Consider the following 115,343-nt stretch of genomic DNA (forward strand, 5'->3'; position numbering starts at 1 on the left):
GCCAGACGGGCGCGCCCCGGGGGTCGCGCCCTTCGTCGTCCCGTTCACCGGGTGCTGACGCGTCCCCGGTCAGGACGGGAGCGGCCCCATGCACGCTCCCGCCCTGACGAGGCCCGGCTGGTCGAGGCGTCAGCCGCAGCTGATCGCCTCGTACCCGGCTTCATAGGGCGTCGTGACCGTGACGCCCTCGACGACCGCGGTACCCGTGACCGTCGCCGCACCGGCGTCGATCGCGGTCGCCCGCGAGCTGAACGACTGCGAGGCCGACTTGCCCGGCGCGACGTTCTTGAACGTCTTGGTACCGAACGGTGTCTCGACCACGACGTCGGCCTTCACGTCGCCGTCGTTCACCGCCCGGACCGCGACCTGGGCCTTGCCCGCGACGCAGCGCGACTGCGCCGTGACCGTGAGCTCGACCGACGCGTCCAGGTTCGACACCCCGACCGTCTGCCAGCGCTTGCCCGCGCTCGCGTTGTGCAGGTGCAGCAGGAGCAGCTCGCCCGTCCCGGCCTCGGCCGCGGCAGCGGACCGGTTGACCGTGACCGGGGCGTCGTCGGCGCCCACGAACAGGAGCTGACCACCACCGCTGAACCAGTACGCGGGGTCGTACGGGTCGCCCGTGAACGGGCCCACCCGGTCGATCGACTGGTCGGGCTGCGTCCCGTAGTACGAGTACGTCGCGACCGTGAACGAGGGCACCGTGCCCGGCTCGATGCCGAGCTCGCCGATCGCGACCGGCACCACGAGCACGTTGCTGTCGAAGACCGACGTGTCGACGTCCGCCCAGACCGAGTTGACCGGCTCGAGCAGCACGCCCTCGCCCGCCCCGTACTCCTCGCCGTCGGGACCGGTCCAGTCCTTGAGCGTGTACGTGGTCGCCAGGGTCAGGTCCGACTCGTTGTACTTGCGGACCACGGTCTCGAACTCGGCCGATCCGTCGCCGTCCACGTCGGTCTCGACCGACGGGAACATGACCGCGCCGAGCGAGGCCCAGTCGCCGTCCATGGCCACGCCGATGCCGATCCGGCCGTCGCCCGGCTCGTCGCCCGCGGCCGCGTACTGCGGTGCGCTCGACGTGAAGCCGACCGCGCGGATGTCGCCCGACGCGACCGCCGAGGCCGACGAGCCCTCGGCAGCGTCCGCCTCGAGCCGCGGGCTCGTCGCCTTGAGCTCGAACGGCGCCACGAGAGACGTCCAGCCGCCCGAGGCCACGCCGCGTCCGTCGAGGTCGAGCTCGGCCGACGTGTCCTGGTTCAGGAACGTGACGTCCTTGCCCGTCAGGTCGCTCACGAGCTTCGGCGCGGCCTGGACCGGGACGCGCAGCTCGCTGCCCGACTCCGGCGTCAGGACCAGGCGACCCGTGAGCATGCCGACGAAGTCGCGCGGCACGCCCGAGGTGGTCTCGGCCGACGTCGGGTCGAGCTGCTTCGCGAGCGTCGCCGGGTCGGCCGTCAGGGTCAGCGTGACCGTCCGGGTCTGCCCCGCGGGGATCGTGAGGTTCGCGGGCGAGACCGTGACGGTCGCGCCCCCCGCGGTGCTCGACGTCGTGAACGCCGCCGCGTACTTCACGGCCTGCGAACCCGTGTTCTGCACGTCGACCGTGCGGCGCTCCTTGACGGTCTTGTCCGCCACGGGCACGAGCCCGTACGACACCGAGACGAGCTCCTTGTCCTGCGCCGAGAACGCGAGGGTCGAGTTCTTCACCGCGTCGACCGCGTCCACGCGACCGGACCCGACCCGCTCGGGGCCGTACGCCGTGCCCGTGCCGCCCTGGCCCGTCCACACGTCGTGCGAGGCCGTGTTCATGACGGCCGTCTTGACCTGCTGCGCGCTCCAGCCCGGGTGGGCCTCCTTGACGAGCGCCGCGATGCCCGCGACGTGCGGGGTGGCCATGGACGTGCCCGACTTGATGCCGGGCTGCGTGAGACGGCCCGAGGCCACGGAGGAGATCCCCGTGCCCGGTGCGGCGACGTCGGGCTTCACGACGCCCAGCGAGCCGTGCACCCCGCGCGACGACCCCGCGTTGAGCGTGTCCCCGATCGCGGGGATCTCGACGAACGACGAGTTCGCGAGCGACGGGCCGAGCGTCAGGACGACGCCGCCCGCCTCGATCGCCGGACGCAGCGCGTCGTGGCTCGGGCCCGTGAGCTGCGCGCCCGGGATGCCCGCGTTGCCCGCGATCCCGGCCGCGAAGACCTCGAGCTCGGACGACAGCAGGACGCCGACCGCGCCCGCGGCCTGAGCGTTGTTGAAGCGCGCCGCGCTCCCGCACGCCCGCGTGGCGTCGTTGTCGTCCCAGTAGAGGAACGCGATCTTGCCCGCCGTGGCGGCGGCCTGGGCCGGGGTCAGGGGCGTGCACCCGCTGACCGTGGCGCCCAGGAACGCGACCTCCGCGGTCACGTCGACCGAACCCGTGTAGCTCTGCGAGTTCTGCGCGGGGTAGGAGCCCGCGACGCCCGCAGGGGCCGTGACCTCGACGCCGTCGAACGTCTGGGTGTTGCCCACCGAGTTCGCGACCGTGAGAGAGGTGCGTGCGTTGCCGGGCGAGCCACCGACGTCGGTCACGTCGCCCGCGTTGCCCGACGCGACGACCGCGAGCGTGCCCAGCCGCGAGAGCTGGTCGATGAACAGGTTCTCCGGGTCGTCGGCCGGGCTGTTGTCCGAGCCGAGCGACAGGTTGACGATGTCGAGACGGTCGGACAGGTCGCCGTCACCGTCGGGGTCGGCCGCGAACTCGAGCGCGTCGACCACGACGTTCGTCGAGCCGCCCAGGTCACCGAAGACCTTGAGCGCGTACAGGCCCGACTCGGGTGCCGAGCCCGGCCCGACCGTCCAGTCGGAGATGTCCGTGAGGGTCGTGTAGTCGCCGTCGAACGTCGTCCCGTCGGCCAGGACTCCGTAGCCGCCCGTCGTGCCCGCGACGTGCGAGCCGTGACCCGAGCCGATCGAGTCGAGCGAGTCGATCGGGTTCTCGTCCGGCGTCGGGATCAGCGACGTGCCCGGCACGGTGCCCGACGCGTCGTAGTCGTACCCCGCGAAGTCGTACCCGCCGAGGTACTTGGCGTCGTCGAACGTCCCCGCGGGGACGGGGCCCTGACCCTTGACGCCGTAGGCCTCGTCGTACGCGGCCTGCGTGCCCGGACCGCCGAAGCCGGCGTGCGTGTAGTCGATGCCCGTGTCGATGATCCCGATCCGGACGCCCTGTCCCGTGTAGCCCGTGCTCTGCCAGGCCTCGAGGGCGCGGGTGAACGCGTCGGTGCCCTTGTTCGAGGGTGTCTTGGGGATGATGCGGTAGACCGTGACGACCTTGTCGTCGGCGGCCAGGGCCCGCACCTGCTCGGCGTCACCCGTCACGACGACGCCAGGGACGAGCTTGCTCGTGACCGACAGCTGCTGGGGCGCGCCCGCGGCGCGAGCACTGCGGGCGTTCGTCTGCGCGGGGACGACGGTGTCCGCGAGGCGCTCGACGACGGCCTGGTTGTCCTCGACCTGCGCCGGGCTCGCGCCCTGGTCAGCGAGGTCCGCACCGGACGGGGTGTCGAGCTGGACGAACGCGGTCACGGTCCCCGAGGAGTCGGCGAGCGAGGGGGCGACCTTGCCCGCCTCGCTCTCCGTGGGGGACAACGAGCTGGCGGACTTCGACGTGAGGTCGGGGCCGGACGGGCCGGCGGGATCGGACGGCAAGGACGCGGCGGGCAGCGTCGATGCTGCGACCACCGCCAGTCCTGAGAGAGCAGCTAACAACGAACGGTGCTTCATCGACACTCATTTCCCCGGTACGGACCGGTGGCGTTGAAGGTGCGTGGTGGTTCCCCCGTGGTGGTCGCCGACGGCTGTGTGCAGACGACCGTGCCTGCACGCTATAGGTGAAGTCCGACGCCCGCGCGCTGCGCGAACGTCACCGAACCAGGACCGACCGGTCAGGGGCCCCGGACCGAGGCAGCCGGGACAAACCAGGACAGGACGTGCTCCGCACCTTACGATCGGTCCGGGGGCGCGGAACACCGGGGTTTCGCAGACGGTCCTCACCCACGTGTCGACGTCGTCCGCGGGCAGCGGTCGACCCGGCCCACGCTGTGAAGGAGCACCACATGTCACGTCGTACGACCCGCATCGCAGCCGTCTCCGCGGCGATCCTCGTCGCCGGGGTGTTGAGCGCGACGCCCGCGCTCGCCGACGGCCCCGAGGGCCCCGACCTCACCTCGAAGTCGTTCAGTGCTGAGGATGAGGTCTGTTCGGTCATCGCCCAGCCCACCCCCGCGGGCCAGGACGTCGCCTTCACACCCGCGCCCACCGTCCAGTGCTTCGACACGTTCGGCGAGGCCATCGAGTCCGCCACGGGCGTGCCCGTGACCGACCCCGCCGTCGAGGCAGGGGAGCCCGCGGCCCTGCGTGCCTTCGCCCAGGACCAGGCCGCCCAGGCACAGTCCCGCTCGGCCGGTCCGGACGCGAGGGCCGCCGCGCCGGGTACGACCATGATGCTGGGTGTCGCGTACAAGGGCGCCAACCACACCGGGGGCAACAAGGTCTTCTGGAGCAACGGCGGCTACGGCTGCATGACGGGCAACACGTACGGGTTCCCCAAGCTGTCGCCCTACCTGATGAACAACAACATCAGCTCGTTGAACGCGTACGCCGAGTGCTGGGCGACCCTCTACGACCTCGAGAACTACGTCAAGGGCGCCTCGACGAACTGCGTCCCCTTCTGCGCGACGCTCGGGTCGATGAACGACCGCGCGTCCTCGATCGTCTTCCGTCCCGCAGGCAGCGGCATCGACTGACACCTGCCCTCGCTCGCGTCCGTCGGGCACGTCGCTCCTGGAGCGGCGTGCCCGACGGCGCGCCGGGCCTCAGCGCTGGCGGGCCCGACCGAGCGCCTTGGCCGCCTCGACGAGCAGGAAGACCACGATCGCGAGCAAGAGCGTGATGCCCCACTCGCGCGGCCCGATCGGCGCGGAGCCGAACCACGAGTGCATGAAGGGTGCGTAGACGAAGACTGCCTGGAGGGCGAGCAGCGAGCCGGCCGAGTACCAGATCGCCCGGTTGCCCTGGAGCACCGCGGGCGTGATCGACGAACGGTCCAGGAACCGGCAGTTGAACAGGTACGCGAGCTGGCCGAGGGCGAGCATCGTCACGGCCGTCGTCTGCGCCTCGGCCACGCCCATGCCCTGGTCGCGCTCGATGAAGTACACCGCCATGGTCGCGCCGCCGATGAGGACCGAGACCAGCAGGATGCGACGCAGGTACGCCGCGGTGAGGATCGATGCCTTGGCGTCACGGGGAGCGCGGGACATGATGTCGGGCTCGGCGCGCTCGTTGGCCAGGGCGAGCGACAGCGTCACGGCCGTGACCATGTTGATCCACAGCACCTGCACCGGCTGGAGGGGCAGCGCCCACCCGAGCAGCACCGCGACCAGGATCACGAGCGACTGCGCGCCGTTGGTCGGCAGCAGGAACAGCACCGACTTGCGCAGGTTGTCGTAGATCCGTCGCCCCTCCTCGACCGCACGCTCGATCGTGGCGAAGTTGTCGTCGGCGAGGACGACCTCGGCGGCCTCCTTGGTCGCCTCGGTCCCCTTGATCCCCATCGCGACGCCCACGTCGGCCTGCGTCAGCGCCGGGGCGTCGTTCACGCCGTCCCCCGTCATCGCCACGACCTGCCCGTGGGACTGGAGCGCCGACACGATCCTGATCTTGTGCTCGGGGCTCGTGCGCGCGTAGACGTCGACGTCCTCGACGACCGCGCGCAGCTCCTCGGTGCTCATGGCCTCGAGCTCGGCGCCCGTGAGGACCTTGGTGGCCGCGGCCGTGTGCTCGGTGGCCCCGGCCTGCCCGGCACCGTCACGGACGATGCCCATCTCCCGTGCGATCGCGAGCGCGGTGCCCGAGTGGTCGCCCGTGATCATCTTGACCGTGATCCCGGCGTCCTGGCACTGCGCGATGGCCTCGACGGCCTCGGGGCGAGGAGGGTCGACGATCCCGACCAGGCCGACCAGCTCGAGGCCGGCGTCCACGTCCTCCGGCGCCAGGTCCGTGCTCCCCGGTGCTGCCGACGCCCGGGCCGCGGCCAGCACGCGCAGGCCCTGCGCGCCGATCTCGTCGATCTGGGCCGACCAGAAGTCACGGTCGAGCGGGTCGGGACGCCCGTCGGGCCCGGTCTGGGTCGAGCAACGGTCGAGCACCCGGTCGGGTGCCCCCTTGACGAGCACGTGGAGGCCTCCCTCGGGGTCCTCGGTGAGGGTCGCCATGTACTTGTTCTCGGACTCGAACGGGACGAGCGCGACGCGCCGCCACCCGGCCGGGTCCAGGCCCGCCTTGAGGCCCAGGGTCCGCAGCGCGCCCTCGGTCGGTTCGCCCACCAGGCGCCAGCCGTCGCCCTCCCCGGCGGGCTCGTGGACGATGCGCGCGTCGTTGCACAGCATCATCACCTCGGTCAGGCGCCGCAGGTCGGGGTGCTCGGGCAGCAGCGCGGGGGACCCGTCGAGGCTGACGTCGCCGTCCGGGGCGTAGCCGATCCCGGTCACCGCGTACTCGTGCCCGGCGGTGCGCACGGCGCGGGCCGTCATCTCGTTCCTGGTCAGCGTCCCGGTCTTGTCCGAGCAGATCGTGGTCACCGAGCCGAGCGTCTCGACGGCGGGCAGGCGACGCGTGATCGCCCGTCGTCGGGCCATCTGCTGCACACCCAGGGCGAGCGTGATCGTCACGAGGGCCGGCAGGCCCTCGGGGACGGCCGCGACCGCGAACCCGATCGCCGCGGACACGAGCTCGGGGGTCTCGAACCCGTGGAACACGCGCCCGATCACGACCATGACCACGGCCATGACGAGGATGAGGACCGCGAGCTTCTTCCCGAACGCGTCGAGCGTGCGCGACAGCGGGGTCTCGAGCGAGTGGACCTCGGAGATGAGGGTCTGGATGCGGCCGATCTCGGTCGTCTCGCCCGTCGCGACGACGACCCCCGTCCCGGTGCCGGCGGAGACGAGCGTGCCCGAGAACAGCATGCTCGACCGGTCGCCCACGCCGGCCTCGGCGGGCACCGCGTCGACCGACTTGGACGCGGGCACGGACTCGCCCGTGAGGGCCGACTCGTCGACCCGGAGGTTGACGCCCGTGAGCAGGCGCAGGTCGGCGGGCACGCGGTCGCCCGAGCGCACCCGCACGACGTCGCCGGGCACGAGGTCGTCGGCGTCGACCTGAGCCCACGCGCCGTCGCGGCGGACCTGGGCGTGGACCGAGAGCATGCCCCGGATGCCGTCGAGGGCCTTCTCGGCGCGCCCCTCCTGGATCAGCCCGATCGCCGCGTTGATGACCGCGACCGCGAGGATCACGGTGAAGTCGATCCAGTCGCCCACGATCGCCTTGAGGACCGCGGACACGAGCAGGATGTAGATGAGGACGTCGTCGAACTGGGAGAGCACGCGACGCCACCACGGGGTGCGCGCGGCCGGGGCCAACCGGTTGGGGCCGACCTCGGCGAGCCGGGTCCGCGCCTGCTCGGCCGTGAGGCCGGCGTCGCTCGACCCGACCACGGCGAGCACGGCCTGCGGCGGGAGCGCCCAGGGCGTCGGGTCGGCAGTCGCGGGGACGAGAGGGGTGTCCGAGGCTGTCATGGCTCTCATTCAACGCCCGCTCGTGGTCGAGCACCCGGCGAGGCGCCCGGGTGGGACGAACCGTTCCATCCTGCCCGGCCGCGGGGCGGTCCGACGTCGCCGGGGACGTGCACGCCGGGCGCGGGCCTCGAGGTCCTCCTACCGTGAGGAGTGGCCGCGCACGGTGCGTGGCCGTGAGGAGGACGTACCGTGCTGGTCTCCACCATGAACGATGTCCCGGGCCGGACCGTGCAGCAGGTCGTCGGCGAGGTGACCGGACTGACCGTCCGGTCGCGCAACGTCGGGGCCCAGATCGGCGCAGGGCTCAAGTCGATCGTCGGCGGCGAGCTCAAGGGGCTCACCAAGCAGCTCCAGCAGTCGCGCGACGAGGCCGTCGCCCGCATGGTCGAGGAGGCCACCGCGCAGGGGGCCAACGCGATCCTCGCGATGCGCTACGACAGCGACGAGGTCGGCAACGGCTACCAGGAGATCGTGGCGTACGGGACGGCCGTGGTGCTCGCACCCTGACGGGCCGCGGGGCTCCGACGGTGCCGCGGCCCGGCGCCGGGGGCTCGACGGCGCCCGGACGCCCCTCCGCCGGGCCGTGGGCCTTCGCTAGGGTGCGCGCGAGGGGGGATGCGTGATGAGGCGGGGGATCGCGGGCCTGGTGGCCGTCGGTGTGGTGGTGGGCGGGTGCACGGCGGCGCCCGTGCCGCAGGAGACGCCGCTCGGGGAGGCGACCCTGACGATCGTCGTGCCGGAGGAGACCGGCCCGAGCGAGGTCCCGCTCCGCTCGGACGGGTCCGTGGACGCCGCGAGCCCGAGATCACGCGACCTCCTCGTGGGCCCGCCCCGCCCGGACGGGTCGACGGTCGCCGAACGGCTCCCGGGGCCCACCGGCGCCGCATCGCTCCTGGGCGGGCTCCTGACGGACGACGAGCGGTTCGGCGCGGTCCGGCTCGACGGCAGCGGGACGGTCCTCCTCGCGTGGCACGGCGACCCACCCCAGGAGGCGTTGGCCGCGGTCGCGGAGGCCTACCCCGACGTCCTGGTGCGGGTCGAGCCGCTCGACGTGCTGCCGGGAGAGCTCCAGGGGCTCGCGGAGTCGCTCCTCGGGGACGACCGCTGGCCGCAGGTCCGCGCGGTCCACGTCCGCGACGACCTCTCGTCGATCGTCGTCCAGGTCGGCGTCGAGCCCAACCCGCTCACGCTCGCCGCACGGCTCACGGCCGAGGTCGGGTTCCCGGTCGAGGTGGAGGTCGCCGCGTCGCGCTGAGCGTCGTGGGACGCCGCTGCGGGCCCGCGACCTCCGGGTTACGGTCGACAGGTAGCCGACGGCTACGGTCTCGTACCCCGAACCCCGCACGAAGGAGCCACATCATGGCAGTCCGCACCGCCCGCACCGCGTGGAACGGCACGCTCATGGAGGGCACCGGTCAGGTCGAGCTCACGAGCTCGGGGACCGGCACGTTCGACGTCAGCTTCCCGCGCCGCACGGCCGACGAGGCCGAGGGCATCACGAGCCCCGAGGAGCTCATCGGGGCCGCGCACTCCTCCTGCTACGCGATGCAGCTCTCCGGGGTGATCGGCGAGGCCGGCGGGACGCCTGTCGCCCTCGAGGTCAAGGCCGACGTCACGCTGTCGCCGGACCCGGCCGGTGGCCTGCGCATCTCGGCGGTCGCGCTCACGGTCCGCGGCGAGGTCGAGGGCCTCGACGAGGCAGGCTTCCTCGCGGCGGCCGAGAACGCCAAGGCGACGTGCCCGGTGTCCAAGGCGCTGACCGGCGCGACGATCACGCTGGACGCCGCCCTGGAGTCGTAGCGGCCCGGCGTCCCTAGGACGGCAGCAGCGGTGGGCTCTGCGTGCCCGCGCCCTCGACGAGGCCACCGACGACCTCGGTGACCGTGGCCCGGGCGTCGTGCACCGGAGCCCACCGCAGCAACCGCCGCGCCCGTGACGTGTCGAGCACCGGCACCGCGAGCGCGACGTCGAACCAGCCCGGGTCGAGCGGGACCAACCGGGCCGCCCAGGCCAGGGCGACCACGCGCCGCAGGGACCCGGGCGACACCTCCCGCAGGCGTCCCTGCGAGACGATCGCGGCGACGTCGGGTCCTGTGAGGACGCCCGGAGCGGCGACGTTGAACGTGCCCGGGTGCCGGCCCACGAGGATCTCGCGGTAGGCGTCCGCGAGGTCGTCGGCGTGGACGACCTGCAGGCGCATGCCGCGCGGCCACACGAGCGTCGGCAGATGCCCCTTGCGACGCAGCGGCGCCGGCAGCAGCCTGCCGAAGAACAACCGCGACACCTCGCTCGCGGCGTCGCGCTGGAACGTGAACGGCGCGCGCACGCGCGTCACCACGACCCCGGGATGCTCGGCCGAGAACCGGTCGAGGATCTCCTCGACCTCGGCCTTCTGCGCGCTCGAGACGGACCCCGCGATCCCCGCGGTCGGCCAGTACTCGTCCCGGGGCGTGTCGTCGAACGCGGGCGAGCACGCGCTCGCGCACGACGCGACCACCAGGTGCCCGACCCCGGCCCTGGCCGCCGCCGCAGCGACGCGCCGCGTCCCCTCGACGTTGACGCGCGCGAGCTCCTCGCGGTCGTGCGCGGGGTCGATCGCCCACGCGAGGTGGACCACGGCGTCGGCACCCACGAACGCGCCCGCGAGGCGCGACGCCACGACCTCCTCGGGGTCCGTGAGGTCGCAGCGGGCCCACTCGGCGGTGTCGAACGGCGGCACGACGGTGCTCGACCCGTCCGCGCGTGGCACCCGGCTCGCGACCCCGACGACCGAGGTGACCACGGGGTCACCCGCGAGCCTGCGCAGCAGGGCCGAGCCCACGTTCCCGCTCGCCCCGACGACCACGACACGCATGAAGTCTCCTCTCGACGCCCGTTTCCCCAGGCTACCGACCCGGCGTCGACCCGGCCGGGGCAACGCGGACCTTCACCCCCCCCGGGACGGGCGGGACGCCGAGGTGCACACCCGACAAGGTGCACCCCCGCGGGGTCCAACGGAAGATCGACGGGAGGCTCCGTCGCGGCCCATCCGCACGGGGCTCGCCACGAGAGGACCTGAAGGTGCAGATCGCGATGGACGACGTCCAGGTCGAGGGTCGGCGTGCGCCGATGCTCGAGGCCACCACCCTGACGCTCGCCTCGGGGGAGTGCGTCCTCCTCGCGGGCGAGCCCGGCCACGGGCACACCGCGCTCGCGCTGGTCGCGACCGGCCGCCTCGCCCCGTTCACCGGGACCGTCACGCTCGTCGGCGACGACGGCACCACCACGACCGCGACCGCCGACCTGCGCCGCGTCACGGCCGTGGTCGACGTCCCCGGGATCTCCGAGCCCGACGAGGCGCTCACGGTCGGGGACGTCGTCGCCGAGGAGCTCTCGCTCGCCGGGCAGCGGTCCCTGCCGGGGGACGCCAAGAAGTGGCTCGACGCGCACGACCTGCTCGACCGTCGCGGCGACCGCGTCGACGAGCTGCACGGCACGCTGCGGACCGCCTTGCTGACCTCCCTCGCGTCCGAGCGCGCGGACGTGCGGTTCCTGGTCCTGACGCTGCCCGACCGGCACGGGGGCGAACCGTCGGGCTGGTGGGCCGTCGCGGAGTCGCTCGCGGCGCTCGGCTACGGCGTGCTCGTGCAGTGCACGCGCTCCTCGGCCCGCGACCTCGGCGCCGACCTGCCGCCCGCGCGCGGCGACGACGCGCTGCGGGCGGCGCCCGTCGAGGCCCTGCGGACGCGGCCCGCGCCCGCCGCGGTTCCGGACGAGCGGCCGGCCGACGATGCTGCGGCCGTCGGACCACCCGAGCCCGTCGAGACGACCGACCCGACCACGTTGTTCGACCGGGCCGAGCCGGGGCGCCACCGGGCGGATGCCGTCCCGGAGCCCGAGGCGGCGGCCGGGCCGCCCGACGGACCGGACCCCGGACGCGACGCCGGGCGGGGCCCGGCCGAGCAGGGCCCGGCGCAGGAGCCCGAGCCCGAGCCGGAGCCGGAGCCTGACCCGGATCCCGCCCCCGACGAGGAGGTCGACCGATGACCGCCGTCCGCCTCGGCATCTCCGAGCTCCGGCGCATCAGCGCCGGCACCCTGCCCAAGCTCGCGATCCTGGCCATGATCGTCATCCCCACGCTGTACTCGGGCCTGTACCTGTTCGCGAACGAGGACCCGTACGACAAGCTCGCCGAGGTCCCGGCCGCGCTCGTCGTCCAGGACCGCGGCACGACCGTCGAGGACTCGGTCGACGGCACCTCGACCGAGAAGAACTTCGGCGAGGAGGTCGCGAAGCAGCTCGTCGACGGTGACGGCGGGTTCGGCTGGGTCGAGACGACCCAGTCGGACGCCGAGGCCGGTGTGCGGTCGGGGCGCTTCGACGCGGCGCTCGTCATCGGTCCGACGTTCTCGCAGGACCTCGCGTCGTCGGGGAGGTTCGAGCCGCAGCAGGCGAGCCTGGTCCTCATCACCAACGACGCCAACAACTACCTCGTCGCGACCATCGCCGACACGATCGTGGGCACCGTCCGCGACGCGATCGCCGAGCAGGTCGGGACCGAGGCCGCGGACACGTTCCTCAAGGGGTTCGCGTCGATCCACACGAACCTCGCGAGCGGCGTCGAGGGCGCGCAGCAGCTGGTCGACGGCGCCACACAGCTCTCCGACGGGACCGCGCAGCTCGTGGACGGCACGGCCCGGCTCGCGACGGGGGCGAGCGAGGCCGCGAGCGGCGCTGCCCGCCTCGCGGACGGGGCCGACGAGCTGTCGACCGCTACCGGCACGCTCGCCTCGGGCGCGGCCACCCTGTCGGACGGGCTCGACACGCTGCGCAGCAGGACCGCGAACCTCCCGGCGCAGACCCAGGAGCTGGCCGACGGCGCGCAGCAGGTCGCGGACGGCAACGCCCTGGTCGCGGGCTACGGGCAGGACGCGGCCGCGGCGGCGAGGGACGTCGTCGGGCGCCTCGACACCGCGCGCGTCGACCTCGAGGCGCGCCTCGCGGAGCTCGTCGCGACCGGCGTCATCACCCAGGAGGAGGCCGACGCCGTCACGCAGGTCCTCGAGGACGCGCGCGGCCCGGTCGAGGAGGCCGCCGCCACGGTCGAGGGAGCCGCCGGGAAGCTGGGCGAGCTCGGCGCGGGCTCGGCGCAGGTCGCGGCGGGGGCGGCGACGCTCGCAGGCGCCACGCCCGCGCTCACGCAGGGCATCGCGACGGCGGCGTCGGGCGGGGACCGGCTCGCGGCGGGCGCGGCAGAGCTCGACGACGGGGCGGGCACGCTCGCGAGCGGCGCGGAGGCGCTCGCCTCGGGCACGTCCCAGGTGTCCGACGGCGCAGCCGAGCTCGCGTCGTCGAGCGTGACGCTGCGCGACGGGACGGCCGAGCTGCAGTCCGGCACGACCCAGCTCCACGACGGCCTCGCGGCGGGCCTGGGACGCATCCCCGACGTCGACGAGCAGACGCAGGAGGACACGGCGAAGACGCTCGGCAACCCGGTCGCGGTGCAGAAGGACACGATCGCCAACGCGGGCACGTACGGGGCCGGTCTCGCGCCGTTCTTCCTGTCGCTCGCGGCGTGGATCGGCGCGTACGTGCTGTTCCTGCTCGTGCGGCCGCTGTCGGCCCGGTCGCTCGCGGCCGGGCGACCCGCCTGGCAGACCGCGCTCGGCGGCTGGATCCCGCCGGCCGTGATCGGCGTGGCCCAGGTCGCGCTCATGTTCACGGTCGTGAAGTTCGCGCTCGACATCGACCCCGTGTACGCGGTCGGGACCGCGGTGCTGCTCGTGCTCGCGTCGGCGACGTTCGTCGCGATCCTCCAGGCGCTCAACGTGTACCTGGGTGCGGTCGGCCAGTTCCTGGGGCTCGTGCTCATGCTCGTCCAGCTCGTCACCGCGGGCGGGACGTTCCCCTGGCAGACGATCCCCGAGCCGCTGCGCGCGCTGCACCGCTTCCTGCCCATGTCCTACACGGTCGAGGGACTCCGGCAGCTCCTCTACGGCGGAGACCTCGCGACCGTCGCGCGGGACGTCGGGGTGCTGCTCGTGGTCCTCGCGGTCGCGCTCGCGGCCACGACGTTCGCCGCGCACCGGCAGCGGGTGTGGAGCCCGACGAGGCTGCAGCCGGAGCTGGTGCTCTAGGACCGTGTCAGAACGAGCGTGGCCTGGAGTGCTCGCTCGTCCTGACACCGGGCGGCGACCTTGCGACGGGTTCGTCAGGCCGGGACAGGTTCGTGGCGCGGACGTCGATGACTTCTCCGCGCTGTGATGGTCTGTAGTACACCAACCACCGACCGGGAGGACGACACCATGGGGAAGCTGACGTTTGCCATGAGCACGAGCCTGGACGGATACGTCTCCGCGCCCGGCGGCGACCTCGGCTGGAGCGTGCCGAGCGACGAGCTGTTCCAGTGGTGGTCCGACCGCGTGGGAGCGACGGGCCTGTCGCTGCACGGGCGCGTCCTGTGGGAGGCCATGAGGTCCCACTGGCCGACCGCCGACCAGCAGCCCGGCGTCACACCGGCGCACGCCGAGTTCGCGCGTCGCTGGCGCGACATGCCGAAGGTGGTGTTCTCCTCGACGATCAGCGAGGTCGACTGGAACGCCCGTCTGTTCAGCGGGGACGCCGTCACCGAGATCGCCCGGCTCAAGGCCGAGGAGGACGGTCCCCTGGACGTCGGCGGAGCCACCCTCGCCGCGGCGGTCATGCGGGCCGGGCTGATCGACGAGTACGCGATCGTCACCCACCCGGTCCTGGTGGGCGGCGGCACGCCGTTCTTCGCACCCTTGGACGCCTGGGTGGACCTGGACCTCGTGGAGACCCGGACGTTTCCCGGCGGTGTGCTCCTGACCAGGTACGAGACCAGGCGCTAGGTCCCGCCGGTCGCCCGTGCAGCCAGGTGCCGCGAGCCGCGCGTCGTCCGGCCACCCGTGTCCCGCCGTCGGGCATGCTGCGGGTCCCCGTCCCACGCGGGACCGCCGATCCCGGACACTCCCCGGACGCACGTCCGCAGCCCGCGGGAGTGGTGGGAGAATCGCCGACGTGACTGCTGAACTCGACGCCGCAGGAGCCCCCGTCCCGCCCGAGCGCACGGAGGCGGACGCCCAGCACGCCGCGAAGGCGGCCGCCGCCGAGAAGGCCGCGCGGTCCGCGGCCCTCAGCGAGGCCGAGCGTGCGGCGGATGCGGCGCGCGAGGCGATCGCGGCCGCGCTGCGCACCACGACGCGCGGCATCGTCGACTCCTCGACGCGGCGCCGGGCCGAGTACTCGACCGACGCGTCGAACTACCGCGTGGTCCCCGAGATGGTCGTCTTCCCGGTCTCGACCGACGACGTCGTGGCGACGCTCGACGTGACGCGCGAGCTGGGCGTGCCGCTCACTGCGCGCGGCGCGGGGACGTCGGTCGCGGGCAACTCGATCGGCCCGGGCGTCGTGATCGACTTCTCGCGGCACGTGAACCGGGTCCTGGCGGTCGACCCGGAGGCGCGCACGGCACGCATCGAGCCGGGTGTCGTCATGTCGACGCTCCAGAAGGCCGCGGCCCCGCACGGCCTGCGCTTCGGCCCCGACCCGTCGACGCAGAACCGCGCGACGCTCGGCGGCATGATCGGCAACAACGCGTGCGGTCCGCACGCGGTCGCGTACGGGCGCACCGCGGACAACGTGGTCGAGCTCGACGTGGTCGACGGCACCGGCCGACGCTTCACCGCGGGCAAGGGCGACCCGACGTTCGCCGCGGTCCCGGGGCTCGCACGGATCGTCAAGGAGAACATGGCGCTCATCCGCACCGAGTTCGGGCGGTTCGGACGCCAGGTCTCGGGGTACTCGGTCGAGCACCTGCTGCCGGAGAACGGCTCGGACCTCGCGAAGTTCCTCGTGGGCAGCGAGGGGACGCTCGTCACGATCCTCGAGGCCACGGTCTCCCTGGTCCCGGTCCCGAGCGCGCCCACGCTCGTCGTCCTCGCCTACGAGGACATGCCGACCGCGGCCGACGACGTCCCCGCCCTCCTCTCGCTGAGCCCGCTCGCGGTCGAGGGCCTCGACGCGCGCCTCGTCGACGTGGTGCGCCGCGCCAAGGGTGCCGACTCGGTCCCCGAGCTCCCGCCGGGGGCGGGGTGGATGATGGTCGAGGTCGGGGGAGCGACGCCCGAGGAGGCGTACGCGAACGCCGAGGCGATCGTCGCGGCCTCCGCGTCGACGTCCACGCGCATCCTGCCCGCGGGTCCAGACGCCACGGCCATGTGGCAGATCCGGGCCGACGGCGCCGGTCTGGCCGGGCGCACGCCCGCGGGCGAGCAGGCGTGGCCGGGCTGGGAGGACTCCGCGGTCCCGCCGGAGAAGCTGGGCGCCTACCTGCGCGACCTCGACGCGCTCATGGCGCGCTACGGCGTCGACGGCCTGCCGTACGGGCACTTCGGTGACGGGTGCGTGCACCTGCGCATCGACATCCCGCTCGAGACGTCGGGCTCGGTGCTGCGCACCTTCATGACCGAGGCGGCCGAGCTCGTGGCCAAGTACGGCGGCTCGCTGTCCGGCGAGCACGGCGACGGCCGCGCACGCTCGGAGCTGCTGCCCGTCATGTACTCGCCCGAGGCCATCTCGCTGTTCGAGCAGGTCAAGGCGCTGTTCGACCCGCAGGACGTCCTCAACCCCGGGGTGATCGTGCGGCCCAACGCGGTCGACGCGGACCTGCGCCGGCCCAAGGCGCTGCCCGTGCTGCCGACCAAGGGCGGCTTCTCGTTCAGCCACGACCACGGCGACATGACCCAGGCCGTGCACCGCTGCGTCGGTGTCGGCAAGTGCCGTGCGGACTCGTCGGCGTCGGGCGGGTTCATGTGCCCGTCCTACCAGGCGACCAAGGACGAGAAGGACGTCACGCGCGGACGTGCGCGCGTGCTCCAGGACGCGATCAACGGCACGCTCGTGGGCGGCCTCACCTCGCCCGAGGTGCGCGACTCGCTCGACCTGTGCCTGTCGTGCAAGGCGTGCTCGGCCGACTGCCCCGCGGGCGTCGACATGGCCCAGTACAAGGCCGAGGTCCTGCACCGCACCTACCAGGGCAAGCTGCGCCCCATGAACCACTACGCGCTGGGCTGGCTGCCGCGCTGGGCGCGCCTCGCGGGCATGATGCCGCGCGTCATCAACGCGGTGCTCGGCATCCGGCCGCTCGCGAGGCTCGTGCTCAGCCTCGGCGGCATGGACCCGCGTCGCGAGGTGCCGAAGTTCGCCGAGGTCCCCTTCCGCACGTGGTGGAAGCGCGGGGGCGCGACGAACGGGGTACCGGGGCTCGCCGTCGGGCAGACGCCCGGGCGGCCCCAGGCCGGCAAGAGGCCGCAGGTCGTGCTGTGGACCGACTCGTTCAGCGACACGCTCGCCCCCTCGGTGCCGCAGTCCGCGGTCGCGGTGCTCGACGCCGCGGGCTACGACGTGATCGTGCCCGACCAGCAGGCCTGCTGCGGTCTCACCTGGATCAGCACGGGCCAGCTCGACGGCGCCCGCAAGCGTCTCGAGAACCTGCTCCAGGTCCTGGGGCCGTTCGCGGTCAACGGGATCCCGATCGTCGGGCTCGAGCCCTCGTGCACGGCGGTGCTGCGCTCCGACCTGCTCGACCTCTTCCCCGACGACCCACGCGCGAAGGCCGTCGCGGGCGCCACCAACACGGTCGCGGAGCTCCTCACGCGCCCCGAGACCCGGCCCGCGCCCGAGACCTGGCAGGTCCCCGACCTGTCCGACGTCACGGCCGTCGTCCAGCCGCACTGCCACCAGCACTCCGTCATGGGCTTCGCGGCCGACGAGAAGCTCCTGCGTGGGGCCGGCGCCACGATCGACACGCTCGCCGGCTGCTGCGGCCTCGCCGGGAACTTCGGCATGGAGAAGGGCCACTACGACGTGTCGGTGCAGGTCGCGGAGAACGCGCTCCTGCCCGCGCTGCGCAAGGCCGGGCCGAACGACATCTTCCTCGCCGACGGGTTCTCGTGCCGCACCCAGGCCGACCAGCTCGGCGGCGTGCAGGGCAAGGCGCTCGTCGAGCTGCTCGCCGAGCGGCTCTAGGACGGCGCCTCGGGGGGTGCGGCCTGCGCGGCGTGGGTCTCCGGGGCAGGCTCCTGGTCGGCGACCTGCCACGTGAACGGCGCGAAGTCGAGCGTCTCGTCGCGCCACGACGCCCTGCGCGCGGCGTACGCCCAGAACGGCAGCGCCACGAAGACCACGCTGAGGCCGACCAGCAGACCCACGTACGTCGTCGGGCTGCCCACCTCGACCTGCGCGGGCGGCACGAAGCTCACGACCAGGGCGAGCGTCGCCGCGAGCAGCCCGCACCCGCCGATGACCCACACGCCCACGACGCCGCCGGGCACGCGGTAGCGCCGCGGTCGGCCCGGCTGGGAGTAGCGCAGGGCGATCACGGCCGCGAACATCAGCACGTACGCGACGAGGTACAGGATCACGGTGAGCTGGCTCAGGAGCTGGTAGGCGGCCTGCACCGACGGCAGGATCACGAACATGACCGACAGGACCGTCACGACCGCGGCCTGGACCAGCAGGATGCGCGACGGCATGCCTGCCCGGTTCGTGCGGTGGAACCAGCGCGGCAGGTAGCCCGCGCGCGCGACCGACAGCAGACCCGTCGCAGGGCCTGCGACCCAGGTCACGACGCCCGCGAGGACCCCGACGGCGAGCATCGCCGCGAGGACCGGCCCGGCCCACCCGATGCCCGCCCAGGCGAGGAGCGTGTTGAAGGCCGTGAGCAGGCTCTGCGTCAGGTCGATCTGCCCCGTCGGGATCACCACGGCGATCGCGAGGGTCCCCAGCACGAGCACGACGACGGCCCCGAGCGCCGCCACGAGGATCGCGATCGGGTAGTTCCGGACCGGGTTCCGGATCGAGCGCACGTGCACCGCGTTCATCTCCATGCCCGCGTAGAACAGGAAGATGCCCGCGGCCAGCACGATGTTGGAGAACTTCGACAGGTCGGGCACGAACGCCCCCCACGAGAGCTCGACCTGCGACGGGTTGCCGCTCGCCAGGTACGCCGCGGCCAGCCCGATCAGCAGCGCGGCCGGCACGAGCGTCCCCACGATGCCGCCCCACTTCGCGACCTGGGAGAACGACTTCACGCCCCGCAGCGCGATGAGCGTCGCGAGCCAGAACACCCCGAGGACGACCGCGAGCACGAACACCTTGTCGCTCGACACCTGCGGTGCCGCCGCGGCATCGCCCGTGTAGGCGAGCGTGACCGCGGCGAACGTGAGGATCGTGGGGAACCAGATGCAGCCCTCGATGAACACCATGGAGATCGCGAGGAACCCCCACCGGCTGCCGAACGCCTCGCCGACCCAGCGGAACATCCCGCCCTCCTCGGGCCAGCCGGTGGCGAGCTCGGCCGCGACCAGCCCCACGGGAGCCAGGAAGAACAGTGCCGCGAACAGGTAGTAGAACGTCGAGGCGAGCCCGTACTCGGCCTCGGCCGGCAGCCCGCGCAGGCTCACGACCGCGACGATGTTCATGACGGCGAGCGCGGCGACCGTGATGGTCCCCGCCCCGGGCGTCCTGCGTGCTTCGCTCACGTGCTGGGCCCTTCCTGCGGCGGTCTGGTGCGGGGTCGTGGCCGACGGCGCGACTCACGCATCGTGGCACCGGGGGAGCGGTGGCGCGCGGGGAGGGCGCGGCTGCGGGGCGCACGGGTGCGGCGTGCGGACGTGTGTTCGCTCGTGTGCTCGGGGCGGCCGGGGACTGGCAGCATGGTCGGCATGGAGTTCCAGGACGTCGTCCGCCGCCGCCGCATGGTCCGACGCTTCACGGACGAGCCCGTCCCGCCGCAGGCCGTGGACCGCATGCTGCGCAACGCGGTCCGCGCACCCAACGCGGGCTTCACGCAGGGGTGGGCGTTCGTCGTCCTCGACACGCCCGACGGCGTCGCGCGCTTCTGGTCCGCGACCTCGCCCCGCGCGGTGGCCGGGGCGGGGGCCGACGGCGTGGGTGCTGCCGGGGGCGCGGGCGAGGGTGACCCGGGGGCCGCTGCCGAGGCGGCTGGCGGGGCCCGAGAGAACCGGTGGCTCACCGGGATGCGGACTGCCCCCGTGGTCGTCGTGGTCCTGACGTCGCGCGAGGCGTACCTGCGGCGGTACGCCGAGGACGACAAGGCACGCGCGTCGGCCCAGGCCGCGGGCGACGGGGACGCGCCGTGGGACGTGCCGTACTGGCACGTCGACGCGGGCATGGCGTCGCTGCTCATGCTCCAGACCGCGGTCGACGAGGGGCTGGGCGCGTGCTTCTTCGGGGTGCCGCCGGGGCAGGTCGAGGCGTTGCGGGAGGCGTTCGAGGTACCGGACGAGTTCCTGGTGACCGGGGTGGTCGCCGTCGGGCATGCGGCGGACCCGGCCCCTGGGGAGGGTGCGGGGGGACCTGGGGCCGGCGCTTCGCCGTCGAGCGGATCGCCGACGCGGCGCCCGCGCCGACCGCTCGAGCACGTGGTGCACCGCGGCGGGTGGTGAGCGGCGTCGTCAGCGCAGGTCGAGCCGCATGAGCACGCGTGGGAAACCGTTGAGCACCGAGCCGGTCGTCGCGGCCTGCGTGAACCCGGCGTCCTCGAAGAGCTTCTTGGTGCCCGCGTAGGCCATGGTCAGGTCGACCTTCTTCCCCTGGTTGTCGAGCGGGTACCCCTCGACGGCCGGTGCGCCCTGCTCCCGCGCGAAGGCGACCGCGCCCTTCAGCAGGTGGTGCGAGATGCCCGACCCCCGGTGACCGGGGCGCACCCGCACGCACCACACCGACCACACGTCGAGGTCGTCGACGTGCGGGATCTTGCGGTTGCGCGCGAAGCTCGTGTCGGCCCGCGGGTGCACCGCGGCCCAGCCCACGACCTCGTCGCCCTCGTACGCGAGCACGCCGGGCGGCGGGTCCTGGCGGCAGAGCCTGCGCACGATCTCGCCCCGCTCGGGGCCGACGAGCGCGACGTTCTCCTTCGAGGGCAGGCGGTAGCTCAGGCACCAGCACACGTTGGCGTCGGGCCGCTTGGGCCCGACCATCGTGCGCACGTCGGCGAACACCGTCGCGGGCCGCACCTCGATCGTCATGCGGCCACGATGCCATCGGGTGCCCTCGCCTGCTTGTCAGGACGAGCGTGGCCTCCGGTGCTCGCGTGTTCTGACCGCCTGGCGGAGTGGAGGGGGTCAGCTCCGGTGGGCCCGGTCCATGGCCCGGTGCAGCTCGGACAGCTCGTCGCGCGCCCGCACGTCCGCGGGAAGCTCGGACCAGTCGTCGAGCGTGTCGAGGTCCACCGCGGTCCCGGTCCGCTGCACGACGGCGGCGCGCACGCCCCGCAGCCCGGCCTCGGCCAGGTGCGCCTCGAGGCTCCCGACGCCGAAGCGGAACGCGAACGGTGCGTCGGCGTCGAGCACCAGGAGGTTGGTGCCCGAGCGCGTCCGGTCGGTCGCGACGACGACCGGTGCGTCCTCGGCGAGCAGGGCCTCGACGTCGTCGGTCGTGAGCGCAGGGAGGTCGGCGTGGGCGACGAGGAGCCGGACGGGTCGCGCGGCCGGGGCCGCGGCGCCCTCGCGCGCCGGGTCGGCGAGGCTCGCGACGATCTCCCGCCCGACGTCGAGCGCGGCGTTCAGCCCCGGACGGCTCGCGGGCTGCAGGACGATCTGGAGGCGGCCGGGACCGTCGCCCTCGGCGCTGTCGCCGTCACCGTCGGCGGACGTGTCGGTCACCGTCGGCGGGGCGTCGTCCATCGGCGGCGGCACCGGCACCGGCTCGACCAGGCTCCCCAGCGCGCGCCACGTGAAACGAGGGTCCGACGTCACCACGAGCACCCGCTCCACGGCCTCGCTCGTCAGCAGCGTCCCGACCACGTGCCGCGCGAGCGTCGCGATCAACCGGCTGCGCTCGGCCGGGTCGAGCACGGTCGCGAGCCGCGACTTGCCCGACGAGCCGTCGCGCAGCGGCACCACGGCCACCACCCGCTGCCGGGCCGGGGACGCACCCGCCGCACCCGTGCCCGCAGGGTGGGCGGCGCCGTCGGGCGTCATGCCGAGGCCGCGAGCAGCTCGCGCGCCAGGCGCTCGCGGCCCTGCGCCCCACCCATGACCGTGTCCGTCACGAGGACCTCGAGGCCCAGGTCCTCGATCGCCGGCGCGAGGTCGCGGTCGGTCTCGTCGATGCACATGACGTCGACCAGCCCCACGTACAGGCGCGCGACGCCGAGCGCCGAGACGTCGTGCCCGAGGCTCGCGAGCACCGACGCCGCCGGGCCCTTGAGCGCGCGGCCGCCGACGATCGGGCTCACCGCGACGCGACGGGCCGTCGAGGACGCGAGGGCGTCGCGCACGCCCGGCACGCTCAGGATCGGCTCGATCGACAGGAACGGGTTCGACGGCGCGACGACCAGCAGGTCCGCGCCCGAGACCGCGTCGAGCACGCCCGGGGCCGGGGTCGCCTGCGCGGCGCCCACGAACGTCAGCCCCAGGACCTCGTCGCGGTGCTGGCGGGCGACGAAGTACTCCTGGAAGCCCAGCGACCCGTCGGCCGTCTCCACGACGGTCGCCACGAGGTCGTCCGTCATGGGGAGCAGGCGCGAGCGCACGCCGAGCGAGGCCGTGAGCCGGGCCGTGACCTCGGTCAGGCTCGCCCCCGCCCGCAGGCGAGCCGTGCGCACCACGTGGGTCGCGAGGTCCTTGTCGCCCAGCGTGAACCAGGTGTCCTCGCCCAGGCGCCGCATGGCGTCGAGCGTCGCGTAGGTCTCCCCGGCCAGTCCCCAGCCGCGCACGTCGTCGGCGAGGCCCGCGAGCGTGTACGTCACGGTGTCGAGGTCCGGGCTGATCGCGAGGCCGTGCAGCTCGACGTCGTCGGCCGTGTTGACCACGACCGTGAGGTCGGCCCCCGCGAGCTCCATGCCGTGGGCGAGCTTCGCGCCACCCACACCGCCTGCCAGGACCGTCACCCGCACGTCGTTCACCACCGGTCGAGCATAGTTGGGTGGCCTGGCACGGCGGACCCGCCGCTGTCCGGTGGGAGGGGTCCGTCTGCACGAGACGGATGGTGGCGCAGAGGTCCCAGGGACCCGTCTCGTGCACGATCACCCGTCTCGCGCCCGTGGCGCGGCGGTGCGCTCAGAGCAGCGGCAGCATGCGCCCCAGGTCCGGCACCGAGTCCGAGGTGTGGAGCGGCGCGAGCGCACGGGCCAGGACGTCGACGTCGTAAGGGATGCGGCCCGTCGCGAGGCGGACCCACAGGCGCGGGTCGACGACCTCGAGGCTCCAGCCGCCGCGCGTCACGACGATGCGCAGCAGCTCGGCGGCGACCATGTCCAGGGCGCCGCGGTCGACGGCCTTCTCGGCGACGCCCGGCAGGCTGCGCTCCAGGTCGTCGGCGTGCACGACGAGCTCGACGAGGCGCGAGATCACCATGTCGCGCAGCGTGATGGGGCCGCGGCGGGCCTGGACCACGGTCTCGGTGGGGGCGAGCTCGTCGAGGCGTGCGAACGCGCGACGGGCGTACCCGGTGACGGCGGCCAGCCGGTCCGCCGCGATCTCCTCGTCGAGGGCGCGGGTCACCTCGGCGATCTGCTCGGCGCGCTCGGGGTAGGTGCCGAGGTACTCGGCGAGCGTGAGCGGGTTGGTGCCGGGGGCGACCGGCCCTGCGGCCACGAGCGCGTCCATGGCGCGGCCCAGGTGGGACACGAGCTCACCCACGGTCCAACCCACCAGGACGCTGGGCTGGTCGACCGCGTCGTCCAGGGTGTCGTCGAGCGACCCGAGCCACCTCTCGAGGCGGTCCCACTGTGTACGGAGGGCTGCGGTGGCCTCGGCCAGGTCTGCGGTCATGGGGACATCGTGCCGGGTGCGGGGCGCGGCGTCACGCGCGGTGCGCAGGGTGGACGTCCGGGGGCGGGACGCCGAGTGTGCAGTTCGGGTCGTCGCCGGTGCGCACGGACGACCCGAACTGCACGCTCGACGAACCAGCCGCGGAGCCGCGGCCCGCCGCAGCGCCCTCAGACCTGCGCGCGCTCCCCGAGGAACTGCGTGACCATGGGCCCGAGCTGGTCGAACTCGATGAGGAACCCGTCGTGCCCGAACTCCGAGTGCAGGAGACGCAGCGGCTGCGCGCCCGGGATGCCCTGGGCGATCCGTGCGGAGTGCTCGGGGAGGAACAGGCGGTCGGTGTCGACGGCCACGACGAGCGCGCGGGCCGTGATCTGGCCCAGGGCCGCGTCGACGCCGCCGCGGTCGCGGCCCAGGTCGTGCGTCAGCATGGACTCGGTCAGCACGACGTAGGAGTTCGCGTCGAAGCGGCGCGAGAGCTTGTCGCCGTGGTGGTCCAGGTAGGACTGGACGGCGTAGCGGCCGTCCGTGAACGGGTCCTCGCCGCCCTGCGGCAGGCGGCCGAAGCGCTCGTCGAGCTCGCGTGCGCTGCGGTAGGTCGCGTGCGCGATCTGCCGCGCGATGCCGAGGCCCACGTGGGGGCCCTGGTCGTCGGGCACGTCGTAGTAGTCGCCGCCGCGGTACTGCGGGTCGGCACGGATCGCGCCGAGCTGCGGGTGCGCCCACGCGATCTGGTCGCCCGACGTCTGGGCACCTGACGCGATGACCGCGACCGACTCGACCGTGATGCCGGCCTCGGGCCCGAGGATCGCCCACTCGAGGACGCGCAGCCCGCCCATGGACGCGCCGATCACGAGCTCCCACGACGAGATGCCCAGGGTGCGGGCGAGCTCGATCTCGACGGCGACCTGGTCGCGGGTCGTCACGCGCGGGAAGCGCCCGCCCCAGGGGCGGCCGTCCGGTCCGTCCGACGCGGGGCCCGTGGTGCCCTGGCAGCCGCCGAGCACGTTGGGCGCGACGACGAAGTACCGGTCGGTGTCGATGGGGGCGCCCGGCCCGACCATCGCCTCCCACCAGCCCGCGGACAGGTGGCCGGGTCCGGTCGGGCCGACGACGTGCGAGTCCCCGGTCAGCGCGTGCAGCACGAGGACGGCGTTGGAGCCGTCGGGCGCGAGCGTGCCCCAGGTCTCGTACGCGACGCGCACGTCCGGGAGCCTGCCCCCGGCCTCGAGGTCGAACGTGCCGACGTCGGCGAAGAGGCGGTCCCCGGCGTCGTCCCCCTCGCGCCACGCGGCCGAGGCCGGGACCGGCGCCTTGGCCCGGGCGCGCGAGTCCGAGCCGCGCAGCGGGCGCGGGGACGCGGAGGGAGCCGGAGAGGTCATCGCCGTCCACTGTACGGCCGGGGCACCGGGCGCGCCCCGGCCGTCCAGAATCGTCATCGCGTGTCCCGGCGTCCTACTCCGCCGTGACCGAGGCAGCGGTCGCGGCGTCGGACCCCAGCGCGGCCTTCGCGGCGGTGAACCCCGCCTCGAGGTCCGCGAGGATGTCGTCGACGTGCTCGATCCCGACGGACAGGCGGACGAGGCCCGGCGTCACGCCGGCCTTGACCTGCTCCTCGGGGCTGAGCTGCGCGTGCGTCGTGGACGCCGGGTGGATGACGAGCGAGCGGACGTCGCCGATGTTGGCGACGTTCGAGTGGAGCGTGAGCGCGGACACGAACGCCTGCCCGGCGTCGGCGCCGCCGTCGAGCTCGAACGTGACGATCGCGCCCGCTCCGCGCGGCGTGTACTTCTGCGCGTTGGCGTACCAGGGGCTCGACGGGAGGCCCGCGTAACCCACGGACACGACGTCGTCGCGCGACTCGAGCCACGCCGCGACCGTCTTGGCGTTCTCGACGTGGCGCTCGACGCGCAGCGACAGGGTCTCGATGCCCTGGGCGATGAGGAACGCGTTGAACGGCGAGATGGCCGACCCCAGGTCCCGCAGGAGCTGGACGCGCGCCTTGAGGATGTAGGCGAGGTTCGCGCCGAGGATGCCGTCCACGCCGAGGTCACGGGCGTACACGATCCCGTTGTAGCTGGGGTCGGGGGTGTTGAAGTTCGCGAACCGCTCAGGGTCCTTCGAGAAGTCGAAGTTCCCGGAGTCGACGATCACGCCGCCGATCGCCGAGCCGTGCCCGCCGAGGTACTTGGTCGCGGAGTGGATGACGATGTCCGCGCCGAACTCGATGGGACGCAGCAGGTAGGGCGTCGCGACGGTGTTGTCGACGATGAGCGGGACGCCGACCTCGTGCGCCGCGGCGGCGACGGCCTCGATGTCGAGGACGTCCGCCTTGGGGTTGGGGATGGTCTCGGCGAAGAACGCCTTGGTGTTGGGGCGGGCCGCGTCGCGCCACGCCTGCGGGTCGTGCGGGTCGGTCACCCAGGTGGTCTCGACGCCGAGCTTGGCGAGCGAGTACTGGAGCAGGTTGTACGTGCCCCCGTACAGCGAGGGGCTCGCGACGACGTGGTCGCCGGCCTCGGCGACGTTGAGGATCGCGAACGTCGTCGCGGCCTGGCCGGACGCGAGGAGCAGCGCACCGACGCCGCCCTCGAGGTTGGCGATGCGGTTCTCGACGACCTCGGCGGTCGGGTTGCCGATGCGCGTGTAGATGGGGCCGAGGTCCTTGAGGGCGAAGCGGTCGGCGGCGACGCCTGCGTCGGGGAAGACGAACGACGTGGTCTGGTAGATCGGCAGCGCGCGGGCCCCGGTGGTGGGGTCGGGCGTCTGGCCGGCGTGGATCTGGCGGGTCTCGAAGGACCAGCGGGGCTCGGTGCTCATGGTGGCTCCTTGGGGGTGCGGGGGAGGGAGCCGCAGGTGCGTCCGGTGGCCTGGTTCCGGGGCGGTCCGCGGCGGGGCAGTGAGGGGACTGGTGCGCACGCGGTGGGCGGGTCCGGCCGGAGGTCGGGGGCTGCGGCTGACGGTCGTCGTCAGGTCGCCGGTCCGAGGTGCGTCCGGGTGCCGCCCGCAGGGCAGGCGAACGTGCGCTGGGGGTCAGCTACACATTCGGCGGCAGGTCATGCCCCGAGAGTAGGTCGGCATCTCATCCGGCGATACCCCCATCTCGCCATGCGAGACCAGCAGGGTCGACATTCACCCAGGGGCGGCCTCTGTTCACCCGTGTACCGAGTCGCCTCCCCGCGGGGCGCCGGAGAGACTGGACGTCGGCCGCCACCGCGGCCCCACGGCCGCCGGTGCGGCCGACAGTCCCGACGACGCATAGGAGGAGCGTGACGCTCTCGCAGCCTTCCCCCCAGCAGGCGACACCCGCCCGACGGCGCCGCGCACCCCAGGAGACCGGGGCGCCCCGGGGCGCTGGACGCCTCGCGGTCGTCGCGACCCTGGCCCTCGCGCTCACCGGTGGGGTCGCCCCGATCGCGGAGGCCGACCCGTCCGACGACGACGCCCGCTCGGCCCAGCAGGACGAACGCTCGGTGAACCAGCGTGTGGCCCAGATCGAGGCCGACCTCGCGGTCCTCGCAGGACAGCAGGACGACGCCTGGATGCGCGCGGGCCTCGCGGCCGAGGACGCGACCGACGCGCAGATGGAGCTCGACGCGGCGAAGGCCGAGGTCGAGGCTGCGCAGGCTGCGCTCGACGAGGCCGAGGCCGGGGAGGCCGGAGCGCGGTCCGCCATGGGGGCCACGTACCGCGCGTCGCGTCAGTCCGGTGGCTCCCTCGACACGCTGCGCGTCGTGCTCGACGCCGACGAGCTCGACCAGATCGTCGCGTCCGAGCAGGCGCAGCGGCTCACGGGTCGCAAGGTCCAGGCGGTCGCCGACGGGCACCGCACGGCGCGCGCCCTGGCGGACTCCGCACGGGCACGGTCGGTCGCGGCCCAGGAGGAACGTGCCGCCGCCAGCGAGCGCGCCGACCAGACCTTGGCCACGGCCCTGCAGGCGCAGCAGGGGATCGACGGTGCGGTGCGGGCCGCGACGGCGCGCCGTGACGAGCTCCTCGCGGACCTCGCGGCGGCACGGGCCACGACCGTCGAGGAGGAACGCGCACGCCAGGACGCCCTGGACGCCGAGCGTCGGCGGGCGGCCGAGGAGCAGGCGCAGGGGGACCGTGGAGGCCAGAACGTGCCGTCTCCGGGCACGGGCGGAACCCCGACGGCCCCGCCGTCGGGCGGGGGGAGCGTCGCGCCGCCGGTGCCCCCGCCCGTCACGCCACCCGTGACGCCCCCGGTCACGCCGCCGGTGACTCCGCCGGTGACTCCGCCGGTGACCCCGCCGGTCACGCCGCCGGTGACTCCGCCGGTGACCCCGCCGGTCACGCCGCCCGTGACGCCCCCGGGATCGGGTGCCGCCAAGGGCCAGGCCGCGGTCGACTGGGCGCGGACCAAGATCGGCGCCGACTACCTCTGGGGCGGCAACGGCCCCGCGTACGACTGCTCGGGGCTCACGTCGCAGGCGTGGTCGAGCGTAGGCGTCAACATCACCCGGACCTCTCGCTCGCAGTACGCGAAGGTGGCGAAGGTCGGCTACGACCAGCTCCGTCCCGGGGACCTCATCTTCTACGGCAGGAACACGCAGGACCCGAGCACGATCTGGCACGTCGCGATCTACGCGGGCGGCGGTCAGATGATCGAGGCCTCGCAGCCCGGGGTGCCCGTCCGGATCACCCCGGTGCGCTGGACGAACACCATGCCGTACGCGGGCCGCCCCTGACCGGCGCACACCACCACGAGCCGCCACGACAGAAGGCCCGGACCCCCTCGCGGGGGTCCGGGCCTTCTGTCGTCGTCGGCGTGGTGCGTCCGACGAGCGGCGTCGTCAGTGACCGGGGGTGTGGTACCCGCTGTCGATCGCGCGCTGGATGGACCGCTCGATCTCGGCCTCGGCCTCGGTGCGGCCGGTCCAGTGGGCGCCCTCGACGGACTTGCCCGGCTCGAGGTCCTTGTAGACCTCGAAGAAGTGCTGGATCTCGAGACGGTGGAAGTCCGACACGTCGTCGATGTCCTGGCGCCAGGCAGCGCGCTGGTCGCCCGTGGGCACGCACAGGACCTTGTCGTCGCCACCGGCCTCGTCGCGCATGCGGAACATGCCGAGCGCGCGGCAACGGATCAGGCAGCCGGGGAACGTGGGCTCCTCGAGGAGGACCAGGGCGTCCAGCGGGTCGCCGTCCTCACCGAGGGTGCCCTCGATGAAGCCGTAGTCGTCCGGGTAGCGCGTCGAGGTGAACAGCATGCGGTCAAGGCGGATGCGACCTGTCGCGTGGTCGACCTCGTACTTGTTGCGCTGGCCCTTCGGGATCTCGATCGTGACGTCGAACTCCACTGTTCTCCTCCAGTTGAACCGGCTCACCCGCTCGGTCGCGGTGTGGCGGTCGTGAATCGGCTGTCGTGCGCACGCGGCCCCGGCCGTTCCGACCGGTGAACCCGGCCGGGCGGTGTGGACCACGAGGTTCCAGGCCAGCATGCGCCCTCTAGTGTGACACGAACGGCCTGGGACGGCGGTGGCCGGACCCGGGGGACTCCGTGGTTCCTGGGTGATAATGCGCACGTGAGCGGTGCCCCCCTGGGCGTCGACGGCAGGAGGGAAGAGGGACGAGATGGGTTGGGCTGCACGCACCGGGATCACGGCTGGGATCGTGGTGGTGCTCGCGGGCGGCTACCTCACGGCGGACGCGTACGACGTGGTTCCCGGCGTCCTGACGACGGCTCCCGCGGTCGCCCCTGCCACGCCCTTCCCGAGCCCTCCCGGTGCCGTCGACTCCGCCTCACCTGCACAGACGCTCCCGGTCCTCGACGAGTCGGCTCCGCTGCCCGACGCCGCGGCGATCTCCGCCTCGCTCGACGCGCTGGTCGAGGACCCACGGCTCGGCAGCCGGGTGGGCGGCGTCGTGATGGACCGGATCACGGGTGAGGTGCTCGCGCAGAGCGGCGCCGACACCCTCATGGTCCCGGCCTCGACCCAGAAGGTCTTCACGGCGGCTGCGGCCCTCGCCTCCCCGGGGCCCGAGGTGACGCTCACCACGAAGGTCGTCGAGGTCGACGCCGGCACGATCGCCCTGGTCGGTGGCGGCGACATGATGCTCGCGGCGGGTGCGGGCGACCCGTTGGTCGTCAACGGCCGGGCGGGGATGGCGGACCTGGCGACGCAGGTCGCGGGCGAGCTCACGCTCACCGGGAGGACGACCGTGCGCCTCGTGGTCGACGACCGCTACTTCGCCGGTCCCACGGTCAGCCCCGCGGTGTTCCCCGGCAACGTGGCGGCGGGCTACATCGCCCCCGTGACCTCGGTCGCGGTCGACATCGCCCGCCTGAGCGACGCGGAGTACGCCAAGCGCAGCGCCGACCCGTCGCTCGCCGCGGCGGAGGTGCTCGCGGCGCGCCTCACCGAGCTGGGCATCACGGTCGAGGGTGCTCCCTCGCGGGGCGAGTCCGCCTCGACGGCCAAGGTGCTCGGGTCGGTCGAGTCCGCGCCGCTGAGCGAGATCGTCGCGTACTTCCTCCAGCACTCGGACAACACCATCACCGAGGTCGTGGGTCGCCTGGTCGCGATCGACGCGGGGCTGCCCGCGACGTTCGACGGCGCCACGCAGGCGGTGAGCGCGAGCGTCTCGCGCCTCGGGGTGGACCTGACGGGGGCCGTCCTGGCCGACTGCTCGGGGCTCGGCGACGGGTCCGCGGTCTCGGCCGCGCAGCTCGCGGCGGTCGTCGAGCTCCTGGCCGACCCTGAGCAGCCGGGCCTGCGCGCGGGCGCGGTCGGGCTGCCCGTCGCGGGTCTGTCCGGCACGCTCGACGACCGCTACCTCTCCTCGCCCGGCAGGGGCGTGGTCCGCGCCAAGACGGGGAGCCTGCCGAACGTCACGTCGCTCGCGGGGACGGTCGTCACGGAGCAGGACCGTCAGCTCGTGTTCGTGCTCCTCGCGGACGCCTTGCCCGAGGGCGGCACCTACGGCGCGCGTCAGCTCATGGACGGGTTCGTCGGAAGCCTGGTGGGTCCGAAGGACTGACGCCCGCCCGCCGAGGGTGACGCGGCCGCAGCCCGACGGTGACCGTCGCCCGGTCCCGCGCACCGGCTACGGTGGGGCGATGACGTCTTCCGTGGTCGGCGCGCCGCTCGTCGACTGGACCTCTGCCGCGCAGATCGCCGCCCGGGTCGCACCCCCCGGGCCGACCGCCTCGCGCGACGAGCTCGCCGTCCTCGTGGAGGGGCTGCGCGAGGCGGCGTCCGCCGCGGTGCCGCACGTCCTGCGCGTCACGCGCATGGCGCCGAGCAGGAGCGTCTCGCACGCCGAGGCGGGCGAGGACCCGACCGCGGCCCTCTCGGAGGTCTTCGTCGTCGACCGGTCGCGGTGGGCCCGGGCCAACACCGAGGTCATGGCGAGCCTGACGGACGGCGTCGCGGAGTCGCTCACCGGCCCGGGCGACAAGCCCGTGTCGGCGACCACGGCGCTCGTCGGGGCGGCACAGGTGGGAGCGGTCCTCGCGGCGCTCTCGAGCCGTGTCCTGGGCCAGTTCGACCCGTACAGCGCGCACGGCTCGGCAGCTCCCGGACGCCTGCTCCTGGTCGCTCCGAACGTCCTGCAGCTCGAGCGCGACCTCGACCTGGTCCCCGCGGACTTCCGCCTGTGGGTGTGCCTGCACGAACAGACCCACGCGCTCCAGTTCGCCGCGGCCCCGTGGCTCGCGGAGCACCTCCGGGCCTCGGCCCGTGAGCTGCTCGTCGGCCTCTCGGAGTCCTCGCGGCAGCTCGCCGAGGCGCGTCTGCGCGACAAGCTCACGACGGCCGGCCGGGTCGTCCTGCGGGCCGTTCGCGGGCAGGAGGGCGGGGTCGCCCACGGGTTGCTCACGTCCGACCAGCAGCGTTCGCTCGCGGAGGTGTCGGCGGTCATGGCCCTCCTGGAAGGGCATGCCGACGTCATGATGGACGCCGTCGGGCGTGCGACCGTCCCCACCGTGCGCCGTATCCGGGCGCAGTTCGAGGCGCGCCGCGACGGGCAGGGCAGCAGCACGCTCGACACGGTCCTGCGCCGCTTCCTCGGCATGGACGCCAAGCTCGCCCAGTACCGCGACGGTGCGGCGTTCGTGCGCGCGGTCGAGAAGCAGGTGGGGCGTGACGGGCTCAACGCGGTCTGGTCGACCCCGGAGCACCTGCCCTCCGCCCGCGAGATCGCCGACCCCGGGGCCTGGGTGCGCCGGGTCCACGGCTGACGCGCCGGTGGTCGGTCCTCGTCCTGCCGAGGCGGCAGCGCGTCGCGCCGTGCGCAGCGCTCTCCGGGACCTCGTCCCCGGTTCGCTCGTGCTCGTGGCCTGCTCGGGCGGTGCGGACTCGCTCGCGCTCACGGCCGCGACGGCTTTCGTCGCCTCGCGCGACGGGCTGCGCGCCGGGGCCGTCGTGGTCGACCACGGGCTCCAGCACGGCAGCGCGGAGGTCGCGGCCGTCGCGGCGGCGCAGTGCCGTGCGCTCGGGCTCGACCCGGTCGAGGTCCGGCGGGTCGAGGTCACGGGCGCGGGCGGGCTCGAGGCGGCGGCACGCCACGCGCGCTACGCCGTGCTCGACGACGTCGCTCACCGGACGGGGGCCGCGGCGGTCCTGCTGGGGCACACCCTCGACGACCAGGCCGAGTCCGTCCTGCTCGGGCTCGCGCGCGGGTCCGGGGCCCGGTCCCTCGCGGGCATGGCCGCCGTCCGTGGGACCTACCGTCGTCCGTTCCTGGGGTTGCGGCGGACCGACACCGAGGACGTGTGCACCGCGAACGGCCTGACCTGGTGGACCGATCCCACGAACGGCGTGCCGTCCCCGGGCCGCCCGGCGGACCCGAGGGGCGCGACGATCTCGGGTGCCGCGCCGGCCGCGAGCGCACTGGAGGAAGCGCCCGCCGCGCCCCTGCCGCTGCGCTCGCAGGTGCGTGCGCGTGTCCTCCCCGTCCTCGAGGACGTGCTCGGACCGGGCGTCGCGGTCACGCTCGCCCGGACCGCCGACCTGCTCCGCGAGGACGCCGACCTCCTCGACGAGCTCGCAGGCCGGCTCCTCGACGAGGCGCGCGTCGTCGACCCTGCCGACGCGGAGCCTCGCCCGGGCCTCGCCCCTGTGGTGCTCGACACCGAGGTGCTGCGGTCCGCCCCGGCCGCGCTCCGCCGTCGGGCGCTGCGACGCGCCGCGGCCGAGGCCGGGAGCCCCGCCGGGTCTCTCTTCGCGAGCCACGTCGCGACGCTCGACGCGATGATCACCGACTGGCGCGGCCAGGGGCCCGCTCACCTGCCGGGCGACCTCCGGGCACTGCGGACCCGTGGGAGACTCTTCCTACGGCCCGCACGTACCCCCTCGCAGGAGCGAACCGTGCCCGCCGAGACCCCAGCAGAACCAGCACAGGAGTGAAACCCGTGGACTCATCCGACGTCGGCAACGACCTCGAGAACATCCTCCTCACCGAGGACCAGCTCCGCGGGAGGCTGGTGGAGCTCGCCGAGCAGATCGACCGCGACTACGCGGGCAAGGACCTCCTCCTCGTCGGCGTGCTCAAGGGCGCCGTCATGGTCATGGCGGACCTTGCGCGCCTGCTGCACCACGACGTAGAGATGGACTGGATGGCCGTCTCGTCGTACGGGTCGGGCACCAAGTCCTCGGGCGTCGTGCGCATCCTCAAGGACCTCGACGCCGACCTCACGGGCCGTCACGTGCTCATCGTCGAGGACATCATCGACTCGGGCCTGACGCTGTCGTGGCTGCTGTCGAACCTGCGCAGCCGTGGCCCTGCCTCGGTCGAGGTCGCCGCGATGCTCCGCAAGCCCGACGCCGCGAAGACCGAGGTCGACGTGCGCTACATCGGCTTCGACATCCCCAACGAGTTCGTCGTGGGCTACGGCCTGGACTACGCGGAGAAGTACCGCAACCTGCCGTTCGTGGGCACGCTCGCCCCGCACGTCTACTCGTCCTGACGCGCTCCACCGTGCCCGTGCGGTGACGGGGGAGGGGACCACGGCTCGTCGCCGTGCGCCCTGCTCGCGTCACCCGCGGGCCGCCCGCGGCCCCGGCCGCCACCCGTTGCGGACGTCGCTCGTCGAAGCAACGCCCTGGGCGAACAGACCAGCCAACTGCCAGGTTGTGCGTGTAACTTCACTGGCGGAACCATTGCGCGAGTGGAGGGATACGGGGGATCGTCCCCGTCGCCGATGAACATCAAGAAGATTCTCAGCGGACCGATCATCTGGATCGTCGTGGGCCTGGCGATCCTCGGGATCGCCTTCATGGCGCTGTCCGGGCCCAGCGTCCACCGAGTCGACACCTCGACGGGCCTCGAGCTCCTCAAGGACGGCAAGGTCGAGCAGGCCCTCATCGTCGACGGCGACCAGCGTGTCCAGCTGACGCTCACCGAGGACTACGAGGTCGACGGCAAGTCCCAGGGCAAGAGCGTGGAGTTCTTCTACGTCGCGCCCCAGGGCGAGGCCGTCGTGAACGCCGTCACGGAGGCGGACCCCCCGAAGGGCTACAACTCCGAGATCGCGCGTCCCTCGTTCCTCGCGTCGGCCCTCTCGCTCATCCTGCCGTTCCTCATCATCGGCCTCGTCTTCTGGTTCCTGCTGTCCCGCATGCAGGGCGGCGGCTCGAAGGTCATGGGCTTCGGCAAGTCCAAGGCCAAGCTTGCGTCCAAGGACACCCCGCAGGTGACGTTCGCCGACGTCGCGGGTGCGGACGAGGCCGTCGAGGAGCTCCACGAGATCAAGGAGTTCCTCGCTGAGCCCGACAAGTTCCAGGCCGTGGGCGCCAAGATCCCCAAGGGCGTGCTGCTCTACGGGCCTCCCGGGACCGGCAAGACGCTCCTGGCGCGCGCGGTCGCGGGCGAGGCCGGCGTGCCGTTCTACACGATCTCGGGTTCCGACTTCGTCGAGATGTTCGTCGGCGTCGGCGCGAGCCGCGTGCGTGACCTGTTCCAGCAGGCCAAGGAGAACTCGCCGGCGATCATCTTCGTCGACGAGATCGACGCGGTGGGCCGTCACCGCGGCGCCGGCATGGGCGGCGGGCACGACGAGCGCGAGCAGACCCTGAACCAGCTCCTCGTCGAGATGGACGGGTTCGACGTCAAGACCAACGTCATCCTCATCGCCGCGACGAACCGCCCCGACATCCTCGACCCCGCGCTGCTGCGTCCGGGGCGCTTCGACCGGCAGATCGCGGTCGAGGCCCCCGACCTCAAGGGCCGTGAGGCGATCCTCTCGGTGCACGCGCAGGGCAAGCCGATCGTCCCCGAGATCGACCTGGCCGCCGTCGCCCGCCGGACCCCCGGCTTCACGGGAGCCGACCTGGCCAACGTCCTCAACGAGGCCGCGCTGCTCACCGCGCGCTCGGGCGCCCAGCTCATCGACGACCGCGCCCTCGACGAGGCCATCGACCGCGTCATCGCCGGCCCGCAGAAGCGGACCCGCGTGATGAACGTCAAGGAGCAGAAGATCACGGCGTACCACGAGGGCGGTCACGCCCTGGTCGCCGCGGCCATGCGCTACACGGACCCCGTGACCAAGGTGACGATCCTGCCGCGCGGTCGCGCCCTGGGCTACACCATGGTCATGCCGCTCGAGGACAAGTACTCCACGACGCGCAACGAGCTGCTCGACCAGCTCGCCTACGCGATGGGTGGCCGTGTCGCCGAGGAGCTCGTGTTCCACGACCCGACCACGGGCGCCTCGAACGACATCGAGAAGGCGACCGCGATCGCCAAGAAGATGGTCACCGAGTACGGCATGAGCGAGCGCGTCGGTGCGATCAAGCTCGGCACCGGCGCCGGCGAGCCCTTCATGGGCCGCGACATGGGCCACACGCGTGACTACTCCGAGTCGGTCGCGGGCACGGTCGACCACGAGGTGCGTCGGTTCGTCGAGGCCGCGCACGACGAGGCCTGGGAGGTGCTCGTCCAGTACCGCGACGTCCTGGACCACCTGGTCCTGGAGCTCCTCGAGAAGGAGACCCTGAACCAGGCCGAGCTCGCGCAGATCTTCGCCCCGGTCGTCAAGCGCGACCCCCGCGAGGTCTGGCTCTCGAGCGAGCAGCGCGCCGTCTCGCACCGTCCTCCGGTCCTGACCGACGCCGAGAAGGCCGCCATGCCCAAGGACCCGCTGGGCGAGCCGATCGTCGTCCCGCAGGACGAGGCCGCGGCCGCGAACGACGAGCTCCCGCCCGAGCGCATCGGCGAGGTCCCCGCGGACCGCATGGTCGACGACGGGCAGGTCTGACGTGACAGCACGGGCCGAGCAGGGCCTGCGGGCCGCGGCCGACGTCCCCGAGTACGACGAGGAGCGGGCGCGCACCGCGGTGCGCGAGCTCCTCCTCGCCGTGGGGGAGGACCCGGACCGAGAGGGCCTCCAGGAGACCCCCGCCCGGGTCGCCCGCGCCTACCGCGAGATCTTCGCGGGACTGCGCCAGGAGCCCGGCGACGTCCTGACCACCATGTTCGACCTCGGCCACGAGGAGATGGTGCTGGTCAAGGACATCGAGGTCTACTCGACGTGCGAGCACCACCTGGTGCCCTTCCACGGCGTCGCTCACGTGGGGTACATCCCGAACGCCGACGGCCGCATCACGGGCCTGTCCAAGCTGGCCCGGCTGGTCGACGTCTACGCGCGCCGCCCCCAGGTGCAGGAGCGCCTCACGACGCAGATCGCCGACGCCCTGGTCGAGCACCTCGAGCCGCGCGGCGTGATCGTCGTGGTCGAGTGCGAGCACCTGTGCATGTCCATGCGGGGCGTCCGCAAGCCGGGTTCGCGGACGGTGACGTCGGCGGTGCGCGGCCAGATGCGCGACGGCGCCACGCGCGCCGAGGCCATGAGCCTGATCCTGGGACGGTAGGCACGCAGCAGTGCGGTACACACAGCACGACGGCGCGCTCCCCGGTCCGCCCTTCGCGGGGATCGGCCGGACGCTCGTCATGGGAGTCGTCAACGTCACGCCCGACTCCTTCTCCGACGGCGGCGAGTGGTTCGAGCCGCGCGCGGCGATCGAGCACGGCCTCGAGCTGCTGGCCGAGGGGGCGGACGTCCTCGACGTCGGGGGCGAGTCCACACGCCCGGGCGCGGGGCGCGTGCCGGTCGAGGAGGAGCTCGCCCGGGTGCTGCCCGTGATCTCGGCCCTCGCGGACCGGGGAGCCGTGGTGAGCGTCGACACGACGCGGGCCACGGTCGCCGAGCAGGCGGTCGCCGCGGGCGCCCAGATCATCAACGACGTCTCGGGCGGCCTCGCGGACCCGGAGATGGCCGCGGTCGCCGCCCGGACCGGTGCAGTCTTCGTGGCCATGCACTGGCGCGGTCACGCGGACGTCATGGACGACCTCGAGGTGTACGACGACGTCGTGACCGACGTCCGGGACGAGCTCGCCGCGCGCGTCGAGGCGCTGCGCGCGGCAGGCGTGCGCGACGACCGGATCGTCCTGGACCCGGGCCTCGGCTTCTCCAAGGCGGGCTCCACGAACTGGCCCCTCCTGACGCACCTGGGCGCCCTGCGCGAGCTCGGGTTCCCGGTGCTGGTGGGCGCGTCTCGCAAGCGCTTCCTGGGACACCTGCTCGCCGGGCGGGACGGCACGCCCGCCCCGCCGCTCGAGCGGGACGCGGCGACCGCCGCGATCACGGCCCTCGCCGCCGCGGAAGGGGCCTGGTGCGTGCGCGTGCACGCGGTCCGGGCCTCGGCCGATGCCGTGCGGGTCGCTGCCGCGTGGACTCGGGCCGGTCGCACAGGGGAGGATGCCAGCGGGGGATCGGTCGTCATGACGTCGTCCCTCCGGGCCCCCGCGGGGGCAGGCGGCGCCGGTCACGGCTCCTGGCCTGCGACGACGGACCACGTGGGGCAGGCGGGGCAGAGCACGGACGACCACGGAACGAACGACAGCGACGACAGGAGTACGACGTGAGCACAGCGTTCGCAGGGGCGGTGCAGGGGACCGACGGGCGCCCGCTCGACCAGATCCGGCTCACGGGGCTCAGCGCGACGGGCCACCACGGCGTGTTCGAGCACGAGCGCCTGGAGGGGCAGCTCTTCCGTGCAGACGTGGTGCTGCACCTCGACACGCGCCCGGCCGCGGCCGGTGACGACCTCGCGGACACCGTGAGCTACGCGGTCGTCGCCGAGGACGTCGTCGCGGTGCTCGCCGGTTCGCCCGCCGACCTCATCGAGACGGTCGCCGAACGGGTCGCCGCGGTCGCGCTGCGCCACCCGGCGGTCGTCGCGGTCGACGTGGCGGTGCACAAGCCGCAGGCGCCCATCGCCGTGCCCTTCGACGACGTCGAGGTCGTCGTCCGTCGTGACCGCGTCAAGGTCCCGGTCGTGGCCGACGAGGTCCCCCGCGTCGTGCCCATCCCGGTCGGGTCGATCACCCCGGCCGTGCTCGGGAACGTCGCCGTCACGGAGCCGGCCGCGCCGCAGGACCAGCACGTCGTCATGCCGCCGTCGATCCCGCCAGTGTCTCCCGCACCGGCACCGGACCGCTCACCGGACCAGGGCGTGTTCGCTGCCACCGCCGAGGACCTCGGTCCGGCCGCCGACGAGGCGCCGCACACGGGCGGGGTGTCCGACCAGGAGTTCGTCGACGCCCTCGACTCGTTCTACAGCGCTCCCGAGGACGCGTTGAGCGCCCCGGCGGAGACCTTCGAGCCCGTCGTGGAGGAGCCCGCCGCTCAGCCCGACGCGCCGGCCCCCGAGGCCGCCGTCGAGCCGGCACCCCTTGCCGAGGTGTCCTTCCACGAGGCCGTCGCGGCGTCGTCGGAGGTCGTGGAACCGGCCGCCGCACCCGCCGTGGAGACTCCCGCCCCCGCCGCACAGCCTGCGGTGCCGGACGCCCCCGCGACCCCTGCCACCCTCGCAGCACCGGACGCGCCCACGGAGCGTGAGGCGCCCGCGGTCGACGGTCCGGATGCGTCCGGTGCCCACGCCCTGCCCGACGACGTCGCACCCGTCACGCACCAGGTCGCCGCCGAGCCCGCTCCGGCCGAGCAGGTCCCGGACGACCAGGTGCAGCCGATCGCCGTACCGGTCCCGGTCGAGCCCCTCCCGACGTCCGGGCACGATGCACCCCCGGCAGCGCCGTTCGCCGCCGAGGCGTCGAACGTCGACACGGGACCGGTCCCGCCGCTGCCGGAGCCGCTCGCTGCCCCCGTACCGCTGCCGGTGCGCGCCGCTCCGGAAGCCACCCAGGCACCGGCCGCCCCGGGGGCCGCAGCGGCGCCGGCCGAGCAGGCACCCGCCGCGGCGCAGGCTGCTCCCGAGCCGGAGCCCGTACCGGCCCCTGTGCTCGACCGGCTCGACGAGGCCCCCACGGGCTTCGTGCCGGTCGTGCTGGCGCTGGGCGCGAACCTCGGGGACGCCCAGCAGACGTTGCGCGACGCCGTGACCGACCTCGACCGGATCTCCGGCCTCGAGATCACCGACGTGTCGCCGCTCGCGCGGACCGCGGCCGTCGGGGGACCCGAGCAGCCCGACTACCTCAACGCGATCCTGCTGGCCCGGACCACCCTGGCGCCGCGTGCGCTCCTGCACGCCATCCAGGGGGTCGAGAACGCCCACGGGCGGGTCCGTGCCGAGCGCAACGGACCGCGCACGCTCGACGTCGACCTGATCGTCTTCGGCACGGTCACCGAGTTCACGGAGGACCTCGAGCTGCCCCACCCACGGGCGCACGAGCGAGCTTTCGTGCTGGAGCCGTGGGCGCAGATCGCCCCCGACGCCGTGCTGCCCGGCCTGGGCGGCGGCCCCGTCGCGGCGCTGGCCGCGACGGCGCCGGACCGCGGCGGCATCCGCTGGCTCGCTCTCGACTGGCTGACCGACGCCGAGCCCGAGCCCGAGCCCGCCCCGGTCGCGGCCCGTACCGACGAGGCCCCGGTGGCTCCCGCTGCGGCAGCGCCGACGCCTCAGGCGGAGCCGGCCTCCGAGGCGCAGGGAGCCGCGGTCGTGCCCGAGCAGACCACCGCCTCCACGCCGCCGCCCGCTCCCGGCGGTGCGACGCCACCTGCGCCCCCGCAGGACGCCGGCGCGCCCGCCGGGCACACGCCCGCGCAGGCACCGGCGAACCCGTTCGTGCCGGAGCAGCCCGTTGCGGCGCCGGTCCAGCCACCGACGCCGCAGGCCCCGCCGGCACAGACCCACCCCGAGCGGGCCGTGGAGGAACCGGGACCGTTCGTCCCGGCCTTCCACCCCGTGCACCCGCAGGACGGGCAGGAACCGCCGCACGCCCAGGTCCCGCCGCTGTGGTCCGACGTCTCCCAGTCCGCCCCGGCGGTCGAGCAGCGGGCCCAGGCGGTGCCTGCGCAGGCGGCGCCGGCCGCGCCGGCACCTGTGGCGTCCGAGGAGCCGGTGACCCCGCAGTTCCACCCCGTGCACCAGGCCCCGAGCCCGTTCGAGCCGCAGCAGGCCCCGGTGACCACTGAGCAGCAGGGCTCGCAGCCGGCCTCGCCGACGCAGCAGGGCCCCATCACGGGCGTGCCCATGTCCTTCCCGGCCGAGCTGCGCGGTCCGTCGAGCTGATGCAACGCACCAAGGTCACGACGCTCCTGCTCGTCACGGTCGCCACGACCCTGATCGGGTGGTTCGTCGTCGTCGGGCTGGAGCGTCGGGGCACGTACCTGCCGCACGTGCCCTGGATCGTCGACGTGGCCCTGGTCGCGCTCGCCGCAGCCGTGTTCTGGGCGGGCTGGGCCGTGCGGTCCTACCTCAAGGGGCGGCGTCCGTCGCTCGACCCCTTGCGAGCGGCCCGGACGCTCGTGCTCGCCAAGGCGGCGGCCCTCACCGGCTCGTTGCTCGCGGGCTGGTACCTCGCGCAGGTCGTCGCCGTGCTGGGGGACCTCGCGATCGAGGCGCGGCGCGACCGCGCGATCGCGGCGGGGGTCGCGGCCCTGTGCGCCGTGGTGCTCGCCGTCGTCGGGCTCGTCGTGGAGAAGTTCTGCCAGGTACCGCCCGACGACACCGACCCCGCGAACGGCGGACGGTCGCGCACCGGTGAGGCCGATCCCGAGGCCGGCGCCACGGCCTGACCCGAGGTCGGTCTTCCGGCCGACGCGCGGGCCGCGCCCGGATGGGAAGATGGGGACATGACGGACCACGCCTTCGACCTGGCCCCCGCACCGGACCAGGACCCAGCACCGGGCCAGACCCCAGCGACCGACCCGGCCGCCCAGGCCCCGACCGGCCAGGTCCCCAGCGGACCCTTCGACCCACCGGGCGTGCACTGGCAGGGCGTGTCGAGCCGGTTGATCACCGCGCGGTTGCTCTCGGTCGGCATCTTCCTGCTCGTGCCGTTCGTGCTGGGGGCGGTGTTCGCGCTCGTGTTCAGCCTGGTCTGGCTGTGGATCGTGCCGGCCGTCGCGCTCGTGATCGGGATCTGGTGCGTGGCCGTCGTGCCACGCCAGGTCCGGGCCATCGGCTACGCCGAGCGTGACGACGACCTGCTGATCCGCAAGGGCGTCATGTTCCGCTCGCTCGTCGTCGTGCCGTATGGCCGCATGCAGTACGTGGACGTCCAGGCCGGCCCGCTCGCGCGCAGGTTCCGCATCGCCCAGGTCCAGCTCCACACGGCGTCGCCCGCGACGGACGCGTCGATCGACGGCCTGGAGCCGGCGGAGGCCGAGCGCCTGCGCGACCGTCTCGCCTCTCGTGGAGAGGCACGGTTGGCCGGGCTATGAGCGAGAGCACCACGCAGCCCGACGCCCCACCGACCGACCTCACCTGGCACCGCGTCCACCCCGTGACCCCGGTGGTCCGGGGCTGGTCCGTCATCGCGGTCCTCCTCGTCATCGTCGGCAACCAGACCCTGGACGGCCTGCCCGCGGGTCAGAACATGCTGGCCGGCAACGGCTGGTGGCAGATCCTGGGCGGGATCGTCGTCGTCGGTCTCATCGGCCTCGGCTACTCCGCGCTCGCCTGGCGCATGACGACGTACGCGATCGACGACGAGTCCGTCCGTCTCCACACGGGAGTCCTGTTCCGTCAGCAGCGCAAGGCACGGCTCGACCGGCTCCAGGCCGTGGACATCGTCCAGCCGCTCGTCGCCCGCCTGTTCGGGCTGGCCGAGCTCAAGCTGGAGGTCGCGGGCGGTTCGGACTCGGGCATCAAGCTGGGCTTCCTCAAGCTCGACGACGCCAACCACCTGCGTGCCGAGCTCCTCGCGCGCGCCGCAGGGCTTCGTGTCGGGAGCGCGCCGGCGCGGACGGCCGTCCCGGGTGGAGGGTCCGCGAGCGGCCCGGGCGAGCCCCCTGCCGGCGAGATGCCGGCGGAGCCGGGCGCCGTCGTCGGGCACGTCGACCTGGGAGCCCCGGAGGCGCCCGAGCAGCCCGTCATGGAGGTCCCGCCGGGCCGCCTCGTCTGGTCGCTGGTCCGTACGGTCGCGATGATCGTCCTGGTCCTGGCGGTGCTCGGCCTGATCGGGGTCGCGATCGGTACGCGCGAGATCGGCACGCTGTTCACGGCGCTGCCGCTGGTCCTGGGCGTCGGCGGCTACCTGTTCGGCCGGTTCACGCGCGAGTTCAACTTCCGCAGCGCGATCTCGCCCGACGGCATCCGGTTGCGCCACGGCCTGCTCGAGACGCGCTCGCAGACCATCCCGCCGGGCCGTGTGCAGGCCATCCGGCTCACGCAGGGGCTCCTGTGGCGCAGCGCAGACTGGTGGCGCGTCGAGGTCAACGTCGCGGGCTACGGCCTGAGCGCAGACGGCACGACCAACAACAGCGTCCTGCTGCCCGTCGGCACGCGCGACGAGGCGCTGGGCGCCGTGTGGCTCGTCCTGCCGGACCTCGGCACGGCCGACCCACGCGCCCTGCTCGACGAGGCCCTGTCCGGGATCGACGCCGGCGAGCACTTCACCACGGCACCGCGCCGGACCCGCGTCCTCGACCCGATCGCGTGGCGCCGCAACGGGTTCACGGTCACGGGTCGGGCCCTGGTCCTGCGACGGGGGCGCCTCGTGCGCCGCGTCGAGATCGTGCCGCACGAGCGCACGCAGTCGCTCGGGCTCCAGCAGGGGCCGTGGCAGCGCCGCCTGGGCGTCGCGACGTTCGCCGTGCACTCGGTGCCCGGCCCGGTCACGCCGACCGTGCCGCACCTCGATCAGCACGTCGCGGGAGCGCTCATGGACGAGCAGGCGCGCCGCGCCCGCGAGGCCCGTGCGCACGCCGGGCCGGAGCTGTGGATGCGGCGGGACGAGGTCGCGGCGGTCGTCGAGACGATCGAGGACGACGACGCGAAGACGGCACCGTACGTCGAGACGGCGCCGCCCGCCGCGGGAGCACCGGACGACGAGATCGGTGACGCACGTGAGTGACGGGCGGCGGCGCCCGGGGCGCCTGGGCGTGGGCGTGGTCGGCGCGGGGCGCGTGGGCGCCGTCCTGGGCAGCGCGCTGCGCGCCACGGGCCACGCGGTCGTCGGCGCGAGCGGCATCTCCGAGGCGTCGCGCGAGCGCATCGAGCTCCTCCTGCCCGGCGTCCCCGTCCTGGAGGTCGAGGAGGTCGTCCGACGCTCGGAGCTGGTCCTCCTCGCCGTGCCCGACGACGCCCTCCCGGGCCTGGTCTCGGGCCTCGCCGAGGTCGGGGCGTGGCAGGGCGGGCAGATCGTCGTGCACACGTCGGGCCGCTACGGCGCGCGCGTGCTCGACCCGGCGCGCGCCCAGGGTGCCATCCCGCTCGCGATCCACCCCGCGATGACGTTCTCCGGGACCTCGCTCGACCTGTCGCGCCTCGAGGGCACGACGTTCGCGGTCACGGGACCGGCGCCCGTCCAGCCCATCGGGCAGGCCCTCGTCGTCGAGATCGGCGGCGAGCCCGTCGTGGTCGAGGAGGAGGCGCGCGGGCTCTACCACGCGGCCCTCGCGCACGGTGCGAACCACCTCGTGGTGCTCGTCGCGCAGGCCGCGCAGGCCCTCGAGGCGGCGGGCATCGAGCAGCCGGGGCGCGTGCTGGCCCCCCTGCTGTCCGCGGCGCTCGACGGCGCCACCCGGTCGGCCGACGCCGCCGAAGGGGCGGGGCCGGGCGCCATCGCGGCACTCACGGGCCCGGTGTCCCGCGGAGACGTCGGGACCGTCGCGGAGCACCTGGAGGTGCTGCGCGCCCTGGCCGTGACCTCGGCGCAGGAGACCGCACCGCGCGTCGCCGCGACCGACGTCCCCGCGTCCTACCGCGAGCTCAGCCGCGGAGCCACCAGTCGTGCCCTGGCGGCCGGGCGGATCGACGCCCGCCAGGCCCAGGAGCTGCTCGACGTCCTCGAGGAAGGCCAGTGATGTCCGTGCCCACACCCCCCGCGGCGGCTCGGCCGCGTGTCGTGCGCACGCGCGACGAGCTGCGCGAGGCCCTGGCTGCTCCGGCCGGCGCCGCCGCCGACGCGCCTCCCGGTGCGACGCCGTCGGGCCCGGGGATCGAGGCCCGCGAGCGGGCCGTCGTCATGACCATGGGCGCACTCCACGACGGCCACCTGCAGCTCGTGCGCGCGGCGCGCGGGCGCGTGGGGCCGACCGGGCAGGTCGTCGTGACCGTCTTCGTGAACCCGCTGCAGTTCGGCCCCGGCGAGGACCTCGACCGGTACCCCCGCGACCTCGACGCCGACGTGGCGCTCCTCGCGGGGCTCCCCGAGCCCGCGCCGGGCCGCCCTGCCGTGGACCTCGTGTTCGCGCCCCCCGTCGAGGAGATGTACCCCGGCGGCGACCCGATCGTGCGCGTCACGTCCGGTCGTATCGGCACCGTGCTCGAGGGCGCGTTCCGCCCCGGCCACTTCGACGGCGTCCTGACGGTCGTGCTCAAGCTCATGCACCTGACCAGGCCCGACGTCGCGTTCTTCGGCGAGAAGGACGCGCAGCAGCTCCTCGCGATCCGCCGCATGGTCGCCGACCTGGACGTCGACGTCGAGGTCGCCGGCGTCCCCATCGTGCGCGACGGCGACGGCCTCGCACTGTCCTCGCGCAACGCCTACCTCTCCGCGACCGAGCGGGCCGACGCCCTCGCGCTGAGCCAGGCCCTGCGTGCCGGAGCGGCCGCAGCGGCGGCCGGACAGGGCGCCGCAGCGGCCATCGAGGTGGCCTCGGGAATGCTCAACGAGCACCCCGGCGTTGTGGTCGATTACCTCGCACTGGTCGACCCGACTACCGTGGACGACCTGGAACCGGAGTACGTGGGACCCGCTCTGCTGCTCGTGGCGGCACGCGTGGGCACCACCCGACTGATCGACAACCTGGCCGTGGACGTGGCAGACCCCGCCCCGAGCACGGCCCGCCCAGGAGGCACGCAGTGACCCAGACGGGACCGCAGGCCGGCACGCGCCGCCCCGCTTCCTTGCAACGACCCATGATGATCGGCAAGATCCACCGCGCGACCGTGACGCAGGCGGACCTCCACTACGTCGGGTCCGTGACCGTCGACGTGGACCTCCTCGAGGCCGCCGACATCATCTCCGGCCAGCAGGTCGACATCGTCGACGTCACCAACGGCTCACGCCTGACGACGTACGCGATCCCCGGCGAGCGCGGCTCGGGCAAGATCTGCATCAACGGCGCCGCCGCGCACCTCGTGCACCCCGGCGACACCGTGATCCTCATCGCCTACGGCATGATCGCCGACCACGAGGCGCGCCACTTCCTGCCGAACGTCGTGTTCGTCGACGGGGACAACCGCATCGTCGAGGTCAGCGAGGAGCCCGGCCTCGTGCCCGAGGGGTACGACCTCGAGCCCAGCGGACTGCCCATCGCGCCGTTCCAGTCCGCCACGGCCGAATGACCCAGGCCGCGGAGGCGCACGTCTCCACCGAGGGGGCGCCTGCCGCGGCCCCCGGCACCGCTCCCGTCGAGGCAGCAACCAGGGCGCGTGCGCCCCGCCGCCTGGCCAGGCGGCTCGCCGCCCCGGCCCCCGGCTGGACGACGACGGTCGACGCGATCGTCGTCGGCTCCGGCATCGCCGGCCTCACGGCCGCGCTCGAGCTGCGCACCCAGGTGCCGCGCGTCCTGCTCGTGACCAAGGGCGAGCTGTCGTCCGGGTCCACGGTCTGGGCCCAGGGCGGCATCGCCGCAGCGCTCGACCCCTCGGACTCCCCGGCCGCACACCTCGAGGACACGCTCGCCGCGGGCGGCGGGCTGTGCGACCCGGCCGCGGTCGAGGTCCTCGTGACCGAGGGACCCGAGCGGGTGCGCGAGCTGGTCTCGCGCGGCGCGAACTTCGACCTGGCGCCCGGCGGCGACATCGCCCTGACGCGCGAGGGCGGGCACCACGCCGACCGCATCGCGCACGCGGGCGGCGACGCCACGGGCGCCGAGATCTCCCGGGCGCTCGTCGCCCAGCTCGAGGCCGTCCTCGCCGACCCCGGGATCGAGGTCATCGAGAACGCGCTCGTGCTCGACGTCCTCACCACGTCCCCGGACGAGCCCGGCGGTCCGCGCGCCTGCGGCGTGACGCTGCACGTGCGCGGCCAGGGATCGCGCGACGGCGTCGGCGCCGTCCTCGGCCGCGCGGTCGTCCTCGCGACGGGCGGGATCGGGCAGGTCTTCCGCTCCTCGACCAACCCGCCGCAGGCCACGGGCGACGGCATGGCCGCCGCGCTGCGCGCCGGGGCGACGCTCGGCGACGTCGAGTTCGTCCAGTTCCACCCGACCGTGCTGTGGCTCGGCCTGGGCGCCAAAGGACAGCTCCCGCTCATCTCCGAGGCCGTGCGGGGCGAGGGCGCGATCCTCCTCGACACCGACGGGCACCGGTTCATGCCCGCCGTGCACCCCATGGCCGAGCTCGCGCCGCGCGACGTCGTCGCGCACGCGATCGTGCGGCAGATGGCCGCGACCGGCTCGGACCACGTGCTGCTCGACGCCCGCCACCTCGGTGCGGACTTCCTGCGCCGGCGGTTCCCGACCATCACGGAGCGGCTGCTCGACCAGGGCATCGACCTCACCGAGGAGCCGATCCCGGTTGCGCCCGCCCAGCACTACCACTCGGGCGGTGTCGTGACCGACCTCCACGGTCGCTCGACGCTCGACGGCCTGTACGCCGTGGGCGAGGTCGCCTGCACCGGCGTGCACGGGGCGAACCGGCTCGCGTCGAACTCGCTCCTGGAGGGACTGGTCTTCGCGTACCGCGCAGCCCAGGAGATCACAGCCCGGGTGGCGGCCGGCGAGCTCCCGCTCGGGACGCCCGTCGAGCGCGACGGCGAGGCGGCCCTGGTGCCGGCGGCGGCACGCTCCCGGGTCCAGTCGGTCTCGTCGGCCGGACCGGGCGTGATCCGCAGCGGCGAGGGGTTGCGCGTCGCCGCCGACAAGCTCGCGGCGGTCCGCACCGACGCGCACCGGTCCACGGACGTCGTCGCCGCGCCGCAGACGGCCGAGTGGGAGACGACCAACGTCCACCAGGTCGCGACGGTGCTCACCGAGGCCGCGCTCCTGCGCGAGGAGAGCCGCGGCGGCCACTTCCGGACGGACTTCCCCGAGGTCGAGCCGGCGTGGGCGCGGCGGATCGAGATCACGTTGGGGGCCGACGGCGAGCTGCGGGTCGTCTGAGCGCTCGCCGAGGGTGACGTGCGTGCCGAGGACCACCAGGAGATGCGGGGTGGGTGTCACCGTCGGGCCTTCGCGCCGTCACCGTCGGCGCTCGTTGACCTCACCCTCGGCGACCAGCGTGGTCACGGTCGGAGGGCAGCACCGTCACCCTCGGCGGGCGGTAGCGTGAGCGCCGTGAACTCTCCCTCTCTCATCGAGCCCGGTCTCGACCCCCGGTGGGTCGCCGACATCGTCACGCGCGCCCTCGACGAGGACCTCGGCCCCACGCCCGGCCGGGACGTGACCACCCAGGCCACCGTGCCGCCGTCGGGCACGGGGACCGCCCACCTCGTGGCGAGGGCCGACGGGGTCGTGGCCGGCCTCGTCGTCGTCGAGGAGGTCACCCGGCAGGTGGCCGAGCGCTTCGGGCTGGCGCCCGTGACCGTCACGTTCACCGCCCAGGACGGCGATGCAGTGACCCGTGGGCGCGTCCTGGCGGCCCTCACGGGCCCCGTCCAGGTGCTCCTGACCGCCGAGCGCACCCTTCTCAACCTCGCGAGCCGTGCGAGCGGCGTCGCGACCGCGACGAGGGCCTGGGCCCGCGAGCTCGACGGCACCGGTGCGCAGGTGCTCGACACCCGCAAGACGACCCCCGGCCTGCGGGCCCTGGAGAAGTACGCGGTACGTGCCGGCGGCGGCACGAACAAGCGCATGGGGCTCTACGACGTGGCCATGGTCAAGGACAACCACGTCGTCGCCGCCGGTTCGGTGAGCGGCGCGATCGAGGCCGTCCGCGCGATGTTCCCCGACGTCCTGATCCAGGTCGAGGCCGACACGACCGACCAGGCCCTGGAGGCCCTCGACGCGGGTGCCGACTTCCTGCTGCTCGACAACATGCCCACGCCCGTCCTCGCCGAGACGGTGCGGCTCGTGCGTGAGCGGGAGGGTGCCCCGGGCGGCCCGGTGAAGATCGAGCTCGAGGCGACGGGCAACCTGACCCTCGACCGTGCGCGCGAGGTCGCCGGGACGGGCGTGGACTACCTGTCGGTGGGGGCGCTCACGCACTCGGCACCCATCCTCGACCTCGCGCTCGACCTGATCGGCTGAGTCGCGGGCCCCGGCCAGGCCGGGGCCGGCCGGAACCGGCCCCGCCGGGCCCCGGTAGAATCGTCGCGTGACTTCCCCCGATCCCGCTGCTGCCGCCGTGCCCGCCGCCGATGCCGCTCCCGTCGTGAACCCCGCCCCGGCGGAGGTCGAGGAGACGGACGACCTCCCCGAGCAGCTGCGGGTCCGGCGCGAGAAGCGCGAGCGTCTCCTGGCGCAGGGCGAGGAGGCGTACCCGGTCTCGGTGCCTCGCACGCACACGATCGCCCAGGTCCGCGCGGCGTACGACCACCTCGAGAGCGGCCAGGAGACGGACGACGTCGTGGGCGTGGCGGGCCGTGTCGTGTTCCTGCGCAACACGGGCAAGCTCTGCTTCGTGACGTTGCAGGACGGCGAGGGCAACCGCCTCCAGGTGATGCTGAGCCAGGCCGTGGTGGGCGAGGAGTCGCTCGCGGCGTTCAAGGCCGACGTCGACCTGGGGGACCACCTGTTCGCGCACGGCCGGGTCATCAGCTCGCGTCGCGGTGAGCTGAGCATCTTCGCGGACGAGTGGAGGATCGCGGCCAAGTCGCTGCGCCCGCTGCCCGTGCTGCACAAGGAGCTCTCGGAGGAGAGCCGTGTCCGTCAGCGCTACGTCGACCTGATCGCGCGTCCTGCGGCCCGTGACATGGTCCGCCTGCGCGCTGCGGTCGTCCGGTCGCTGCGTGAGAACTTCCACGAGCGCGGCTACCTCGAGGTCGAGACCCCGATGCTCCAGACCATTCACGGTGGTGCGGCGGCGCGTCCGTTCACGACGCACATGAATGCGTTCGACATGGAGCTGTACCTGCGGATCGCGCCGGAGCTGTTCCTCAAGCGTGCGGTCGTCGGTGGCGTGGAGCGGGTGTTCGAGATCAACCGCAACTTCCGCAACGAGGGCGCGGACTCGACGCACTCGCCGGAATTCGCGATGCTCGAGGCGTACGAGGCCTACGGTGATTACAACACCATGGCCGAGCTGACCCAGAACCTCGTCCAGCGTGCTGCCCAGGATGCGCTGGGAACGACGACCGTCGAGCTTCCGGACGGCGAGCAGTACGAGCTCGGCGGCGAATGGGCACAGCTCAAGATGTACGACTCCTTGTCGGAGGCGCTGGGGGAGGAGATCACCCCGGAAACATCTGTGGAACACCTGTCCAAGATTGCCGAACGCCTCGAAATCTCCTACGACACCAAGCGTGCCGGGCACGGCAAGCTCGTCGAGGAGATCTGGGAGCACCTGGTGGGCGACCACCTGTATGCCCCGACGTTCGTGCGCGACTTCCCGGTCGAGACCTCTCCTTTGACGCGTGATCACCGCGCGGTCAAGGGGCAGGTCGAGAAGTGGGACCTCTACGTGCGTGGGTTCGAGCTCGCGACGGCCTATTCCGAGCTCGTCGACCCGGTGATCCAGCGCCAGCGGTTCGAGGCCCAGGCGGTCCTCGCGGCGGCGGGCGACGACGAGGCGATGCGTCTCGACGAGGACTTCCTCACAGCGATGGAGTACGCGATGCCGCCGTCGGGTGGCATGGGGATGGGGCTCGACCGCCTGCTCATGGCGCTGACCGGCCACGGTATCCGCGAGACCATCCTCTTCCCGCTGGTCAAGCCCGCGCAGTGAACCGTGGGCGGGTCACCGCCCGAGGAGCACCGACGCGGACCCTGCGGACGGCGTGCGGGGTGCCGGCCGAACGGTCGGCAACCCGCACGCGTCCGGCGGTCGTAGACTGGCCCGCATGAGCGATTTCTGGCCGGCCGTCTATGCCTTGATCCCCTCGATCGGGGTCGGCATCCTCTTCTATTTCGCGATGCGCGCCATCATCCGTGCCGACCGTAACGAACGCCTCGCCATGGCCGAGCTCGACGCCCAGGCGGAGCAGGCCGAGATCGCTGCACGGACCGCGGGGGATTCTTCGCCGACTTCTGCGTAGCCGCGACACGCTCTTTGACTTTGACGTCATTCCCTCGTAATGGCACACTTCGAGATACCAGCAACAATTCTCGAAGACGCGAGGTAGCACAGTGGCACAGAAGGTCCAGGTAATTCTCGTCGACGACGTCGACGGTGGAGTGGCGGACGAGTCCGTGACGTTCGCTCTCGACGGCGTCTCCTACGAGATCGACCTCAGCTCGGCTCACGCCCAGGAATTGCGTGACGCTTTTGCGTCGTGGGTCGGTCACGCACGCAAGGTCACGCGCGGCGGTGCTCGTCCCGCAGCGCGCAAGGCGCGTTCTTCCGCAGCGGGTCCGTCGCGGGCGACGGAGATCCGTGAATGGGCGCGCGCGAACGGTCACACGGTCAGCGAGCGCGGTCGCATCTCGGCCGACGTCCAGCAGGCCTACGACGCAGCGCACTGATTCTTCGCCGTTTCTCGTCAGGGGCGTCCTGACCCGTTCTCCGCACCGCGGAGGTCGGGTCAGGACGCCCCTGGCGCGTGTCCGGGTGCTACTAGGCTCTGGTCATGACCTCCACCTCGACGTCGTCCGTGGCCTCCGGCGCGGACTCGCGGACCCTCTGGCTCGGCACGTACCCCGACGGCGCGGAGCCCGGGAGCGGTGAGGGGATCTGGCGGCTGTCGGTCGACGCCTCGACGGGTGAGCTGGGTGACCCGGTGCTCGCGGCCGTGACGCCGTCGCCGTCGTTCGTCGCGCTCGCCCCGGACGGCGCGCGCCTGTACGCGGTGTCCGAGACCGAGGAGGGCGCGGTCAGCGGCTTCGAGGTCACACCGGGCGGGGGGCTCGCGCCGCTGGGCACGGTCCCGAGCGGGGGCACGTACCCGTGCCACCTGGTCGCGACGGACGACGCCGTGCGGGTCGCCAACTACGGCGACGGCACGTTCGCGGTCCTCCCGCTCGACGCCTCGGGTGCCCCGACGGCCCCGCTGCTCCTGGGGCACCGGGGCACCGGGCCGGACACGGAGCGTCAGGAGGGGCCGCACGCCCACTTCGTGGCGGAGGTCGCGGGGGAGCCTGTCGTGGTGGACCTGGGCACGGACGAGCTGCGCGCGTACCCGCGGTCTCTCGCGGAGGTTCGCTCCCTCGCCGAGGGGCCCGACGGCGGCGGCCCGGCCCGCGTCGCGGCAACCTTCCCGGGTGGGGCCGGACCGCGGCACCTCGCGGTCCTCGACGGCGCGCACGGCACACCCGCGGCGCTCCTCGTCGCGACCGAGCTCGACGCGCGCGTGTACGTCCTGGTCCCGGCGGGGGACGGTAGGTTCGAGGTCGCCGCCTCCGTCGAGGCCACGGCGGCCCCGCTCCCGCAGGGGGGCCGCAACTACCCGTCGCACGTCGCTCTGAGCGCGGACGGCTCGCGCCTGTTCGTCGCGATCCGTGGTGCGGACGTCCTGTCGACGTTCGCGGTCACCCGCACGGTCACGGGGCCCGACGGCGCCGCTCCCGTCCTCGAGCACCTCGCCGACACCCCGCTCGGCGGGGCGTGGCCGCGGCACTTCGCGGTGCTGGCTCCTGCGGGCGACGGCACCCCCGAGGCCGACCTGGTGGTCGTGGCGAACCAGAACTCGTCGAACCTCACGGTCCTGCGGATCGACCGGGCGGACGGTGCGGGCACGCTCGTCGACGAGCTCGTGATCCCGGTCCCGGCCTGCGTCGTGGAGGCCTGAGCGCCGTGAAGGACTCGCCGCGCATCGCGATGCTCTCGGTGCACACCTCCCCGCTCGACCAGCCCGGCACGGGTGACGCGGGTGGCATGAACGTGTACATCACGGAGCTGTCGCGGGCGCTGGCGCGGCGCGGGGCGAAGGTCGAGATCTTCACGCGCGCGACGTCGTCGGCCCAGCCTCCCGTGGTCGAGGCCGAGGACGGCGTCCTGGTGCGCCACGTCGTGGCCGGTCCGTTCGAGGGCCTCGACAAGAACGACCTGCCCGGCCAGCTCTGCGCCTTCACGGCCGGGGTCCTGCGGGCCGAGGCGCGGCGGGACGCGGGCTGGTACGACGTGGTGCACACGCACTACTGGCTGTCGGGGCAGGCGGGCTGGCTCGCGGCCGACCGGTGGGACGTGCCGCTCGTGAACTCGATGCACACCATGGCCCGCGTGAAGAACGCTGCGCTCGCACCGGGGGACGCCCCGGAGCCGCTCGGCCGGATCATCGGCGAGGAGCAGGTCGTCGCGGAGGCCGACGCGCTCGTGGCGAGCACGCCCGAGGAGTTCAAGGATCTCGTCGAGGAGTACGGGGCGGACCCCGCGAAGGTGCACGTCGTGCCTCCGGGCGTCGACCTCGAGCTGTTCTCGCCGCCCGCGCCGGGGGAGAGCAAGGAGTCGCTGCGGGCTGCGCTCGGGCTGCCGACGACGGGCAGGCTCGTGCTGTTCGCGGGGCGGGTCCAGCCGCTCAAGGCTCCTGACGTCCTGGTCCGGGCGCTCGGCGTCCTCGCGGACCACGACGAGCCGCTGCCGACGCTCGTGGTCCTCGGGGGACCGAGCGGGCGCATGACGGCCGTGCGCGAGCTCGAGGCGCTGGCCTACCAGATGGGGGTCTCCGACCAGGTGATCGTGCGGCCCCCGGTGCCGCGCGACGAGCTCGTGCGCTACTACCGGGCCGCCGACGTCGTCGCCGTGCCGTCGCACAACGAGTCGTTCGGGCTGGTCGCGGCCGAGGCGCAGGCGTCCGGCACGCCCGTGGTCGCGGCGGCCGTGGGCGGCCTGCGGACGGTCGTCGAGGACGGGGTCTCCGGGATCCTGGTCCCCGACCACAACCCGTGGACCTGGTCGCGGACGCTGAGCGACCTTCTCGCCGACGACGCGCGCCGAGCGGAGCTCGCGGCGGGCGCCCGGCGCGTGAGCGAGCGCTACGGCTGGGACGCGACGGCCGAGGCGATGCTCGCCGTGTACGAGCAGGCGGCCGAGGCCCGGGCGCGCAGGCCGCGCTGAGCCCGGGCGGGCGTCGCAGACCGGCCCGGGTCGGTCGACGTCAGTCGCGCCGCTCGAGCACGAACACCGGGATCTCCCGGTCGGTGCGCTCCTGGTAGCTCGCGTAGTCGGGGTAGGCCGCGACGGCACGCTCCCACCACAGGGCCTTCTCCTCGCCCGTGACCTCGCGGGCCGTGTAGTCGTGGCGCTCGGGCCCGTCCTGGAGCTCGACGTGGGGGTTCGCGACGACGTTGTGGTACCAGACGGGGTGCTGCGGGGCCCCTCCGAGCGAGGCGACGACCGCGTAGTCGCCGTCGTGCTCGACGCGCATGAGCGGCGTCTTGCGGATCTTGCCGCTCTTCGCGCCCACGGTCCACAGGACCACGACGGGCATGCCGCGCAGCGTGGTGCCCTTGGTCCCGCCCGAGCTCTCGTAGAGGTCGGCCTGCTTGCGTGCCCAGTCGCTCGTGCTGGGTGAGTACTCTCCGGTGATCGGCATACCTGGTGCAACGCGTGGCGCGCGTCACCATTCCCGTGTCGCCCGTCGGTGAGGGATTCCCGTTCCGTAGATGTTCGGTGACCATTTCCCGGGACAGCGCGGTCGCGGGCTCCCTCGTGCGGCAGGATGGTCACCATGACCTACACCCTCGTGCTGCTCCGCCACGGCGAGAGCGAATGGAATGCCAAGAACCTGTTCACCGGCTGGGTGGACGTCGCACTCTCGGAGAAGGGCGTCGAGGAGGCGAAGCGCGGCGGGAGCCTGCTGACGGACGCGGGAGTGCTCCCGGACGTCGTGCACACGTCGCTGCTGCGTCGCGCGATCACCACGGCGAACCTCGCCCTGGACTCCGCGGACCGTCACTGGATCCCCGTGAAGCGCTCGTGGCGCCTCAACGAGCGCCACTACGGTGCGCTCCAGGGCAAGGACAAGAAGCAGACGCTCGCCGAGTTCGGCGAGGAGCAGTTCATGCTGTGGCGTCGTTCGTACGACGTGCCGCCGCCCGCGATCGAGCTGGGCTCGGAGTTCTCGCAGGACACGGACCCGCGCTACGCGGACGCCCCGGTCGTGCAGACCGAGTGCCTCAAGGACGTGCTCGAGCGCGCCCTGCCCTACTGGGAGGGTGAGGTCGTCCCCGACCTCAAGGCCGGCAAGACGGTCCTCGTCGCGGCGCACGGCAACTCGCTGCGCGCGATCATCAAGCACCTCGACGGCATCTCGGACGAGGACATCGCGGGCCTCAACGTGCCCACGGGCATCCCGCTCGTCTACGAGCTGGACGAGAACCTGGTCCCCGTGGTCAAGGGTGGCAAGTACCTCGACCCGGCTGCTGCGGCGGACGCGATCGCCGCGGTCGCGAACCAGGGTCGCTGATCGTCCCGTCGCTCTGACGCGAACGCCCGACGGCGCCGCTCCCCTCGCGAGGGGAGCGGCGCCGTCGGGCGTCGGTGGGGCGGGAGACGACCGGGGGTGCCCTAGGCGCGCATGGCCTGGCCGCGACCGTCCACGAAGTCGCCCGTGACGAGGAACGTCACGCGCTGGGCGATCGAGACACCGTGGTCACCGAACCGCTCGTAGTAGCGACCCACGAGGGTCACGTCGATCGTCTCCTGCGCCGTACCGGTCCAGTCCGGGCCCAGGAGGGCAGCGAACGTGTCCTGGTGGAGGTGGTCCAGCAGGTCGTCGTCGCGCTCGACGTTGGCCGCGACCGTCAGGTCCCGCGTCGTGAGCAGCGTCGTGGTGCGGCGCGCGACCCGGGTCGCGGCGTCGTGCATCTGGGAGAACGTCCCCTCCAGCAGGGGGTGGATCGCGTGCGCCGGGTAGCGGCCCCGCGCGACCTGGGCGACGTGCCGGGCGAGGTCGCCCATCCGCTCCAGGGTCGCGCTCATGCGCAGGGCGCTCACGACGACGCGCAGGTCCGTGGCGACGGGCTGCTGCTGCGCGAGCAGCAGCACGCACCGCTCGTCGAGCTCACGCTCCAGGGCGTCGATCGCATGGTCCGACGCGATGACGGACTGTGCGAGCTGGAGGTCTGCGGTGAGCAGCGCCGTCCCGGCTCGACTGATGGCCGACTCGACCAGCCGACTCATCTCGGCGAGGTCGTCGCCGACCTGCTTGAGCTCGGCCTCGAAGATTTCCCGCATCGCTTCCCTTTCCTGGTGACCAGCAGAGTCCACCATGACAGGTGCGGTGAACGGGGAGATGAACGGTCAGGTGAACGCTGGGACGACGCCACGTGAACTCTTGGACACGCGTCGCTCCCCCGGCCCGGACTGGTCGGGCGGCCCTGTGGGACGACCGTACGCTGGTGGTGTGGAAGGAATCCAGGAGGGAATCGGGCTGCTCGTCGCAGGGGTCATCGGGCTCCTCGTCGGCGTCTTCGCGACGCTCGCGTTCCGGTTCAGCGAGCGCACCCTGCGGCGTATGCCCGACGAGGAGGCGCCCGAGCTCGACGAGGGGCTGGTCCGTGTCCTCGCGGTGCTGCGCTCCGCTGCCGTCGTGCTCGACGCCGAGGGCGAGGTCGTGCGGGCCAGCCCGCCGGCGTACGCGCTGGGCGTGGTCCGCGGCGACGCGATCGTGCACGCCGCGATCCTGGACATGATTTCCGAGGTGCAACGGGACGGCGTGATCCGCGACGAGGAGCTCGAGCTCCCGCGCGGGCCGGTCGGGCGCGGCATGGTCATGCTTCAGGTCCGGGTCGCCCAGGTCGGCCCCCACCACATCCTGGTGCTCGCGGAGGACCGGACCGAGGCGCGTCGTATCGACGCGATCCGGCGCGACTTCGTCGTCAACGTGTCGCACGAGCTCAAGACGCCCGTGGGTGCGCTCGCGCTGCTCGCCGAGACCGTGCAGGACGCCGCGGACGACCCGGTCGCGGTCCGCCGCTTCACGGGCCGCATGCAGCAGGAGGCGACGCGCCTGTCCGCGCTGGTGCAGGAGATCATCGAGCTCTCCCGCCTCCAGGTGGCCGGCGCCCTCCAGGCGGTCACGACCGTGCCCGTGCGCGGGGTCGTCGAGGAGTCGGTCGACCGCGCCCGCACGAACGCCCAGGGCAAGGGCATCGTCCTGACGGTCGGCGGGGACCTCGACGCCGTGGTCTACGGCGACCACGCGCTGCTCGTGACCGCGGTGCGCAACCTGCTCGACAACGCGGTCGCCTACTCGGGCGAGAACACCCGCGTCGGGGTCGGGGTGAGCGTGGTCGGCGACCTCGTCGAGATCGCGGTCGTGGACCAGGGCATCGGGATCTCCGAGGGCGAGCAGCAGCGTGTGTTCGAGCGCTTCTACCGGGTGGACCCCGCGCGCTCGCGCGACACCGGTGGGACGGGCCTGGGGCTCAGCATCGTCAAGCACATCGCGGCGGACCACGGCGGCGAGGTGACCATGTGGTCCGAGCCGGGCCGTGGGTCGACCTTCACGCTGCGCATCCCGGCGGCGAACCCGACCGCCGAGGGCTTCGAGAGCAGCGCGGACCCCGACGGGGACGACGCGGCCGAGCCTTCCGGGCCCATGGACGCGATCGGCCCGGCGGCCTCCGGCGACTCGGCTGTCCCCGGTGACACCGCCGACACGGCGGCCCCCGGCGGTCCGGCCGCCCCCGACGACCCCACGAACCCCGGCCTCGCACCCTCCCGGGCGCAGGGCTCCCAGACAGCTCCCCATCCGGGCACGTCCCCCAGAACCAAGGAGGTGGGTGCGTGACGCGCATCCTGGTCGTCGAGGACGAGGAGTCGTACCGCGACCCTCTGACCTACCAGCTGGCCCGTGAGGGCTTCGACGTCGTCGAGGCGGCGACGGGGCCCGAGGCCCTGGCCGCGTACGACGCCGGGGGAGCGGACCTCGTGCTGCTCGACCTCATGCTCCCGGGCCTGAGCGGCACCGAGGTGTGCCGCGAGCTGCGGCAGCGCGGCAACGTGCCCGTCATCATGCTCACGGCCAAGGACTCGGAGATCGACAAGGTCGTGGGCCTCGAGCTCGGGGCCGACGACTACGTGACCAAGCCCTACTCGTTCCGCGAGCTCCTCGCGCGTGTCCGTGCGGTGCTGCGGCGCCAGGGCAGCGTCGAGTCGCCCGCGGAGCCCGAGGTCGACGGGGCGCTCGAGGTCGGACCCGTGCGGATGGACGTCGACCGGCACGTCGTGACCGTGCACGGCGAGCTCGTGTCGTTCCCGCTCAAGGAGTTCGAGCTGCTCGAGCTGCTGCTGCGCAACGCCGGACGCGTGCTGACACGCGGCCAGCTCATCGACCGGGTGTGGGGAGCCGACTACGTGGGCGACACCAAGACGCTCGACGTGCACGTCAAGCGCATCCGCTCCAAGATCGAGCCCGACCCCGCGACGCCGCGCTACCTGCTCACGGTGCGCGGCCTGGGCTACAAGGTGGCCGACGGCGCCTCGTAGGCCGGGCGCGCCGGCACGTGTGTCGGGGAGCGTCGCCGTGCCGGCTGACGCGGGCGACGCTCCTGTCAGGCGGGCGGCCGGGCGACGCCCCGTCAGGAGGGCGGCGGCCCCGCGGGCGGGCCGCCGGGCGGTGCGTCGCGGTCGCGCCGCCGGGGTCGTCCGATGAGCGCACCTCGCCGCTCGGCGGGAGTCTTGGGAGGTTTCGGCGGCTTGGGCGGTCTGCGCCCGTCGCTGCCGTAGAGCTCGTCCCACTGCTCGGAGATGGACTCGGTGACGCGGCGCGTGACGTGCTGGGTGAGGGCGAGGCGGGCCTGCGCCCGTTCGGCGCGCAGGATCGCGTTGTGCTCCTCGCGCAGGGCGATCACGGTGGACAGAGCCATCCCGATCATCACGACCGAGAACGGCAGGGCGATGAGGATCGCGGCCGTCTGGAGCGCGGTGAGACCGCCCGAGATCAGCAGGGCGATCGAGAGGAGGCCGGACAGGACGGCCCACAGGATACGGTTCCAGACCGCGGGGTGCGGGTCGCCCCCCGAGGTCAGCATCCCGACGACGAACGAGCCGGAGTCGGCGGACGTCACGAAGAAGACCCCGATGAGCACGATCGCGAGCACCGTCAGGACGGGTCCGCCCGGCAGGTCGCCCAGGAGCTGGAAGAGCACGGTGTCCGTGTCGACGGTCCCGTCGGCGCCTATGAGCCCGCCGTCGCCGAAGATCTGCCGGTACAGCGCGGAGCCGCCGAAGACCGAGAACCACAGGAACGTCACGAGCGTGGGGACCAGCAGCGTGCCCATGACGAACTCACGGATGGTGCGGCCCCGGGAGATGCGCGCGATGAAGACGCCGACGAACGGCGCCCAGGAGATCCACCAGCCCCAGTAGAAGATGGTCCACGACGACTGCCACTCGAGGCCGGCGTCGCCCTGGAAGGCCGTGGTGTCGAACGTGAGGCGGATGACGTTCTGCAGGTAGTACCCCATGGACTGCACGTAGTCGCGCAGGAGGAACAGCGTGGGGCCGACGACGAGCACCGTGAGGGCCAGGACGCCGGCGAGGACCATGTTCCCGTTGGAGAGCCACTTCATACCGCGCCCCAGGCCGGAGGCCACCGAGAGCGTCGCGACGGCCGTGATCCCGACGATGAGCCCGATCTGGAGCGCGAGGCCCGGTTCTGCCACGTTCAGGAAGCCGAGCCCGGCCCCGATCTGCAGGACGCCGAAGCCGAGCGAGGTCGCGACGCCGAACACGGTGCCGAGCACCGCGACGACGTCGACCACGTCGCCGAGGCGCCCCTTGACCCGGTCGCCGAGCAGAGGTTCGAGGGCCCACCGGATCGAGACGGGCCGCCCCTTGCGGTGGATCGCGTAGGCGAGCGCGAGGCCCGCGACGACGTAGATCGCCCAGGCGTGCACGCCCCAGTGGAGGTAGCTCTGCCCCATCGCGGCCTGCGCGAGCGCGGCGGGGTCGCCCGTGACACCGGGCTTGGGCGACGCGAAGTGGGTCAGCGGCTCGGCCGCTCCCCAGTACACGAGCCCGATCCCCATCCCGGTCGCGAACAGCATCGCGAACCACACGGGCAGCCGGAACAGCGGGCTCTCGTCGTCCTTGCCGAGCACGATGTCGCCGAAGCGGCTCAGCCCCATCCACAGCGCGAAGATGACGAACCCGGCCACGATCAGCACGTAGTACCAGCCGAACGCCCCGATGACGTCGGCCTGGAGCGTGCTCAGGACGGCTGTGGTCCCGTCGGTGAAGACCATCGCGAGGAGCACGAACAGCAGGATGAGCCCCGCGGCGGGGTAGAAGACGCGCGGGTACATGCGCCCGGGCGGGGCGGGCAGTGCCGCCGTGCCCGACGCCGTCGCGTCCTCGGGCGGGGGAAGGGTGCCGTCGGCGGCCGTGGCCTGGTCCGCGGCAGGTGCCGCGGCTCGCTCCTCCGGCTCGTCCTCGGCCGGGTGCGGATGGCTCGTGCCGTCGTCTGTCACAGGGGTCCTCCTGACGTCCGTCGTGGTGCGGTCGTCGATCGACCTCGGGTCGCCGGCCGTGGTGACGGCACGGCGACCTGTTCTCACCAGACTTCCCGACCCGTACAGGCGGGGCAACCGCTGGGGCCCGTGGTGAGCGTGTTCTCGCTCACCGGGCCGCCGTCGGGCACGCCGGCACTGCTCTGTCCACAGGCCGCAAGAGTCTGTGCACTGTTCATCCGTCGTTCACCCGGAGCACCGGAGCGCGTCACCCGGGCTGCTTAGCGTCGTTGTTGTCACCGGCGCTCGCTGGTGCCCCCGCGTTGACAGGATGGAAGAAGAGAGTGAAGCTCAGCCGATTCACCCGCGCAGGTTCCGCAGCAGCCGTCGGCGTGCTCGCGTTGACGTTGGCAGCGTGCGGCTCGAACAGCACCGACTCCGGTGGTGGCGCCGCCACCGACGGCGCAGAGAACGGCTCGACCGAGGACCTGACCGGCACGCTCGCCGGTGCGGGCGCCTCGTCCCAGGAGAAGGCCGTGGCCGGCTGGATCGCCGGCTTCGGTGACATCGCCCCGGGCGTGACCCTCAGCTACGACGCGGTGGGCTCGGGCGGTGGCCGCGAGCAGTTCCTGTCCGGCGCGACGCAGTTCGCCGGCTCCGACGCCGCCCTCAAGGACGACGAGCTCGCGACGGCGACCGACCGCTGCTTCGGCGGCGAGGCCATCGAGGTCCCGCTCTACATCAGCCCCATCGCCGTGATCTACAACCTGCCCGGTGTCGACGCCGAGCACCTCAACCTCTCGGCCGAGACCCTCGCGAAGATCTTCAACCGCGAGATCACGACCTGGAACGACCCGGCCATCGCCGCGGAGAACGAGGGCGTCACGCTCCCCAGCACCGCGATCATCCCCGTCAACCGCTCGGACGAGTCGGGCACGACGGAGAACTTCACCGAGTACCTCGCGGACGCCTCGAACGGCGCCTGGCCGCACGAGGCCAGCGGTGACTGGCCGCTGTCCGGCGGACAGTCCGGTCAGGGCACGCAGGGCGTCGTCGACACGGTCACGGGCGCCGAGGGCGCCATCGGGTACGCCGACGCCTCGCGCGCCGGTGACCTGGGCACGGCCGCGATCAAGGTCGGCGAGGAGTACGTGCCGTTCTCGCCCGAGGCCGCGGCCAAGGTCGTCGACGCCTCGCCGCGCGCCGCGGACGCGACCGACAAGCGCCTGGTCGTCGAGATCGACCGCACCACGACCGAGGCCGGCGCCTACCCGCTGGTCCTCATCTCCTACTCGATCGCCTGCGACACCTACGACAAGGCCGAGGACGCCGCCAACGTCAAGGCGTACCTGACCTACGTCGCCAGCGAGGAGGGCCAGGCGCGCGCCGCCGAGCCGTCCGTCGCCGGCTCCGCCCCGATCTCGGACGCGCTGCGCACCGAGGTCCAGGCAGCGCTCGACACGATCAGCGTCAAGAGCTGACCGAACAGCTGAACACGGTCTCTCACCCAGGGGCGGGTCACGTCGAGGCACTGCGCCCGACGCGGCCCGCCACGGGTGCGTGACCACCGGAACGTCCGTCCCACCACCGCCGCACCTCAGTCATCGGAGCATCAGTGGCCGTCACCTCTCCTCCCTCCACCCGAGCCGGGCTCGGGTCCGAACCCACGGTCCCCGTGACCAAGGGCGGCCTGGCGGGCCGTCTCTTCGCGGGCCTGTCGACGGGTGCCGGGATCCTCATCCTGCTCGTCCTCGCCGCGGTGGCCGTGTTCCTCGTCATCGAGGCGTGGCCGGCCCTGACGGCAAGCCCCGAGGAGCTCCAGGAGATCTCCTGGTTCAAGGCGGACTCGCTGCTCGCGTACATCGGGCCCCTGGTGTTCGGCACGCTCCTGGCCTCGATCCTGGCGCTCTTGATCGCCGTGCCGGTCTCGGTGGGCATCGCGCTGTTCATCTCGCACTACGCGCCCCGGCGCCTGGCGCAGGGGCTCGGCTACCTGATCGACCTCCTCGCGGCCATCCCGAGCGTCGTGTACGGCCTGTGGGGCGCGCTGTGGCTGCTCCCGATCCTCAACCCGTTCTTCACGTGGCTGAGCGGCACGCTCGGGTTCATCCCCCTGTTCGAGGGCTACCAGGCCCCTGCGAAGAACATCATGTCGGCCTCGATCGTCCTGGCCGTGATGATCCTGCCGATCATCACGGCGGTCTCGCGCGAGGTGTTCCTCCAGACCCCGGTCCTGCACGAGGAGGCCTCGCTCGCGCTGGGTGCGACGCGCTGGGAGATGGTCCGCATGGCCGTCCTCCCGTTCGGCCGCTCGGGCGTGATCAGCGCGTCGATGCTGGGTCTCGGGCGCGCGCTCGGCGAGACCATGGCGGTGCTCATGGTCATCTCGCCCGGGTTCCTCTACTCGCTGTTCCTGCTCAAGCCAGGACAGCAGCAGACGATCGCCGCGAACATCGCCTCGAAGTTCCCTGAGGCCAGCGGCCTCGCGGTGAGCACCCTCATCGCGACGGGCCTCGCGCTGTTCGTCATCACGTTCGTCGTCAACATGATCGCGCGCTGGATCATCGCGCGCCGCAAGGACTTCTCGGGAGCGAACTGATGACGGCCACCGACCTCACCCCCACCACGCCCGCCGCCCCCGACGGCTCGGGCTCCCTCCAGCTCGTCCCGGCGCAGAAGCGCCTGCCCCGCTGGGCCCCCTGGGCCTTCGCCGTGGGCGGCGTCCTCGTCGCGTTCGCGGTCCTCGCGCTCGCGGGGAGGCCGACGATCGCGGGGGTGCTGGGCCTCGGCGCGGTGCTCTACGCCGTCGGGCTGACCGTGACCTCGCGGTTCGTCGAGGGCGCCCGCTGGGCCACCGACCGCCTGGCGACCACGCTGGTGTCGTTCGCGTTCCTGCTGGCGCTGATCCCGCTCGTCTCGCTCCTGTGGATCGTGGTGACGCGCGGCGCCAAGCTGTTCGGGGCGACGTTCCTGTCGACCGACATGGTCGGCGTCTACGGCGACATGACGAGCGGCGGGATCTGGCACGCGATCGTCGGCACGCTCCTCATCACGGGTGCCGCGACGCTCATCTCGGTGCCGATCGGCCTGCTCACCGCGATCTACCTCGTCGAGTACGGACGCGGCGCCCTCGCCCGTTGGATCACGTTCCTCGTGGACGTCATGACGGGCATCCCGTCGATCGTCGCGGGCCTGTTCGCGTTCTCGCTGTTCACGCTGATCTTCGGCCCCGCGTACCGGGCCGGGATCATGGGCGCGGTCGCGCTGTCGCTGCTCATGACCCCGGTCGTGATCCGCTCGGTCGAGGAGATGCTGCGCCTGGTCCCCAACGAGCTGCGCGAGGCGTCGCTCGCGCTGGGAGTGCCGAAGTGGCTGACGATCGTCAAGGTCGTCCTGCGCACGTCGATCGCCGGCATCGTCACGGGCGTCATGCTCTCGATCGCCCGCGTGATCGGGGAGACCGCGCCCCTGCTGCTCACGGTCGGCCTCATCACCCAGGTCAACTGGGACCTGTTCGACGGTCGCATGGCGACCCTCCCAGTCTTCGCCTACCGCCAGTACGAGCAGGGCGGCGTCGGGATCGACCGGGCCTGGGCCGCGGCCCTGACCCTGATCCTCATCGTCATGCTGCTCAACCTGATCGCCCGGCTCGTCAGCCGCCTCTTCTCGCCCAAGACCGCTCGCTGAGCCGAGCCCACCAGCCTGTCCGGGCGTCGCACCCCGCGCGACCGGACACCGGAAGGAAGCACATCATGTCGAAGCGAATCGACGTCTCCGACCTCAACGTCTACTACGGCGACTTCCTCGCCGTGGAGGGCGTGACCATGGCGATCGAGCCGCGCTCGGTCACGGCGCTGATCGGCCCGTCGGGCTGCGGCAAGTCGACGTTCCTGCGCACGCTCAACCGCATGCACGAGGTCATCCCGGGCGCGCACGTCCAGGGCAAGGCCGTCATGGACGGCCAGGACCTGTACGCGCCCGACGTCGACCCGGTCGCGGTCCGCCGCCAGGTGGGCATGGTCTTCCAGCGGCCCAACCCGTTCCCGACCATGTCGATCAGGGAGAACGTCCTCGCGGGCGTGCGCCTCAACAACAAGCGCATCTCCAAGTCCGACGCCGAGGAGCTCGTCGAGACCTCGCTGCAGGGCGCGAACCTGTGGAACGAGGTCAAGGACCGCCTCGACCGCCCCGGGTCGGGCCTGTCCGGCGGGCAGCAGCAGCGTCTGTGCATCGCGCGCGCGATCGCGGTGCGCCCGCAGGTGCTCCTCATGGACGAGCCGTGCTCGGCGCTCGACCCGATCTCGACGCTCGCGATCGAGGACCTCATGGCCGAGCTCAAGGACGAGTACACGATCGTGATCGTGACGCACAACATGCAGCAGGCGGCCCGCGTGAGCGACCGCACGGCGTTCTTCAACATCGCAGGCACGGGCAAGCCGGGTCGGCTGATCGAGATGGGCGACACCGCGACGATGTTCTCGTCGCCGTCCGAGCAGGCCACGGAGGACTACATCTCGGGCCGCTTCGGGTGACCTGTCCGGCACCCGCCTGACGCACGACGCACGACGGCGAGGCCCCCTCCAGGAGGGGGCCTCGCCGTCGTGCGTCGCGGGGGAGCGCTAGACGGCCGAGCCCTCGAGCGTGCCCGTCACGGTGTCCTCGACAGGGCCCACGAAGCACTGGACCGTGCGGTCGTCCGCCATGTCCCAGCTCTGCTGCGACGGGAACATGGCCCAGACTCGAGCGTCGACTCCTCGTAGCTGAGGCCGACGAACTCCTCGAAGACGGAGCGGTCTCGTTGACGCAGTCGCCGACCTGGAGCGAGAAGACGTCGGCGTCGGACGCCGCGGTGACCTCACCGCCCGGCTCGTCGCGCTGGGCCTCGGACGGGCCGGTGAGCGAGTCGATGATCGCACCGCAGCCGGACAGGAGGAGAGCCGAGGTCAGGATGCCTGCTGCGACCGCGACGGTGCGGACGGAGCGAGGACGGGCTGTTGCCATGGAAGGTCGCTTCTACGAAGGGGAGGCCACGTCGGCCGATCCCGATGACCGGGATGCCACTGGCGGTAGCCGACAGTCGTCGTCGTGCATGGTGAACGGTCCGTGGAAGCACGACGGCGGGGCCCCCGAGGAGGGAGCCCCGCCGCCGAAGCGTCAGCCGCCGATCAGGGCAGGTAGTCCTTGTACTCCTCGAGCGCACCGTTGACGACCGGGACCTGCGCGGTCTCGGACTCGCCCGTGCTCGCGGTGACCGTCACGGAGATCGTGGCGCCGGGGGCGGCGTCGACGTTCCCGAACTGGGCCTCGAAGCCGTCGTCGACCCCGAAGTAGACGGTCTCGCCGGCCTCGAGCGGGACGTCGATCGGGTCGGTGCCCTCCGGGGCGATGGTGATCTCGACGGGCTCGTCCGAGTCGTTCGCGGCACCGCCCAGCAGGGTCCCCGGCTCGCCCTCGGCGGCCGAGACGATGAGCAGGTTGAGCGCGCGGACCTCGTCGGTGAGGTTGACGCGGATGCCGTCCGACGGGGAGTAGGCGATGTCCGTCGTGATGGGTGAGCAGGCCGACACGGCGACGGCGCTCGCCACGATCACGGGGATCGCGAGCATGAGCGACCGGCGCGGCGTGGTCGGGCGGGACGGGGTGCGGGTCACGTGCGCTCCAATGTGCTGCGGTCAGTCTCGGTGTGCTCAGGGGATGTGCGCGACGAGCTTCTCCGCCGCCGGCGCCCCCTGGGCGCAGATGACCACAGCCTAGTCGCTCCCAGGGGTGTCCGGCCCGGCGTCCCCCGGAGCGGCGTTCGACCGGGCGCCGGGCCTCCTGGCGCGGGTCGCAGGCCGCCCCGGGGGGCAGGGGCGGTAGGTATTCGTGCCGACTTGTCGTCCTGACCGCGGCGTGACCAGGAAAAACGCTGGGACGGTGCGCCTGTCGGCCTGGGCAGGGGCTCGGAACGGAGGTACCCCCCGTGGTAAGATCGACCTCCGCGAAAGGGGACATCTGCAGATGACGTTCACAGTAGGCGAGACCGTTGTCTACCCACATCACGGTGCCGCAAAGATCGAAGAGATCAAGACCCGCACCATCCGCGGGGAGGACAAGATCTACCTGAAGCTCAAGGTGGCTCAGGGCGACCTGACGATCGAGGTCCCGGCGGACAACGTCGACCTGGTGGGCGTCCGCGACGTCGTCGGCCAGGAAGGCCTCGACAAGGTCTTCGAAGTTCTTCGCGCACCATACACCGAAGAGCCGACCAACTGGTCGCGCCGCTACAAGGCCAACCTCGAGAAGCTGGCCTCGGGCGACGTGATCAAGGTGGCAGAGGTCGTCCGCGACCTCTCGCGGCGTGACGCGGACCGCGGCCTCTCGGCCGGGGAGAAGCGCATGCTCGCGAAGGCTCGACAGATCCTGGTCTCGGAGCTGGCCCTGGCCGAGCACACCGAGGAGGACAAGGCCGAGGCCATCCTCGACGAGGTCCTGGCTTCCTGAGCAGAACCCTCACCCACGCTCCACCGACGACGCACGGACCGCCCGCGGTCCGTGCGTCGTCGTCGTTCACGGAGCTCCGCGCGAGGGTGCGCGGAGCCGGCTGCTCGCGACCGATCGTCTCGTCAGCGGGCCGAGGACGGTCCGCAGGCCGAGATCGTCTACCGTGATCGGTGTGACGACCCTCGCCATCCTGACCGCCGCCGGCTCCGGTACCCGCCTCGGATTCGACCTTCCCAAGGCTCTCGTCCCCCTGCGCGGCCTTCCGCTCGTCCTGCACGCGGCCCGCCGCCTGACCGCCTCGGGAGTGGTCGACGCCCTCGTCGTCACGGCACCGAACGGACTCGTCTCGGTCATGTCGGACGTCCTGGAGCACGACCCGCACGTGAGCGTGCCCGTGGTCGTCGTGGCGGGCGGGGCCACGCGCCAGTCGTCGGTCGCGGCAGGCCTGACGCGGGCCCGCGCGGACATCGACACGGTCGTCGTGCACGACGCCGCACGACCGCTGGCCCCGGCCGCGATGATCCGCCGCGTCGTCGAGACCGTCAAGGCGGGGCACCAGGCCGTCATCCCCGGGCTCCCCGTGATGGACACCGTCAAGATCCTGGCCCCGCGCGGCCCGGCCGAGGACGGTCGCCCCGCGCTGCCCGCAGGTGTGGACCGGGTCGCCGCCACCCCGGCGCGCACGCTGCTGCGCGCCGTCCAGACGCCCCAGGCGTTCGACCGGGCGCTCCTGGTGCGCGCGCACTCCGCGGGCGCCGCGCGCGCCCGGACGGAGGCCACGGCGGCGACGGACGACGCGTCGCTCGTCGAGGCCCTGGGAGAGGACGTGTTCGTGGTCGAGGGTGACGAGCTCGCGATGAAGGTCACGACCGCCCGCGACTTCTACTACATCGAGAAGCTGCTGACGGAGGACGGGCGATGAACCTGCCGCGCACCGGCATCGGGACCGACGTCCACGCGTACGCCCCTGTGGGCGAGGAACGCGAGCTCTGGCTCGCAGGGCTCCACTGGCCCGGCGAACGCGGCCTGGCGGGCCACTCGGACGCCGACGTGGCGGCTCACGCGGCGGCCGACGCCCTCTTCTCGGCGGCGGGGATCGGTGACCTCGGCTCGAACTTCGGCACGAGCGCCCCGGAGTGGTCGGGGGCGAGCGGGGCCTCGCTGCTCGCCGAGGCCGCCCGTCGGGTGCGCGCGGCCGGGTTCGAGATCGGGAACGTCGCGGTCCAGGTCGTCGGCAACAGGCCTCGGCTCGGGCCGCGCCGGGCCGAGGGCGAGGCAGCGTTGAGCGCTGCGGCCGGGGCGCCCGTGACCCTCACCGCGACCACGACCGACGGCCTGGGGCTGACCGGCCGCGGCGAGGGCGTCGCGGCGCTCGCGACCGCACTCGTCGTGCTCGCCGACTGACCGGCGCAGGTCCGTCCGACCCACCGGCGCCCGGCCACCGGCGCCGGCCCGTCCGCGCCGCCGTGCCGTGCCGTGCCGTGGACCTCAGCCCGCGGGCGTGACGACCAGGCTGTCGGTGACCGCGCGGGCCTGCGCCGCGCCCTCGGCGTCGCCGGTCGCATAGGTCTCGGTGACGTAGACGAACGCCGAGCCGGCGGGCGTCGCGACCTCGACGACGGTCTCGACCTGGGTCACGGGGACGTCGTCGACCGTGCGCGTCGCCCCGAGCCGGTAGGCGGGCAGCCCTGCGACCGTCACGGGCCCGGGCTGGGTCGGGTCCAACGTCACGTCGGCGGACGTCTGGAGCGCCTCGGCCGCCTCGGCCGTCCTGTCCTCGAGCGTCGCGGTCCCTGGGTCGCTCGTCGTGACGACGACGTTGGCCGTGAAACCGGGGTCCCCGGACGGGGTCGTCGACCGGACCACCAGGGGAGCGTCCTGGCCGGCGCGGTCCCAGGTGTCGGGGGTGGTCACGGTCGCCGCCACCGCGCTGTCCGGGACCTCGAAGGTCTGGACGGTGGGCGCGGCGGGGGGCGGGCTCGCCGCGCACGCGGTGAGCAGTACGCCGACGGCGGCCACGGCCAGGGCGACGGCGAGCGGGCGGCTCGGGTGGTGCACGGGGTTCCTCTCGGCGGCGGTCGGGCGCCCTGCCGGGGCCCGGTCCCAGCCTGCCACGTCGCGTCCCCGTCGACGTCAGGGCGGGGACACCGGCCCCCACATGCGAAAATACGACATTGAAGGCATGGTGGACAGCGACGACGACGGCGCGTTCCTGCACCGTCGTGCTGCCGGAACGTGGTCATGAGGGAGGTCGACGATGAACCGCATGTCGATCGAGGAACGTCGGGCGCAGATCGTCGACGCAGCGATGTCGATCGCCGTCCGGGACGGCGTCGAGGCCGTGACGGTCCGAGGGGTCGCGGCCGAGGCCGGGATCTCCTTGGGGACGGTGCACTACTGCTTCGAGGACAAGGACGCGATGCTCCGTGCCATGGGGCACAACGTCGCGGTCGTGGCCTCGGACCCGGTGCGCATGGCCATGGACCCCACGAAGGACATCCGCGCGATCGCCCACGCGGCGGCCGACGGGCTGTGGGAGGGACTGACCCCGCGCCGGCACATGCGGCTGCTGACGTTCGAGTTCGCGACCGCGGGGTCGCGCAACCGCGCGCTGCGTCCCGTCGCGAAGGCGCACCTCGAGCAGACGTGGGCCATGACGCAGGGCATCCTCGACCAGCTCGCGGAGATCGCGGGCATCACCTACTCGATGGACACGCCCTTCCTGGCGCGCATCGTCGCGGGCTACATCGACGGGATCGAGATCGCGTGGCTCGTCCAGCAGGACGACGAGGCCGCGATCCGCAGCTTCCACGCGCTCGCGGACTACGTCCTGTCGCTCGTGGTGCACCCGGACGGTGCGGCTCCGGGCGCGGGGCCCGACGAGAGGCCCGACGCCGTCGCTCCTCCCGCGCCGTAGGCGCGCCGTCAGCGGCGCGCACCGCACGCACCCCACGCTCGCACCGCAGGCGGGTCGTCCCCGCGGGGAACGGGGTGTCTCAGCGAGGCCCGAAGACCTGGTCCGTGTAGGGGTTCGCGAAGACGCCGTCGGGATCGGCCTGGGCGCGGACCCGGCGGAAGTCCTCGAAGCGCGGGTAGCGCTCGGCGAGGTCCGCTGCGCCGAGCGTGTGGAGCTTGCCCCAGTGCGGTCGCCCGCCGACGCCTGCGACGATCTTCTCGACGCCCTCGAAGTACCGCTCGTGCGGAAGCCGCAGGTACTGGTGGACCGCGATGTAGGCGCAGTCGCGTCCGTGCGCGGTCGAGAGCCACACGTCGTCGGCGGCCGCGAAGCGGACCTCGACCGGGAAGGGGACGTTCTCGCCCGAGGCGCGGACCCACGAGTCGATCTCCTCGAGCGCGCCCACGAGCTCGGCGCGGGGGACCGCATACTCCATCTCGCGGAAGCGCACGCGGCGCGGCGACACGAACACCTCGTGCGAGGGCGCGACGTACGTGCGCGGGGCGAGCGCGCGGGCAGACAGCGCGTTGATCCGCGGGGTCGCGCGCGGCACCGCGGTCGCGACGCGGTTGACGACCTCGAACAGCCCGTTGGACAGCAGCTCCTCGTCGACCCACGACCGGGCGCGCGTCACGGCGCCGGGCCGCTCGCCGCGGGCCGTGCGCAGGACGGCCGCGGCCTCGTCGTCGGGCGCGAGGCGGTCGTTGCGCTTGGTGAGCGCGCGGCGCGTGTGCGGGAACCAGTAGAACTCGAAGTGGTCGTGCGCGTTCTCGAGGCCCTCGGCGTCCGACCCGCCGCCGCGTCCGCCCGACGCCGTGCTGAGCTCCTCGAGGACCCGGTCGAGCGGCCAGGGCTCCTCCTGGGCACGCAGGTGGAACGCGGGGACCACGTCGAGCGTGACCGCGGCCAGCACGCCCGTGCTGCCGAGTCCCAGGCGGCTCGCCTCGAACAGGTCGGGGTTCTCGTCAGGCGTCGCCTCGGTCACCGAGCCGTCCGTGCCGACCACGCGCACGCCGCGCACCTGCGTCGCGAGCCCGCCGAGCGAGGCGCCCGTGCCGTGCGTGCCGGTCGAGATCGCGCCCGCGACCGACTGCCGGTCGATGTCCCCGAGGTTGCGCATCGCGAGGCCTGCGGACGCGAGCACCGCGTTGAGGCGGTGCAGACGGATACCGGCCCCCACGGTCACGCGCGCGCCGGTCTCGGTGCGGGTCACGTCCTCGACGGCCCCGAGCGCGTCGAGGCTCACGAGCACGCCGTCGGTCACGGCGGCGCCCGTGAACGAGTGCCCCGCGCCGACGGCCCGCACGCGCAGGCCGTCGGCGGCGGCTCGTCGCACGACCTGGGAGAGCTCGTCGGTGTCGCGCGGGGCGACGCGGCGCAGGGGAACGGCGGTCTGGTTTCGCGCCCAGTTCGTCCATGAACCGGGAGCCTGCTGGCTCGTCACACCACGCACTGTCTCACGAGGGGTAGGTTTCTTTCCATGACGACGACGCCCGTGCAGCGCAGCGCGCAGGAACCGTCCACCCCGTCCTGGTCCCGAGGACGGCTGAGCCCCGGAGGGCAGGGAGCGCACGACGCGTCGGCCGCGGCCGAGGCCCGCACCCTCGGCGACCGCCTGTCGGCCGCGACCGAGCGCGTCCCGGGCCCCGTCGCGGTCGTCGACCTCGACGTGTTCGACGCCAACGCGCGCGAGCTCCTGGCCCGTGCAGGCGGCGTGCCCGTGCGGCTCGCGTCCAAGTCGGTGCGCGTGCGCCCGCTCGTCCGGCGCGCGGGCGAGCTGGGCTTCGCGGGGATCATGGCGTACTCGCTCGCGGAGGCCCTGTGGCTCGTCGAGGAGGGCGCGCGCGACGTCCTGGTCGCCTACCCGACGGTCGACCGACGGGCGCTCGCGGAGCTCGCCGCGGACCCGGCGGCACGCCGCGAGATCACCCTCATGGTCGACGACGTCGCGCAGGTCGCGCTCGTCGCCGCCGCGCTCGCGGGCCAGCACCCGGGCGAGGACGGCGGCGGGGCACCGGACGGTCCGCCCGTCCTGCTCTGCCTCGACGTCGACGCGTCGCTGCGCCTGGGCCTCGGCCCGTTCACGGTCCACCTCGGGACCCGTCGCTCGCCCGTCCACACGGCTGCCGAGGCGCGGGCCCTCGCACGGACCATCGCGGACACCCCGGGCCTGCGCGTGCGTGGCCTGATGTTCTACGAGGCGCAGGTCGCGGGCCTGCCCGACACGAGCCCCGCCGTGCGGCTCGTCAAGAAGGCCTCGGTCGCGGACCTGGCCACGCGCCGGGGCGAGGTGCTCGCCGCAGTGAGCGACGTCGTCGGGCACGACCTGGAGCTCGTGAACTCCGGCGGGACCGGGTCGCTCGAGACCTCCGCCTCGGACCCTGTCGTGACCGAGGTGACGTCGGGCTCGGGGCTCTACGTGCCCGGGCTGTTCGACGGCTACCGGTCGTTCGACCCGCACCCGTCCGCGTTCTTCGGCCTCGACGTCGTCCGCGTCCCGGCGCCCGGCTACGCGACCGCGTTCGCCGGCGGCTACGTGGCCTCGGGACCCGCCGGGGCGATGCGCGTGCCACGCGTCGTCGAGCCGGGCTGGCGGCTCACGTCCTCGGAGGGCGTGGGCGAGGTCCAGACGCCGCTGCGCGCCGCCCGCGGGGCCGAGCGACGCCTCGCCGTGGGCGACCGCGTCTGGTTCCGGCACGCCAAGGCCGGCGAGCTCATGGAGCGCTTCGACCGCGTGCACCTCGTGCGCGGCGACCAGGTCGTCGAGGAGGTCCCCACCTACCGGGGCGAGGGGAAGAACTTCGGCTAACGGCGCCGTCGGGCACGCCGCGTGTCCAGGTGCTGAGAAGTCCGGCCATCCGGGAATAGGCGGACGACCCGCGCGATTGAGCACGACATGACGAGCCTCCCCGACGCCGCCAAGGCCCTCCTCGACGCCCCCGAGTTCGCGACCGTGGCCACGATCGAGGCCGACGGCAGCCCCCAGACCTCGGTCGTGTGGGTCGCGCGCGACGGCGACGACGTCCTCTTCTCGACCATCCACGGCCGCCGCAAGACCGACAACCTGCAGCGCGACCCGCGCCTGAGCGTGCTCGTCTACCCGCGCGACGCGCCCTACCAGTACCTCGAGGTCCGCGGCGAGGCCCTGATCGAGGAGGACCCGTCCGCCTCGCTCATCCACGCGCTCGCCCAGAAGTACACGGGCGACGAGCGCTACACGGGCGACGACGGCACCGACAACCGCCGCGTCGTCGTGCGCGTGAAGCCGACCAGGATCCACTGGCGGGACTGACCGCCCGCACCGACGCCGCCCGCCCTGCGCGGGTGACGACGCGCACCGGGACGCCGCCCCGGGAGGGCGGGTTCTGCCGGGAGGGGTGCACCCCGGTAACCTTTGGTCGTGAGCCTTCGACTGTTCGACACCGCGACGCGGGACGTGCGCGCCTTCATCCCCCAGACCCAGGGTGAGGTCGGCATCTACCTGTGTGGTGCGACGGTCCAGTCGGCGCCGCACATCGGGCACATGCGCTCGGCCGTCGCGTTCGACGTGCTCGTGCGCTGGCTGCGTCGCACGGGCTCGCGCGTGACCCTCATCCGCAACGTCACGGACATCGACGACAAGATCCTCGCCAAGTCCGCCGATGCGGGCGAGCCCTGGTGGGCCTGGGCCGCGATCTACGAGCGCGAGTTCACCGCGGCCTACGACGCCCTGGGCGTCGCACCGCCCACCTACGAGCCCCGCGCCACCGGGCACGTCACCGACATGGTCGAGCTCATGCAGCGGCTCGTCGACTCGGGCCACGCGTACACGACCGGACCCGGCGACGTGTGGTTCGACGTGCGCTCGTGGGCCGACTACGGCTCGCTCACCAACCAGCGGCTCGAGGACCTCTCGCCCGCGCCCGCGGACTCGGCCGAGGAGTCCCTCAAGCGCGACCCCCGCGACTTCGCGCTGTGGAAGGCCCCCAAGCCCGGCGAGCCCGCCACGGCGTCCTGGGACACCCCGTTCGGGCGTGGACGACCCGGCTGGCACCTCGAGTGCTCGGCCATGGCCCACCGCTACCTCGGCGGCACGTTCGACATCCACGGCGGAGGCCTCGACCTGCGCTTCCCGCACCACGAGAACGAGCAGGCGCAGTCCCGCGCCGCCGGCGACGGGTTCGCCCAGTACTGGCTCCACTCCGCGTGGGTCACGCAGGGCGGCGCCAAGATGAGCAAGTCCCTCGGCAACGGGCTCCTCGTCCGCGAGGTCCTGCGCACCACGAGCCCGGCCGTCCTGCGCTACGCGCTCGCGGCCGTCCAGTACCGCTCGATGCTCGAGTGGACGCAGGACACCGTGAGCGAGGCCGAGGCCACGTGGGAGCGGCTCAGCGGGTTCGTGCAGCGTGCAGGCGAGCGCGTCGGGACGATCGACCTCGACGACGTGCGCCAGGCCGAGCTCCCGGCGGCCTTCGTGGCCGCCATGGACGACGACCTCAACGTGCCCGCCGCGCTCGCGGTCGTGCACGAGCACCTGCGCGCCGGGAACTCGGCCCTCGCCGACCGCTCCCCGGCCGCGGACGCCGTCGCCCGGCACCACCTCGTCGCCCTCCGGGCGATGCTCGACGTCCTGGGGCTCGACCCCGCGGGCGAGCAGTGGGCCGACGCCGGGGACACCCGGTACCGTCAGGCGCTCGACGCGGTCGTCACGGCCGAGCTCGACGCCCGCGCGCAGGCACGGGCGGCGCGCGACTTCGCCACCTCCGACGCGATCCGGGACCGCCTCGCGGTCGCCGGGGTCGTCGTCGAGGACTCCAGCGACGGGGCCCGCTGGTCCCTCGCTGCACGCCAGGGCACCTGACCCGGAACCCTGGACGGCAGGACGGGCCCACCCGGGCCCAGGGTCCGCCACCACAACTTCACTCGCACACATCGACCGACGGGGCAGACCCATGGCTGGAAACTCACAACGACGCGGCGCGACCCGCAGCAGCAACAAGAAGGGCGCCGTCGCCGGCACGGGCGGCAAGAACCGCCGCGCTCTCGAGGGCCGCGGCCCGACGCCCAAGGCCGAGGACCGCACCTACCACAAGGCCCACAAGGCGAAGGCCGCCGCCGAGCGCCGCGACGCCACCTCGACCGGCCCGCGTGCGCACGACGCCAAGAGCGCCGCGCGCGGCGGACGCCCCAGCGGGCGCACGCCGTCGCGCACCACGCGTTCGAGCAGCGCGAACGAGGTCGTCAACGGCCGCAACGCCGTGCTCGAGGCCCTGCGCGCCTACATCCCGGTGTCCGCGGTGTACATCGCGACGCGCCTCGAGGCCGACGACCGCACCAAGGAGATCCTGAACATCGCCTCCGGGCGCGGGTACAACCTCCTCGAGGTCACCAAGGCCGAGCTCGACCGCATGACCGACGGCTCGGTCCACCAGGGCGTCGCGATCCAGGTCCCGCCCTACGACTACGCCGACCCCGAGGACCTGCTCGACCGCGCGCACGAGGCTGGCGAGCCCCCGCTCATCGTGGCCCTCGACGGCGTGACCGACCCGCGCAACCTCGGCGCCGTGCTGCGCTCCGCGGGCGCGTTCGGGGCGCACGGCGTCCTCGTGCCCGAGCGTCGCGCGGCCGGCGTCACGGCGTCCGCGTGGAAGGTCTCCGCAGGTGCCGCCGCACGCGTGCCCGTGGCCCGCGCGACCAACCTCGTGCGCACGCTCACCGAGTACAAGGCGGCGGGCTGCTTCATCGTCGGGCTCGACGGCGGCGGCCCGGTCGCCGTGGGCGAGCTCGCGTTCGGCAAGGACCCGCTCGTGCTCGTCGTCGGCTCCGAGGGCAAGGGCCTCTCGCGCCTCGTCCGCGAGACGTGCGACGTCGTCGCCTCGATCCCGATCCTCTCGGACGTCGAGTCGCTCAACGCCGGCGTCGCCGCCGGGATCTCGCTGTACGAGGTCGCGCGCCTGCGCTCCGCCGAGGACTGAGTACCCGCCTCGTCGGGACGCCCCGTCGCACCACCTTCCCGGTGGCGCGGCGGGGCGTCCTGCGTCGTCGGGGGCCCCGGACGCTGCGGTGCGCCTCTGACGACGCAGGACGCCGGGCGCTGGACCCTGGGCGCAGGGGGCCGGGAGACTACTCCTGCCGGTCGACCTCGCCCGGGGCGAGGCCCAGGATGGCCTTCTCGTCGGGGCGGTGCCGCAGGACGTTCTCGACGTAGGAGGCCGTGGCCTCGGGCATGGGGATGTCGCGCCCGGCCTTCTCCGAGATGAACCAGCGGTGGTCGAGGATCTCGTGGAAGAGCTGGGCCGGCTGCAGCTTGCGCCGCAGGTCGCGCGGCACGGCCTGGATGGTCGGCTCGAAGACCCCGCTGAGCCAGTCGTGCGCGACGAACTCCTCGTCGTCGTTCTGGCGCTCTGCGGCGGCCCGGTACGAGTCGAGGTCGTTCAGGAGGCGGCGTGCCTGGTTCTCCTGGACGTCGAGGCCCGTGAGGCGCAGGAGACGGCGCGCGTGGTGGCCCGCGTCGACGACCTTGGGCTGGATCTGGACGGTCGTGCCGTCGATGTCGGTCGTGATGGCGAGCTCGCCGACGTCGAAGCCCAGGTTGTTGAGCCGTTCGATGCGCGCGGCGACGCGCCAGCGCTCGTCCGAGGCGAAGGTCTCGGCGTTCGTCAGGGCGTCCCAGAGCTCGTTGTAGCGCGCGACGAGCGCGTCGCCCACCAGGATCTCGTCGATGTCCTCGTCGAGGAGCTCGCCCGCCGACAGGTCCATGAGCTCGCCGATGATGTTGGTCCGGGCGAGGTCCACGTCGTAGCTGCGCTGGCCGGGGCTCAGCTCGCGGTGCAGGTCGCCGGTCTCGGCGTCCACGAGGTACGCGGCGAAGGTCTCGGCGTCGCGGCGGAAGAGCGTGTTGGACAGCGACACGTCGCCCCAGTAGAAGCCGATGAGGTGCAGGCGCACGAGCAGCACGGCGAGAGCGTCGATGAGGCGGGTCGCGGTGTCCGGCTGGAGGGCCTGGCTGAAGAGCGCTCGGTAGGGGAGCGAGAACTGCAGGTGCTCGGTGATGAGCACGGCCTCGAGCCGTTCGCCGTTCGCGTCGCTGCGGCCCGTGATGACGCCCACGGGCACGACGCTGGGGACGTCGAGGCGGCTGAGCTGGCGCAGCAGCTCGTACTCGCGGTACGCGACGGACTCCCCGATCTCCTTGATCGCGATGACCCGGCCCGAGAGGCGCACGAAGCGCACGATGTGGCGCGAGATACCGCGGGGCAGGGCGGCCAGGACGCTGTCCGGCCACTCCTCCAGGGGGATGTCCCAGGGGAGGTCGAGCAGTGCTGGGTCGGGGGCTGACGCGGTGATCTGCAGGTTCTGCACCATGACAGGTCCTTTCTCCGCGGTGGCCGGTCGCATGCGGGGGGTCGGTGGTGCGGACGATCCGCACCACCGGGAAGGATATGCGAAAGGGGCGGACCCGGCTGTCGCCGAGCCCGCCCCCGTGTCGCTGTGGGTCAGCTGAGGCGCAGGCCCGTCGCGGTCGAGAAGATGTGCGTGTTGCCCGGGCGGATCGCCACGTAGATGCGCTCGCCCTTGGCGGGCACGTTGCGCGGGTCGACGCGGACGATGATCTGGTTGTCGCCGGCACCCGAGTGGATGTCCGCGTTGGTCGCCAGGTCGCCCTTGAGGGTGCCGTAGACGAACGCGTCGGAGCCGAGCTCCTCGACGATGTTGACCTCGACCGGGAAGGCGCTCTCGTTGGCCTGCGAGGTGACCTCGAGGGCCTCGGGGCGGAAGCCGAGCGTGATCTTGCCCTTGTCGGCGTCGGTGATCTTGGCGGCGACCTCGCGCTCGAGCGGGATGCGGGCCGGGCCGACCTCGGCCAGGCCGTTGTTCACCGTGAACGTGCCGAGGTTCATCGCGGGCGAGCCGATGAAGCCGGCCACGAAGACGTTGGCCGGGGTGTCGTACATGTCGCGCGGCGTGCCGACCTGCTGCAGGAGGCCGTCCTTGAGGACCGCGATGCGGTCACCCATGGTGAGGGCCTCGGTCTGGTCGTGCGTGACGTAGACGGTCGTGACGCCGAGACGACGCTGGAGCGACGCGATCTGCGTACGGGTCTGGACACGGAGCTTGGCGTCGAGGTTCGACAGCGGCTCGTCCATGAGGAACACCTGGGGCTGACGCACGATCGCGCGGCCCATGGCGACTCGCTGACGCTGACCACCGGAGAGCGCCTTGGGCTTGCGGTCCAGGTACTCGGTGAGGTCGAGGATCTTCGCGGCCTCCTCGACGCGCTGGCGGATGTCCGCCTTGGGGGTGCCGGCGATCTTCAGCGCGAAGCCCATGTTGTCCGCGACGGACATGTGGGGGTACAGCGCGTAGTTCTGGAACACCATCGCGATGTCGCGGTCCTTGGGCTGCACGTCGGTGACGTCGCGGTCACCGATGAAGATGTGCCCGCCGTTGACGTCCTCGAGGCCCGCGAGCATGCGGAGCGACGTCGACTTGCCACAACCCGAGGGGCCGACGAGGACGAGGAACTCGCCGTCCTCGATGTGCAGGTTGAGCTGGTCCACCGCAGGGCGCTCGGTCCCCGGGTAGAGCCGCGTTGCGTGGTCGAAAGTGACCGTAGCCATGATGGGTACATCCCTCCACCGGCAGGTACGTGCCGGACGATCCGTTGTGTAGTGACGTGCCGCGCTTTCACGTGGTGCGTGTCTGCTGTGACACAGAAGAAGTCGAACCTCCAGGGCTTCCGGTCACCCGGGGACCCGGTGGTCCGACGTCATCGTTGCTCGGCATCCTACCCCCGGTTCCTGAGTTCTCCGTCACACCCGGGTCACGTCCAGGTCACGGTCGCAGGTCTCACACGTCCAGCAGGTCGGCGAGCGTGGTCAGGGCCGCCGCGGCCTCGGCGGGGTCGGCGACGCGGTACGTCGCGAGGGTCTCGCCGTCGCCCACCTTGATGCCCACGTCGGCCGGGCCGAGCACCGCGAAGGCCCGCTCGTCGGTCACGTCGTCGCCCAGGTAGAGCACGGCGGGGGAGCCGAGCCGCTCGCGCAGCGCGTCGAGCGCGATGCCCTTGGACGTCCTGGTGACCGCGACCTCGACGACGTTCTTGCCGACCATGACGTGCGCCCCGAGCCGTTCCCCGAGCTCGGCCGCCGCGGTCGACGCGGTGCGCGCCGGGTCGGCGGGGGACAGGCGGGTGTGGAGCACGGCGGCCGAGGGCTTGTGCTCGACCCAGGCGCCCTCGAGCGGTGCCGCGATCTCCTCGAGGCCCGCGGCGACGTCGGCGAGGAGGTCGTGCTGCGCCTCGTCGAGGGCGACGGGGACGAGGCGGACGCGGGCCGCCGTGCCGTCGGCGCGTACGGAGCGCTCGTCGTCGGCGCCGTCACGGAGCGGTGCGAGCACCTCGCCCGTCTCCGCCCCGTGGCTGCCGACGAGCAGCGCGCCGGGCGGCGGCGAGGCGAGGTGGGCGAGGTCCTCGATCCGGCGCCCCGACACGAGCGCGACGCGCACCCGGTCCGGTCCGCACGCCGCGAGGCGCGCGAGGGCGGCGGCGGCGGCCGGGGTGGGGCGCGACGCGAGCGGGTCGTCCCCGAGCGGGGCGAGGACCCCGTCGAAGTCGCTCGCGACCAGGACGGGGCCGGTCCCTGCGTCCTGGTGGGGCGTCCCGGCGGCCGCCGCGAAGGCCGCGAGGGCCACGCCGAGGTCGGCGGGCCCGCCGACCTCGGGCTGAGCGGTTCCCGACGACGTCACGCGCCTTCCCCCTCGGCGGGCGCCTCGTCCGTGGGGCGGGACGGGGCGTGGGTGCGGGGCGTGTCGCGGGAGGGCATGGCCTGGAGCACGCCGAGGAACGACTCGGACCACTTCGAGACGTCGTCGGCCAGGACGCGGCGGCGCAGGCGACGCATGCGCTTGCGCTGCTCGCGCACGTCCATGTTCGCGGCCGCGACGATGATGTCCTTCATGCCGTCGATGTCGTGGGGGTTGACGAGCAGGGCGCCGCCCGCGAGCTCGTCGGCGGCCCCCGTGAACTCCGAGAGGACGAGGACACCACGGTCGTCGGAGCGGGCCGCGATGTATTCCTTGGCGACGAGGTTCATGCCGTCGCGCAGCGACGTGACGAGCATGACGTCCGCCGCGAGGTACAGCGCGGCCATCTCCTCGGGCGGGTACGAGTGGTGCAGGTAGTGGATCGCGGCGTGGCCGATCTCGGCGTACTCGCCGTTGATGCGCCCCACCAGGCCCTCGACCTGCTCGCGCAGCTCCTGGTAGGCACCGACGTTCTCGCGGCTCGGGCTCGCGACCTGGACGAGCGTGACGTGCTCGACGTCGATGCGGCCGTCCTGCAGGATCTCGCCGTAGGCCTTGATGCGGTGGCGGATCCCCTTGGTGTAGTCGAGGCGGTCGACGCCCAGCATCATGCACTCGGGGTCGCCCAGGTCGGCGCGGATCTCGCGCGAGCGGGCCTGGACCTCGGGGGTCCGGGCGAGCTCGTCGAAGGTCCGGGAGTCGATCGAGATGGGGAAGGCCGCGGCGCGGACGTTGCGCGACGGGCGGTCCTCGGCGCCGGGCACGGTCACGATGGGCCCCCGGGTCGTGTAGCCCGTGAGGCGGCGCACGGCACGGATGAAGTTCGACGCGTCGCCCGCGCGCTGGAACCCGATGAGGTCGGCGCCCAGGAGCCCGTCGATCACCTGGCGTCGCCACGGGAGCTGCTGGAAGAGCTCGAGCGGCGGGAAGGGGATGTGGTTGAAGAACCCGATGCGCAGGTCGGGGCGCTGCTCGCGCAGCATGCGGGGCACGAGCTGGAGCTGGTAGTCGTGGACCCAGACGGTCGCGCCCTGCTCGGCCTGTGCGGCGGCGGCGTCGGCGAAGCGCTGGTTGACGCGGCGGTACGCGTCCCACCACTGCCGGTGGAACGCGGGGGGAGCGATGACGTCGTGGTAGAGCGGCCAGAGCGTGTCGTTGGAGAAGCCCTCGTAGTAGCGCTCGATCTCGGTCGCGGACAGCGTCACGGGCACCAGGCGCATGTCGTCGGCGTCGAAGGGGTCGACCTCGAGGTCAGGGGCGCCGGACCAGCCGACCCAGGCGCCGTCGGACTTCTGCATGACGGGTTCGAGCGCGGTGACGAGCCCCCCGGGGGAGCGCTTCCAGTCGACGTGGCCCTCGTCGTCGACCGTGAAGTCGACGGGAAGCCGGTTGGACACCACGACGAGGTCGTAGCCGTCTTTGCCAGTCAATGGAGATCTCCTTGGTATTCGGTTGAACTTTGGTGAAACTCCACCCAGGTTATCGGTGTCGCGTCCTGCTTGCTCCCGGGAGCGCAGGGCAGCGCCCCGAATTGTCGATACCTTGACACCATGGAGGAGGCCAGCAGCAGACCAGCCGACCCGGCGCGGAGCAACGGTGCCGCGCGACGCGGAGGCCTGCCCACGGGCAGCGAGGTCGGCGGCTACCGCATCCTCGCCCGCCTCGGCGCCGGTGCCATGGGAGCGGTCTACGAGGCCGAGGACGGCGGCGGCAACCTCGTCGCGATCAAGTTCCTGCACGCACACCTCGACGTCGACGCGCAGGGGCGCGAGCGCCTGCGCCGCGAGGCCGTCGCCCTCCAACGCCTGCGGCACCCCGCGGTCGCGCAGATCCTCGACGTCGAGCTCGACGGCTCCGAGGCCTTCATCGTGACCGAGCTCGTCGACGGCCCCAACCTCGAGGAGGAGGTCGCGACGGGCGGCCCGCTCGACGCGCGCGACCTCTTCGAGCTCGCGGACCAGCTCGCCGAGGCGCTCGAGGCGGTCCACGCGGCCGGGGTCGTGCACCGCGACCTCAAGCCCAGCAACGTCCTGGTGACCCAGAACGGCCCGGTCCTCATCGACTTCGGCATCGCGCACGGGCTCGACGAGGCTCGCGCGACCTCGACCGGCCTCGTCATGGGGACACCGGGCTACCTGGCCCCCGAGCTGCTCGAGGGCGCGGCGCCGAGCGCCAACAGCGACTGGTGGGGCTGGGCGGCGCTGCTCGCGTTCTCCGCGACCGGGCGACCACCCTTCGGCATGCGACCGGTCGAGGCGGTGCTCGCGCGCGCCCGGTCCGGCGAGGCGGACCTCGACGGCCTGGGACCGCGGACGGCCGCGGCGCTCGCGGCGGCGCTGCGGGCGGACCCGGCGACCCGGCTCGGCCCGTCGGAGGTCGCCGCGGTCCTGCACCGCGCGGCACAGGAGGCAGACGGCCCGACGGCGTCGCCCGCCACGGGCGCGACGGAGGTCGTCCCGCAGCACTTCGGCGGAGGCGGGAAGGCCGGTGGGGGCGGCGCGCTCGGTGGCGCAGCGCTCGCCGGTACCGCCGCCGTGGCAGCCGTCGGGGGCACGCTCGCAGCGGCCGGACGAGCGGGCGCCGTGGGGGCCGCGGCGCCCGCTGCCGCGAACGGGGCCGGTGGCGCGGCGGCCGTGACCACGGTCATGGGACCGGCGGGCGCGGGTGCGGGTGCGGCCACGGCGGCAGGTGCCGGTGCGTCCGGTGCCGCGGCGACCGTCGTCCTGCCCGCCTCGGCCGGGGACGTCCTGCCGACGAGCGTCGTCCCGACCGTGCGCTCGGCCGTGCCCTTGCCGCGGCCGACCCCGCCCGCGCCGTCGATCCCGCCGCTCGCCGCGACCCAGATCATCGCGAACGACGGCCGGACCGTCGCGGTGCCCACCGTGCCACCGGCGCCGCCCGTCACACCCGCCGCGCCGGGATCGACGGCCCCGCCGCTCTCGGTGCCTCCTGCGTCCCTCGTCGGCCCGGCGTCCGGGCGGCCGACCGCGGTGCAGCCGACCGCCATGCACCCGACCGCCGTGCAGCCCGCCGTCCAGCAGCCCACCCTGCGTCAGCCCCCGGTCCCCTCGGCGCCGCCCGGGGCGTACCCGCCCGCCCAGGGGCCGTACCCCCCGCCTTCCCAGAACCCGTACGCGCCGCAGCCCGCCCCGCCCGCCGACGCTCCGGCGTCGGGCAGGCGGAAGGGGCGCGGCGCGCAGGTGGCCGAGCCCGAGGGCGGCGACCCGCTCGACGCGTTCGGCCGCCCCCTCGGCGTGGTGTCCGCGCCGGGCTACGCCCGGCCCGCCCACCGACGGCGGGCCGGGACCGTGGCGGCCCTCGGGCTGCCGCTCGTGCTGCTCGCCGGGACCTACCCGGGCGTCGCGTTCGTGCTGCTCGCCGCGGTCGTGGTCGTGCTGCGCGTCGTCGGGGTGGGGGCGGACTCGTTCCACGGCCGTCGCGAGCGCAGGGGCGTGCAGCGCAGCGACGGCGTGCGCTCGGTGGTCGCCGTGCCCTGGTACGCGCTGCGTGCCGTCGTGGGCGCGGTGCCCTCGCTGCTCGTCGCGCTGTGCGGGGGAGTGCTGCTCGTCGTGGGCTCGTGGTGGCTGCTCGCGCCGGGGATGCTCGTCCTCGCCCCGCAGCAGAACGTCGAGGCGCGGTCGGTCGGCGGCGCCAACGAACCCTGGGTGTTCACCGTCGTGCTGTGCGTCGCGATGGCGGTCACGGTGCTCCTCGCCTGGTTCGGACCGCTGTCCGGGCTCACCCGGTACGGCGCGCGCACCACGCTCGCGCACGTGGCCCCCGGCCGCGTCGGGGCGATCTTCCTGGTGCTCGCCGGGCTCGTGCTCACCGCGATGGTGCTCTTCTCCCTCGGCGACGGCACGCCGATCGACTGGGCGCCCTTCCCCGGTCCGCCGCCGAGCCTGTGAGCCCACGTGCCTCACCGGAAACTCTCAGACAGCGCGGGTACCCTGACCCCGTGACCAGGACGTCCGTCCCGGGAGCGCCGACCGGCGCGACCCCCGGGGAAGCACCGAGCGAGACCGCGACCGCGGCTCGCTCGCGCGTGCGCGCGGACGGCCCCGAGCGCCTGCTGACGCGGTCGCTGACCGCCGCGACCTCGCTCGTCGTCGCCGGTTTCCTCCTGGTCGTCGGGACCCTGACGCTCCTCGCCGACCGCGGATTCAGCCTCGTCCACCAGTGCGTGCCCGCTCCGGGCGGCTGGGGAGTCGCGGGCGTGCACCTGGCTCTCCTGCGGGAGACCGCCGACTGCCCCGCCGGCACCGCCGCGCTCGGGGGAGACCCCGCCCGCGTCGTCACCGTCGTCGGCGTGCTCGCACTGCCCGTGCTGCTCGCCCACCTCGCGCTGCTCCTCGCCGGGTGCGGGCTGGCCGCCGGGGCCCTGCGCGTCCGTGACCGCCTCACCGCCGTTCTGAGCCCGCGCCGCGCGGTCGCCCTGCTGCGGGCGCCGCTCGCACCCGTCGCGCTCTCGTGCCGGCAGGTCGTGCGGTCCGCGACCAAGGTGCTGCACCACCTCGCGCTGGCCGCGGTGCGCTCCCTGCGCGGGCCACCTGTGCTCGCGGCCGCCTGACGACTCGATCCCGACTCGTCGCCGTCACGCGCCCGGTGCCACCGCACCCTGGGCACGCGTGGCACGGACCGCTACCCTCGCGACCAGTGCGCCCCCGCGTGGGGCCGCGCCACCACACGACCTCCAAGGACTCCCATGTCGAACGAACCCCGCCAGACCAAGGCCGACCGCCGCGACGCGGCCCGAGCCGAAGCCCTCGCGCTGCGCGAGGCCCAGGCCAAGCGCGACAAGCGCAACCGTGCGATCACCATCGGCGCCCTCGTCGGTGGGCTCGCCGTGCTCATCGGGGCCTTCCTCTGGGTCTTCATCCCCGCGATGAACCAGAAGGAAACCCAGAAGACCGCACCGCTCACGGGCGTCACGGCGCCCGCCACGGCCAACGACACGGGCGGCATCCCGGTCGGCGCGGACGGCGTCGCGGGAACCAGTACCGAGGGTGCCGTCGAGCTCGGCGTGTACTTCGACTACATGTGCCCCATCTGTGGTGACTTCGAGCAGGTCAACTCCGCCTCGATCGACGAGATGCGCGAGGCCGGAGACATCACCCTGGTGCAGCACCCGGTCGCGATCCTCGACCGCTACTCGTCCGGCAGCCAGTTCTCGACGCGCTCCGCCTCTGCGTCCGCGTACGTCGCCGAGCACGCCCCGGAGCAGTTCAACGCGTTCAACGAGGCGATGTTCGCCAACCAGCCCGAGGAGAACACCGCCGGCCTGACCGACGCGCAGATCGCGGAGATCGCCAAGGCTGCGGGCGTCCCGGCCGAAGTGGCCGACAAGATCGCTGCGGGCGACGCGGTCAAGGAGTTCGGCAAGTGGGCCGAGGGCGCGACCAACCTCGCCACGCAGAACCCCGACCTCGCCAACCCGAAGACCGGTGGCTTCGGCACACCGACCATCACGATCGACGGCAAGCGCTGGGACGGCAACTGGACCGACCCGGCCGAGCTCAAGAAGGCCGTCGAGGCCGCCAAGGGCTGATCCGCCCGGTCGGGGGCCGCCCCTGGCGAGGGACGGCCGCCGACCGCCCGCTCGTCCCGCGTCCACCGCACGCGCGGCACCCGGTAGGCTGTTCGCGCACCTCACGGTGCCGCTGCCCTCCGGGTGGCGTGCCGCCTTAGCTCAGCTGGTAGAGCACTCGCCTTGTAAGCGAAAGGTCGTCGGTTCGAACCCGACAGGCGGCTCCGGTCCCACCACGAAGGCCGGCGTCCCGCAGCACGAGCTGCGGGACGCCGGCCTTCGTCGTCGAGACGGACGGGTGCCGAACCCGACGTCGGCCGGCCGGCTCGGCCCCGTTGCCCGACGAACCTCGGTTTCGGCACCCGTCGGGGCTACGGCGACTGCACCGGCGTCAGCGCGGGGGCCTTGGGCTCGCGCAGGTCGCCCGAGGAGTGGCCCCGCAGGCGCCGCGTCGCCCACGGGTACACGTGCACCCGCACCCACTCGGCGTTCTGCCGGGCGCGGTCGAGGAGCGGGACGGGCGGGAGGGGAGCCAGCGGGTCGTCCCACGTGGCGTCGTCGGGCGTCTGCCCCAGGCCCACGAGCGCGGCCTGCGCGACGCGACGGTGCCCGTCGGGCGTGAGGTGGATGCGGTCCTCGGACCACATGCGCCAGTCGTGCAACGACGCCATGCCCCACAGGTCCAGGACGTGCGCGCCGTGGCGGCGCGCGATCGACCAGATGTGCGTGTTGAACACCCCCACGCGCCCGCGCGTGAGGCCCACGAGCGGTGAGCCCGACGTGTCGAACCCCGTGCCCAGCAGGACGTCGATGCCCTCGGCGCGCAGCCGCCCGACCGCGTGGTCCAGGTTGCGGGCCAGGCGGTCGACGTCGGCCGCGGGGCGCAGGATGTCGTTGCCGCCGCCGATGAGGCTCACCAGGTCGGGCTTGAGCGCGAGCGCTGCCGGCACCTGCTCCGAGAGGATCGAGCGCAGGAGGCGACCGCGGATCGCGAGGTTGGCGTACTCGAGCGGGGCCTGGCCTGCGGCGCTGCGTCGCGTCGACAGGTGCCCTGCGAGGAGGTCGGCCCAGCCGCGCTGGCGGTCCGGGTCGTTCGGGTAGGGGTCCCAGAGTCCTTCCGTGAACGAGTCGCCGATCGCGACGTAGCTGGCCCAGCGGGGCGCGTTCTCATCGTCAGGGTGCGAGGTGGTCACGGGTCCATTGTGTGACACGCGGCGCGCTGCGTCCCGCGAGATCCCCGGCGGCGCAGCGCGGCCCCGGTGGCGTGGCGCGGTCGTCCGAGGCGATACGGGCCGGGCGCGTCAGGTCGTCGGCAGCGTCCAGTCCACCGGCGCCGACCCCTGGGCCACGAGCAGCTCGTTGACCCGCGAGAAGGGCCGCGACCCGAAGAACCCGCGGCGAGCCGACAGCGGGCTCGGGTGCGCGCTCTCGACGACCGGGGTGTCGCCCAGGAGGGGCTTGAGCGTCGCGGCGTCGCGTCCCCAGAGGATCGCGACGAGCGGCTGGTCGCGGGCCACGAGCGCGCGGATGGCAGCCTCGGTGATGGCCTCCCATCCCTTGCGGCGGTGCGAGCCGGTGTCGCCGGCGCCGACCGTCAGGACCCTGTTGAGCAGCATGACGCCCTGGTCGCTCCACGCGGACAGGTCGCCGTGCACGGGCGTGGGGGCGCCGAGGTCGGTCGCCATCTCGGCGTAGATGTTCTGGAGGGAGCGGGGGACGGGGCGTACGTGCGGCTGGACGGAGAAGGACAGGCCCATCGCGTGCCCCGGGGTCGGGTAGGGGTCCTGGCCCACGATCAGGACGCGCACGTCGGCCAGCGGACGCTGGAAGGCGCGCAGGATGTCCGACGGCGCGGGCTGGTACGGGCGTCCGGCCGCGGTCTCGGCGCGCAGGAAGTCGCCCACGGCCCGGAGCTGGGGCTCGACGGGGGCCAGCGCCTCGGCCCAGTCCGGGGCCATGATCTCGGCGAGCGGACGGTGGGTGTCCTCGGACGTGCCGTGGGGCACGGCGGCCGGGACGGTGGGGCCGGGAGCGGAGGACGGGGCCTGCTCGAGGGACCCCGAGGTCGGTGGCGTCGCGAAGGTGTTCACGCGGCGAGGGTACGCGAGCGGGTGAATGACACCGATGTGGTTCGCGCGTAGGCTGGTGCGGTCCAGGTGCCCGCCCCTCCGGAGCGGGTCGCGTCCCGACGAGTGAGGATCCCGCCCATGAGCGAAGCGTTCGCCGCGACCGAGCACCTCGACGCGCCCACCGGGACGGACGACGCGCCCGTCGAGGAATCGGGGCTCTCGGCCCGTGACCAGGAGATTCTCGCCTTCGAGCGTCAGTGGTGGAAGTACGCCGGGGCCAAGGAGCAGGCGGTGCGTGAGCTCTTCGACATGACCGCGACGCGCTACTACCAGGCGCTCAACACCCTGATCGACTCGCCTGCGGCCCTCGCGCACGACCCCATGCTCGTCAAGCGCCTGCGTCGGATGCGGTCCACCCGGCAGCGTGCGCGGTCGGCCCGTCGCCTCGGCGACATTTAGTCGCTGGGCCAAGTCGGGCTAACCTGTCGCCGTGAGCAAGAGCGATTACCCCTACGCGCCTGACGAGTTCGACGTCCCCGCGCCCGAGGGCGCACCCGTGGGGGTCTATCGCGCTCCGCGCAGCGGCTGGAGCAAGACGTGGCCCTTCCTCCTCGTCGCGGTGATCTTCGCGGGTCTCGCGGTCGGAGGGGTCGCCGCGATCTCCGGCGGGCTCGGCCAGAAGTCCCCGGCGGAGGCCGACAAGCCCGCGGCGGAGCAGCCGGCCGACGGTGCGGCTGCTGAGGAGCCTCCGGCCGCGGAGGAGCCTGCGGACACGGAAGAGCCCCCCGCCGCGGAGGAGCCTGCAGCCACGGAGGAACCGCCCGCGGACCCCGCCACGGACCTCACGGCCCTGCTCGCAGCCGCGGACAAGGGCGCGTACGTCCGGGTCCTGAACGACGGCGGGCCCGCCGGCGAGGCGCGGACCGGCAAGGACGCGCTGGACGCCAAGGGGTTCACCAAGACCAAGGCCGAGGACTACCCCGGCGACTCCGGGCTCACGGCGACCACCGTCTGGTACACCGAGAACCGCAAGGAGACGGCGACGGCCGTCGCAGCGATCCTCGGCATCCCGGCCGAGCAGGTGACCCAGGCGCAGGTGCGCGAGGGGGACGTGGTCGTCGTCGTGAAGTCGGCCCTCGCGCCCGCTTCCTGATCGCCCGGTCCCGCTTCCGGCCCCTGCTTTCCTCGTGTGACCTCTGCCACTAGGCTCGACCCCACCACGGGGCGTCCGATGCTCCGATGCTCGCATCCGGTTCGTACGCACGAGGAGACGTCGATGGCACAGGGCACCGTCAAGTGGTTCAACGCCGAGAAGGGCTTCGGGTTCATCACCCCGGCCTCGGGCGGGCCGGACCTCTTCGTCCACTACAGCTCGATCCAGAGCGACGGCTACCGGTCGCTCGACGAGGGGCAGCAGGTCGAGTACGAGCAGGGGCAGGGTCAGAAGGGCCCCCAGGCCGAGCAGGTGCGCGCGCTCTGAGCGCCGTGACCCCGGCCCGGCACCTGACCGAGGTGGACGTCGTCGTCGTCGGGTCGGGTCCCAACGGGCTCGCAGCCGCGGTGACGTGCGCCAGGGCCGGGCTGTCCGTGCGCGTCCTGGAGGCGCAGCCCACGGTGGGCGGGGGGTCGCGCACGCTGGACCTCGGGCTGGCCGAGGGCATGCTCCACGACATCTGCTCTGCGGTGCACCCCATGGCGTGGGCGTCGCCGTTCTTCCAGGCGTTCGACCTGCCGTCGCGCGGGGTCGAGCTGCTCGTGCCGGAGGTCTCGTACGCGCAACCCCTGCCAGGCGGCCGCGCGGGGATCGCCTACCGGGACCTCGACCGGACGGTCGACGGTCTGGGGCCCGACGGCGCCGCCTGGCGCTCGCTCCTCGGCTCGCTGTCCCGGCAGCCCGGGCACGCGGTCGCGACGGCGCTCGGTGACAAGCGCAGCGTCCCCGCGGGTCTCCTTCCGCGCGGGATCCCGACCGCGGCTCGTTTCGGCCTCGGTGTCCTCGAGCAGGGCACGAGCATGTGGGACCGGCGTTTCGTGGGGGACGTCGCACCGGCGCTCCTCACCGGGGTCGCCGCGCACGGGATCGCCCCCATGCCCTCGCTCGCGTCGGCCGGGGTCGCGATGCTCCTCGCCTCCCTCGCGCACACCGAGGGCGGCTGGCCGATCCCCCGTGGGGGGTCGGGAGCGATCGTGACCGCTCTCGTCGCGGACCTCGAGGCGCACGGTGGCCAGGTCGTGACCGACCACCCGGTCCGCTCGGAGTCGGACCTGCCTCCGGCGCGCGCGATCATCTTCGACACGACCCCGCGCACGGTCGTCGAGGTCTTCGGGTCCCGCCTGACCGGCCGGGCCGCGCGTGCGCTCACCGCGTTCCCCTACGGCAACGCGGCGGCCAAGGTCGACTTCGTCCTGCGCGGGCCGGTGCCGTGGCAGCACGCCGACGTCGGACGAGCGGGGACCGTCCACGTGGGTGGTACGCGCGCGGAGATGGCCGCAGCCGAGGCCGCGGTCGCGGCCGGCACGCATGCCGAGCGTCCCATGGTCCTGGTGAGCGACCCCACGGTCGTCGACCCGTCACGCGGCGTGGGGGGCCTGCGGCCCCTGTGGGCGTACGCGCACGTCCCCGCCGGCTCCACGCTCGACGTCACCGAGGCGATCACGGCACAGATCGAACGGTTCGCGCCCGGCTTCCGCGACGTCGTCGTGACCTCGCGCTGCGTGCCTGCCGCGCGCATGAGCGAGCACAACGCCAACTACGTGGGTGGGGACATCGCGGCGGGGACGGTCAGCCTGTGGCGCGTGATCGCCCGCCCGACGGCGCGCCTCGACCCGTACGCGACCGGACTCGACGGGGTCTACCTCTGCTCGGCCTCCACGCCCCCCGGCCCCGGGGTCCACGGGCTCGGCGGCTGGTACGCGGCACGGCGCGTGCTGCACCGCGAGTTCGACGTGCCGCACCCGCCACGACTGGCGCCCTGACGGGGGCACGGTGGCGGCGCCGACGGGCCGGATCGCTCGTGAGGACTCGGGGGGCCCGGGACCTCCCGGCCGGACGCGGCCGGGCGGGGCTCAGGGAAGCGCAGCGTCCGCAGCCCGCTGGTCCTCGAGCTCGACGAGCGTCAGCACCACGAGTGCCGAGCTCCACGTGAGCGGGGCGACCGCCGCAGGAGAACCGTCCGCGAGGACCTTCTCCGGGATCGCGCCCGAGGCCGTCCGATGGGTGTCGAGCCAGTCGAGCCAGCTCTCCGCGGCCTCGACCTCGCCGGTCGAAGCACCGGCCAGCGCGAAGAGGGCGGTCTGGGGCGTCCACGAGATGCCGTCGGTGCGCCAGCCCGCACCAGGTGCCACCCCGCCGGCGGGCCGGAGCATCGACATGACCGACGACCGCCACGCCTCGTCGGCCCCCTCGAGGGCTGTGGGCTGGAAGGGAGGCAGGGCGAACGTCGTCGCCGCGTCCTGGGGGCCGCCGGACGCGTGCCGCGGGTAGCCCTGCGGGCCGAAGCGCTCCTCGATCGCCGTGCGCAGCCGCGCGGCGGCGCGGGCGGCGTCAGCCGCAGACGCCCACTGCTCACCGTCGGCGTAGATCGATCGGGCCGCCTCGAGGCCCGCGAGCAGGGGGGCCGCGGTGCCGAGCGTGAGCTCGGTCGGGTGGACCTCCCAGTAGTCGCTCGACGGCGGGGGCAGCGCGGTGTCCTCGTCGAGGATGCCCAGGACGTAGCTCGTCGACGCGTCGACGAGCGGGGCGAGCCGCTCGCGCGCTGCCGCACGGTCCTGGGGGGCCTCGAGCTCGTCGAGCACGGTCCAGGCGGACCACAGTGCCCACCCGTTGCCGTCGGACTGGCCGCCCCGGTCGTCGGGCACGCCCGAGGCGTCTGGCAGGTAGCGCGCCTGGAACGATCCGTCGGCCTCCTGGACCGACCGGAGGAAGTCCAGCACTCGCAGAGCGTCGTCCACGTGCCCGGTGCGTGCGTAGGCCGCCGCCGTGAAGGACGCGTCCCGGGGCCAGACGAAGCGCCACCTCGGGGAGGGGGCGGCGAGCGAGGCGCCGTTCTCGAGCGTCATGGCGTGCAGGTCGAGCAGCGCGTCCTCCCCGAGAGCGGCGAACCGGGTGCCCTTGCCGGGGAGGTCCCCCTCGGCGAGCCAGGCCCTGGAGACGCTGGCTGCACGCTCGGCGGCCTCCGCGTCCAGGAGCCGGTCCGCCGTGAGGGGGGAGCCGGCGATCACCGTGAGGCGGTCGACCTCGCCGTCGGCCGGATCGAGGCTGCCGGCGGGCAGCGCCGGGCTGAGCGCGGCGGGGTCGAGGACGCGGCTGCCATCGAGGTAGGTGGCCGCCATGCCGTCCGGGAGGCGGAGCAGGGAGCCGTCCTCGGCCGTCGCGACGCCGTCCTGGTAGAGGTCGACGTGGACGTCGGTCGGCAGGGGGACGGGGGTGGCGCCCACGGTCACGAGCACCACGACAGGGGCGATCGCTGCTCCGAGCACCGCCAGTCGCCACCGCGTCGTCGCGAACCTCACACTGCGCATCCTAGGACGAGCCGGACGCTCGCTGTTCCGCTGCGGGCGATAGGGGGCACCTGGCCTTGCACTCGCCCCTGCCGAGTGCCAATAATGGCGTTAGCACTCTCGGTATGAGAGTGACAGGTTTCTCTGGTCGTCAGGTGAGGCCCGCGAGTCGGCGTGACATGAACGCCGACGTGCGCGAGCCGTCCGTCGCGGGCGCCGACCGACCGTCACACGCCACCAGCGGAGGATCAATCCCCATGGCAAAGATCATCGCCTTCAACGAGGAGGCTCGTCGCGGGATGGAGCGCGGGCTCAACGTCCTCGCCGACACCGTGAAGGTCACGCTCGGCCCCAAGGGCCGCAACGTCGTCCTCGACAAGAAGTGGGGCGCGCCCACCATCACCAACGATGGTGTGAGCATCGCCAAGGAGATCGAGCTCGACGACCCGTACGAGAAGATCGGTGCGGAGCTCGTCAAGGAGGTCGCCAAGAAGACCGACGACGTCGCGGGTGACGGCACCACCACCGCGACCGTGCTCGCCCAGGCGCTCGTGCGCGAGGGCCTGCGCAACGTCGCGGCCGGCTCGAACCCGATCGCCCTCAAGCGCGGCATCGAGAAGGCGGTCGAGGCCGTCACGGCCCAGCTGCTCGTCGCCGCCAAGGAGATCGAGACCAAGGAAGAGATCGCCGCCACGGCCGCGATCTCGGCCGGTGACCCCGCGATCGGCGAGCTCATCGCCGAGGCCCTCGACAAGGTGGGCAAGGAAGGCGTCATCACCGTCGAGGAGTCGAACACGTTCGGCCTCGAGCTCGAGCTCACCGAGGGCATGCGCTTCGACAAGGGCTTCCTCGCCCGCTACTTCGAGACCGACCCCGAGCGTCAGGAAGCGGTCCTCGAGGACCCGTACGTCCTGATCGTCGAGTCGAAGATCTCGAACGTCAAGGACCTGCTGCCGCTGCTCGACCAGGTCATGAAGGCCGGCCGCAGCCTCCTCATCATCGCCGAGGACGTCGAGGGCGAGGCCCTGGCCACCCTCGTGCTGAACAAGATCCGTGGCACGTTCAAGTCCGTCGCCGTCAAGGCTCCGGGCTTCGGCGACCGCCGCAAGGCCATGCTGCAGGACATCGCGATCCTCACCGGTGGCCAGGTCATCTCCGAGACGGTCGGCCTCAAGCTGGAGACCGCGACCCTCGACCTGCTCGGCCAGGCTCGCAAGGTCGTCGTCACCAAGGACGAGACCACGATCGTCGAGGGTGCCGGCGACGCCGACCTCATCGCGGGTCGCGTGAACCAGATCCGTTCCGAGATCGAGAAGTCGGACTCCGACTACGACCGCGAGAAGCTCCAGGAGCGCCTCGCCAAGCTCGCCGGTGGTGTCGCTGTCATCAAGGCCGGCGCCGCGACCGAGGTGGAGCTCAAGGAGCGCAAGCACCGCATCGAGGACGCCGTCCGCAACGCGAAGGCTGCCGTCGAGGAGGGCATCGTCGCCGGTGGTGGCGTGGCCCTCATCCAGGCCGGCGCCGTCGCGTTCGAGACCGCTGCCATCACCGACCTGGTCGGCGACGAGGCGACCGGTGCGCAGATCGTGCGCGCCGCGATCGACGCCCCGCTCAAGCAGATCGCGATCAACGCCGGTCTCGAGGGTGGCGTCGTGGCCGAGAAGGTCCGCAACCTCCCCTCGGGCCACGGCCTGAACGCCGCGACCGGCGTCTACGAGGACCTGCTCGCCGCAGGCGTCAACGACCCGGTCAAGGTCACGCGCTCCGCGCTGCAGAACGCCGCGTCCATCGCAGCGCTCTTCCTCACGACCGAAGCGGTCGTCGCGGACAAGCCGGAGAAGAACCAGCCGATGCCGGGCGGCGACGGCGGCATGGGCGGCATGGACTTCTGATCCGTCCGCTCGTGCGGTCGGGCTCGTAGGAGCCCGCGCAGCTCGACATGAAGGGCCGTCCGGCCAGGGAGTCCGGGGCGGGCCGGCCCGCGGGGGGGGGGGGGGGGGTCCACGGCACCCGCGAACGAGATGGCAGATTGTCGGCATCTGTCCGTTCCGTGGACGACTCTTCCCCTGCGGGTGAAGTCTGTGCTTAGGTCTACCTCAGTGAGGGAAGGTTTACCTAACTCATTCAACTAACTCGCTTCATACACCTGGCTCTGGGGGGACCATGGGACTGCCGACGATCGCCGCCTACGACGGCCCGGCACCGCACGAGTACCCGAGCAACCGCGTGACGTGGCAGGTCGACCCTGCCCGTGCGGTGCTCCTCGTGCACGACATGCAGCAGTACTTCGTGAACGCGTTCGACCCGGCGTCGCCCGCACTGCGGGACGCCGTCCACAACATCTCGCGGCTCGCCACGACGGCGCGCGAGCTCGGCGTCCCGGTCGTCCTGACCGCCCAGCCGCCCGCGCAGCGCCCCGCCGACCGGGGTCTGCTCACCGACTTCTGGGGTCCGGGCATCCCGGACGACGGGTCGGACGTCGTGATCGACGAGCTCGCCCCGCAGCCGGGGGACACCGTGCTGACCAAGTGGCGCTACGACGCGTTCGTGCGCACCGGGCTGCGTGACCTCCTGCGTGAGCAGGGGCGCGACCAGCTCGTCGTGACGGGCGTCTACGCGCACATCGGGTGCCTCGTCACGGCGTGCGACGCGTTCATGCACGACGTCCAGCCGTTCCTCGTCGGCGACGCCGTCGCGGACTTCTCGCTCGCCCACCACCGTCAGGCCCTCGCGTGGGCGGCGGACCGGTGCGCCGTCGTCGGGACGACGGACGACGTGCTGACCCATCTCAGGGCGCGCGTCCCCGCGGTGGCGGGGGCATGAGCACGCGCGTGGCTCTCGTGACCGGTGCCGCGGGCGGCATCGGGGCCGCGGTCGTGGACGCGCTCGCGGCGCAGGGCTACGTGGTCGTCGCGGGAGACCTCGACGGCACGGTCCCGACGGCGCCGCTCGGCAAGGTCGCGGCCGGCCAGGTCGTCCCGGCGCGCCTCGACGTGACCGACGAGCAGGACGTCGTGCGCGTGGTCCGCTGGGTCGAGGCCGAGATCGGTCCGCTCGAGGTCCTCGTGAACGCCGCCGGTGTCCTGCACCCCGGCGTCGTGACCGAGTCCACGCTCGCGGACTGGCAGCGCATGCTCGCGGTCAACGCGACGGGCGTCTATCTCGTCTCGCGCGAGGTCGCGCGACGTCTGTCCGAGCGTCGGCGGGGCGCGATCGTCACGGTCGCGTCGAACGCCGCAGGCGTCCCGCGCGTCGGGATGGCGGCGTACGCGGCCTCGAAGGCCGCGGCGTCGAGCCTGACCCGGTCGCTCGGCCTCGAGCTCGCGCCCTACGGGGTGCGCTGCAACGTGGTCTCGCCGGGCTCGACCCGCACGCCCATGCTCGCGGCGATCGCCGGGTCGCCGGGGCCGGACGACCTCCGGGTCCTCGACGACCTGGCCGAGGCCCGCGTCGTCGCCGGGGTGCCGGAGGACTTCCGGCTCGGCATCCCGCTCGGACGGCTCGCCGAGGTGCAGGACGTGGCCGACGCCGTCGCCTTCCTGGTCTCGGACGCGGCCCGGCACATCACGGTGCACGAGCTCGTGGTCGACGGCGGCGCCACGCTCCGCTGACCGGCCCCACCCACCCCCCCCTGCGTCATCAGCACGACCTCTCGCACGTCCTCCTGCGGACGACCGCGCAGGCTCACGAACCCCATCGACACCGAGGACGCCTCATGACCGGCTTCACCGTGCTCGACGACCCGACAGGTACCGCGGTCGTGCTCGACACGGCGCACGCGCGCCGCCGCTCCCGGGCCACCGGGACCACCGCTCCCGCCGGAGCGCCCGACGACGACGCCCCCCTCGGGCACGCCGAGTTCCGTCTCGCGTCGCCCGACGTGGGCCTCGTGGCACACGGTGTGCGCGAGCGCCTCGACGTGCCGTCGTGGGACGGCCCGACGGTCGCGGCCGCCGCACGCGACCTGCTCGCCCGAGCGGCCTCGGCACGCTGGGCCGGCGAGCCCGCGCCCATCCTCGTGGGCACGATCCCGTTCGACTCCTCGCGTCCCGCGCACCTCGTCGTCCCGGCGCACCAGTCGTGGCGGCCCGTGGGAGCCGGGCACGGCGACCAGAGCGACCGGAGGGACCAGAGCCACCAGGACGATCCCGGACCGTCCAGCACGGTCCCCGCGCCGGCGGCCGACGGCGAGCCTGCAGCGGGACCGGTCCGCTCCGCGCCGACGGACCCCGCCGGGCCCACGGCCCTGCCCGGACGCGACGACGTGGTCTTCCGCGCCGCCGTCGGGCGGGCCGTGTCCCAGCTCGAGGACGGCGTGGCCGAGAAGGTCGTCCTGGCGCGCACCCTCGACGTGTCCGCGCCGGGCCTGCTCGACCGGCGCGCGGTGCGCGCCGCGATGCGACGCGCGAACCCCGACGCGTACGTGTTCGACGTCGAGCTGCCCGGTGACCAGGGGCACCTGGTCGGGGCGAGCCCCGAGCTCCTGGTCTCGGTGCGCGACGGCGTGCTGCACAGCCACCCGCTCGCGGGGTCGGCGCCGCGCTCTGCCGACCCCGAGGAGGACCGCGCGACCGCGCAGCGGCTCCTGACGTCCGAGAAGGACCTGCGCGAGCACGCGTTCGTGACCGACGCGATCCGCGAGGTGCTGCGCACGTACGTCGCCCACGAGGACGACCTGGACGTGCCGGCGACCCCGGAGCTCGTCGCGACGTCGCACCTGTGGCACCTGGGCACGCCCATCAGCGCCCGCCTGAAGCCGGGTGTCTCGGTGCTCGACGTCGTCTACGCGCTGCACCCCACGCCGGCGGTCTGCGGGCACCCGCAGGCCGCCGCGCGCGAGCTCATCGGCTCGCTCGAACCGTTCGACCGCGGCTTCTACACGGGCCTCGTCGGCTGGGCGGACCAGGCCGGGAACGGCGAGTGGGCGATCGTGCTGCGCTGCGGCGTGGTGCGCGGCGCGGACGTGCGGCTCTTCGCGGGGGCGGGCGTCGTCGTCGGGTCCACGCCCGAGGGCGAGCACGCCGAGACCGCGGTGAAGTTCTCGACGCTGCTGTCCGCGCTGGGGAGCGTGTCGTGACCGCCGCCCCACGGGTGCGTCCAGCGCCCCACGTGCTCGACGGCGTCGTGCCGGTCCCCGCCGAGGCCGCGGACCGCTACCGCGCGGCCGGGTTCTGGACCGACCAGACGCTCGGCTCGCTCGTGCGCGGCGCCGCGGCCGCACGGCCCGACGCGACCGCGCTCGTCGACGCGGCCCGCAGCCTGACCTACACGGACCTGGACCACGCGGCCGACGACCTCGCGCACGGCTTCGCGGCGCTCGGGCTGCGCCGGGGCGACCGCGTCGTCGTGCAGCTGCCGAGCGCGAGCGAGCTGGTCGAGGTGCTCGTCGCGCTCGGCCGCTCGGGCATCGTGCCGGTCCTCGCGCTGCCCGCGCACCGGCGGGCCGAGGTCGAGTACTTCGCGGCGCACACGGGCGCCGTCGCGCTCGTGGTCGGCGGCGTCGAGGCGGGCTTCGACCACGCGGCCCTCGCCCGAGAGGTCGCCGCGGCCGTGGCCTCGGTGCGGCACGTCGTCGTGGGCGCGCCCCCTGCGGCGCACGGCGAGCAGCCGGACGCACCCAGCCCGTTCACCGCCCACTCCCTCGACGACCTGCGCCGGGCCGACCTGACCGCGGTCCGCGGCCCCTTCGAGGACGCCGCCCACCCGGCCGACGTCGTGCTCCTGCAGCTCTCGGGCGGGACCACGGGCACGCCCAAGCTCATCCCGCGCACGCACGCCGACTACCTGTACTCGGTGCGGGAGAGCGCCCGGATCTGCGGCCTCGGCCCGGGCTCGGTGTACCTCGCGACGCTGCCCGTCGCGCACAACTACGCCCTGACGTCGCCCGGCGTGCTCGGGGTCCTGCACGCGGGCGGGACCGTCGTCCTGTCCCCGCACGGCGCCCCGGACACCGCGTTCGCGCTCGTCGAGCGGCACCGTGTCACGCATGTCGCCCTCGTGCCGCCGCTCGCGCACGTCTGGGCCGCGTCGCCGCTCGTCGCAGCGTACGACCTCTCCTCGCTCGAGGTCCTCCAGGTCGGGGGAGCCAAGCTGGGGACGAGCGCGGCCGAGCGCCTGCTCGACGTCTTCGGGGACACGCTCCAGCAGGTCTTCGGCATGGCCGAGGGGCTCGTCTGCTACACCCGGGCGGGCGACCCGCGCGAGGTCGTCGTCGGGACCCAGGGACGGCCGATCTCTCCCGCCGACGAGGTCCTCGTCGTGGACGACGACGACCGCCCGGTCGGCGACGGGCACCCCGGGCACCTGCTGACCCGCGGCCCCTACACGATCCGCGGCTACTACCGGGCGCCCGAGCACGACGCCCGCGCGTTCACGGCCGACGGCTTCTACCGCACGGGCGACCTGGTGGTGCGCGACGCCGCGGGGTACCTCACGGTCGTCGGGCGCGCGAAGGAGCAGATCAACCGCGGGGGCGAGAAGATCGCCCCCGCCGAGGTCGAGAACCACCTGCGCGCCCACCCCGACGTGCTCGACGCGAGCGTCGTCGGCGAGCCCGACGAGTACCTGGGCGAGCGCGCGACCGCGCGCGTCGTCGCCCGGCCCGGAACGGCAGCCCCGACCGGCCCGGTGCTGCGCCGGTTCCTGCGCGAGCGCGGCATCGCCGCCTACAAGATCCCCGACCGCTTCGAGACCGTCGAGGCGCTCGCCACCACCGCGGTCGGCAAGGTCGACCGCGCCCACCCGGCCCCCGCTCCCGCGGCCGCCGGCACCGAACCCCAGCCGTGGAGCACGCGATGAGCAACCCGTCCCGCACGCAGGACCCCAACCGCACGGCGCACGACGTGGACGTCGACGTCCTGGGCCTCGGCTTCGGGCCGTCGAACATGGCGCTCGCGATCGCGGTCGAGGAGCACAACGCGACGTCCGACGAACCGCTGCGCGCGGTCTTCCACGAGCGTCAGGCGACCTCGCGCTGGCACCACGGGATGCTCTTCGAGGACGCGCACATGCAGGTCGCGTTCGCCAAGGACCTCGTGACGCTGCGCAACCCCACGAGCGACTACTCGTTCCTCGCGTTCCTGCACGAGCAGGGCCGCCTGGTCGACTTCCTCAACCGGGGCAGCTTCGCGCCGTTGCGCGTCGAGTTCGCGGCCTACCTGCGCTGGGCCGCGGCCCGCCTCGCGGGGTTCACGCGCTACGGCTCGTCGGTCGAGTCCGTGACGCCCGTGCGCGACGACGGTCGGGTCGTCGCGTTCGACGTCATGGTCGCGGGCGAGCACGGCCCGAGCACGACCAGGGCCCGCGACGTCGTCGTCGCCGCAGGTCTGCAGCCCCGGCTCCCGGCGGGAGTCGTCGAGTCCGGTCGGGTCTGGCACAACCAGCGCTACCTCGACCGCGTCGCGCTGGTCGACCACGACGTGCGCCGCGCCGTGGTCGTGGGCGCGGGGCAGAGCGCGGCCGAGATCATGATCGACCTCTACGACCGGTTCCCCGGGGCCGAGGTCCACTCGGTGTCGCGCCGCTACGGCTTCTCGCCCTCGGACTCGACGCCCTACGCCAACTCGGTGTTCGACCCGGGCGCGGTCGACGTCTTCTACGACGCCCCGCCCGCCGGGCGCAAGCAGCTCATGGCGCACCACCGCAACACCAACTACTCGGTCGTCGCCGAGGACACCATCCGCACCCTGCACGAGCGGGAGTACCGCGACCGGTGGCTCGGTCGCGGGCGCCTGCACTGGCACCGCTGCACCGAGGTGCTCGACGTGCGGGACACCTCGGACGGCCCGATGGGCGGCCCGGGGGACGGCCCGGTGGCTCTGACGCTCGCCGAGAACCTCACGGGGACGACAGCCGTCCTCGACGCGGACCTCGTCGTGCTCGCCACGGGCTACCGCCCCCTGGACCCGGCGACGCTGCTCGGCGGCACGACCGACCTGCTCGGTCGCGACGCCGACGGGGCCCTGGACCTGTACCGCGACCACCGCGCCCGCCTCACCGAGCCCGCCGACGCCGGGCTCTACCTCGTGGGGCAGTCCGAGCACTCGCACGGTCTCAGCTCGACCCTGCTGTCCACGCTGGGCGTCCGCGCCGGAGAGGTGCTCGCGTCGGTCCTGGCCCGCCGGGCCGCCGGGGCCGCCGGGCTCCCCCCGGGCCAGACGGCCGGTGCGACGCGCGCGACGCCGTCGGGCGGCGTCCTGCCCGGCGGCACGGTCCTGCCCGACCCGCTGGTCGTCCGATGAGCCTCGCGACGACCGACCTGCGCGTCGGCTACGGCAAGCGCGACGTGCTCCAGGGCGTCGACCTCGAGATCCTCCAGGGCGAGCTCACGGTCATCGTCGGGCCCAACGGCTGCGGCAAGTCGACCCTGCTGCTGTCGCTCGCACGCATCCTGCGACCCACCTCGGGGACGGTCGAGCTCGACGGGCAGGTCGTCACGTCGATGCCTCCCCGAGAGGTCGCCAAGCGGCTCGCGTTCCTGCCGCAGGCCCCCGTCGGTCCCGACGGCATCCGGGTGCGCGACCTCGTGGCCCGCGGACGACACCCGCACCAGGGCTTCCTGCGGGCGCTGTCGGCCGAGGACCACCGGGTGATCGACGAGGTGCTCCTCGCCACGGACACGCTCGACCTGTCGACCCGGCGCGTGAGCGAGCTGTCCGGCGGGCAGCGCCAGCGTGTGTGGATCGCCATGGCGCTCGCGCAGGAGACGTCCCTGCTGCTGCTCGACGAGCCCACGACGTTCCTCGACATCGCGCACCAGATCGACGTCCTCGACACGTGCGCGCGCCTGCACGACGAGGGCCGCACGGTCGTCGCGGTCCTGCACGACCTCAACCTCGCCGTCCGGTACGCGACCCAGCTCGTCCTCATGAAGGACGGAGCGGTCGTGGCCCAGGGGCGCCCCGAGGAGGTCCTGGACGCCGACGTCGTCCGGCACGTGTTCGGGATCCGCGCCCACGTCGTGACCGACCCCGAGGGCTGGCCGCTCGTGGTCCCCGTCCGCTCCGACGTCCTGGCCAGGCGTTCGCCCGCGCGCACCAGCGCACCGCACCCCGCCGGAGGATCCGCATGACGCACCCGACCTCGACCATCACGCGCGAGCAGGCGCTCGCGGACCTCGCCGACGTCCTCGGCGCGGGCGGCTCGGCCGCGCACGAGATCGGGCTCGACGACGACCTGACCGACCACGGCCTCGACTCGGTGCGGCTCATGGCACTGCTCGAACGCTGGCGCGCCGCGGGCCGGCCGGTCGAGTTCGCCCAGGTCGCGGTCGAGCCCACGCTGCGCGGCTGTCTGCGCGCGCTGGGCGTCTCCGCCTGAGGCGGGCCGCCCGCACCGTCAGCACCGCCCACCCAGCGCCGCCCCGCCGGCCCACGCACCACCTCCGATCCGCCGCACGACCTGGCCAGACCACCTCAAGGAGAACCCCAGCATGTCCAGCACCCGAACCCTCACCACCGCACGTGGTACCCGGACCTCCCGCGCGACCGCCTGGCTGCTCGTCCCGGCCCTCGCCGGGGTCCTTGCCGTGGGCGGGTGCGCGGGCGGCACGTCGGCGGCCGACGAGCCCGCCGGTTCCTCGGCCGAGGCGGGCACCCGCACGGTCGAGACCGCGTTCGGGAAGGTCGACATCCCCGTGGACCCGCAGCGCGTCGTCGCCCTCGAAGGCGGCACGGGGCCGCTCCTCGAGGCGGGCATCGTGCCCGTCGCGACCGCGGACGGCGACTGGGCCGAGTCGTACCTGCCCGAGGAGTTCGAGCAGGTCGCGGACCTGCCGATCGTGATGGGCGCGGACGGGTGGGACTACGAGAAGATCGCGTCGCTGGGGCCCGACCTGATCGTCGGGTTCGTCCGCGGCGGCAAGGAGGAGGAGCTCAGCGCCGAGAAGAAGGCCGACTTCGACAAGCTGTCGCAGATCGCCCCGACCGTGCTCATCCGTGCCACGGGCTCGGCGACGGTCAAGGACGCGTCGGTCGAGATCGCGACGGCGCTCGGAGCGGGCGAGGAGGCCGAGGCGACGAAGGCCGAGTACGAGGCGCGCGTCGCGCAGATCAAGGAGACGTACGGCGACGTCATCGCGGCCAACACGTTCGCGGGGCTCGACTCGTTCGAGGAGATCACGGTCTACTCGCAGATCTCCTGGATCGGCGGCATCCTCACCGACATCGACGCGCCCCTGCCGAAGGTCGTCGCCGAGGAGACGACCGAGAACGGTGCGTTCCTGTCCTACGAGCAGCTCGGCCAGGTCGCGGACGCGACCGTCGTGCTGACCGAGCAGACGGTCGACGGCCGGCCCGGCCCCGGCGCCGAGGAGCTCGAGGCCGCCTCGACCTACCAGTCGCTCCCTGCCGTGACCGCGGGGCACGCGTACGGCATCCGCTACTTCTTCGCGGACCGCTACAGCCTGGCGCTCGACGTCCTCGACCAGCTCGAGGTCGTGCTCGAGGACCTCCAGGGCTGATGACGACGTCCTCCGCCCCCGACCTCCTGCCGTCCGGCGCCGCTCCGACGGGGAAGGCCGCGCCGACGGGGCAGGCCGTGCCGGTCCTCCCGGTCGCGCCGGTCCCAGCCGCGCCGCGCTCCGCGACGGCGACGCCCGCGGCCTTCCCGCTCACGACCGCGCAGCTCGGCGTGATCGGCGCGCAGCTCGTGCGCCCCGACACGTCCGCGTTCGCGGTGGGCGAGGTCGTCGAGATCACGGGCGAGGTCGACACGGGCGTGCTGGCGCTCGCCGTCGAGCTGGTGGTCGGGGAGACGGAGGCGATGCGGACGGCGTTCGTGGTGTCGGACGACGTCGCGCAGGTCGTCCACCCGGCCGGCGGTCCCGCGCTCACGAGGGCGCGCGCGGACGCCGTGACCGGCGGCGTCCGGGTCCTCGACCTGTCGGGGGTGCCCGACGCCCGGGAGCGCGCGGCCGCTCTCGTCGAGGCGGACCGGGCGCTGCCCTTCGCGCTCGACGTCCCGGGCCTGGCCCGCCAGACGATCGTCCGCCTCGACGCCACGACCGTGTGGTGGTCCCTCGTGGTGCACCACGCGATCCTCGACGCGTACGGGATCACGCTCGTCGTGCGCCGCGTCGCCGAGGTCTTCACCGCGCTGACCTCGGGGCGCGACGTGGGCCCGAGCCCGTTCGGGAAGGTCGCGGACGTGGTGGCCGAGGAGACCCGCTACGCGGTGTCCCCCGAGCGGGAGCGGGACAGGGAGCACTGGGCCTCGCGGGTAGGCGTCCTCGACGGCGGTCCCGGGAGCTTCAGCGAGGGGCCGCTCGCGGAGACCGTCGCCGGTCCGGTGCCGGCCGACGCCGTGGTGCGCGTCGCGCACGACGTGGGCTGCGCCGTCGGGCCGCTCGAGGAGGTCGCCGCGCGGTCCGGGGCCGGCTGGCCCGACGTCGTCGCGGCCACCTTCGCGGTCCACCTCGCCCTCGTCGCGGGGCGTCGCCGCGTGAGCGTCGCGATGCCCGCCATGAACCGCATGGGGTCGGTCGCGGCGGTCGTGCCGACCATGCGGGTCAACGTCCTGCCGGTCGTGGTCGACGTCGCACCCGGGCAGCGCGTCGACGAGCTCGTGACGCAGGTGCGCGAGCGCGTGGGCGAGCTGCGCCGCCACGGGCGCTACCCGGCCGAGCAGATCGTGCGCGACGCAGGCTCGGCCGTGACCGCGGCCGAGCTCAACGTCAAGCTCTTCGACCACGACCTGCGCTTCGGCGCCGCCGTCGGCCGGCTGCGCAACGTGGCCGAGGGACCCGTCGACGACCTCGCCGTCTCGGTCGTGCGCGTCCCCGGGCCGGACGGCGACGAGCTGCGCCTGGCGGGCACCGCGCCCGCACACCTCTTCACCGCGCCCGACGTCGCCGCTCGCCTGCGCGAGCTGGCCCACCTCCTCGAGAGCGTGGGCCGGGCCGCGCCCGACGCGCGGGTCGGGAGCCTCGGCCTCGCGCCCGCGGCGACCGAGGTCGCGATCGTGGCCGCCTCGACCGGCCCCGCGCTCCCCGGTGACGCGCTGCCCCGGCTCGCCGGGTCGCTGTTCGACCAGGCCGTGACCCTGCGCCGGGACGCCGTGGCGCTCGTCGCGCGCGAGACCTCGACGTTCCGCGCGCTCGACGAGGCCGTCGCGCACCTCGCCGGACGCCTGGTCGCGGCCGGCGCCCGCTCCGACACGCTCGTCGCGATCGACCTGCCGCGCGGCACCGACTACGTCGTGACCCTGCTCGCGCTGCACCGCTGCGGGGCCGCCGCGCTCCTGCTCGACGACCGGACCCCGCCCGCGCGACGCCTCGCGCTCGTCGACCGGCACGAGGCACGGCTCGTCGTCGCCGACGTCACGGCCGCTGCCGGCCCGTCCCTCCACAGCGGCGACGGCTCCCTGTGGACGGGACGCGTCGTCGTCGGGCCGCGCGGGGACGCCGCCGCCCGGGGCGAGACGCCCCTGTGGCACGCGCTCGACGTGCCCCGCGACGCGCTCGCCTACGTCCTGCACACCTCCGGCTCCACGGGCGAGCCCAAGGCCGTCGGGATCAGCCACGGCGCGCTCGCGCAGTTCCTCGCCTACCACCAGGAGCACGTCGTGCCGCGAGCGGGGCGGTACCCGGCCCCGGCGCAACGCGTCGCGCAGACCATGCCGCTCGTGTTCGACGGCTCGTGGGACACGCTGCTCACCCTGCTGCTGGGGCACGAGCTCCACCTGCTCGACGTCGAGCAGTACCGCGACCCCGGGACCCTCGTGGACCTCGTGGTCGAGCGCGGCATCCACCGCCTCGACCTCACGCCCACCGTCATGTCGGCCGTCGTCGAGGCCGGGCTGTTCGAGCGCGAGCACGTGCTGCGGACCGTGTCCGTGGGCGGCGAGGCCTGCCCGCCCGCGCTGTGGACCACGCTGCGCGCACAGCCGGGCCTCGACGTCCTCAACCTGTACGGGCCCACCGAGTACACGGTCGACGCCGTGGGTGCGACGGGCGACGACGCGGACCGACCCGTGATCGGGCGACCGCTCAGCGCGACCGCTGCTCTGGTGCTCGACCAGCACCTGCGGCCCGTGCCCGACGGTGTGGTCGGTGAGCTCTACCTCGCCGGCCCCCAGCTCGCGCGCGGCTACCTGCGCCGCCCCGACCTCACGGCCGAGCGCTTCGTCGCGAACCCGTTCGGGACGGCGGGGGCGCGCATGTACCGCACGGGCGACCTCGCGCGCCGTGACGCCGACGGACTGCTGCACTACGTCGGTCGGCGCGACCACCAGGTCAAGATCCGCGGGTTCCGCGTCGAGCCCGGCGAGACCGAGGCCGCGCTGCTCGCGCTGCCCGGCGTCGTGCAGGCGACCGTGCAGGCGCGCAGGTCCGCGCTCGGGGCACGTCTCGTCGCGTACGTCGTGGGCCCCGGGCTGGCAGGCGACGCGCTGCGCGCGGCGCTCGCGGACGTGCTGCCCGAGCACCTGGTGCCCTCGGCCGTCGTGGCGCTCGACGCGCTGCCGCTCACGACCAACGGCAAGCTCGACGTCGCGGCGCTCCCCGAGCCCGCGACTCCCTCGCCGAGGGTGACGGACCCCGCCGAGGGTGACGGGAGCGCCCGCCGAGGGCGACCGGCGCTTCCGCCGACGGTGACCGACGTGTCCCTCGCGTTCGCCTCGGCCCTCGACAGCGGCCCCGTCCCGCCCGACGCCGACTTCTTCGCGCTCGGCGGCGACAGCATCCGCGCGATCCACGTCGTGGCACGACTGCGCGAGAAGGGCTGGCGCTCGAGCGTGCAGGACGTGTTCGAGCAACGCACCGTCACGGGGGTCGCGGACAGGCTGCGGCCCCTCGAACCGGTCGCGTCGCCCGCTGCCCCGCCCGCAGCGACGACGCACGCGGCGAGCGCCACCCCCTCGGACGCGGCAACCCCGCTCCTCGACCTCGCGCCCGGCGACCTCGACCGCCTCGGCGCACTCCTCGGCGACCGCCGACGCACACGGAAGGCACGACCATGAGCTCGACCGAGGCCATCGAGGCCGTCTGGCCCCTCACCGCGCTGCAGCGTGCGCTGACCGCGCACGCGGGGCTCACCGACGGCCACGACCCGTACGTGGGGCAGACCCTCGTCGAGCTGCGCGGCCCGCTCGACGGTCCCGCCCTCGAACGCAGCCTCGACGCGCTCCTCGTGGCCCACCCGAACCTGCGTGCGGGGTTCGCGGTCGACGACGACCTGGACCCGGTCCAGTTCGTCCCCATCCAGGCCACGGCCGAGGTCGTCTGGTACGACGCGGACGTCCCGGGCTCCGTGGGTGCGGGTGCTGGCGGGCGAGGGGGCGCGGGCGGGGCCTCTGGCGCAGGCGAGGTGGGCGCCGACGACGCTCTCGGGGCCGACCGTGCCCTGCGGGACGCTGCCCGTGCCGCGGCCGAGGCCGAGCGGTCGCTCCCGTTCGACCCGGCCGACCCGCCGCTCGTGCGCTTCGGGGTCGTCTCGCTCGGCGCGGAGCACCACGTGCTGGTCGTCACGAGCCACCACCTGGTGCTCGACGGTTGGTCGATGCCGTTGCTCGTGCGCGAGGTCGCGCGGCTCTACGGGGCCGAGCTGTCCGCCGAGGGTGACGAGCCCACCCGCCGAGGGCGACCGGATCTCGCGCCGACGGTGACCGACCCGTCGCCGACCGTGACCGACTCGCCCGCCGAGGGTGACGCCCTCGCCCTCGCCCCCGCCCGGGGCCGGTTCGTCGACCACCTCGTGTGGCTGGGACGGCAGGACGCCGACGCAGCACGCGCGCACTGGCGAGAGGCCCTCGCCGACGTCGAGCCGTCCCGCTGGCCCGTGGCCGACGCGTGGACGGCGACGGGCGGAACGCCCTCGGACGCGTTCACGACCCACCGGACCCTCGGCACGACCGCCGTCGAGGCGATCCGCAGTGGAGCCCGCGCCCAGGGCGTCACGTCGGCCACGCTCGTACGCGCCGCCTGGGGCCTGACCGTCGCGGCCCACTCAGGCTCGAGCTGCGCGACCTTCGCCGTCCCGGTCGCGCTCCGCAGCCCCGAGGTCGAGCACGCCGACGAGATCGTCGGGATGCTCACCGAGTCGGTCGTGGCCCGCGTCGACGCCGACGCCGCCACGACCCTCGGGGAGGTCGTCGCGGACCACTCCCGCCGGTGGAACGCCTCGTGGGAGCACCAGCACGTCGGGCTGCGCGGCATCCAGGCGGCGACAGGGTCCGAGACGCCCGTCGCGACGACGCTCGTGTCGTTCGAGCAGGCGCCCGGCGCCGGCGTGGTCGCGCCGACGATCGTCGGCCTCGACCCCGTGCGCCTGCGCGTGCTCGCGACCCAGGACGACACGCACTTCCCCCTCGCGCTCGCGGTCGACGCCGGACCCGACACGTGGGACCTCGCCCTCGACGCGCACGCGGCCGCCTTCACGTCGACGGCCGCCGACGCTCTCCTCGCGACGTTCGAGCGGATCCTCCTCGCGAGCGCCACGACCCCGGGCGCGCGGGTCGCGGGCCTCGACCTGGTCCCGCGGCGTCCCGCCGCCCCGACCTCGGGCGGTGCGGCCACCGCGTCCACCCCGGGTGCACCCGCCGCGTCGGCCGCCGCCCCGGCAGCCGGCCTGGCGGCCGACACAGCAGCCGCCCCGGCAGCCGGCCGCGCACGGACGAGCCGCCCGGCCCTCGTGACCGAGGTCCTCGCCGACTCGATCGCGCGCCACCCGCACGCGGGCGCACTCGTCGTGGGGGACCGACGGTGGACGTTCGCCGAGCTCGACCTCGCGGTCACGCGCGCCGAGCGTCGCCTCACGGCGTGCGGGGCCCGGCCGGGCGACGCGCTCGCGATCGACCTGCCGCGCGACGAACGGATCGTGCACGTGATCCTCGCGGCCCTCCGCCGCGGCCTGGCCGTGACGCCCCTGCCGCACGGGGCGCCCGAGCGCCGCGCGCACGTCCTGCGGATCAGCGGTGCGCGGCTCCTGTGGGACGAGGACGGGCCGCGCCCCCTCGACGCGGCGCCCGTGCCCGGCCGCGGAGCGACGGACGCACCCGGGGCGAGCACCGCCGTCGGGCACGACGACGCGCCTGCGGCGTCCCGGACGCCCGAGCCGAGCGCCGCCGTCGGGCACGACCTGCCGCCCGCCCCCGACGCCGCGACCCTGCGCGCGTGCGTCGGCAGCATCATCTTCACGTCCGGATCGACGGGCGAGCCCAAGGGCGTGGCCGTGGGCCAGGACGCGCTCGCGCACCTGCTGGACCGGCACCGCACCGAGCTCTACCCGGCGGGCGAGCGTCTGCGCGTCGCGCACACCGCGGCGTTCTCGTTCGACGCGCACTACGACGCGTTCCTCGCGCTCGCCGCGGGCCACGAGCTGCACGTGCTCGACGAGGACGTGTTCCTCGACCCGGTCGCGCTGCGCGACTACGCGGCCGAGCACGCGATCGACTACCTCGACTTCACGCCGACCGTCTGGGGTGCGTTGCTCGCGGGCGCCGACTGGACGCGTCTGCCGCGGATCTGCGTCGCGGGCGGCGAGGCGTTCGGGCCCGCGCTGTGGACGCGGATGCGTGAGCTCGCGGCGCGCACGGGCGCGCGCGTCGTCAACCTGTACGGGCCGACCGAGGCGACCGTCGACGCCCTCGCGGCCGACGTCGCGGACACGGCCGAGCCCGTCGTCGGGCGACCCGTGGGACGCACGCAGGCCGTGGTGCTCGATGCTGCACTGCGCGAGGTCCCCGCAGGCACCGTGGGCGAGCTGTACCTCGCGGGACCGCAGCTCGCCGAGGCGTACCTGGGGCGCGCGGGCCTGACCGCGAGCCGCTTCGTCGCCCGGCCCGGCGGGGTCCCGGGGGAGCGCATGTACCGCACGGGCGACCTCGCGCGCCGCGCCGAGGACGGCACCCTGGGCCTGCTGGGGCGCAACGACGACCAGATCTCGCTGCACGGGTTCCGGATCGAGCCGGGCGAGGTCGAGCAGGCGCTCGTCGCGCTCGACGGTGTGGCCGAGGCCGCGGTCGTGCTCGCCGAGCACCCGCGCTGGGGTGCTCGGCTGGTGGCGTACGTGACGGGAGCTGGGCTGGACCCGGGCGTTCTGCGTGCCGCGGCGGGCGAGCGTCTCGCGCGGCACCTCGTGCCGACCGCGTTCGTCACCCTCGACGCCCTGCCGCTCACGCGTCACGGCAAGCTCGACCGCCGTGCGCTGCCCGCGCCCGACTGGGACGGGTCGCGGACCTCCGGGGGCGGGGCCGGCGGCGTCGGTACCGCGTCCGTCGGGCGGCCCGCTGCCGAGCCGACGCCCGTCGAGGCGCAGGTCCGCGCGGCCGCCGCGCGCGTCCTGGGCGGGGAGGACGTGGGCCTCGACGAGTCCTTCTTCGCTGCGGGGGGCGACAGCATCGACGCGCTCCAGCTCATCGCCGCGCTGCGCCGCGAGGGGCTCGTCCTCTCGCCCGCGGACCTGTTCGCGGCGCGCACGCCGCGCGAGATGGCGCGGCGCGTCCGGCCCGACGGCGCCGCGTCCAGGTCCGTCACCTCGGGTGCGGGTGCGGGTGGGGCCTCCGAGGTGCTCGTGGCGCTGACCGCCGCGCAGGCTGTCGCCTTCGACGAGCACGTGCGCGCGGTCGTGGCCGGTGCGTCCCGCGTCGTCGACGTGCTGCCCCTGACCCCGACCCAGCTCGGCATGGTCGCCGAGGCCGCGCGTGACGCGGCCGACGCGTACCGCACCACGACCCGGTTCACCGTGACCGGGCTGGGCGACGACGGGACTGCGCGGGTCGTAGGCGCTGTGCAGGCGCTCGTGGGCCGCCACGCGAACCTGCGGGGCGGCGTGCTCCAGCTCGACCTGCCGGCGCCGGTCTTCTTCGTGCCCGATGCTGCCCGGGTTCTCGTCGCCGAGCACGACGGCCGCGGGCTCGACCCGGTGGCGCTGGCCGCCCTGCTCGACGAGGTGGACCTCACCGAGCGTTCGCGGCTGGGCGACCTGTCGCTCGCGCCGCTCGTGTCGGGCGCGGTCGTGCGGACGGGCGAGGACGAGCACGTCCTGGTCCTCGCGATGCACCACCTGCTGACCGACGGATGGTCGGTGCCGCTCCTGGCGCAGGACCTGCGGAGGACCCTCACGTCGGACGCTGGGTGGGGTGCTGGGCCGGGCGGGCCGACCTTTCGTGACTACCTGACGTGGCTGCGCGACGCAGAGTCCACCCGTGCCGAGGTCGAGGCCCTGTGGCGGGCGGAGCTCGCCGGGCTCGAGGAGCCGTCGTTGCTGGGCGTGCACCATGCCGGCGCGCCGACGGTGACCGACTCGCCCGCCGACGGTGACGCTCGTGTCGTCACGACGCTCCCCACGGGAGCGGAAGGACTCCGCGTGGCTGCCCGTCGCGCCGAGGTCACGCCCGCGACCGTCGTCCAGACGGCATGGGGCCTTGTCGTCGCGGCGCTGACCGGGCAGCCCGAGGCCGTCGTGGGCTCGACGGTCGCGGGTCGCCCGACCGACCTCGACGGCGCCGATCGCATCATCGGCATGTTCGTGAGCTCGTCGCCGGTCCGGGTCCCGGCCGGCGCGCACCTCGCTGCCGACGCGCTGCTCCAGGACGTCCAGGCGCGCCAGGCTCGCCTGCTCGACGCCCACCACGTGGGCCTTCCGTCGATCGCCCGGATCGCCGGCCACTCGCTGTTCGACACCCTCGTGGTCGTCGAGAGCTACCCGCGCGCGACTGCCGCGGTCACCGTCGGCGGTGCTGCGGTCACCCTCGACCCGAGTGCCGGTCACCCTCGACAGGCAGGCACGTCACCCTCGGGGGGCCGGCACGTCACCCTCGGCGGGCAAGCACGTCACCCTCGGCCCGTCGACGTCGTTCCCACCGGCGGACACGACGCGACGCACTACCCCGTGACCGTCACGGTCCTGCCCTCCGCGGACGGCGGGCTCACGATCGAGATCGAGGAGCGTCCCGGCACGCTCGACCCCGCGGTCAGCGCCGTCCTCCCGGCCGCGCTCACCGCGGCGGTCGAGCACCTGGCCCGCGGCGGCGCCCTCCCGACGGCGCACGCCCTCGTCGGTGAGGTGCGCGTCCCACGCCCGGCCCCCGCCGAGCCCGCCCCCCGCACGGAGTCCCGGCCCGCACCCCGGGCCGACGCCCAGGGTGACGCGAACGTGCCGACGAGCGGCGCCGTCGGGCCGCACGACCAGCACGCGGACGAGCGCACCGAGCATGTCCGTGCCGAGATCGCCCGCGTCCTGGGCGACGACGTCGGCCCGACGACCGACTTCTTCGCCGCGGGCGGCGACAGCATCAGCGCGATGCAGCTCGTCGGCGCGTTGCGCGGACGGGGGCTGTCCGTGACGGTCGGGGCGGTCTTCGCGGGCCGCACGGCCGCGGGCATCGCCCTCGCCGCGACCGAGGTCGCGCCCGCTCCCGCGCGACCGGCCGCCCGCACCGCGGACGTCGCCGAGTCGGGCGACCTGCCGCTCACCCCCGCGCTCGCGTGGCTCCTGGAGACCGGTGGCGACCACCGCGGGTTCGTCCAGGTGCGCGTCCTGCGCACGCCCGCCGGCCTCACCGAGGACTCGCTGCGGGCGGCGCTCGCGGCCCTCGTGGAGGCCCACGGCGCACTGCGTCTCGCGGTGCACGACGGCGCCGCGCGCGTCCTCGACGCGGCCTCACCCGCCGTGGTGGCCGGGTCGGGCGACGTCCTGCACGTCACCGACGGCCCTCTCGCCGAGGCGCTGCGTGGCGCGGCGGCGCAGGTCGACCCGGCGACGGGCCGGGTCCTGCGCGCGGTCTGGGACCGGGGGACGCACGAGCTGGCCCTCGTGGCTCACCACGTCGCGGTCGACGCCGTGTCGTGGCGCATCCTCGTGGACGACCTGCGGACGCTCGTCGCGGGTGGTTCGTTGCCGCCCGCGTCGGCGAGCCTGCGGGCCGCGGCGTCCGCCATGCACGACGAGGCCGCGCACCGGGCGGGCGAGCTGCCCGCGTGGGTCGACGTGCACTCCGGCGAGGCCGTCTCGCTGACGGCTCGACCGCTCGACCCGGCGCTCGACACCGTGTCGAGCGCTCGCGAGGTCGTCGTGCGTCTCGGTGCCGACGACACCCGGCTCCTGCTGGGACTTGCCCCCGAGCACCGCACGGACCACGTGCTGCTCGCGGCGCTGTCGCTGGCCGCGGCGGACGTGGCGGCCGCCGGCGTGGCATCCGACGCGGCATCTGACGTGGCGCCGGGCGCGGCGCGGGCCGGCGCGGACCTCGTGGTCGAGACCGAGGGGCACGGGCGACGTCTCGACGGCGAGGGCCCGGACCTCTCGCGCACGGTCGGCTGGTTCACGACCACCTGGCCGCTGCGCCTCGCTGCCGTGCCCGGAGCCACGCCGACCGCGCACCTGCGAGCCACGTCCCGCCAGGCCGCCGCGGTCCCGGGCGACGGCCGGGCGTACGGCCTGCTGCGCCACCTGGCGCCGGGCGCGTCGGCGGCGTTGCGCGACGCCGCGGCAGCCTGCCCGCCGCAGGTCCTCGTGAACTACCTGGGGCGTGAGACGGAGAGCGGCGACGACTGGGGGAGCGTGGCCGACGCCGCGCACGTCGAGTCCGCGCTCGGCCTGCACGCCGACCTGCCTCTGTCGCACCCGGTCGAGCTCAACGCGTACGTGGCCGACGGCCCGGTGCCCGAGCTCGTGGCGCGCTGGCTCCTGGCCCCCGCGGTGACCGGGAACGGTGAGGCGTCACCCTCGCGGGGCGAGCCGGTCACCCTCGGCGAGGGCGTCGGCTCGTTCGGCGAGACGCTGGTCGAGGCGTGGGTCCAGCACCTGCGCGCGCTCGTCCGCGGGGCCGTCGCCGAGGCGGGCGATCCCACCGTCGGCCCGGCGACGATGATCCCCACGGGCGCTCCGTGGCCGCTCACCCCCGTCCAGCGCGGCATGGTCCTGCACGCCCTGGAAGCACCGGTCGACCGGTACACGAGCGCGATCGACGTGGGGCTCGACGGCCCGCTCGACGTCGCCGCGCTGCGTGCCGCCGCGGCCGACGTCCTCGCGGCCCACCCGCAGCTCCGCCTCGCGGTCGCAGCACGCGGCCCGCAGGACGTCGGGCTCGTCGTCACGGACGTCACCGAGGTCCCGCTGCACGAGGTCACGCTGCCCGACGACGTCGCTCACCCGGACGCCGTGCGCCGAGCCCTGGGCGAGATCATGGCCGACGAGCTCGACCGTCCGTTCGACCTGGCGCGCCCGCCGCTGCTGCGGCTCGTCGTCGTCCGGGTCGGCTCCCACGAGGGCGCCCGGCACCGGCTGGTCGTGACCAACCACCACGTGCTGCTCGACGGCTGGTCGGTGCCGTTCCTCGTCGACCTCCTGCTGGGGGCGTACGTGCGCCGCGTCGGTGCACCTGCGAGAGCGACGCCCTCCGGCTCGCCGACGGGGCTGGTCCTGCCCGCGCCGAGCACGGCCTGGCAGCTCTCCCGGCGCCTCGCACGGCGCGACGCCGGCGCGGTGGACGTGTGGCGAGACGCCCTCGCCGGGGCGCGGCCCGTGCGTGTGGCCGAGCCCGAGGACACGGGTGAGCGCCCGGCCGTCCTGCACGCGACGCCCGAGGGCCTGGGCACCCGGCTCGTCGCGGCCGCACGGGCCGCGCAGGTCACGACCGCCGACGTCGTGACCTCGGCCTGGGGGCTCGTGCTCGCCGCCCTCACGGGGGAGAGCGACGTCCTCACGGGCACGACCGTCGCCGGGCGGCCCGCGGAGATCGAGGGTGCGCACGACGTGCTCGGGATGTTCGTCAACACGGTGCCCGTGCGGATCGCGGTCCGGGTGCCGGGGGACAGTGCGACCTGGACCCTCGCGGACCTGGTCCGCTCGGTCCACGAGCGGCAGGCGGGCCTGCGGGACGTCGACCACGTCGGGCTCGCGGACGTGCAGCGCGCGCTCGGGGTCGGCGAGCTGTTCGACACGCTGCTCGTGGTCGAGAACTACCCGCGCGACGCCGACGCCCAGCCCGGCGCCGGGGCCGGGCTGCGGATCACGGACGTCCAGGGCGACGACCGCACGCAGTACCCGCTCGCGCTGACCGTCGACGCGTCCGAGGGGCTGAGCGTGCAGCTCGACCACCTGGCGTCGGTGCCCGCCGACCGGGCCGGGGCGGCGCTCGCGGCCGTCGTCGACGTGCTCGGGCTGCTGGCCGACGCCCCCTCGACGCCCGTCGAGGACGTGCTGGCCGGGCTCGCGGAGCGACACCCGGCGTTGTGCGAGCGCGCATCGGCAGGGCAGCGCGGGGGCGTGGCCTCCACGGCGGACGCGCCGGAGGGCGCGCCCGTCGGCGTCGTCCGTGAGGTCTTCGCCGAGGCGCTGGGCGTGCAGCGCGTGGCCGACGACGACAACTTCTTCGCCCTGGGCGGCGACTCGATCGTCGCGATGAAGGTCACGACGACGCTCCGCGCGCGGGGCTGGACGGTCGACCCGCGCTCGGTCTTCGCGGCGCCGACCCCGGCCACGCTCGCCCTGCGGGCCCGCCCCACCGCCGTCCCTGCCACCACCGCCGCCGTGTCAGGACCAGCGGCCCCTCGCGACCCCGCTGGTCCTGACAGCCCCCCGCTCGTCTCCCCGCTCCTCGCGATGTCCGCGAGCGAGCTCGGCGACCTCGACGACCTGATGAGGAACCTGACATGACCACGACCGACGAGCGCACCACCCCCGCTCCCACGATCGCCGAGGTCCTGCCCCTCGCCCCGCTCCAGGAGGGTCTGCTCTTCCACGCCGTCTCGGAGGACACAGGCCTCGACGTCTACACGATGCAGTCGACGTACCGGTTCCCGGGCGGCGTCGACGAGCCCGCGATGCAGCGCGCGTGCGAGTCGCTGCTGCGGCGGCACGCGGTCCTGCGCGCGGGCTTCGCGCACGAGCGCTTCGCGCGCCCGGTGCAGTTCGTGCCCACGGCGGTCACGGTCCCGTGGCGGGTCCAGGACCTCTCCGACCTCGTCCTCGCGCGGCCCGACGACTACACCTCCGCCCTCGACCGGCTCCAGTACGACGAGCGCCAGCGCCGCTTCACCATGGACCGCCCGCCGCTCATCCGCTTCGTGCTCGTGCGGCTCGGCGAGCAGGGGGCCGCGCTCGTCGTCACGAACCACCACATCCTGCTCGACGGCTGGTCCGACGCGCTGCTCGTGACCGAGCTCCTGCGGCACTACGCCGCGGGCGGCGAGGACGCGAGCCTGCCGCCCGCCCCGCAGTTCCGCGACTACCTGGCGTGGGTCGCGGCGCAGGACGACGACGCCGCGGCGACCGCGTGGGACGTCTCGCTGGCGGGCCTCGCGGAGGGGACGCTCGTCGCCCCGCCGGACCCGCGCCGTCGGGCCTCGATGCCCGAGGTCGTCGAGCGGGACCTCGACCCGACCCTCTCGCTCGCGGTCCTGGCCCTGGCGCGCACGTGCGCGGTCTCGGTCAGCACGGTCTACTCGGCCGCGTGGGCGCTCGCGCTGCGCTCGGTCACGGGGAGCGACGACATCGTGTTCGGCAGCACGGTCTCGGGTCGCCCGCCGGCGCTCGCGGGCGTCGAGGAGATGGTCGGGCTGTTCCTCAACACCGTGCCCGTGCGGCTCGCGACGCGGCCTGGGGAGCCGTTCCGCGACCTGGTGCGCCGCTTCCAGTCGGAGCAGGCCGAGCTCATGGACCACCACCACGTGAGCCTGGGCGAGCTGCAGCGCCGGGCGGGCGTCGGGACGCTGTTCGACACGCTCTACGTCATGCGCAACACGCCCGAGGACGACGCCGAGCTCGACCGCCTCAGCGCGGCCGTGGGCCTCGAGGACGTCGAGGGCGGCGACGCCACGCACTACCCGCTGACGTTCGTGGTCCACCCCGGGCAGCCGTACCGGCTGATCCTGTCGCACCGCACCGACGTCGTGGACGCCGCCCGGGCGCATGCCCTGCTCGACCAGGTCGAGGCCGTCCTGCGCCGCGCGGTGGGCGAGCCGGGTGCTCCGGTCGCCCGGGTCGCAGCGGTGACCGACGACGTCGCGCCCCTCCTCCTGTCACGTGGCGTCCGCTCGGCGCAGGACGTCGGCGACGACTCGTTGCTCGACCTGCTGGACCGGGCCGTCGCGGCCCACCCGCAGCGCACGGCGCTGGTCCACGGCACCGACTCGGTGACGTTCGCCCGGCTCGGCGAGCGCGTCGACCTGCTCGCGCGCGCACTGGTCGCGGCCGGTGCCGGGCCCGAGGACGTCGTGGCGCTCGCGGTGCCGCGCGGGATCGACTTCGTCGTCGCGCTGTTCGCGACCCTGCGGGCCGGGGCGGCGTACGTGCCGCTCGACGCCGCGCACCCGGCCGAACGGCTGTGCGCGATCGTCGAGGCGGCAGGTGCGCGCGCCGTGGTGCTGGACGAGTCGTTCCGGGGTCTCGTGGGGCCGGCACTGGCGGGCCGCGCGGTGGTGCCGGCGCCCCAGGTCCCCCAGGACCTCCAGGTCCCCCCGACGGCGACGCACCGGCTCGCCGAGGGTGACGGACCCGCCCGCCGAAGGCGACCGGACCTGCCGCCGACGGTGACGGACGCGCCGGCCGAGGGTGACGCGAACCCGGCCCGGGGCGACGACCCGTGGCCCGCCTACCGCCACGACCGGCTCGCGTACGTCATGTACACGTCGGGCTCGACGGGTGCGCCCAAGGGCGTGGCGATCGAGCACGGGGGGCTGGTCAACATGCTGCGCAACCACCGGGCGGAGATCTTCGAGCCGCTCGTGGCCTCCCGCCCGGCCGGGCTCCGGGAGGAGCCGGTCCGGGTCGCGCACACGGTCTCGTTCGCGTTCGACATGTCGTGGGAAGAGCTGCTGTGGCTCGTCGACGGCCACGAGGTGCACCTGCTCGACGAGGCCGTTCGACGCGACCCGCACG

Annotated in this window: 89 protein-coding genes and 1 tRNA gene (1 of these 90 running past the window's edge); 66 read left to right on the forward strand and 24 right to left on the reverse strand. The window is 73.8% G+C overall.

What is annotated here, in order from left to right:
* Nucleotides 1-129: 129 nt before the first annotated feature.
* On the reverse strand, nt 130-3,759 hold the full coding sequence (locus WFH32_RS12530) for a S8 family peptidase (RefSeq protein WP_336707698.1): 3,630 nt from the start codon (nt 3,757-3,759) through the stop codon (nt 130-132).
* Between the two features lie 332 nt (nt 3,760-4,091).
* Here WFH32_RS12530 and WFH32_RS12535 point away from each other — a divergent pair, with 332 nt between their 5' ends.
* The gene (locus WFH32_RS12535) at nt 4,092-4,781 is read left to right on the forward strand and encodes a hypothetical protein (RefSeq protein WP_336707699.1); all 690 of its coding nucleotides are present in this window, start codon (nt 4,092-4,094) and stop codon (nt 4,779-4,781) included.
* A 69-nt stretch (nt 4,782-4,850) separates the two neighbouring features.
* Here the strand turns inward: WFH32_RS12535 and WFH32_RS12540 are convergent, their stop codons facing one another.
* Nucleotides 4,851-7,610, reverse strand: coding sequence for a cation-translocating P-type ATPase (locus tag WFH32_RS12540; RefSeq protein WP_336707701.1), 2,760 nt, complete (start codon nt 7,608-7,610; stop codon nt 4,851-4,853).
* Nucleotides 7,611-7,799: 189 nt separating this feature from the next.
* Between WFH32_RS12540 and WFH32_RS12545 the strand changes: the two genes are divergently transcribed.
* The 3 genes from WFH32_RS12545 (at nt 7,800) to WFH32_RS12555 (ending at nt 9,410) form a co-directional block, all read left to right on the forward strand.
* The gene (locus WFH32_RS12545; RefSeq protein ID WP_030144034.1) at nt 7,800-8,117 is read left to right on the forward strand and encodes a YbjQ family protein; all 318 of its coding nucleotides are present in this window, start codon (nt 7,800-7,802) and stop codon (nt 8,115-8,117) included.
* A gap of 115 nt (nt 8,118-8,232) precedes the next feature.
* On the forward strand, nt 8,233-8,865 hold the full coding sequence (locus WFH32_RS12550) for a hypothetical protein (protein WP_336707703.1): 633 nt from the start codon (nt 8,233-8,235) through the stop codon (nt 8,863-8,865).
* A gap of 104 nt (nt 8,866-8,969) precedes the next feature.
* Nucleotides 8,970-9,410 (forward strand): OsmC family peroxiredoxin, encoded by a 441-nt coding sequence (locus WFH32_RS12555; RefSeq protein ID WP_030144035.1) that lies wholly within the window; start codon nt 8,970-8,972, stop codon nt 9,408-9,410.
* Between the two features lie 13 nt (nt 9,411-9,423).
* Here WFH32_RS12555 and WFH32_RS12560 read toward each other — a convergent pair whose 3' ends face one another.
* Nucleotides 9,424-10,464, reverse strand: a complete 1,041-nt coding sequence (locus tag WFH32_RS12560) for an NAD-dependent epimerase/dehydratase family protein (RefSeq protein WP_336707704.1) — start codon at nt 10,462-10,464, stop codon at nt 9,424-9,426.
* Nucleotides 10,465-10,670: 206 nt separating this feature from the next.
* On the opposite strand from WFH32_RS12560, the gene WFH32_RS12565 reads away from it, so the two are divergent.
* From WFH32_RS12565 to WFH32_RS12580, 4 genes are all read left to right on the forward strand, one after another.
* Nucleotides 10,671-11,636 carry a hypothetical protein gene (locus WFH32_RS12565; RefSeq protein WP_336707705.1) on the forward strand — a complete coding sequence of 322 codons (966 nt, stop codon included), beginning with the start codon at nt 10,671-10,673 and terminating at the stop codon, nt 11,634-11,636.
* The gene (locus tag WFH32_RS12570) at nt 11,633-13,726 is read left to right on the forward strand and encodes a YhgE/Pip domain-containing protein (RefSeq protein ID WP_191796639.1); all 2,094 of its coding nucleotides are present in this window, start codon (nt 11,633-11,635) and stop codon (nt 13,724-13,726) included. The genes WFH32_RS12565 and WFH32_RS12570 overlap by 4 nt, the downstream gene beginning before the upstream one ends.
* Nucleotides 13,727-13,894: 168 nt before the next feature.
* Nucleotides 13,895-14,458 (forward strand): dihydrofolate reductase family protein, encoded by a 564-nt coding sequence (locus WFH32_RS12575; protein WP_191796638.1) that lies wholly within the window; start codon nt 13,895-13,897, stop codon nt 14,456-14,458.
* A gap of 325 nt (nt 14,459-14,783) precedes the next feature.
* The gene (locus WFH32_RS12580; protein ID WP_336707883.1) at nt 14,784-17,636 is read left to right on the forward strand and encodes an FAD-binding and (Fe-S)-binding domain-containing protein; all 2,853 of its coding nucleotides are present in this window, start codon (nt 14,784-14,786) and stop codon (nt 17,634-17,636) included.
* On the opposite strand, the gene gadC is transcribed toward WFH32_RS12580, so the two are convergent.
* Nucleotides 17,633-19,150, reverse strand: a complete 1,518-nt coding sequence (gene gadC / locus WFH32_RS12585; protein WP_336707706.1) for a putative glutamine/gamma-aminobutyrate antiporter GadC — start codon at nt 19,148-19,150, stop codon at nt 17,633-17,635. The two genes, WFH32_RS12580 and gadC, sit on opposite strands and share 4 nt — an antisense overlap.
* A gap of 183 nt (nt 19,151-19,333) precedes the next feature.
* Here gadC and WFH32_RS12590 point away from each other — a divergent pair, with 183 nt between their 5' ends.
* A complete protein-coding gene (locus WFH32_RS12590) occupies nt 19,334-20,077 on the forward strand; it encodes a nitroreductase family protein (RefSeq protein WP_336707708.1) in 744 nt (247 codons plus the stop codon).
* A gap of 9 nt (nt 20,078-20,086) precedes the next feature.
* Here WFH32_RS12590 and WFH32_RS12595 read toward each other — a convergent pair whose 3' ends face one another.
* The 6 genes from WFH32_RS12595 to WFH32_RS12620 form a co-directional block, all read right to left on the reverse strand.
* The gene (locus tag WFH32_RS12595) at nt 20,087-20,659 is read right to left on the reverse strand and encodes a GNAT family N-acetyltransferase (protein ID WP_336707709.1); all 573 of its coding nucleotides are present in this window, start codon (nt 20,657-20,659) and stop codon (nt 20,087-20,089) included.
* Between the two features lie 96 nt (nt 20,660-20,755).
* A complete protein-coding gene (gene cofC, locus WFH32_RS12600; protein WP_336707710.1) occupies nt 20,756-21,613 on the reverse strand; it encodes a 2-phospho-L-lactate guanylyltransferase in 858 nt (285 codons plus the stop codon).
* Nucleotides 21,610-22,542 (reverse strand): 2-phospho-L-lactate transferase, encoded by a 933-nt coding sequence (cofD, locus tag WFH32_RS12605; RefSeq protein ID WP_336707712.1) that lies wholly within the window; start codon nt 22,540-22,542, stop codon nt 21,610-21,612. Before cofD ends, cofC begins: the two co-directional genes overlap by 4 nt.
* Before the next feature lie 151 nt (nt 22,543-22,693).
* The gene (locus WFH32_RS12610) at nt 22,694-23,407 is read right to left on the reverse strand and encodes a maleylpyruvate isomerase N-terminal domain-containing protein (RefSeq protein WP_191796634.1); all 714 of its coding nucleotides are present in this window, start codon (nt 23,405-23,407) and stop codon (nt 22,694-22,696) included.
* Between the two features lie 167 nt (nt 23,408-23,574).
* On the reverse strand, nt 23,575-24,786 hold the full coding sequence (metX, locus tag WFH32_RS12615) for a homoserine O-acetyltransferase MetX (protein ID WP_336707713.1): 1,212 nt from the start codon (nt 24,784-24,786) through the stop codon (nt 23,575-23,577).
* 73 nt (nt 24,787-24,859) lie between these two features.
* On the reverse strand, nt 24,860-26,224 hold the full coding sequence (locus WFH32_RS12620) for a bifunctional o-acetylhomoserine/o-acetylserine sulfhydrylase (protein WP_336707714.1): 1,365 nt from the start codon (nt 26,222-26,224) through the stop codon (nt 24,860-24,862).
* Between the two features lie 449 nt (nt 26,225-26,673).
* Between WFH32_RS12620 and WFH32_RS12625 the strand changes: the two genes are divergently transcribed.
* On the forward strand, nt 26,674-28,113 hold the full coding sequence (locus tag WFH32_RS12625; protein WP_336707715.1) for a C40 family peptidase: 1,440 nt from the start codon (nt 26,674-26,676) through the stop codon (nt 28,111-28,113).
* Nucleotides 28,114-28,218: 105 nt separating this feature from the next.
* On the opposite strand, the gene WFH32_RS12630 is transcribed toward WFH32_RS12625, so the two are convergent.
* Nucleotides 28,219-28,722: an inorganic diphosphatase gene (locus WFH32_RS12630; protein ID WP_056645206.1), complete on the reverse strand. Its 504-nt coding sequence runs from the start codon at nt 28,720-28,722 to the stop codon at nt 28,219-28,221.
* A gap of 274 nt (nt 28,723-28,996) precedes the next feature.
* On the opposite strand from WFH32_RS12630, the gene dacB reads away from it, so the two are divergent.
* The 21 genes from dacB to mshA all read left to right on the forward strand — a co-directional run bounded on the left by dacB (nt 28,997) and on the right by mshA (nt 52,866).
* The gene (gene dacB / locus WFH32_RS12635) at nt 28,997-30,403 is read left to right on the forward strand and encodes a D-alanyl-D-alanine carboxypeptidase/D-alanyl-D-alanine endopeptidase (protein ID WP_336707717.1); all 1,407 of its coding nucleotides are present in this window, start codon (nt 28,997-28,999) and stop codon (nt 30,401-30,403) included.
* Between the two features lie 79 nt (nt 30,404-30,482).
* Nucleotides 30,483-31,604 carry a zinc-dependent metalloprotease gene (locus WFH32_RS12640; RefSeq protein ID WP_191796629.1) on the forward strand — a complete coding sequence of 374 codons (1,122 nt, stop codon included), beginning with the start codon at nt 30,483-30,485 and terminating at the stop codon, nt 31,602-31,604.
* 7 nt (nt 31,605-31,611) lie between these two features.
* Nucleotides 31,612-32,772, forward strand: a complete 1,161-nt coding sequence (tilS, locus tag WFH32_RS12645; protein WP_442946337.1) for a tRNA lysidine(34) synthetase TilS — start codon at nt 31,612-31,614, stop codon at nt 32,770-32,772.
* 5 nt (nt 32,773-32,777) lie between these two features.
* Nucleotides 32,778-33,332, forward strand: a complete 555-nt coding sequence (gene hpt, locus WFH32_RS12650; protein ID WP_030144051.1) for a hypoxanthine phosphoribosyltransferase — start codon at nt 32,778-32,780, stop codon at nt 33,330-33,332.
* Between the two features lie 234 nt (nt 33,333-33,566).
* Entirely contained in the window at nt 33,567-35,621 is a 2,055-nt protein-coding gene (ftsH, locus tag WFH32_RS12655) for an ATP-dependent zinc metalloprotease FtsH (RefSeq protein WP_191796627.1), read from the forward strand.
* A 1-nt stretch (nt 35,622) separates the two neighbouring features.
* Nucleotides 35,623-36,234 carry a GTP cyclohydrolase I FolE gene (gene folE, locus WFH32_RS12660; protein ID WP_404822027.1) on the forward strand — a complete coding sequence of 204 codons (612 nt, stop codon included), beginning with the start codon at nt 35,623-35,625 and terminating at the stop codon, nt 36,232-36,234.
* Nucleotides 36,235-36,313: 79 nt separating this feature from the next.
* On the forward strand, nt 36,314-37,288 hold the full coding sequence (gene folP / locus WFH32_RS12665) for a dihydropteroate synthase (RefSeq protein ID WP_336707884.1): 975 nt from the start codon (nt 36,314-36,316) through the stop codon (nt 37,286-37,288).
* On the forward strand, nt 37,285-39,894 hold the full coding sequence (gene folK, locus WFH32_RS12670) for a 2-amino-4-hydroxy-6-hydroxymethyldihydropteridine diphosphokinase (RefSeq protein WP_336707722.1): 2,610 nt from the start codon (nt 37,285-37,287) through the stop codon (nt 39,892-39,894). The genes folP and folK overlap by 4 nt, the downstream gene beginning before the upstream one ends.
* The gene (locus tag WFH32_RS12675) at nt 39,894-40,400 is read left to right on the forward strand and encodes a DUF3180 domain-containing protein (protein ID WP_191796626.1); all 507 of its coding nucleotides are present in this window, start codon (nt 39,894-39,896) and stop codon (nt 40,398-40,400) included. Before folK ends, WFH32_RS12675 begins: the two co-directional genes overlap by 1 nt.
* A 57-nt stretch (nt 40,401-40,457) precedes the next feature.
* Nucleotides 40,458-41,048, forward strand: a complete 591-nt coding sequence (locus tag WFH32_RS12680; protein ID WP_191796625.1) for a PH domain-containing protein — start codon at nt 40,458-40,460, stop codon at nt 41,046-41,048.
* Nucleotides 41,045-42,682: a PH domain-containing protein gene (locus WFH32_RS12685; RefSeq protein WP_336707724.1), complete on the forward strand. Its 1,638-nt coding sequence runs from the start codon at nt 41,045-41,047 to the stop codon at nt 42,680-42,682. Before WFH32_RS12680 ends, WFH32_RS12685 begins: the two co-directional genes overlap by 4 nt.
* On the forward strand, nt 42,666-43,634 hold the full coding sequence (locus WFH32_RS12690) for a Rossmann-like and DUF2520 domain-containing protein (RefSeq protein WP_336707726.1): 969 nt from the start codon (nt 42,666-42,668) through the stop codon (nt 43,632-43,634). The genes WFH32_RS12685 and WFH32_RS12690 overlap by 17 nt, the downstream gene beginning before the upstream one ends.
* 5 nt (nt 43,635-43,639) lie before the next feature.
* On the forward strand, nt 43,640-44,638 hold the full coding sequence (panC, locus tag WFH32_RS12695) for a pantoate--beta-alanine ligase (RefSeq protein WP_336707728.1): 999 nt from the start codon (nt 43,640-43,642) through the stop codon (nt 44,636-44,638).
* Between the two features lie 53 nt (nt 44,639-44,691).
* Entirely contained in the window at nt 44,692-45,120 is a 429-nt protein-coding gene (gene panD / locus WFH32_RS12700) for an aspartate 1-decarboxylase (RefSeq protein WP_030144060.1), read from the forward strand.
* Complete coding sequence (locus tag WFH32_RS12705; RefSeq protein WP_191796621.1) at nt 45,117-46,880, forward strand: L-aspartate oxidase; 1,764 nt, start codon at nt 45,117-45,119, stop codon at nt 46,878-46,880. Before panD ends, WFH32_RS12705 begins: the two co-directional genes overlap by 4 nt.
* A 165-nt stretch (nt 46,881-47,045) precedes the next feature.
* Nucleotides 47,046-47,966 (forward strand): carboxylating nicotinate-nucleotide diphosphorylase, encoded by a 921-nt coding sequence (nadC, locus tag WFH32_RS12710; protein ID WP_404822026.1) that lies wholly within the window; start codon nt 47,046-47,048, stop codon nt 47,964-47,966.
* A 124-nt stretch (nt 47,967-48,090) separates the two neighbouring features.
* The gene (gene lysS / locus WFH32_RS12715) at nt 48,091-49,602 is read left to right on the forward strand and encodes a lysine--tRNA ligase (RefSeq protein ID WP_191796652.1); all 1,512 of its coding nucleotides are present in this window, start codon (nt 48,091-48,093) and stop codon (nt 49,600-49,602) included.
* Nucleotides 49,603-49,717: 115 nt separating this feature from the next.
* Complete coding sequence (locus WFH32_RS12720; RefSeq protein WP_191796620.1) at nt 49,718-49,912, forward strand: hypothetical protein; 195 nt, start codon at nt 49,718-49,720, stop codon at nt 49,910-49,912.
* A gap of 91 nt (nt 49,913-50,003) precedes the next feature.
* A complete protein-coding gene (locus WFH32_RS12725) occupies nt 50,004-50,339 on the forward strand; it encodes a histone-like nucleoid-structuring protein Lsr2 (RefSeq protein ID WP_030144065.1) in 336 nt (111 codons plus the stop codon).
* 104 nt (nt 50,340-50,443) lie between these two features.
* Complete coding sequence (locus WFH32_RS12730) at nt 50,444-51,601, forward strand: lactonase family protein (RefSeq protein ID WP_191796619.1); 1,158 nt, start codon at nt 50,444-50,446, stop codon at nt 51,599-51,601.
* Between the two features lie 29 nt (nt 51,602-51,630).
* Nucleotides 51,631-52,866: a D-inositol-3-phosphate glycosyltransferase gene (gene mshA / locus WFH32_RS12735; RefSeq protein ID WP_191796651.1), complete on the forward strand. Its 1,236-nt coding sequence runs from the start codon at nt 51,631-51,633 to the stop codon at nt 52,864-52,866.
* 40 nt (nt 52,867-52,906) lie between these two features.
* Here mshA and WFH32_RS12740 read toward each other — a convergent pair whose 3' ends face one another.
* On the reverse strand, nt 52,907-53,344 hold the full coding sequence (locus WFH32_RS12740) for a nitroreductase family deazaflavin-dependent oxidoreductase (RefSeq protein ID WP_191796618.1): 438 nt from the start codon (nt 53,342-53,344) through the stop codon (nt 52,907-52,909).
* A 135-nt stretch (nt 53,345-53,479) separates the two neighbouring features.
* On the opposite strand from WFH32_RS12740, the gene WFH32_RS12745 reads away from it, so the two are divergent.
* Nucleotides 53,480-54,217 carry a phosphoglyceromutase gene (locus WFH32_RS12745; RefSeq protein WP_030144068.1) on the forward strand — a complete coding sequence of 246 codons (738 nt, stop codon included), beginning with the start codon at nt 53,480-53,482 and terminating at the stop codon, nt 54,215-54,217.
* Nucleotides 54,218-54,318: 101 nt separating this feature from the next.
* On the opposite strand, the gene phoU is transcribed toward WFH32_RS12745, so the two are convergent.
* On the reverse strand, nt 54,319-54,987 hold the full coding sequence (phoU, locus tag WFH32_RS12750; protein ID WP_138822837.1) for a phosphate signaling complex protein PhoU: 669 nt from the start codon (nt 54,985-54,987) through the stop codon (nt 54,319-54,321).
* 169 nt (nt 54,988-55,156) lie between these two features.
* On the opposite strand from phoU, the gene WFH32_RS12755 reads away from it, so the two are divergent.
* Both WFH32_RS12755 and WFH32_RS12760 read left to right on the forward strand, forming a co-directional pair.
* Entirely contained in the window at nt 55,157-56,545 is a 1,389-nt protein-coding gene (locus WFH32_RS12755) for a sensor histidine kinase (protein WP_336707732.1), read from the forward strand.
* The gene (locus WFH32_RS12760; RefSeq protein WP_191796617.1) at nt 56,542-57,243 is read left to right on the forward strand and encodes a response regulator transcription factor; all 702 of its coding nucleotides are present in this window, start codon (nt 56,542-56,544) and stop codon (nt 57,241-57,243) included. Before WFH32_RS12755 ends, WFH32_RS12760 begins: the two co-directional genes overlap by 4 nt.
* A 92-nt stretch (nt 57,244-57,335) precedes the next feature.
* Here WFH32_RS12760 and WFH32_RS12765 read toward each other — a convergent pair whose 3' ends face one another.
* Entirely contained in the window at nt 57,336-59,228 is a 1,893-nt protein-coding gene (locus WFH32_RS12765; protein WP_336707734.1) for a BCCT family transporter, read from the reverse strand.
* A gap of 323 nt (nt 59,229-59,551) precedes the next feature.
* On the opposite strand from WFH32_RS12765, the gene pstS reads away from it, so the two are divergent.
* From pstS to pstB, 4 genes are all read left to right on the forward strand, one after another.
* A complete protein-coding gene (gene pstS / locus WFH32_RS12770; protein ID WP_191796616.1) occupies nt 59,552-60,688 on the forward strand; it encodes a phosphate ABC transporter substrate-binding protein PstS in 1,137 nt (378 codons plus the stop codon).
* 134 nt (nt 60,689-60,822) lie between these two features.
* Entirely contained in the window at nt 60,823-61,806 is a 984-nt protein-coding gene (gene pstC / locus WFH32_RS12775; RefSeq protein ID WP_377678071.1) for a phosphate ABC transporter permease subunit PstC, read from the forward strand.
* A complete protein-coding gene (gene pstA, locus WFH32_RS12780; RefSeq protein ID WP_191796615.1) occupies nt 61,806-62,894 on the forward strand; it encodes a phosphate ABC transporter permease PstA in 1,089 nt (362 codons plus the stop codon). Before pstC ends, pstA begins: the two co-directional genes overlap by 1 nt.
* A 65-nt stretch (nt 62,895-62,959) precedes the next feature.
* The gene (pstB, locus tag WFH32_RS12785) at nt 62,960-63,739 is read left to right on the forward strand and encodes a phosphate ABC transporter ATP-binding protein PstB (RefSeq protein WP_191796614.1); all 780 of its coding nucleotides are present in this window, start codon (nt 62,960-62,962) and stop codon (nt 63,737-63,739) included.
* A 633-nt stretch (nt 63,740-64,372) separates the two neighbouring features.
* On the opposite strand, the gene WFH32_RS12790 is transcribed toward pstB, so the two are convergent.
* On the reverse strand, nt 64,373-64,858 hold the full coding sequence (locus WFH32_RS12790) for a hypothetical protein (RefSeq protein WP_191796612.1): 486 nt from the start codon (nt 64,856-64,858) through the stop codon (nt 64,373-64,375).
* 349 nt (nt 64,859-65,207) lie between these two features.
* Here WFH32_RS12790 and WFH32_RS12795 point away from each other — a divergent pair, with 349 nt between their 5' ends.
* From WFH32_RS12795 to ispF, 3 genes are all read left to right on the forward strand, one after another.
* Nucleotides 65,208-65,690, forward strand: coding sequence for a CarD family transcriptional regulator (locus WFH32_RS12795; protein ID WP_030144079.1), 483 nt, complete (start codon nt 65,208-65,210; stop codon nt 65,688-65,690).
* 172 nt (nt 65,691-65,862) lie between these two features.
* The gene (gene ispD / locus WFH32_RS12800) at nt 65,863-66,612 is read left to right on the forward strand and encodes a 2-C-methyl-D-erythritol 4-phosphate cytidylyltransferase (RefSeq protein ID WP_191796611.1); all 750 of its coding nucleotides are present in this window, start codon (nt 65,863-65,865) and stop codon (nt 66,610-66,612) included.
* Nucleotides 66,609-67,094 carry a 2-C-methyl-D-erythritol 2,4-cyclodiphosphate synthase gene (ispF, locus tag WFH32_RS12805; protein WP_138822853.1) on the forward strand — a complete coding sequence of 162 codons (486 nt, stop codon included), beginning with the start codon at nt 66,609-66,611 and terminating at the stop codon, nt 67,092-67,094. The genes ispD and ispF overlap by 4 nt, the downstream gene beginning before the upstream one ends.
* Before the next feature lie 84 nt (nt 67,095-67,178).
* Here ispF and WFH32_RS12810 read toward each other — a convergent pair whose 3' ends face one another.
* Nucleotides 67,179-67,748, reverse strand: a complete 570-nt coding sequence (locus WFH32_RS12810; RefSeq protein WP_336707737.1) for a hypothetical protein — start codon at nt 67,746-67,748, stop codon at nt 67,179-67,181.
* Nucleotides 67,749-67,947: 199 nt separating this feature from the next.
* Between WFH32_RS12810 and WFH32_RS12815 the strand changes: the two genes are divergently transcribed.
* Nucleotides 67,948-68,607, forward strand: a complete 660-nt coding sequence (locus WFH32_RS12815; RefSeq protein ID WP_191796609.1) for a TetR/AcrR family transcriptional regulator — start codon at nt 67,948-67,950, stop codon at nt 68,605-68,607.
* 79 nt (nt 68,608-68,686) lie between these two features.
* On the opposite strand, the gene WFH32_RS12820 is transcribed toward WFH32_RS12815, so the two are convergent.
* Complete coding sequence (locus WFH32_RS12820) at nt 68,687-70,090, reverse strand: D-arabinono-1,4-lactone oxidase (RefSeq protein ID WP_336707738.1); 1,404 nt, start codon at nt 70,088-70,090, stop codon at nt 68,687-68,689.
* A gap of 36 nt (nt 70,091-70,126) precedes the next feature.
* Between WFH32_RS12820 and WFH32_RS12825 the strand changes: the two genes are divergently transcribed.
* From WFH32_RS12825 to rlmB, 4 genes are all read left to right on the forward strand, one after another.
* On the forward strand, nt 70,127-71,455 hold the full coding sequence (locus WFH32_RS12825) for an alanine racemase (protein ID WP_336707740.1): 1,329 nt from the start codon (nt 70,127-70,129) through the stop codon (nt 71,453-71,455).
* 87 nt (nt 71,456-71,542) lie between these two features.
* Nucleotides 71,543-71,938, forward strand: a complete 396-nt coding sequence (locus WFH32_RS12830) for a PPOX class F420-dependent oxidoreductase (protein WP_191796606.1) — start codon at nt 71,543-71,545, stop codon at nt 71,936-71,938.
* A gap of 108 nt (nt 71,939-72,046) precedes the next feature.
* Nucleotides 72,047-73,486 (forward strand): cysteine--tRNA ligase, encoded by a 1,440-nt coding sequence (gene cysS, locus WFH32_RS12835; protein ID WP_191796605.1) that lies wholly within the window; start codon nt 72,047-72,049, stop codon nt 73,484-73,486.
* Between the two features lie 91 nt (nt 73,487-73,577).
* The gene (gene rlmB / locus WFH32_RS12840) at nt 73,578-74,600 is read left to right on the forward strand and encodes a 23S rRNA (guanosine(2251)-2'-O)-methyltransferase RlmB (RefSeq protein ID WP_191796604.1); all 1,023 of its coding nucleotides are present in this window, start codon (nt 73,578-73,580) and stop codon (nt 74,598-74,600) included.
* Nucleotides 74,601-74,748: 148 nt separating this feature from the next.
* On the opposite strand, the gene WFH32_RS12845 is transcribed toward rlmB, so the two are convergent.
* From WFH32_RS12845 to otsA, 4 genes are all read right to left on the reverse strand, one after another.
* Nucleotides 74,749-75,990 (reverse strand): DUF4032 domain-containing protein, encoded by a 1,242-nt coding sequence (locus WFH32_RS12845; protein ID WP_138822871.1) that lies wholly within the window; start codon nt 75,988-75,990, stop codon nt 74,749-74,751.
* A 131-nt stretch (nt 75,991-76,121) separates the two neighbouring features.
* Nucleotides 76,122-77,246 (reverse strand): ABC transporter ATP-binding protein, encoded by a 1,125-nt coding sequence (locus WFH32_RS12850; RefSeq protein WP_191796603.1) that lies wholly within the window; start codon nt 77,244-77,246, stop codon nt 76,122-76,124.
* 229 nt (nt 77,247-77,475) lie between these two features.
* Nucleotides 77,476-78,372: a trehalose-phosphatase gene (locus WFH32_RS12855; RefSeq protein WP_336707742.1), complete on the reverse strand. Its 897-nt coding sequence runs from the start codon at nt 78,370-78,372 to the stop codon at nt 77,476-77,478.
* Nucleotides 78,369-79,859 carry an alpha,alpha-trehalose-phosphate synthase (UDP-forming) gene (otsA, locus tag WFH32_RS12860; protein WP_225228197.1) on the reverse strand — a complete coding sequence of 497 codons (1,491 nt, stop codon included), beginning with the start codon at nt 79,857-79,859 and terminating at the stop codon, nt 78,369-78,371. Before otsA ends, WFH32_RS12855 begins: the two co-directional genes overlap by 4 nt.
* 120 nt (nt 79,860-79,979) lie before the next feature.
* Here otsA and WFH32_RS12865 point away from each other — a divergent pair, with 120 nt between their 5' ends.
* From WFH32_RS12865 to WFH32_RS12880, 4 genes are all read left to right on the forward strand, one after another.
* Nucleotides 79,980-82,337 carry a serine/threonine-protein kinase gene (locus WFH32_RS12865; protein ID WP_336707744.1) on the forward strand — a complete coding sequence of 786 codons (2,358 nt, stop codon included), beginning with the start codon at nt 79,980-79,982 and terminating at the stop codon, nt 82,335-82,337.
* Between the two features lie 50 nt (nt 82,338-82,387).
* On the forward strand, nt 82,388-82,999 hold the full coding sequence (locus WFH32_RS12870; protein WP_191796602.1) for a hypothetical protein: 612 nt from the start codon (nt 82,388-82,390) through the stop codon (nt 82,997-82,999).
* Nucleotides 83,000-83,134: 135 nt separating this feature from the next.
* Nucleotides 83,135-83,977, forward strand: coding sequence for a DsbA family protein (locus tag WFH32_RS12875; protein ID WP_191796601.1), 843 nt, complete (start codon nt 83,135-83,137; stop codon nt 83,975-83,977).
* A gap of 130 nt (nt 83,978-84,107) precedes the next feature.
* A tRNA-Thr gene (locus WFH32_RS12880) sits at nt 84,108-84,180 on the forward strand.
* Between the two features lie 147 nt (nt 84,181-84,327).
* On the opposite strand, the gene WFH32_RS12885 is transcribed toward WFH32_RS12880, so the two are convergent.
* Nucleotides 84,328-85,149 carry an SGNH/GDSL hydrolase family protein gene (locus WFH32_RS12885; RefSeq protein WP_336707746.1) on the reverse strand — a complete coding sequence of 274 codons (822 nt, stop codon included), beginning with the start codon at nt 85,147-85,149 and terminating at the stop codon, nt 84,328-84,330.
* Between the two features lie 108 nt (nt 85,150-85,257).
* The gene (locus WFH32_RS12890; protein WP_442946341.1) at nt 85,258-85,914 is read right to left on the reverse strand and encodes a uracil-DNA glycosylase; all 657 of its coding nucleotides are present in this window, start codon (nt 85,912-85,914) and stop codon (nt 85,258-85,260) included.
* A 249-nt stretch (nt 85,915-86,163) separates the two neighbouring features.
* On the opposite strand from WFH32_RS12890, the gene WFH32_RS12895 reads away from it, so the two are divergent.
* From WFH32_RS12895 to WFH32_RS12910, 4 genes are all read left to right on the forward strand, one after another.
* On the forward strand, nt 86,164-86,484 hold the full coding sequence (locus WFH32_RS12895; RefSeq protein WP_191796248.1) for a DUF3263 domain-containing protein: 321 nt from the start codon (nt 86,164-86,166) through the stop codon (nt 86,482-86,484).
* A 31-nt stretch (nt 86,485-86,515) separates the two neighbouring features.
* The gene (locus tag WFH32_RS12900) at nt 86,516-87,178 is read left to right on the forward strand and encodes a LytR C-terminal domain-containing protein (protein WP_191796249.1); all 663 of its coding nucleotides are present in this window, start codon (nt 86,516-86,518) and stop codon (nt 87,176-87,178) included.
* Between the two features lie 123 nt (nt 87,179-87,301).
* Nucleotides 87,302-87,505 (forward strand): cold-shock protein, encoded by a 204-nt coding sequence (locus WFH32_RS12905; RefSeq protein WP_191796250.1) that lies wholly within the window; start codon nt 87,302-87,304, stop codon nt 87,503-87,505.
* Between the two features lie 5 nt (nt 87,506-87,510).
* Nucleotides 87,511-89,001 (forward strand): phytoene desaturase family protein, encoded by a 1,491-nt coding sequence (locus tag WFH32_RS12910; RefSeq protein ID WP_318244114.1) that lies wholly within the window; start codon nt 87,511-87,513, stop codon nt 88,999-89,001.
* 90 nt (nt 89,002-89,091) lie between these two features.
* Here WFH32_RS12910 and WFH32_RS12915 read toward each other — a convergent pair whose 3' ends face one another.
* Nucleotides 89,092-90,546, reverse strand: a complete 1,455-nt coding sequence (locus tag WFH32_RS12915; RefSeq protein WP_442946338.1) for a glycoside hydrolase family 15 — start codon at nt 90,544-90,546, stop codon at nt 89,092-89,094.
* 236 nt (nt 90,547-90,782) lie between these two features.
* Between WFH32_RS12915 and groL the strand changes: the two genes are divergently transcribed.
* The 12 genes from groL to WFH32_RS12975 all read left to right on the forward strand — a co-directional run.
* Nucleotides 90,783-92,417, forward strand: a complete 1,635-nt coding sequence (gene groL, locus WFH32_RS12920) for a chaperonin GroEL (RefSeq protein WP_138822894.1) — start codon at nt 90,783-90,785, stop codon at nt 92,415-92,417.
* A 271-nt stretch (nt 92,418-92,688) separates the two neighbouring features.
* Nucleotides 92,689-93,348, forward strand: a complete 660-nt coding sequence (locus WFH32_RS12925) for an isochorismatase family protein (RefSeq protein WP_336707751.1) — start codon at nt 92,689-92,691, stop codon at nt 93,346-93,348.
* On the forward strand, nt 93,345-94,136 hold the full coding sequence (locus tag WFH32_RS12930; RefSeq protein ID WP_336707752.1) for a 2,3-dihydro-2,3-dihydroxybenzoate dehydrogenase: 792 nt from the start codon (nt 93,345-93,347) through the stop codon (nt 94,134-94,136). Before WFH32_RS12925 ends, WFH32_RS12930 begins: the two co-directional genes overlap by 4 nt.
* 104 nt (nt 94,137-94,240) lie before the next feature.
* Nucleotides 94,241-95,602, forward strand: coding sequence for an isochorismate synthase (locus tag WFH32_RS12935; RefSeq protein WP_336707753.1), 1,362 nt, complete (start codon nt 94,241-94,243; stop codon nt 95,600-95,602).
* Entirely contained in the window at nt 95,599-97,323 is a 1,725-nt protein-coding gene (locus WFH32_RS12940; RefSeq protein WP_336707755.1) for a (2,3-dihydroxybenzoyl)adenylate synthase, read from the forward strand. The genes WFH32_RS12935 and WFH32_RS12940 overlap by 4 nt, the downstream gene beginning before the upstream one ends.
* Nucleotides 97,320-98,765, forward strand: a complete 1,446-nt coding sequence (locus WFH32_RS12945) for a lysine N(6)-hydroxylase/L-ornithine N(5)-oxygenase family protein (protein ID WP_336707757.1) — start codon at nt 97,320-97,322, stop codon at nt 98,763-98,765. Before WFH32_RS12940 ends, WFH32_RS12945 begins: the two co-directional genes overlap by 4 nt.
* A complete protein-coding gene (locus WFH32_RS12950; protein ID WP_336707758.1) occupies nt 98,762-99,595 on the forward strand; it encodes an ABC transporter ATP-binding protein in 834 nt (277 codons plus the stop codon). The genes WFH32_RS12945 and WFH32_RS12950 overlap by 4 nt, the downstream gene beginning before the upstream one ends.
* On the forward strand, nt 99,592-99,843 hold the full coding sequence (locus WFH32_RS12955; protein WP_191796257.1) for a phosphopantetheine-binding protein: 252 nt from the start codon (nt 99,592-99,594) through the stop codon (nt 99,841-99,843). The genes WFH32_RS12950 and WFH32_RS12955 overlap by 4 nt, the downstream gene beginning before the upstream one ends.
* Before the next feature lie 112 nt (nt 99,844-99,955).
* A complete protein-coding gene (locus WFH32_RS12960) occupies nt 99,956-100,984 on the forward strand; it encodes an ABC transporter substrate-binding protein (RefSeq protein WP_336707759.1) in 1,029 nt (342 codons plus the stop codon).
* Complete coding sequence (locus tag WFH32_RS12965; RefSeq protein ID WP_336707760.1) at nt 100,984-104,481, forward strand: amino acid adenylation domain-containing protein; 3,498 nt, start codon at nt 100,984-100,986, stop codon at nt 104,479-104,481. Before WFH32_RS12960 ends, WFH32_RS12965 begins: the two co-directional genes overlap by 1 nt.
* On the forward strand, nt 104,478-113,120 hold the full coding sequence (locus WFH32_RS12970) for a non-ribosomal peptide synthetase (protein WP_336707761.1): 8,643 nt from the start codon (nt 104,478-104,480) through the stop codon (nt 113,118-113,120). Before WFH32_RS12965 ends, WFH32_RS12970 begins: the two co-directional genes overlap by 4 nt.
* Nucleotides 113,117-115,343: the 5' portion of a non-ribosomal peptide synthetase gene (locus tag WFH32_RS12975; protein ID WP_336707762.1), read on the forward strand. 2,006 nt of this gene lie beyond the right edge of the window; only the first 2,227 of its 4,233 coding nucleotides appear in the window; the start codon lies at nt 113,117-113,119; the stop codon falls past the right edge of the window. Before WFH32_RS12970 ends, WFH32_RS12975 begins: the two co-directional genes overlap by 4 nt.

It is taken from the genome of Oerskovia sp. USHLN155 (genome assembly GCF_037145535.1).
GTDB classification, from domain to species: domain Bacteria; phylum Actinomycetota; class Actinomycetes; order Actinomycetales; family Cellulomonadaceae; genus Oerskovia; species Oerskovia rustica.

What these genes read in the sequence shown, in the direction of transcription:
- WFH32_RS12530 (WP_336707698.1), bottom strand. Translation starts at nt 3,759, where the DNA reads ATGAAGCACCGTTCGTTGTTAGCTGCTCTCTCAGGACTGGCGGTGGTC.
- WFH32_RS12535 (WP_336707699.1), top strand. Translation starts at nt 4,092, where the DNA reads ATGTCACGTCGTACGACCCGCATCGCAGCCGTCTCCGCGGCGATCCTC.
- WFH32_RS12540 (WP_336707701.1), bottom strand. Translation starts at nt 7,610, where the DNA reads ATGACAGCCTCGGACACCCCTCTCGTCCCCGCGACTGCCGACCCGACG.
- WFH32_RS12550 (WP_336707703.1), top strand. Translation starts at nt 8,233, where the DNA reads ATGAGGCGGGGGATCGCGGGCCTGGTGGCCGTCGGTGTGGTGGTGGGC.
- WFH32_RS12555 (WP_030144035.1), top strand. Translation starts at nt 8,970, where the DNA reads ATGGCAGTCCGCACCGCCCGCACCGCGTGGAACGGCACGCTCATGGAG.
- WFH32_RS12560 (WP_336707704.1), bottom strand. Translation starts at nt 10,464, where the DNA reads ATGCGTGTCGTGGTCGTCGGGGCGAGCGGGAACGTGGGCTCGGCCCTG.
- WFH32_RS12570 (WP_191796639.1), top strand. Translation starts at nt 11,633, where the DNA reads ATGACCGCCGTCCGCCTCGGCATCTCCGAGCTCCGGCGCATCAGCGCC.
- WFH32_RS12575 (WP_191796638.1), top strand. Translation starts at nt 13,895, where the DNA reads ATGGGGAAGCTGACGTTTGCCATGAGCACGAGCCTGGACGGATACGTC.
- WFH32_RS12590 (WP_336707708.1), top strand. Translation starts at nt 19,334, where the DNA reads ATGGAGTTCCAGGACGTCGTCCGCCGCCGCCGCATGGTCCGACGCTTC.
- WFH32_RS12595 (WP_336707709.1), bottom strand. Translation starts at nt 20,659, where the DNA reads ATGACGATCGAGGTGCGGCCCGCGACGGTGTTCGCCGACGTGCGCACG.
- cofC (WP_336707710.1), bottom strand. Translation starts at nt 21,613, where the DNA reads ATGACGCCCGACGGCGCCGCCCACCCTGCGGGCACGGGTGCGGCGGGT.
- WFH32_RS12610 (WP_191796634.1), bottom strand. Translation starts at nt 23,407, where the DNA reads ATGACCGCAGACCTGGCCGAGGCCACCGCAGCCCTCCGTACACAGTGG.
- metX (WP_336707713.1), bottom strand. Translation starts at nt 24,786, where the DNA reads ATGACCTCTCCGGCTCCCTCCGCGTCCCCGCGCCCGCTGCGCGGCTCG.
- WFH32_RS12620 (WP_336707714.1), bottom strand. Translation starts at nt 26,224, where the DNA reads ATGAGCACCGAGCCCCGCTGGTCCTTCGAGACCCGCCAGATCCACGCC.
- dacB (WP_336707717.1), top strand. Translation starts at nt 28,997, where the DNA reads ATGGGTTGGGCTGCACGCACCGGGATCACGGCTGGGATCGTGGTGGTG.
- WFH32_RS12640 (WP_191796629.1), top strand. Translation starts at nt 30,483, where the DNA reads ATGACGTCTTCCGTGGTCGGCGCGCCGCTCGTCGACTGGACCTCTGCC.
- ftsH (WP_191796627.1), top strand. Translation starts at nt 33,567, where the DNA reads ATGAACATCAAGAAGATTCTCAGCGGACCGATCATCTGGATCGTCGTG.
- folP (WP_336707884.1), top strand. Translation starts at nt 36,314, where the DNA reads ATGGGAGTCGTCAACGTCACGCCCGACTCCTTCTCCGACGGCGGCGAG.
- WFH32_RS12675 (WP_191796626.1), top strand. Translation starts at nt 39,894, where the DNA reads ATGCAACGCACCAAGGTCACGACGCTCCTGCTCGTCACGGTCGCCACG.
- WFH32_RS12680 (WP_191796625.1), top strand. Translation starts at nt 40,458, where the DNA reads ATGACGGACCACGCCTTCGACCTGGCCCCCGCACCGGACCAGGACCCA.
- WFH32_RS12685 (WP_336707724.1), top strand. Translation starts at nt 41,045, where the DNA reads ATGAGCGAGAGCACCACGCAGCCCGACGCCCCACCGACCGACCTCACC.
- panD (WP_030144060.1), top strand. Translation starts at nt 44,692, where the DNA reads ATGATGATCGGCAAGATCCACCGCGCGACCGTGACGCAGGCGGACCTC.
- WFH32_RS12705 (WP_191796621.1), top strand. Translation starts at nt 45,117, where the DNA reads ATGACCCAGGCCGCGGAGGCGCACGTCTCCACCGAGGGGGCGCCTGCC.
- WFH32_RS12720 (WP_191796620.1), top strand. Translation starts at nt 49,718, where the DNA reads ATGAGCGATTTCTGGCCGGCCGTCTATGCCTTGATCCCCTCGATCGGG.
- WFH32_RS12730 (WP_191796619.1), top strand. Translation starts at nt 50,444, where the DNA reads ATGACCTCCACCTCGACGTCGTCCGTGGCCTCCGGCGCGGACTCGCGG.
- mshA (WP_191796651.1), top strand. Translation starts at nt 51,631, where the DNA reads ATGCTCTCGGTGCACACCTCCCCGCTCGACCAGCCCGGCACGGGTGAC.
- WFH32_RS12740 (WP_191796618.1), bottom strand. Translation starts at nt 53,344, where the DNA reads ATGCCGATCACCGGAGAGTACTCACCCAGCACGAGCGACTGGGCACGC.
- WFH32_RS12745 (WP_030144068.1), top strand. Translation starts at nt 53,480, where the DNA reads ATGACCTACACCCTCGTGCTGCTCCGCCACGGCGAGAGCGAATGGAAT.
- phoU (WP_138822837.1), bottom strand. Translation starts at nt 54,987, where the DNA reads ATGCGGGAAATCTTCGAGGCCGAGCTCAAGCAGGTCGGCGACGACCTC.
- pstA (WP_191796615.1), top strand. Translation starts at nt 61,806, where the DNA reads ATGACGGCCACCGACCTCACCCCCACCACGCCCGCCGCCCCCGACGGC.
- pstB (WP_191796614.1), top strand. Translation starts at nt 62,960, where the DNA reads ATGTCGAAGCGAATCGACGTCTCCGACCTCAACGTCTACTACGGCGAC.
- WFH32_RS12795 (WP_030144079.1), top strand. Translation starts at nt 65,208, where the DNA reads ATGACGTTCACAGTAGGCGAGACCGTTGTCTACCCACATCACGGTGCC.
- ispF (WP_138822853.1), top strand. Translation starts at nt 66,609, where the DNA reads ATGAACCTGCCGCGCACCGGCATCGGGACCGACGTCCACGCGTACGCC.
- WFH32_RS12815 (WP_191796609.1), top strand. Translation starts at nt 67,948, where the DNA reads ATGAACCGCATGTCGATCGAGGAACGTCGGGCGCAGATCGTCGACGCA.
- WFH32_RS12825 (WP_336707740.1), top strand. Translation starts at nt 70,127, where the DNA reads ATGACGACGACGCCCGTGCAGCGCAGCGCGCAGGAACCGTCCACCCCG.
- WFH32_RS12830 (WP_191796606.1), top strand. Translation starts at nt 71,543, where the DNA reads ATGACGAGCCTCCCCGACGCCGCCAAGGCCCTCCTCGACGCCCCCGAG.
- rlmB (WP_191796604.1), top strand. Translation starts at nt 73,578, where the DNA reads ATGGCTGGAAACTCACAACGACGCGGCGCGACCCGCAGCAGCAACAAG.
- WFH32_RS12845 (WP_138822871.1), bottom strand. Translation starts at nt 75,990, where the DNA reads ATGGTGCAGAACCTGCAGATCACCGCGTCAGCCCCCGACCCAGCACTG.
- WFH32_RS12850 (WP_191796603.1), bottom strand. Translation starts at nt 77,246, where the DNA reads ATGGCTACGGTCACTTTCGACCACGCAACGCGGCTCTACCCGGGGACC.
- WFH32_RS12865 (WP_336707744.1), top strand. Translation starts at nt 79,980, where the DNA reads ATGGAGGAGGCCAGCAGCAGACCAGCCGACCCGGCGCGGAGCAACGGT.
- WFH32_RS12875 (WP_191796601.1), top strand. Translation starts at nt 83,135, where the DNA reads ATGTCGAACGAACCCCGCCAGACCAAGGCCGACCGCCGCGACGCGGCC.
- WFH32_RS12890 (WP_442946341.1), bottom strand. Translation starts at nt 85,914, where the DNA reads ATGGCCCCGGACTGGGCCGAGGCGCTGGCCCCCGTCGAGCCCCAGCTC.
- WFH32_RS12895 (WP_191796248.1), top strand. Translation starts at nt 86,164, where the DNA reads ATGAGCGAAGCGTTCGCCGCGACCGAGCACCTCGACGCGCCCACCGGG.
- WFH32_RS12905 (WP_191796250.1), top strand. Translation starts at nt 87,302, where the DNA reads ATGGCACAGGGCACCGTCAAGTGGTTCAACGCCGAGAAGGGCTTCGGG.
- WFH32_RS12915 (WP_442946338.1), bottom strand. Translation starts at nt 90,546, where the DNA reads ATGCGCAGTGTGAGGTTCGCGACGACGCGGTGGCGACTGGCGGTGCTC.
- groL (WP_138822894.1), top strand. Translation starts at nt 90,783, where the DNA reads ATGGCAAAGATCATCGCCTTCAACGAGGAGGCTCGTCGCGGGATGGAG.
- WFH32_RS12925 (WP_336707751.1), top strand. Translation starts at nt 92,689, where the DNA reads ATGGGACTGCCGACGATCGCCGCCTACGACGGCCCGGCACCGCACGAG.
- WFH32_RS12930 (WP_336707752.1), top strand. Translation starts at nt 93,345, where the DNA reads ATGAGCACGCGCGTGGCTCTCGTGACCGGTGCCGCGGGCGGCATCGGG.
- WFH32_RS12935 (WP_336707753.1), top strand. Translation starts at nt 94,241, where the DNA reads ATGACCGGCTTCACCGTGCTCGACGACCCGACAGGTACCGCGGTCGTG.
- WFH32_RS12945 (WP_336707757.1), top strand. Translation starts at nt 97,320, where the DNA reads ATGAGCAACCCGTCCCGCACGCAGGACCCCAACCGCACGGCGCACGAC.
- WFH32_RS12950 (WP_336707758.1), top strand. Translation starts at nt 98,762, where the DNA reads ATGAGCCTCGCGACGACCGACCTGCGCGTCGGCTACGGCAAGCGCGAC.
- WFH32_RS12955 (WP_191796257.1), top strand. Translation starts at nt 99,592, where the DNA reads ATGACGCACCCGACCTCGACCATCACGCGCGAGCAGGCGCTCGCGGAC.
- WFH32_RS12960 (WP_336707759.1), top strand. Translation starts at nt 99,956, where the DNA reads ATGTCCAGCACCCGAACCCTCACCACCGCACGTGGTACCCGGACCTCC.
- WFH32_RS12965 (WP_336707760.1), top strand. Translation starts at nt 100,984, where the DNA reads ATGACGACGTCCTCCGCCCCCGACCTCCTGCCGTCCGGCGCCGCTCCG.
- WFH32_RS12970 (WP_336707761.1), top strand. Translation starts at nt 104,478, where the DNA reads ATGAGCTCGACCGAGGCCATCGAGGCCGTCTGGCCCCTCACCGCGCTG.